At 34.0% G+C, this 115,343-nt stretch carries 107 protein-coding genes, 4 tRNA genes and 2 pseudogenes (1 of these 113 running past the window's edge); 69 read left to right on the top strand and 44 right to left on the bottom strand.

Going from position 1 to position 115,343, the window contains the following annotated elements; translation table 11 throughout:
- Together ACFX5F_RS10780 and lipB are read left to right on the top strand one after the other, a co-directional pair.
- Positions 1-100: pseudogene (locus tag ACFX5F_RS10780) on the top strand (IS982 family transposase); the annotation flags it as partial.
- A gap of 238 nt (positions 101-338) precedes the next feature.
- On the top strand, positions 339-1,070 hold the full coding sequence (lipB, locus tag ACFX5F_RS10785; RefSeq protein WP_379852051.1) for a lipoyl(octanoyl) transferase LipB: 732 nt from the start codon (positions 339-341) through the stop codon (positions 1,068-1,070).
- On the opposite strand, the gene rnhB is transcribed toward lipB, so the two are convergent.
- Positions 1,067-1,726 carry a ribonuclease HII gene (gene rnhB / locus ACFX5F_RS10790; RefSeq protein ID WP_379852052.1) on the bottom strand — a complete coding sequence of 220 codons (660 nt, stop codon included), beginning with the start codon at positions 1,724-1,726 and terminating at the stop codon, positions 1,067-1,069. The two genes, lipB and rnhB, sit on opposite strands and share 4 nt — an antisense overlap.
- A 161-nt stretch (positions 1,727-1,887) precedes the next feature.
- Here rnhB and ACFX5F_RS10795 point away from each other — a divergent pair, with 161 nt between their 5' ends.
- From ACFX5F_RS10795 to ACFX5F_RS10825, 7 genes are all read left to right on the top strand, one after another.
- Positions 1,888-4,956: a SusC/RagA family TonB-linked outer membrane protein gene (locus ACFX5F_RS10795; protein WP_379852053.1), complete on the top strand. Its 3,069-nt coding sequence runs from the start codon at positions 1,888-1,890 to the stop codon at positions 4,954-4,956.
- 17 nt (positions 4,957-4,973) lie between these two features.
- The gene (locus ACFX5F_RS10800) at positions 4,974-6,503 is read left to right on the top strand and encodes a RagB/SusD family nutrient uptake outer membrane protein (RefSeq protein WP_379852054.1); all 1,530 of its coding nucleotides are present in this window, start codon (positions 4,974-4,976) and stop codon (positions 6,501-6,503) included.
- Between the two features lie 277 nt (positions 6,504-6,780).
- Positions 6,781-8,739 (top strand): putative porin, encoded by a 1,959-nt coding sequence (locus ACFX5F_RS10805; protein WP_379852055.1) that lies wholly within the window; start codon positions 6,781-6,783, stop codon positions 8,737-8,739.
- A gap of 220 nt (positions 8,740-8,959) precedes the next feature.
- Positions 8,960-10,321: a pyridoxal-phosphate dependent enzyme gene (locus ACFX5F_RS10810; protein ID WP_379852056.1), complete on the top strand. Its 1,362-nt coding sequence runs from the start codon at positions 8,960-8,962 to the stop codon at positions 10,319-10,321.
- 205 nt (positions 10,322-10,526) lie between these two features.
- The gene (locus tag ACFX5F_RS10815) at positions 10,527-11,009 is read left to right on the top strand and encodes a 3'-5' exonuclease (protein WP_379852057.1); all 483 of its coding nucleotides are present in this window, start codon (positions 10,527-10,529) and stop codon (positions 11,007-11,009) included.
- 134 nt (positions 11,010-11,143) lie between these two features.
- Complete coding sequence (locus tag ACFX5F_RS10820) at positions 11,144-12,418, top strand: DUF2851 family protein (protein WP_379852058.1); 1,275 nt, start codon at positions 11,144-11,146, stop codon at positions 12,416-12,418.
- Positions 12,419-12,478: 60 nt separating this feature from the next.
- Positions 12,479-12,706: a PspC family transcriptional regulator gene (locus tag ACFX5F_RS10825; RefSeq protein WP_073203519.1), complete on the top strand. Its 228-nt coding sequence runs from the start codon at positions 12,479-12,481 to the stop codon at positions 12,704-12,706.
- Positions 12,707-12,782: 76 nt separating this feature from the next.
- Here ACFX5F_RS10825 and ACFX5F_RS10830 read toward each other — a convergent pair whose 3' ends face one another.
- Entirely contained in the window at positions 12,783-14,261 is a 1,479-nt protein-coding gene (locus ACFX5F_RS10830) for an amino acid permease (RefSeq protein ID WP_379852059.1), read from the bottom strand.
- 288 nt (positions 14,262-14,549) lie between these two features.
- Between ACFX5F_RS10830 and ACFX5F_RS10835 the strand changes: the two genes are divergently transcribed.
- The 20 genes from ACFX5F_RS10835 (at position 14,550) to ACFX5F_RS10930 (ending at position 32,886) form a co-directional block, all read left to right on the top strand.
- A complete protein-coding gene (locus ACFX5F_RS10835; RefSeq protein WP_379852060.1) occupies positions 14,550-15,434 on the top strand; it encodes a ComEA family DNA-binding protein in 885 nt (294 codons plus the stop codon).
- A 198-nt stretch (positions 15,435-15,632) separates the two neighbouring features.
- Entirely contained in the window at positions 15,633-16,802 is a 1,170-nt protein-coding gene (locus ACFX5F_RS10840; protein WP_379852061.1) for an acyl-CoA dehydrogenase family protein, read from the top strand.
- Positions 16,803-17,042: 240 nt separating this feature from the next.
- The gene (rpsU, locus tag ACFX5F_RS10845) at positions 17,043-17,237 is read left to right on the top strand and encodes a 30S ribosomal protein S21 (RefSeq protein ID WP_035670421.1); all 195 of its coding nucleotides are present in this window, start codon (positions 17,043-17,045) and stop codon (positions 17,235-17,237) included.
- Between the two features lie 70 nt (positions 17,238-17,307).
- Positions 17,308-18,201: a tyrosine-type recombinase/integrase gene (locus ACFX5F_RS10850; RefSeq protein WP_379852062.1), complete on the top strand. Its 894-nt coding sequence runs from the start codon at positions 17,308-17,310 to the stop codon at positions 18,199-18,201.
- A gap of 33 nt (positions 18,202-18,234) precedes the next feature.
- Complete coding sequence (gene hpf, locus ACFX5F_RS10855) at positions 18,235-18,537, top strand: ribosome hibernation-promoting factor, HPF/YfiA family (RefSeq protein WP_103999765.1); 303 nt, start codon at positions 18,235-18,237, stop codon at positions 18,535-18,537.
- Between the two features lie 90 nt (positions 18,538-18,627).
- A tRNA-Thr gene (locus tag ACFX5F_RS10860) sits at positions 18,628-18,701 on the top strand.
- Positions 18,702-18,734: 33 nt separating this feature from the next.
- Positions 18,735-18,815, top strand: a tRNA-Tyr gene (locus ACFX5F_RS10865).
- An 85-nt stretch (positions 18,816-18,900) separates the two neighbouring features.
- Positions 18,901-18,972, top strand: a tRNA-Thr gene (locus ACFX5F_RS10870).
- Positions 18,973-19,026: 54 nt separating this feature from the next.
- Entirely contained in the window at positions 19,027-20,214 is a 1,188-nt protein-coding gene (gene tuf / locus ACFX5F_RS10875; RefSeq protein ID WP_103999660.1) for an elongation factor Tu, read from the top strand.
- 56 nt (positions 20,215-20,270) lie between these two features.
- Positions 20,271-20,341 (top strand) — tRNA-Trp (locus ACFX5F_RS10880).
- An 18-nt stretch (positions 20,342-20,359) separates the two neighbouring features.
- Complete coding sequence (gene secE, locus ACFX5F_RS10885; RefSeq protein WP_073203496.1) at positions 20,360-20,557, top strand: preprotein translocase subunit SecE; 198 nt, start codon at positions 20,360-20,362, stop codon at positions 20,555-20,557.
- Positions 20,558-20,567: 10 nt separating this feature from the next.
- Positions 20,568-21,119, top strand: a complete 552-nt coding sequence (nusG, locus tag ACFX5F_RS10890) for a transcription termination/antitermination protein NusG (protein ID WP_103999662.1) — start codon at positions 20,568-20,570, stop codon at positions 21,117-21,119.
- Positions 21,120-21,186: 67 nt separating this feature from the next.
- Complete coding sequence (rplK, locus tag ACFX5F_RS10895) at positions 21,187-21,624, top strand: 50S ribosomal protein L11 (protein ID WP_035619182.1); 438 nt, start codon at positions 21,187-21,189, stop codon at positions 21,622-21,624.
- 13 nt (positions 21,625-21,637) lie between these two features.
- A complete protein-coding gene (gene rplA, locus ACFX5F_RS10900; RefSeq protein WP_379852063.1) occupies positions 21,638-22,327 on the top strand; it encodes a 50S ribosomal protein L1 in 690 nt (229 codons plus the stop codon).
- Positions 22,328-22,349: 22 nt separating this feature from the next.
- On the top strand, positions 22,350-22,862 hold the full coding sequence (gene rplJ, locus ACFX5F_RS10905) for a 50S ribosomal protein L10 (RefSeq protein WP_379852064.1): 513 nt from the start codon (positions 22,350-22,352) through the stop codon (positions 22,860-22,862).
- Between the two features lie 90 nt (positions 22,863-22,952).
- Entirely contained in the window at positions 22,953-23,321 is a 369-nt protein-coding gene (gene rplL / locus ACFX5F_RS10910) for a 50S ribosomal protein L7/L12 (RefSeq protein ID WP_039109063.1), read from the top strand.
- Between the two features lie 271 nt (positions 23,322-23,592).
- Positions 23,593-27,405 carry a DNA-directed RNA polymerase subunit beta gene (gene rpoB / locus ACFX5F_RS10915; RefSeq protein WP_379852065.1) on the top strand — a complete coding sequence of 1,271 codons (3,813 nt, stop codon included), beginning with the start codon at positions 23,593-23,595 and terminating at the stop codon, positions 27,403-27,405.
- Between the two features lie 245 nt (positions 27,406-27,650).
- Entirely contained in the window at positions 27,651-31,964 is a 4,314-nt protein-coding gene (gene rpoC, locus ACFX5F_RS10920) for a DNA-directed RNA polymerase subunit beta' (RefSeq protein ID WP_379852066.1), read from the top strand.
- A 3-nt stretch (positions 31,965-31,967) separates the two neighbouring features.
- Positions 31,968-32,279 (top strand): DUF3467 domain-containing protein, encoded by a 312-nt coding sequence (locus tag ACFX5F_RS10925; RefSeq protein ID WP_379852067.1) that lies wholly within the window; start codon positions 31,968-31,970, stop codon positions 32,277-32,279.
- A gap of 253 nt (positions 32,280-32,532) precedes the next feature.
- Entirely contained in the window at positions 32,533-32,886 is a 354-nt protein-coding gene (locus ACFX5F_RS10930) for a hypothetical protein (protein WP_379852068.1), read from the top strand.
- Between the two features lie 78 nt (positions 32,887-32,964).
- Here ACFX5F_RS10930 and ACFX5F_RS10935 read toward each other — a convergent pair whose 3' ends face one another.
- Together ACFX5F_RS10935 and ACFX5F_RS10940 are read right to left on the bottom strand one after the other, a co-directional pair.
- Positions 32,965-34,554, bottom strand: a complete 1,590-nt coding sequence (locus ACFX5F_RS10935; protein WP_379852069.1) for a peptide chain release factor 3 — start codon at positions 34,552-34,554, stop codon at positions 32,965-32,967.
- Positions 34,555-34,742: 188 nt separating this feature from the next.
- Positions 34,743-36,185 (bottom strand): alpha-amylase, encoded by a 1,443-nt coding sequence (locus ACFX5F_RS10940; protein WP_379852070.1) that lies wholly within the window; start codon positions 36,183-36,185, stop codon positions 34,743-34,745.
- A 772-nt stretch (positions 36,186-36,957) separates the two neighbouring features.
- Between ACFX5F_RS10940 and ACFX5F_RS10945 the strand changes: the two genes are divergently transcribed.
- The 5 genes from ACFX5F_RS10945 (at position 36,958) to ACFX5F_RS10965 (ending at position 47,237) form a co-directional block, all read left to right on the top strand.
- The gene (locus tag ACFX5F_RS10945; RefSeq protein WP_379852071.1) at positions 36,958-38,385 is read left to right on the top strand and encodes a peptidylprolyl isomerase; all 1,428 of its coding nucleotides are present in this window, start codon (positions 36,958-36,960) and stop codon (positions 38,383-38,385) included.
- Positions 38,386-38,464: 79 nt separating this feature from the next.
- A complete protein-coding gene (locus ACFX5F_RS10950) occupies positions 38,465-39,418 on the top strand; it encodes an AAA family ATPase (RefSeq protein WP_379852072.1) in 954 nt (317 codons plus the stop codon).
- A 396-nt stretch (positions 39,419-39,814) separates the two neighbouring features.
- Positions 39,815-42,586, top strand: coding sequence for a bifunctional aconitate hydratase 2/2-methylisocitrate dehydratase (locus ACFX5F_RS10955; protein WP_379852073.1), 2,772 nt, complete (start codon positions 39,815-39,817; stop codon positions 42,584-42,586).
- A 122-nt stretch (positions 42,587-42,708) separates the two neighbouring features.
- Positions 42,709-44,976, top strand: coding sequence for an aconitate hydratase (locus ACFX5F_RS10960; RefSeq protein WP_379852074.1), 2,268 nt, complete (start codon positions 42,709-42,711; stop codon positions 44,974-44,976).
- A gap of 782 nt (positions 44,977-45,758) precedes the next feature.
- Positions 45,759-47,237, top strand: coding sequence for a C40 family peptidase (locus ACFX5F_RS10965; RefSeq protein ID WP_379852075.1), 1,479 nt, complete (start codon positions 45,759-45,761; stop codon positions 47,235-47,237).
- Between the two features lie 273 nt (positions 47,238-47,510).
- Here ACFX5F_RS10965 and ACFX5F_RS10970 read toward each other — a convergent pair whose 3' ends face one another.
- Positions 47,511-47,963, bottom strand: coding sequence for a VOC family protein (locus ACFX5F_RS10970; RefSeq protein ID WP_379852076.1), 453 nt, complete (start codon positions 47,961-47,963; stop codon positions 47,511-47,513).
- A 254-nt stretch (positions 47,964-48,217) separates the two neighbouring features.
- A complete protein-coding gene (locus tag ACFX5F_RS10975) occupies positions 48,218-48,382 on the bottom strand; it encodes a hypothetical protein (RefSeq protein WP_379852077.1) in 165 nt (54 codons plus the stop codon).
- 114 nt (positions 48,383-48,496) lie between these two features.
- On the opposite strand from ACFX5F_RS10975, the gene ACFX5F_RS10980 reads away from it, so the two are divergent.
- The gene (locus tag ACFX5F_RS10980) at positions 48,497-48,724 is read left to right on the top strand and encodes a CDGSH iron-sulfur domain-containing protein (protein WP_379852078.1); all 228 of its coding nucleotides are present in this window, start codon (positions 48,497-48,499) and stop codon (positions 48,722-48,724) included.
- Positions 48,725-48,836: 112 nt separating this feature from the next.
- On the opposite strand, the gene ACFX5F_RS10985 is transcribed toward ACFX5F_RS10980, so the two are convergent.
- The 4 genes from ACFX5F_RS10985 to ACFX5F_RS11000 all read right to left on the bottom strand — a co-directional run bounded on the left by ACFX5F_RS10985 (position 48,837) and on the right by ACFX5F_RS11000 (position 50,912).
- On the bottom strand, positions 48,837-49,430 hold the full coding sequence (locus ACFX5F_RS10985; protein WP_379852079.1) for a hypothetical protein: 594 nt from the start codon (positions 49,428-49,430) through the stop codon (positions 48,837-48,839).
- A gap of 2 nt (positions 49,431-49,432) precedes the next feature.
- Entirely contained in the window at positions 49,433-49,924 is a 492-nt protein-coding gene (locus tag ACFX5F_RS10990) for a sigma-70 family RNA polymerase sigma factor (RefSeq protein WP_379852080.1), read from the bottom strand.
- Positions 49,925-50,115: 191 nt separating this feature from the next.
- Positions 50,116-50,385, bottom strand: coding sequence for a hypothetical protein (locus tag ACFX5F_RS10995; protein WP_379852081.1), 270 nt, complete (start codon positions 50,383-50,385; stop codon positions 50,116-50,118).
- A gap of 218 nt (positions 50,386-50,603) precedes the next feature.
- Positions 50,604-50,912, bottom strand: coding sequence for a hypothetical protein (locus ACFX5F_RS11000; RefSeq protein ID WP_379852082.1), 309 nt, complete (start codon positions 50,910-50,912; stop codon positions 50,604-50,606).
- A 463-nt stretch (positions 50,913-51,375) separates the two neighbouring features.
- Here ACFX5F_RS11000 and ACFX5F_RS11005 point away from each other — a divergent pair, with 463 nt between their 5' ends.
- Entirely contained in the window at positions 51,376-52,782 is a 1,407-nt protein-coding gene (locus ACFX5F_RS11005) for an APC family permease (protein WP_379852083.1), read from the top strand.
- A 288-nt stretch (positions 52,783-53,070) separates the two neighbouring features.
- Here the strand turns inward: ACFX5F_RS11005 and ald are convergent, their stop codons facing one another.
- The gene (ald, locus tag ACFX5F_RS11010) at positions 53,071-54,201 is read right to left on the bottom strand and encodes an alanine dehydrogenase (RefSeq protein ID WP_379852084.1); all 1,131 of its coding nucleotides are present in this window, start codon (positions 54,199-54,201) and stop codon (positions 53,071-53,073) included.
- A 203-nt stretch (positions 54,202-54,404) separates the two neighbouring features.
- Between ald and ACFX5F_RS11015 the strand changes: the two genes are divergently transcribed.
- A complete protein-coding gene (locus tag ACFX5F_RS11015) occupies positions 54,405-54,863 on the top strand; it encodes an Lrp/AsnC family transcriptional regulator (protein WP_073211776.1) in 459 nt (152 codons plus the stop codon).
- Between the two features lie 142 nt (positions 54,864-55,005).
- Here ACFX5F_RS11015 and ACFX5F_RS11020 read toward each other — a convergent pair whose 3' ends face one another.
- Positions 55,006-56,454, bottom strand: coding sequence for a glyceraldehyde-3-phosphate dehydrogenase (locus tag ACFX5F_RS11020; RefSeq protein ID WP_379852085.1), 1,449 nt, complete (start codon positions 56,452-56,454; stop codon positions 55,006-55,008).
- 158 nt (positions 56,455-56,612) lie between these two features.
- Positions 56,613-58,013, bottom strand: a complete 1,401-nt coding sequence (locus ACFX5F_RS11025) for a trypsin-like peptidase domain-containing protein (protein ID WP_379852086.1) — start codon at positions 58,011-58,013, stop codon at positions 56,613-56,615.
- Positions 58,014-58,149: 136 nt separating this feature from the next.
- Between ACFX5F_RS11025 and dapF the strand changes: the two genes are divergently transcribed.
- The 6 genes from dapF to ACFX5F_RS11055 all read left to right on the top strand — a co-directional run bounded on the left by dapF (position 58,150) and on the right by ACFX5F_RS11055 (position 63,049).
- Positions 58,150-58,953 (top strand): diaminopimelate epimerase, encoded by an 804-nt coding sequence (gene dapF, locus ACFX5F_RS11030; protein WP_379852087.1) that lies wholly within the window; start codon positions 58,150-58,152, stop codon positions 58,951-58,953.
- 68 nt (positions 58,954-59,021) lie between these two features.
- The gene (locus ACFX5F_RS11035) at positions 59,022-59,546 is read left to right on the top strand and encodes an ORF6N domain-containing protein (RefSeq protein ID WP_379852088.1); all 525 of its coding nucleotides are present in this window, start codon (positions 59,022-59,024) and stop codon (positions 59,544-59,546) included.
- Between the two features lie 227 nt (positions 59,547-59,773).
- Complete coding sequence (locus tag ACFX5F_RS11040; RefSeq protein ID WP_379852089.1) at positions 59,774-60,325, top strand: GNAT family N-acetyltransferase; 552 nt, start codon at positions 59,774-59,776, stop codon at positions 60,323-60,325.
- Positions 60,326-60,346: 21 nt separating this feature from the next.
- A complete protein-coding gene (gene mltG, locus ACFX5F_RS11045) occupies positions 60,347-61,387 on the top strand; it encodes an endolytic transglycosylase MltG (RefSeq protein ID WP_379852090.1) in 1,041 nt (346 codons plus the stop codon).
- 2 nt (positions 61,388-61,389) lie between these two features.
- On the top strand, positions 61,390-62,310 hold the full coding sequence (locus ACFX5F_RS11050) for a DUF2279 domain-containing protein (protein ID WP_379852091.1): 921 nt from the start codon (positions 61,390-61,392) through the stop codon (positions 62,308-62,310).
- A 97-nt stretch (positions 62,311-62,407) separates the two neighbouring features.
- Positions 62,408-63,049 carry a peptidoglycan-binding protein LysM gene (locus tag ACFX5F_RS11055; RefSeq protein ID WP_379852092.1) on the top strand — a complete coding sequence of 214 codons (642 nt, stop codon included), beginning with the start codon at positions 62,408-62,410 and terminating at the stop codon, positions 63,047-63,049.
- A gap of 53 nt (positions 63,050-63,102) precedes the next feature.
- Here ACFX5F_RS11055 and ACFX5F_RS11060 read toward each other — a convergent pair whose 3' ends face one another.
- The 11 genes from ACFX5F_RS11060 to dnaA all read right to left on the bottom strand — a co-directional run bounded on the left by ACFX5F_RS11060 (position 63,103) and on the right by dnaA (position 74,868).
- On the bottom strand, positions 63,103-63,636 hold the full coding sequence (locus ACFX5F_RS11060; protein ID WP_379852093.1) for a hypothetical protein: 534 nt from the start codon (positions 63,634-63,636) through the stop codon (positions 63,103-63,105).
- 344 nt (positions 63,637-63,980) lie between these two features.
- Positions 63,981-66,119, bottom strand: a complete 2,139-nt coding sequence (scpA, locus tag ACFX5F_RS11065; protein ID WP_379852094.1) for a methylmalonyl-CoA mutase — start codon at positions 66,117-66,119, stop codon at positions 63,981-63,983.
- A gap of 68 nt (positions 66,120-66,187) precedes the next feature.
- The gene (locus tag ACFX5F_RS11070; RefSeq protein ID WP_379852095.1) at positions 66,188-67,552 is read right to left on the bottom strand and encodes a methylmalonyl-CoA mutase subunit beta; all 1,365 of its coding nucleotides are present in this window, start codon (positions 67,550-67,552) and stop codon (positions 66,188-66,190) included.
- A 36-nt stretch (positions 67,553-67,588) separates the two neighbouring features.
- On the bottom strand, positions 67,589-67,912 hold the full coding sequence (locus tag ACFX5F_RS11075) for an FtsB family cell division protein (protein WP_379852096.1): 324 nt from the start codon (positions 67,910-67,912) through the stop codon (positions 67,589-67,591).
- A gap of 150 nt (positions 67,913-68,062) precedes the next feature.
- Positions 68,063-68,671 carry a uridine kinase gene (gene udk, locus ACFX5F_RS11080; protein WP_379852097.1) on the bottom strand — a complete coding sequence of 203 codons (609 nt, stop codon included), beginning with the start codon at positions 68,669-68,671 and terminating at the stop codon, positions 68,063-68,065.
- A gap of 251 nt (positions 68,672-68,922) precedes the next feature.
- Complete coding sequence (locus tag ACFX5F_RS11085; RefSeq protein WP_379852098.1) at positions 68,923-69,804, bottom strand: SDR family oxidoreductase; 882 nt, start codon at positions 69,802-69,804, stop codon at positions 68,923-68,925.
- A gap of 76 nt (positions 69,805-69,880) precedes the next feature.
- Positions 69,881-71,011: a methionine aminotransferase gene (locus tag ACFX5F_RS11090; protein WP_379852099.1), complete on the bottom strand. Its 1,131-nt coding sequence runs from the start codon at positions 71,009-71,011 to the stop codon at positions 69,881-69,883.
- Positions 71,012-71,095: 84 nt separating this feature from the next.
- Entirely contained in the window at positions 71,096-71,623 is a 528-nt protein-coding gene (locus ACFX5F_RS11095) for a hypothetical protein (protein ID WP_379852100.1), read from the bottom strand.
- Positions 71,624-72,148: 525 nt separating this feature from the next.
- Positions 72,149-72,871, bottom strand: coding sequence for an SAM-dependent methyltransferase (locus tag ACFX5F_RS11100; protein WP_379852101.1), 723 nt, complete (start codon positions 72,869-72,871; stop codon positions 72,149-72,151).
- Positions 72,872-72,964: 93 nt separating this feature from the next.
- Complete coding sequence (locus ACFX5F_RS11105) at positions 72,965-73,432, bottom strand: low molecular weight protein-tyrosine-phosphatase (protein WP_379852102.1); 468 nt, start codon at positions 73,430-73,432, stop codon at positions 72,965-72,967.
- A gap of 8 nt (positions 73,433-73,440) precedes the next feature.
- Positions 73,441-74,868: a chromosomal replication initiator protein DnaA gene (dnaA, locus tag ACFX5F_RS11110; protein WP_379852103.1), complete on the bottom strand. Its 1,428-nt coding sequence runs from the start codon at positions 74,866-74,868 to the stop codon at positions 73,441-73,443.
- Positions 74,869-75,053: 185 nt separating this feature from the next.
- Here dnaA and ACFX5F_RS11115 point away from each other — a divergent pair, with 185 nt between their 5' ends.
- On the top strand, positions 75,054-75,458 hold the full coding sequence (locus ACFX5F_RS11115) for an acyl-CoA thioesterase (protein WP_379852104.1): 405 nt from the start codon (positions 75,054-75,056) through the stop codon (positions 75,456-75,458).
- Between the two features lie 29 nt (positions 75,459-75,487).
- On the opposite strand, the gene ACFX5F_RS11120 is transcribed toward ACFX5F_RS11115, so the two are convergent.
- Genes ACFX5F_RS11120 through ribD form a run of 3 tightly spaced genes read right to left on the bottom strand, consistent with a single transcriptional unit; the run spans position 75,488 to position 77,770 of the window.
- Entirely contained in the window at positions 75,488-76,117 is a 630-nt protein-coding gene (locus ACFX5F_RS11120; protein ID WP_379852105.1) for an IMPACT family protein, read from the bottom strand.
- 14 nt (positions 76,118-76,131) lie between these two features.
- A complete protein-coding gene (locus ACFX5F_RS11125; protein ID WP_379852106.1) occupies positions 76,132-76,734 on the bottom strand; it encodes an HAD family hydrolase in 603 nt (200 codons plus the stop codon).
- The gene (ribD, locus tag ACFX5F_RS11130) at positions 76,727-77,770 is read right to left on the bottom strand and encodes a bifunctional diaminohydroxyphosphoribosylaminopyrimidine deaminase/5-amino-6-(5-phosphoribosylamino)uracil reductase RibD (RefSeq protein WP_379852107.1); all 1,044 of its coding nucleotides are present in this window, start codon (positions 77,768-77,770) and stop codon (positions 76,727-76,729) included. The genes ACFX5F_RS11125 and ribD overlap by 8 nt, the downstream gene beginning before the upstream one ends.
- 117 nt (positions 77,771-77,887) lie before the next feature.
- On the opposite strand from ribD, the gene ACFX5F_RS11135 reads away from it, so the two are divergent.
- Positions 77,888-78,373, top strand: coding sequence for a GNAT family N-acetyltransferase (locus ACFX5F_RS11135; RefSeq protein ID WP_379852108.1), 486 nt, complete (start codon positions 77,888-77,890; stop codon positions 78,371-78,373).
- Positions 78,374-78,589: 216 nt separating this feature from the next.
- The gene (gene prmC, locus ACFX5F_RS11140; protein WP_379852109.1) at positions 78,590-79,444 is read left to right on the top strand and encodes a peptide chain release factor N(5)-glutamine methyltransferase; all 855 of its coding nucleotides are present in this window, start codon (positions 78,590-78,592) and stop codon (positions 79,442-79,444) included.
- A gap of 233 nt (positions 79,445-79,677) precedes the next feature.
- Here prmC and ACFX5F_RS11145 read toward each other — a convergent pair whose 3' ends face one another.
- On the bottom strand, positions 79,678-80,919 hold the full coding sequence (locus ACFX5F_RS11145) for an ABC transporter permease (protein ID WP_379852110.1): 1,242 nt from the start codon (positions 80,917-80,919) through the stop codon (positions 79,678-79,680).
- Positions 80,920-81,076: 157 nt separating this feature from the next.
- On the opposite strand from ACFX5F_RS11145, the gene ACFX5F_RS11150 reads away from it, so the two are divergent.
- The 10 genes from ACFX5F_RS11150 to ACFX5F_RS11195 all read left to right on the top strand — a co-directional run bounded on the left by ACFX5F_RS11150 (position 81,077) and on the right by ACFX5F_RS11195 (position 91,340).
- Positions 81,077-82,246 carry a hypothetical protein gene (locus ACFX5F_RS11150; protein ID WP_379852111.1) on the top strand — a complete coding sequence of 390 codons (1,170 nt, stop codon included), beginning with the start codon at positions 81,077-81,079 and terminating at the stop codon, positions 82,244-82,246.
- 60 nt (positions 82,247-82,306) lie between these two features.
- On the top strand, positions 82,307-83,677 hold the full coding sequence (gene hisS, locus ACFX5F_RS11155; RefSeq protein ID WP_379852112.1) for a histidine--tRNA ligase: 1,371 nt from the start codon (positions 82,307-82,309) through the stop codon (positions 83,675-83,677).
- Positions 83,678-83,983: 306 nt separating this feature from the next.
- Positions 83,984-84,556, top strand: a complete 573-nt coding sequence (locus tag ACFX5F_RS11160) for a nucleotide exchange factor GrpE (RefSeq protein ID WP_379852113.1) — start codon at positions 83,984-83,986, stop codon at positions 84,554-84,556.
- 80 nt (positions 84,557-84,636) lie between these two features.
- Positions 84,637-85,752, top strand: a complete 1,116-nt coding sequence (gene dnaJ / locus ACFX5F_RS11165) for a molecular chaperone DnaJ (RefSeq protein ID WP_379852114.1) — start codon at positions 84,637-84,639, stop codon at positions 85,750-85,752.
- A 135-nt stretch (positions 85,753-85,887) separates the two neighbouring features.
- Complete coding sequence (locus ACFX5F_RS11170; RefSeq protein WP_379852115.1) at positions 85,888-86,808, top strand: ABC transporter ATP-binding protein; 921 nt, start codon at positions 85,888-85,890, stop codon at positions 86,806-86,808.
- A gap of 72 nt (positions 86,809-86,880) precedes the next feature.
- Entirely contained in the window at positions 86,881-88,197 is a 1,317-nt protein-coding gene (locus tag ACFX5F_RS11175) for an ABC transporter permease (protein ID WP_379852116.1), read from the top strand.
- A gap of 83 nt (positions 88,198-88,280) precedes the next feature.
- Positions 88,281-89,444 carry a sigma-54-dependent transcriptional regulator gene (locus tag ACFX5F_RS11180; RefSeq protein WP_379852117.1) on the top strand — a complete coding sequence of 388 codons (1,164 nt, stop codon included), beginning with the start codon at positions 88,281-88,283 and terminating at the stop codon, positions 89,442-89,444.
- Positions 89,445-89,530: 86 nt separating this feature from the next.
- The gene (locus tag ACFX5F_RS11185) at positions 89,531-90,268 is read left to right on the top strand and encodes a DEAD/DEAH box helicase (RefSeq protein WP_379852118.1); all 738 of its coding nucleotides are present in this window, start codon (positions 89,531-89,533) and stop codon (positions 90,266-90,268) included.
- 21 nt (positions 90,269-90,289) lie between these two features.
- Complete coding sequence (locus ACFX5F_RS11190; RefSeq protein WP_113633582.1) at positions 90,290-90,508, top strand: DUF2007 domain-containing protein; 219 nt, start codon at positions 90,290-90,292, stop codon at positions 90,506-90,508.
- Between the two features lie 28 nt (positions 90,509-90,536).
- Positions 90,537-91,340, top strand: coding sequence for a Cof-type HAD-IIB family hydrolase (locus ACFX5F_RS11195; protein ID WP_379852119.1), 804 nt, complete (start codon positions 90,537-90,539; stop codon positions 91,338-91,340).
- Positions 91,341-91,505: 165 nt separating this feature from the next.
- On the opposite strand, the gene ACFX5F_RS11200 is transcribed toward ACFX5F_RS11195, so the two are convergent.
- Both ACFX5F_RS11200 and ACFX5F_RS11205 read right to left on the bottom strand, forming a co-directional pair.
- Positions 91,506-91,796, bottom strand: a complete 291-nt coding sequence (locus ACFX5F_RS11200) for a type II toxin-antitoxin system RelE/ParE family toxin (RefSeq protein WP_379852120.1) — start codon at positions 91,794-91,796, stop codon at positions 91,506-91,508.
- Positions 91,783-92,031 carry a hypothetical protein gene (locus ACFX5F_RS11205; RefSeq protein ID WP_379852121.1) on the bottom strand — a complete coding sequence of 83 codons (249 nt, stop codon included), beginning with the start codon at positions 92,029-92,031 and terminating at the stop codon, positions 91,783-91,785. Before ACFX5F_RS11205 ends, ACFX5F_RS11200 begins: the two co-directional genes overlap by 14 nt.
- 122 nt (positions 92,032-92,153) lie before the next feature.
- On the opposite strand from ACFX5F_RS11205, the gene mtaB reads away from it, so the two are divergent.
- Positions 92,154-93,482, top strand: a complete 1,329-nt coding sequence (gene mtaB / locus ACFX5F_RS11210) for a tRNA (N(6)-L-threonylcarbamoyladenosine(37)-C(2))-methylthiotransferase MtaB (protein ID WP_379852122.1) — start codon at positions 92,154-92,156, stop codon at positions 93,480-93,482.
- 220 nt (positions 93,483-93,702) lie between these two features.
- Here the strand turns inward: mtaB and ACFX5F_RS11215 are convergent, their stop codons facing one another.
- The 3 genes from ACFX5F_RS11215 to ACFX5F_RS11225 all read right to left on the bottom strand — a co-directional run bounded on the left by ACFX5F_RS11215 (position 93,703) and on the right by ACFX5F_RS11225 (position 96,021).
- On the bottom strand, positions 93,703-94,419 hold the full coding sequence (locus ACFX5F_RS11215; RefSeq protein WP_379852123.1) for a 3-ketoacyl-ACP reductase: 717 nt from the start codon (positions 94,417-94,419) through the stop codon (positions 93,703-93,705).
- Positions 94,420-94,507: 88 nt separating this feature from the next.
- Positions 94,508-95,197, bottom strand: a complete 690-nt coding sequence (locus ACFX5F_RS11220; protein ID WP_379852124.1) for a CPBP family intramembrane glutamic endopeptidase — start codon at positions 95,195-95,197, stop codon at positions 94,508-94,510.
- Positions 95,198-95,199: 2 nt separating this feature from the next.
- Positions 95,200-96,021, bottom strand: coding sequence for a DUF6929 family protein (locus ACFX5F_RS11225; protein WP_379852125.1), 822 nt, complete (start codon positions 96,019-96,021; stop codon positions 95,200-95,202).
- Between the two features lie 149 nt (positions 96,022-96,170).
- Here ACFX5F_RS11225 and ACFX5F_RS11230 point away from each other — a divergent pair, with 149 nt between their 5' ends.
- The 5 genes and pseudogenes from ACFX5F_RS11230 to ACFX5F_RS11250 all read left to right on the top strand — a co-directional run.
- The gene (locus ACFX5F_RS11230) at positions 96,171-97,052 is read left to right on the top strand and encodes a PPK2 family polyphosphate kinase (protein ID WP_379852126.1); all 882 of its coding nucleotides are present in this window, start codon (positions 96,171-96,173) and stop codon (positions 97,050-97,052) included.
- 188 nt (positions 97,053-97,240) lie between these two features.
- Positions 97,241-97,369 carry a hypothetical protein gene (locus ACFX5F_RS11235; RefSeq protein WP_379852127.1) on the top strand — a complete coding sequence of 43 codons (129 nt, stop codon included), beginning with the start codon at positions 97,241-97,243 and terminating at the stop codon, positions 97,367-97,369.
- 21 nt (positions 97,370-97,390) lie between these two features.
- Positions 97,391-98,689, top strand: a complete 1,299-nt coding sequence (locus tag ACFX5F_RS11240) for a PhoX family protein (protein WP_379852128.1) — start codon at positions 97,391-97,393, stop codon at positions 98,687-98,689.
- An 87-nt stretch (positions 98,690-98,776) separates the two neighbouring features.
- Entirely contained in the window at positions 98,777-99,109 is a 333-nt protein-coding gene (locus ACFX5F_RS11245) for a hypothetical protein (protein ID WP_379852129.1), read from the top strand.
- Positions 99,085-99,888, top strand: a pseudogene (locus ACFX5F_RS11250) (ATP-binding protein); the annotation flags it as partial. The gene ACFX5F_RS11245 and the pseudogene ACFX5F_RS11250, both read left to right, overlap by 25 nt.
- A gap of 172 nt (positions 99,889-100,060) precedes the next feature.
- On the opposite strand, the gene ACFX5F_RS11255 reads toward ACFX5F_RS11250, so the two are convergent.
- The 5 genes from ACFX5F_RS11255 to ACFX5F_RS11275 form a co-directional block, all read right to left on the bottom strand.
- Positions 100,061-100,333, bottom strand: a complete 273-nt coding sequence (locus tag ACFX5F_RS11255) for a type II toxin-antitoxin system RelE/ParE family toxin (protein ID WP_379852190.1) — start codon at positions 100,331-100,333, stop codon at positions 100,061-100,063.
- 62 nt (positions 100,334-100,395) lie between these two features.
- Positions 100,396-100,752: a hypothetical protein gene (locus ACFX5F_RS11260; RefSeq protein WP_379852130.1), complete on the bottom strand. Its 357-nt coding sequence runs from the start codon at positions 100,750-100,752 to the stop codon at positions 100,396-100,398.
- 293 nt (positions 100,753-101,045) lie between these two features.
- Entirely contained in the window at positions 101,046-101,351 is a 306-nt protein-coding gene (locus ACFX5F_RS11265; RefSeq protein ID WP_379852131.1) for a VOC family protein, read from the bottom strand.
- Between the two features lie 48 nt (positions 101,352-101,399).
- Positions 101,400-102,044, bottom strand: a complete 645-nt coding sequence (locus ACFX5F_RS11270) for a dienelactone hydrolase family protein (protein WP_379852132.1) — start codon at positions 102,042-102,044, stop codon at positions 101,400-101,402.
- A 41-nt stretch (positions 102,045-102,085) separates the two neighbouring features.
- Positions 102,086-102,721 (bottom strand): phosphoribosyltransferase, encoded by a 636-nt coding sequence (locus ACFX5F_RS11275; protein ID WP_379852133.1) that lies wholly within the window; start codon positions 102,719-102,721, stop codon positions 102,086-102,088.
- A gap of 240 nt (positions 102,722-102,961) precedes the next feature.
- Between ACFX5F_RS11275 and ACFX5F_RS11280 the strand changes: the two genes are divergently transcribed.
- The 7 genes from ACFX5F_RS11280 to ACFX5F_RS11310 all read left to right on the top strand — a co-directional run bounded on the left by ACFX5F_RS11280 (position 102,962) and on the right by ACFX5F_RS11310 (position 109,626).
- Positions 102,962-103,912 (top strand): ion channel, encoded by a 951-nt coding sequence (locus ACFX5F_RS11280; protein WP_379852134.1) that lies wholly within the window; start codon positions 102,962-102,964, stop codon positions 103,910-103,912.
- Positions 103,913-103,991: 79 nt separating this feature from the next.
- Positions 103,992-104,888, top strand: a complete 897-nt coding sequence (locus tag ACFX5F_RS11285; protein WP_379852135.1) for a MerR family transcriptional regulator — start codon at positions 103,992-103,994, stop codon at positions 104,886-104,888.
- Between the two features lie 38 nt (positions 104,889-104,926).
- A complete protein-coding gene (locus ACFX5F_RS11290; protein ID WP_379852136.1) occupies positions 104,927-106,396 on the top strand; it encodes a phytoene desaturase family protein in 1,470 nt (489 codons plus the stop codon).
- Between the two features lie 2 nt (positions 106,397-106,398).
- Complete coding sequence (locus ACFX5F_RS11295) at positions 106,399-107,238, top strand: phytoene/squalene synthase family protein (RefSeq protein ID WP_379852137.1); 840 nt, start codon at positions 106,399-106,401, stop codon at positions 107,236-107,238.
- A 47-nt stretch (positions 107,239-107,285) separates the two neighbouring features.
- Positions 107,286-107,726 (top strand): sterol desaturase family protein, encoded by a 441-nt coding sequence (locus tag ACFX5F_RS11300; protein ID WP_379852138.1) that lies wholly within the window; start codon positions 107,286-107,288, stop codon positions 107,724-107,726.
- Positions 107,727-107,869: 143 nt separating this feature from the next.
- A complete protein-coding gene (locus tag ACFX5F_RS11305; RefSeq protein WP_379852139.1) occupies positions 107,870-108,331 on the top strand; it encodes an SRPBCC family protein in 462 nt (153 codons plus the stop codon).
- On the top strand, positions 108,331-109,626 hold the full coding sequence (locus ACFX5F_RS11310; RefSeq protein WP_379852140.1) for a cryptochrome/photolyase family protein: 1,296 nt from the start codon (positions 108,331-108,333) through the stop codon (positions 109,624-109,626). Before ACFX5F_RS11305 ends, ACFX5F_RS11310 begins: the two co-directional genes overlap by 1 nt.
- Positions 109,627-109,767: 141 nt before the next feature.
- Here ACFX5F_RS11310 and ACFX5F_RS11315 read toward each other — a convergent pair whose 3' ends face one another.
- From ACFX5F_RS11315 to ACFX5F_RS11340, 6 genes are all read right to left on the bottom strand, one after another.
- Complete coding sequence (locus tag ACFX5F_RS11315; protein ID WP_379852141.1) at positions 109,768-111,186, bottom strand: SDR family oxidoreductase; 1,419 nt, start codon at positions 111,184-111,186, stop codon at positions 109,768-109,770.
- Between the two features lie 163 nt (positions 111,187-111,349).
- A complete protein-coding gene (gene folE, locus ACFX5F_RS11320; RefSeq protein WP_379852142.1) occupies positions 111,350-111,964 on the bottom strand; it encodes a GTP cyclohydrolase I FolE in 615 nt (204 codons plus the stop codon).
- A gap of 40 nt (positions 111,965-112,004) precedes the next feature.
- Positions 112,005-112,688 (bottom strand): SDR family NAD(P)-dependent oxidoreductase, encoded by a 684-nt coding sequence (locus ACFX5F_RS11325; RefSeq protein ID WP_379852143.1) that lies wholly within the window; start codon positions 112,686-112,688, stop codon positions 112,005-112,007.
- Positions 112,689-112,733: 45 nt separating this feature from the next.
- Complete coding sequence (locus tag ACFX5F_RS11330) at positions 112,734-113,018, bottom strand: TIGR03643 family protein (RefSeq protein WP_379852144.1); 285 nt, start codon at positions 113,016-113,018, stop codon at positions 112,734-112,736.
- A gap of 28 nt (positions 113,019-113,046) precedes the next feature.
- Entirely contained in the window at positions 113,047-114,531 is a 1,485-nt protein-coding gene (locus ACFX5F_RS11335; RefSeq protein ID WP_379852145.1) for a cryptochrome/deoxyribodipyrimidine photo-lyase family protein, read from the bottom strand.
- A gap of 5 nt (positions 114,532-114,536) precedes the next feature.
- Positions 114,537-115,343: the 3' portion of a DASH family cryptochrome gene (locus ACFX5F_RS11340; protein WP_379852146.1), read on the bottom strand. The gene runs 498 nt beyond the window's last position; 807 of the gene's 1,305 nt are visible here — the last part of the coding sequence; its start codon lies beyond the right edge, outside the window — the gene reads right to left on this strand; its stop codon occupies positions 114,537-114,539.

The raw sequence follows: 115,343 nt of genomic DNA on the forward strand, positions 1-115,343 counted from the left end.
AAGAATTTTAGCAAAAATAACAGCATTAACATTGGTTCAATATATCAATAAATTTATCTTTGATAGACCAATAAATAATATCAAAAATCAAATCATTTAATTACACCCAACGGGTAAATTATTTAGTTATTTATTGTATTAATGACAAACTAGAAAGTAAGTATTTACAGCTTTTTGCTCGATTCCATAGGGGAATAAATGGATATTAATAATTCTAAAAAATAGATTATTAATATCCATTTATTGTTCTTGTCATGTAAATTGTGGTCTAATTTTCAAAATTCATATTTTAAACCTTTGTACCTTTGCTCCTCAAAACCTTTGGAATTTCAAAAAAAATGAACAAAATCATCCGACTCAAAGATTTAGGAACGAAAGATTATAAAGAAACTTGGGAATATCAAGAAGAATTGTTTAAAGAAGTCGTTGACTTAAAAATTAAAAATAGGAGAGAAGAAACTAATTTGGAAACTCCCAATTACTTTCTTTTTGTGGAGCACCCTCATGTTTATACTCTAGGGAAAAGTGGTGATTTAAGTAATTTATTGTTATCAGAAAAACAGCTCGAATCAAAAGGAGCTACTTTTTATAAAATCAACCGTGGTGGTGATATTACGTATCACGGACCGGGACAAATTGTGGGCTATCCAATTATTGACTTAGAAAATTTCTTTGCTGATATTCATAAATACTTGCGTTTTCTGGAAGAAGCCGTTATTCTTACCCTTCAAGAGTATGGAATTGTTTGCGGAAGAAGCGAAGGGGAAACCGGAGTCTGGTTGGGTGAAGGAACTCCATTTGCCAGAAAAATTTGTGCCATGGGCGTACGTGCTTCCCGCTGGGTAACCATGCACGGATTTGCACTTAACGTAAATGCTGATTTGGGTTATTTTGACAATATTATACCGTGTGGGATTCGCGGTAAAGCGGTGACATCGTTAAATGTCGAGCTTGGAGTCGAAAAAGTAGATGAAGAAGAAGTCAAAGAAAAAATTCTGAAACATTTCTCAAAACTTTTTGAAGCGACTTTTGAGAAATCTGAAATTGTTAATCAGCAGTCAAAAATCTAAATTTCTAATTTTAACTGTTCCGGTAATAATCGAAATGTCATTCGATGGTATTTTGTTGTGCCGTATTTCCGTATTGCTTGCCGATGTTCTTTGGTGGGATAGCCTTTATTTTGTTTCCAATTATACATCGGGAATTCCTCATGAATGCGATCCATATAATCATCACGATACGTTTTTGCCAAAACTGAGGCAGCAGCAATACTCATATATTTAGAATCTCCCTTTACTATACTTGTATTTGGAATCGAATTTAAAATTTCGAGTTCAGCGTTAGTAAAAATTTTTCCTCCACGGTTTTTTATTCCTTTTTTATGGATAAATGGCGCATTTCCATCTACTATTATATATTCCGGTTTTGGATCGAGTTTTAGAATGCTTTCTTGCATGGCTTTTATAGACGCATTCAGAATATTGATTTCGTCAATTACTCCAGGTTCAAGGTGTGTTACTGCAAACGCAATGGCATGTTGCTCGATAATGGGTCTTAATTTTTTTCTGATTTTTTCTGATAATTGCTTGCTGTCATTCAGAATTACATTCTCAAAATCGCATGGCAACATTACCGCTGCTGCAGTAACTGGACCGGCTAGACAGCCACGGCCAGCTTCGTCAGTTCCTGATTCAAGTATAAATTTTGAAAAATTGCTTTCGAGCATTATTTTTTTGACAAATATAGAGAGAAAAGACTTTTTCCTTTAGCTTAATTGTTTAACATAACCATTAACAAATGTTAAAATTATATTTTTTCTTGTTAATTTTAGGTTAATTAAATTTTTATTGTCAGTTTTGCAAGATAACTAATTCAAAATAATTTAAAATGAGATTAAAATTCAAATGGATTTTTTCGTTAGTATTGGCATTGTCAATGCAATTTATGTTTGCCCAAGAAAAAACAATCACTGGTGTTGTTTCAGATGGTAATGGAACATTACCAGGAGCAAACGTTTTGATTAAAGGTACTAAATCAGGTGTTCAAACTGATTTAAACGGTAAGTATTCCATAAAAGCTAATACTGGAGATGTTTTAGTATTTTCTTTTGTAGGAATGTCACAAACTACCAGAGTTGTAGGTTCTAATACAACAGTGAGTGTTAAATTGCAAGATGAAGCAAAGGCTTTGGAAACAGTTGTAATTCAAGGGTACAGAACTGTTAGTAAGAAAACAGCCGTTACAGCTGCAGCAACCGTCAACAGTAAAACAATTGAAAACCGACCAAATGCAAACGTTTTGAATACTATTCAAGGTCAGTTGGCGGGTGTAAACATTACTGCAAGTACTGGTCAGCCAGGAGCTAAATCAGCTATTGTCATTAGAGGAGTTGGAACCGTAAATGGTAATACAGACCCTTTATATGTTATTGATGGTTTTCCTTCAAACAGTGATAGCTTTAGATCAATTAACCCTAATGATATCGCTAGTCTAGATGTTTTGAAGGATGCTGCGGCACTTTCTGAATATGGATCTAGGGGATCGAATGGTGTAATTGTTATTAGAACTAGAAAAGGAAGTTACAGTGAACCAAAAACTACTTTTAGATATTCATCATCTTTTGGGGTTAGCGAATTGCAAAAACCTAAATATAGTTACGCTAATGCAAAACAATTATTAAAAATTGAGCAAAATTATGGTGCTGGTTTAGGATCTACTCTAACAGATGCTCAAATTGCAGCATACGGGGTAAATACAAACTGGGTTGATTATTTTTTCAATCAAGGAACATCTACAAGCCATAATATTAGTATTCAAAACAATAATAAAAGTATAAATTCTTATACATCTGCTAGTTTTTATGATCAGCAAGGAGTTCTTGAATCTACTAATTTGAAGAGATTTACGGTTAGAAACAACTTAAACGGAAAATCGGATAACGAAAAATTCAAATATTCAATAAATACCGCTTTTGGTCACTCAAAAAATAATGAGGCAACTAACTTAGGTACTGGAGCGATTAATAGAAATTATGTTACAGGTGCTTACCTAGGTGCTCCTTATGTTTCTCCAAGTCAATATCAAAATTCTGCGCAATTATTTGCTTTGTATAATGCAGATGGTACATTGTTGTACACTCCTTTGATGTTAGTTGATAAGTTGAAAAAATATGAAAATTTAACTGAAGAGACTAGAATAGATGTAGCTACTGAATTATCTTATGAGTTCGCAAAAGGTTTCACAGGAAGAGTGCGTACTTCAGGACAATTGTTGTCTACTAGATTTCACCAAGCTGAATTTCCAGGTTCATTCAATGCATTGTTATTTTTACAGCCGGGTCAACTGTTTGGAGGTTTTGAAGATATTAATCAAAGAAGAGAGTTTTTATTCAATAACCTTTTTCAATTAGAATACAATAAGACTTTCGGAAAACATACTTTTAATTTATCAGCAGCTTCTGAATACAATCACTCAAGATTGAATGTAAATAATCTTAGACAAAGAGGTTTAGATCCTAAAACTTTTGTACCTAACAGCGGCTCAGGATACATAGGGGATACTTCTGCAAATGATTTCTATGTACCACAAATTTCAGCACAACAGTTGAGAAATGATTTAATCGGTTATTTTACTTCCTTTGATTATGATTTTAACAGAAAATACGGAGTTGTAGCTTCATTTAGAAGAGACGGTTCAAGTAGATTTGTTGGAGCCAACCAATTCGGTGATTTTTGGTCTGTTGGTGGAAGATGGAATTTAGAAGAAGAAGGGTTTATTAAATCAGTAGATTTTATAAATGTTTTAAAACTTAGAGGTTCTATAGGAACTGTAGGTAACCAAAGGATTGTTGATGGTAATATTTATCAAGGTATTAACCCACCAGCATTTACAGATATTTACTCTAGTTCAAACAATGCTTATAATAATGGAACTGGTTATAATATTGCTTTTGGTTATCCTAATTTAAAATGGGAAACAACTGAACAATATAATATTGGTTTAGACTTTGAGTTATATAAAGGCAGAATTAGAGGGTCTTTTGATCATTATAATAAGAAAACAATTGATTTATTCTTGCAAGAGCCTATAGTTCCTGGAGTAGGATTTCCAGGAAATGCTGCACTTCCTGCAAATGTAATTCTAAAAAATTCGGATGCTACTGTTACAAACAAAGGATTTGAATTGAGTTTAGGTGTTGATGTTATAAAAAATCAAGATGTTACTTTAACATTACGTGCTAACGGTTCTGTAAATGATAACAAAGTGGATGGTATTAAAGCTAATAATGGTAGAATTTTAAAGGATACAGAACCTGTTTATATTACACAAAATGGTGGAAGTATTAATGAACCTTTTGTCTATCATTATATTGGTGTAAACCCTGTAAACGGTAATTTATTGTTTGAAGATATTAACGGAAACCCTACAGAAGCTCCTAAAGCCTCGGATAGAAAAGCATTTGGTAAAAACAATGTTCCTAAATATCAAGGTGGTTTTGGTTTTGATTTTGACTATAAAGGATTCTTTTTATCGTCAACGTTTACATTTGCACAAGATGTTTGGAGATTTGATAGTGATTTAGAGAATTTATACAGCACAGATAATATTGGTACTTTTAACGTAACAGATGATTTAGCAAATGCTTGGACTGCTACTAATACTGCCTCTAACATACCTTCATTAAAAGCTGCTAATGCAACAGCTGACAATAGTTCTGATCGTTTTTTGAGAGATGCGTCGTATGTTAGATTAAGAAATGCTCAGATTGGTTATCGAGTTCCTAGAGCTTTTCTAGAAAGAACTTTCTTAACTGATCTTTCTTTTACTTTGCAAGGTGAGAACTTACTTAATATCACAAAATGGAAAGGTTTTGATCCTGAAAGCTCAAGAGTTAATGATTTGTATCAATATCCAACGGCAAAACAATTTACTTTTGGCGTAGACTTGAAATTTTAATTTATAATTTTATAAAAATGAAAAAAATATTTATATTATTTATATTTACAGGTGCATTTTTTGTTTCTTGTAATAATGATTTGCTAGAGCCTTTTACTCCGGGTTCTCTAACTGAAGATGTAGCAATTACGGCTTCATCCGATTTACAAAGAGTAATGAATTCTACTTATGGGTTGCTAGCAAACCGAGAAGACATCATTTTCAGTTCTGTTTTTACAGATGAAGTTGGTATTGGTTTTGCAAATGGTGGTCAGGGAATTAGTGATAATTATGTTTTCTTTTTAAACACTTCCTCGGCTTCACCAACTGCAATATGGAATTCTTCTTATTATGCTTTGTCAAGAGCTAATCGTGTTATCGCTTTTTCTGATAAAGTAACTCCAGTTAGCCCGGCAGATGCTGCTTTAATCTCTAGATTGAAAGCAGAAGCATTAGTTGTTAGAGCATTATGTCATATTAAATTGCTTTCTTATTTTTCTCCAGATCCTAAAAGCAATGATGCTTTAGCAGCGATATTAGCTGATAAGATAATTTTATCTACAGATGCGGGTTTACCAAGAAGTAAAAATGGAGAGTTTTATACTTCTATTCACTCTGATTTAGATGCTGCATTAGTTATATTTAATTCTTTAACTACTTCACCATATACAGGTGCAGCTGTTACTTTATATCCTAATAAAAATTTAGCAAAAGCATTAAAAGCTAGAGCTTATGCTTTAAAAGGGGATTATGTAAATGCTGAGACTTGGGCTAATGACGTAATTACTACTTCTGGAATTGTTTTGGCAAATGATACTAACTATAACAGTATTTTTCACACGGATAGTGAACCAGCTAACACTGAAGTAATTTTTAGATTAAAAAGAACAATCCAGCAGTCTACTCAGGCTACAAATTTAGGGAATGGTTATGCGTCTGTTACCACTACAATCACAGGTTCTCCATTTTTTGAGATTGGAAGATCTTTGTACAATATTTTAGATGCTAATCCTACTGATGTAAGAAGGTCTGCTATTGTTCACCCTTCATCGATTGCGGATCCTAATTATGCTACTTCAGCTGATTACAGAAATACTGATAAATTGATTATTGGTAAACACCGTGGTTCTGGATCTGTTGGTAATTTAAATAGTGATTTTAAAATCGTAAGATTATCTGAGATGTATTTTATTAAAGCTGAGGCTAGAGTAGCTGCAGGTGATTTACCTGGTGCTGCAATCGCTATCAAGGCTATTTTGGATAAAAGATTTCCTGTAGCTCAAGCATTACCTGTTTATACTTCTGCAACTAATGCATGGAAAGCTATATTAAACCAAAGAAGGTTAGAGTTTGCATTTGAAGGTTATAGATTTATTGACTTAAAAAGACTTGGTGTTTTAGCCGGTGCAGGAATTGATAGAAATCCTGCTGATTATTCTTCAAGTTCTGCTAATTATCCTGCTGCAAATCCTACAAATTTACCTTTAACTAGTACTAAATTTGCATTGCCAGTACCTCAAGATGAATTGAATGCTAATCCTGGAATTCAACAGAATCCTGGATATTAATTATTTTATCTTTAATTATTTAAACCGGCACTAAGTGCCGGTTTTTTTTGTTTTAAACCATAAAATAAATACATATATTAGGAAATGTTTTCTTTAGATTTTAGTTATGCTCCTTAGCAATTTGCAATCTAAAGTCATTTTAATTTATTTTGATGTAAGTATTAATTTATAGATTTGGAAAAAGCTTCTTTCAACTGTTTTTTGTTTATATGTTTTTTAATTTACCTTTGCTGTGTTAAGACAGTAAAGAACAATTGCCTAATTATACAATCTACTAATGAGAATACTCTTTTTTTTTATTTTTTTATCATTCTCCAGCTTGCTCTTTTCTCAAGAAAAAAATAGTGGGAATTTAGACTCCGAGAGCAAATACAACAGTTCGGACTCTATAAAAAAAGCTAAACAACCCGTTGCAAAGATAGATCAGTACCGCGTTATTTCTATAGATCGAGATACCACTTATATTGATACTTCGTTGAGCATTCAAAGGGAATACAGTCATAATTATTTAAGAAAAGATACTTTTGGACTTTTAGCTTTTGCTAATGATGGACAGACTTATAATACGCTGCAATACAATTTAACTGATTTTTCCCCTTTCCCAGAATTTGGATTCAAAGCAAAACATTTTAATTTTCTGGAAGCAAATCAGATTAGATACAGCTCTGTGGCAACTCCTGCTACGGAACTATATTTTAAAACTACCATAAAAAAAGGCCAGTCAGTAGATTCATTTATTACTTTAAATACTTCTGAAAATCTTAATTTTTCTATTGCTTATAAAGGATTGCGTTCTGAAGGACAGTATATAAATCAATTGTCAAGTACAGGAAATTTTAGATTCACGGTAAGTTACAACACTAAAAATAAAAGGTATTATTCCAATGCGCATTATACCTATCAAGATATTTTAAATCATGAAAATGGAGGAATCTCAACAGATAGTTATTTTGAAAGCAAAGATCCAAAGTTTATTAACAGACAAAGATTAGAAGTGTTCTTGAATGATGCTAAATCATTTCTAAAAGGGAAAAGAGTGTTTTTAGATCACAGTTTTAGAATTAATGCTACAAAAGGAGCTAATAATTTATATGTAAGCCATCAATTTAATTACGAAAATAAGTTTTTCGAATACAATCAAGCCACAGTTCCATCTGCTGTAGGAGGAACCATAGTTTACCGTTTTGGGGAATCTTTTAAAAACAGTGATATAAATGATCAAACCCATTACAATAAAATGTATAATAAAATGGGACTAATTTACGAAAACACAACTTTAGGGAAATTCCAATTTTTCGCAGATGATTTTAGATCGAATTATTACTACAATCAGATTTTGATTTTTGATGGTAAAACGGTGCCAAGTTCTTTAAGCCAAAATATAAATAATATTGGGGGGCAATATGAGTATCAAAAAAATAAGTGGAATGGAAAATTTTTATATTCAAGATCCGTTACCAATCAATCGTTGTCAAATTTAGATGCTAAATTGAAATACGATTACAATGACGAAACGGAATTGACATTTCAATATCAAAACATAAACAAGTTGCCAAATAATAATTATGATTTGTACCAAAGCAGTTACGTTCAATACAACTGGTCGAATGATTTCAAGAATGAAAAAATAAATTCTGTATCTGCCAATGCAATTACGCCGTGGGTTAATGCTTCGCTGCAATATTCGATATTGAACGATCATCTTTATTTTGCTGATGTTTCAACGGATGCTCAAATACTGGTGCGCACGCAAATCGTTGCACCAACACAATACGACAAGACCATAAATTATTTATCCATTAAAGCGAACAAAGAATTTAAATTTGGAAGTTTTGCGTTAGATAATACGATTTTATATCAAAAAGTGGGTCAGCAAGATAATATCTTAAACGTACCTGAAATTGTAACCAGAAATACCTTTTACTACTCGGGTTATTTTTTCAAAAAGAATGCATTGTTCTTGCAAACCGGTATTTCCCTGAATTATTTCACTAAATACTTTGGAAATGAATACAATCCGGTAATTGGTGAGTTTTTTGTTCAAAACAAAAAAGAAATTGGGAACTATCCCAACCTTGATTTTTTCATAAACGCAAAAATTCAAAGAACCAGAATTTATTTGAAAGCAGAACATTTCAATTCTTCTTTGACAGGAAATAACTTTTATTCTTCACCTAATAACCCGTACCGTGATTTTACAATCCGTTTTGGATTAGTTTGGAATTTCTTCAATTAATTTTTTGGAGCGAATGATTCGGCATTTTAATGGTGATCGTTCCTGCTGGTAGTTTATCCAGAGCTAAGCCGAAGGGCGTATCTCTTCACTCCGTTACGAGGATGCCTCCCGACGCTTCGGGACCATCAGCGCTAAAAAGTAAAGAAATTGCTAATTGCCAAACATTTTTTTAATTCTATCTTTGTATCGTAAACAGATTTCGGTAAACTTATAAACTCAAATGAAATATTCAGAAAATATATTAGGAACAATAGGCAACACGCCATTAGTAAAACTTAATAAAGTTGTTGCTGGTGTTGATGCATTAGTACTCGCTAAAGTCGAGACTTTCAATCCTGGAAATTCTGTAAAAGACAGAATGGCTGTAAAAATGATTGAAGATGCCGAAGCTGACGGGAGATTAAAACCAGGAGGAACTATTATTGAAGGAACTTCAGGAAATACGGGAATGGGATTAGCATTAGTGGCTATTATAAAAGGATACAAATTGATTTGTGTAATCTCAGATAAGCAATCCAAAGAGAAAATGGATATTCTTCGTGCTGTAGGCGCAAAAGTGGTGGTTTGTCCTACTGACGTTGAACCAACGGATCCACGTTCTTATTATTCAGTTTCTAAAAGACTGGCGGAAGAAACACCTAATTCTTGGTATGTAAATCAATACGATAATCCATCCAATTCCCTAGCGCATTATGAACAAACGGGACCGGAAATTTGGGAACAAACGGGTGGTAAAATTACACATTTTGTTTCTGGTGTTGGAACAGGAGGGACGATTTCCGGAGTTGGAAAATATTTGAAAGAGAAAAACCCAAATATTAAAATCTGGGGAATTGATACCTACGGTTCAGTATTTAAAAAATATCATGAAACAGGAATTTTCGACGAAAATGAAATCTATTCATATATAACAGAGGGAATTGGTGAAGATATTTTACCACTGAATGTTGACTTCTCTTTGATTGATGGCTTTACAAAAGTAACGGATAAAGATGCAGCGGTTTATACCCGTAAAATAGCTCTCGAAGAAGGAATTTTTGTTGGGAATTCAGCTGGTGCGGCAATAAAAGGATTGTTACAGCTGAAAGAGCATTTCAAACCAGAAGATGTCGTTGTGGTTCTTTTCCATGATTCAGGAAGCCGTTATGTGGGTAAAATGTTCAATGACGATTGGATGCGTGAAAGAGGTTTTCTTGAAGAAGAAATTACAAAGGCCGAGGACGTAATCAAAGATCATATCGACAAACCATTAGTAATCGTTCGTACGGAAGAATTAGTATCTCATGCTATTGAACGTATGCGTAAATATAAAATCTCTCAAATTCCAGTGATTGATATTACCGGATTTGTTGGTTCTGTGGATGAGAGTGATTTATTTCAAAGTTATGTAGATGACAAAAATTCAGCCGAAAGACCTATTAGAGAAATCATGGGAAAACCCTACCCAATTGTAAAATTAGGTACGCCAATCGAAGAAGTTTCTAAGCTATTCAGCAAAGAAAACGAAGCTGTTTTAATTGATTTAGGCAACGGAAGACACCACATTATCACCAAATATGATATTATTGGTTCGATAAAATAAGGTCTTAAAAAGAATTTTTATATTATTCTCCTGCAAGGCCTTTTTAGTCTTGCAGGTTTTTTGTTTTAGGGCGAAAAGAGGCCGTGACTGAAAATATGCAAGAAGAAATAAAAAAGAAATTTGTTGAATCCTTTCAACTTATATAAATGATTGTATTTTTGTAAATCTGAAATCAAAAATCGTTAATCCTAAATCTAAAATCAAATTGACCTTTACCGCTATAGATTTTGAAACTGCAACCGCATTCCATCCCTGCTCTGTAGGTATTGTTACCGTAGAAAATGGTATTATTGTAGATGAGTTTGTCAGTTTAATTAAACCACCAAATAATCTATATTCTCCTTTTACCATTCAGGTTCATGGGATATATCCGCGAGATACTATTAATGCAAAATCATTTGCGCAAGTATTTCCAGAAATACAAAGACGGCTGCAAAATAGAGTTATTGTTGCTCATAACGAGAGTTTTGACAGAAATGTTTTGGCTAAATCGATGGCGCTCTATGGTTTGAATTATGATGATTTGAATATCGCAGCCCGTTGGGAATGCACGGTGAAAATCTATAAAGCCAAAGGATTAAAACCAACTAAATTAAGTGATTGCTGTAGAGAAATGAAAATTCAACTTAATCATCACGAGGCTTTATCCGATGCTCGGGCTTGTGCCAAATTGTATTTATTGCGGTAGTTGTTATTGCGAGGAACGAAGCAATCCTAATTAGGGGTATTAACTTGAATATTGTTTTTGTTTTGTAAGTTAAGTTGTTGGTTTTTTCATTACTTTAGTCTTTCATTTTTAAGTTATTATCTAAAAATCGTAAGATGAAAGAAGATTTTCTCCATTACCTCTGGAAGTTCAAGAAGTTTGATGCCTTAAATTTGAAAACTTCTAATGAGGAGGAAATCACAATCATCAATGTTGGGCAATATTTAGAATTAGCGGGTCCTGATTTTTTCAATGCGCAAATTACAATTGGACAGCAAAAATGGGCTGGAAATGTGGAAATCCATCTTAAATCTTCAGATTGGTATGTACATCATCATGAGAGGGATTCAGCTTATGAAAACGTAATTCTTCACGTAGTTTGGGAACACGATGCTGAAATTTTCAGGAGGAATAACTCCGAAATCCCAGTTTTAGAGCTCAAACAATATGTTGAAAAAGAAACTATTGACAACTACCAATCCCTTGTCTCTCCAAAATCTTGGATTTTTTGCGAAAAACAATTGGTAGATATTGATGAATTTACTTTAAAAAACTGGCAGGAACGATTGTTTTTTGAACGTTTAGAAAGAAAGTCCCAACCAATATTCGACTTATTGGAGCGAACCAATCAAGATTGGGAATCTGTTTTGTTTTGCCTTTTAGTTAAGAATTTTGGTTTGAATACCAATGGAGAAATTTTTTTAAAAATAGCACTATCTATTCCTTTTTCCATCATAAGAAAAGAAAGTTTTGAAATAGAAAATCTTGAAGCCTTACTTTTTGGAACTGCCGGATTATTGGATTCAGAAAAAGAAGATAATTATTTTAAAGATTTGAAATTCAGGTATTTTTATTTGTTGCATAAATATCAATTGGAGAAAAATGCTATAGAACCAGTTCAGTTTTTTAAGCATCGTCCTGATAATTTCCCAACAATTAGATTATCACAATTAGCTAATTTATATCACAGTCAGCAAAATTTATTTTCGAAAATAAATACATTGAGTTCGTTAAAGGACATTTATGAAGTGTTTCAGGTATCTGCTTCAGACTATTGGTTAAATCATTACCATTTTGATAAGGAAAGCCCGAAGAAAAAGAAATTACTTTCTAAATCTTTTATTGATTTGATTATTATAAATACGATAATTCCGCTACAGTTTGCTTATGCAAAAAGTCAAGGAAAGGAAATTTCTGAGGATTTAATAAGTCTTTTAAATGAAGTAGCTCCGGAGAAAAATGCCATTGTTGATAAATTTAGCTTTTTTGGAATAAAAGCAAAAAGTGCTTTTGAGACGCAATCTTTGTTGCAACTTAAAAATGAGTATTGCAATAAAAGTAAATGTTTAGAATGTGCTGTTGGGATTGAATTATTGAAAAAAAATAATTAGTAATTAGAAAATCGTGAATAGGATAATTTTGTAATTTTGTCTTAATTCTTAATTCATAAAATGTCTGCAATTATTAAGCTTAAATTCTTTTTTGAAAAACATGGATTTCATGTTTCTTCGCGTTTAGCTGACACATTAGGAATGCGTGCCAGTAGCGTAAGATTGTTTTTTATATACTTATCCTTTGTTACTGTAGGATTGTGGTTTGCGGTTTATTTGACGTTGGCCTTTTGGATTCGTCTGAAAGATTTAATTCGGGCTAAACGCACTTCGGTTTTTGATTTGTAAATGAAACTCAGATGTATAAAAAAAGGGACTATAAAGTTGAATACTTTATAGTCCCTTTTTAGTTTATAGAATAAAATTATTCTTTTGGATTGTTTAACACGCTATTTTTCTTTCCGTATACAAAATAGATTATAACACCTATTGCCATCCATGCAAAAAGTCTTAACCAGTTCGTCCAGCCTAAACCAGCCATCATTAACACACAAGTGATAACCCCTAAAATAGGAACTAAAGGTACAAATGGAGTTTTGAATTCTCTTACCATATTTGGTTCTTTCTTTCTAAGAATAATAACAGAAACACACACAAGTGAAAAGGCAAATAATGTTCCTATACTTGTCATGTCTCCTACGATATCTCCAGGAATAAAAGCAGCAAATAAACCAACAATTACTAAAATTGCAATATTTGCTTTGTATGGAGTTTTGTATTTTGGGTGCAAATCACTAAACACTTTAGGCAATAAACCATCTTTACCCATCGCATAAAATACTCTTGATTGTCCTAGTAGCATAACTAAAATCACAGAAGAAAACCCTGCTAAAATTGCCACAGTCACTAATTGACCTAACCAAGCATATCCAATCATATATTTATTAATTGCAAATGCTACAGAAGCTTCTTTTCCTCCAGTTCTGAAATCTTCAATTGTTGCAACACCAGTTAATACGTGAGCAAAAAGAATGTATAATACAGTACAAATCGCTAGAGATCCTAGAATACCTATTGGCATATTTCTTTTTGGATTTATTGTTTCTTGTGCAGCTGTACTTACTGCATCAAATCCAATAAAAGCAAAGAAAACGGTTCCAGCTGCTCCAATTATTCCCCAAAATCCTCCAAATTTATGATCGATTCCATGTTCATCTGTGAAAATTGAACTTGCTGGAATGTAAGGAGTGTGATTTGCTGGATTTACAAAATGCCATCCTATAATAATAATCATTATTACAATAGCAACTTTTACGATTACAATGATTCCATTTACAAAAGCGGATTCTTGTATTCCTTTTATTAGTAATAAACTAATAACACTAACGATAAATAAAGCAGGGATGTTGATCATTCCGTGTTCTCCAGTTACTGCATCAGTCTGAAATGGTGAATGCGATAATGAATAAGGAATTGGACTCATATGGAGCACATTGACCAGTAAATTGTTTAAGTATTCGCTCCACGCGATTCCTACCGTGGCAGCTCCTACTGCATATTCAAGAATTAAATCCCAACCAATGATCCAGGCTAAAAATTCACCCATAGTTGCGTAGGTGTAGGTGTAGGCGCTACCAGAAATTGGTATTGAAGAAGAAAGTTCTGCGTAACACAATCCCGCTAATGCGCATCCAATTGCAGCAACAACAAAAGCTATTGTTACAGATGGTCCTGCATTTTGTGAAGCAGCCATTGCTGTTCTTACAAACAATCCTGCGCCTATGATGGCACCAATTCCTAATGCGATTAGAGTCCAAGCGGTTAATGTTCTTTTTAATCCCTTTTCAGAATCGGCTGCTTCTGCTAAAAGCTGAGCCAATGGTTTTCTTTTCCAAATAGACATGTTTTATGGTTTTTTTGTTATTAAGCACCAAATGTATTGTTTTTTATAAAAAATAAAAATAATAATTAGGATTTAAGTCATAAAATTATAATTCAGCAATGTTTTATAGGCTTTGGTCTTTTAGTAAGATGCCTTTTTTTAGAATAAACTAACTGTTAAATGCATTTGGTTTTCATATCTGTCATTTTTGTCTTTCGAATATTTTTTAAAGAAGCTGGAATGTAGTAAAATATTTCTTATTTTTAGATTTTAGAAAAAAATGAGATAACACTAATATAGTCACAAAGTATGAGTTTTAAAATAATAAGTGGATACTTTATTTTTTCACGAGAACAGCGTAAAGGCGTTTTTGTGTTGTGTGGAATCATTATAGTTTTACAGATTCTCTATTTTTTTGTAAATTTTAGCGCTTTGGCAAAAGAGTTTCCAGAAAAACAGAAGTGGCTTTCGCTGCAATCTCAAATAGATTCTATGAAAATGGAAAAAAAAGAGTCACCCAAAATTTATCTTTTCAATCCTAATTTTATTACGGACTACAAAGGCTATAAGTTAGGAATGTCTGTTCAAGAGATTGACCGTCTGTTGGCTTTTAGAAAAGAGAATAAATACGTTAATTCAGCTAAGGAATTCCAAAACGTAACTCAGGTTTCGGATTCGTTATTAAATTCAATAGCGCACCTTTTTAAATTTCCGGATTGGGTAAATAATAAGAAACAGTTTAAATCTTATAAGAGATATTCAAATGAGGCTTTCGCCGAAAAAGAGAAAATAGTTTTTATCGATATCAATAAAGCCACAAAAGAAGATTTGATAAAAATTTATGGCATAGGCGAAGCAATTTCCCTTCGGATTTTAAAACAAAAGGAAAATCTTGGAGGATTTGTTTCTATGGAGCAGATGAAAGATGTTTGGGGATTATCGCCAGAAGTTATTGAGAATTTAAGTGCTCATTTTAAGGTGTTGGTGCTGCCAAATTTTAAAAAGATAGATATTAATAACGCTTCATTAAAAGAGCTTTCTCAATTTTCTTATTTCAGGTACCCATTGGCAAAAGAAATTGTAACCTACAGAAGCATGAATGGAGATATTAAAAACATTGAGGATTTAACAAAAATTAAGGGGTTTCCTGTTGATAAAGTAAAAATAATAGAACTATATTTGGTTTTTAATTAAAAGTGCATAAATAAGTGGTTTGTTTGTTTTTTGATTGGCTACAAAAGTGTCTTTTTGCTACTGATTTTAGTTTTTCTAATAAGTAGTAGTCGTATTGACTGAAAGCACTAAAATTTGGAACAAAAAAACCTGTTTTTTGACTTTAATTAAAAAAATAGATTACTACAACTTATTAAAATAAAAAAAAATATTATTTATATGGATTCAACATTTTTTACGGAAGAACATCAATTATTTAGAAAGAGTTTAAAAGATTTTTTACAGAAAGAAGTTGTGCCACATATTGAGAAATGGGAAAAATCGGGTACAATTGAGCGTTTTATATGGAAAAAGTTTGGAGAAATGGGTTTTTTCGGAATACGTTATCCGGAGGTTTATGGTGGATTGAATTTAGATTTATTTTACACCGTAATTTTTTTAGAAGAACTTCAAAAAATAAAATCTTCTGGTTTTGCCGCCGCTATGTGGGCGCATTCTTATTTAGCAATGACGCATTTGAATGCGGAAGGTGATGAGCGAATTAAACAAGACTATTTAGTACCAAGTATTTCTGGTGATAAAATAGGAGCATTGTGTATTACAGAACCTTTTGGAGGTAGTGATGTTGCGGGTATGCGTACTACTGCTGTGAGAAAAGGAGATAAATATGTTATTAATGGTTCTAAAACATTTATAACTAACGGTGTTTATGGGGATTATTATGTAGTTGCTGCAAAAACGAGTCCGGAGCTTGGAAACAAAGGTATTAGCATGTTTGTGATGGATAGTAACCTTAAAGGGATTTCTACTGTAAAACTGGATAAATTAGGTTGGAGAGCTTCAGATACTGCTGAAATTGCATTTGATAATGTCGAAATTCCCGTTGAAAACTTAATGGGCGAAGAAGGTAAAGGGTTCCCTTATATTATGCAGCATTTTGCTTTAGAGCGATTGATTATGGCAATAAATGCGCACGCTAGAGCTGAGTATGCAATTGAGTATACAATAGAATACATGTCACAACGAGAAGCATTTGGCAGAACAATAGATAAGTTTCAAGCGTTAAGGCATACATTAGTAGAGCATGCGACAGATGTTGAGCATTGTAAAGTGTTTAATTATGCTGCGGTAGCCCGATTAGATAAAGGAGAATATGTGGTCAAGGAGGCTACAATGGCCAAATTAAAATCTACAAAAGTGGCTGATGAAACAATTTATAGTTGCTTGCAAATGTTAGGCGGTTATGGCTATATGGAAGATTATCCGTTAGCACGTTTATTTAGAGATAGTCGTTTGGGACCAATTGGAGGTGGAACTTCAGAAATCCTTAAGGAGATTTTATCGAAAATGATAATTGATAAACAAAATTATAAGCCAGCTGTAGAATAATAACTTTTTTGAATATAAAGAATAGAATATAGAGCCAAGAAGCAAGAAATTGTAACTTGGCTTTTTTCGCTATTAAAACAGTCAAAAAATACGTCTTTGAATTATAGATTAATTTATTTAGTCTGACAATTTAAAGATCTGATTGTCTCGAAATTTAATTAAAAAATAAATCTATATTCATAACTCATAATTCAAAAGTTTGATTACTTTTGCAACCTAAAGAAAGGGGGTGTCTATATTATGTTAATTATACCAATTAAAGACGGAGAAAATATCGATAGAGCGTTAAAACGTTACAAAAGAAAATTTGATAAAACAGGAACTGTTCGTCAACTAAGAGCACGTACTGCTTTTATTAAGCCTTCAGTAACGAATAGAATCAAAATTCAAAAAGCGGCTTATATCCAAAATATGAGAGATAACTTAGAGAGTTAGTCAATATCTATTAAAATAAATTACCGTTAGTCATTAAAAGTTTTATAACTTTGATGCTAACGGTTTTTTTATGAACAATAAAGACGCATTTCGGGATTATCTACAAATGGAGAAGAAATATTCTCCGCATACTGTAAATGCGTATTTGACTGATTTAGGATACTTCGAGACATTCAATAAACTTCAATTTGATCAAGAGAATATAGATCAGGTAAACTATAATCAAATTAGAAGTTGGATTGTGTCGCTTGTTGATGATAGCTTGTCAAATGTAACTGTTAATAGAAAGATTGCGTCCTTAAAAGCATTTTACAAATTTTTATTAAAAACAAAACAAATTGAAGTCAGTCCGCTATTGAAACACAAAGCGCTAAAGACTTCTAAGACACTTCAAATCCCATTTTCTGAAAAAGAAGTTGCAGATGCATTAACTCACATGCAAAATCCAGCAGGTTTTGAAGATATTAGAAATAAACTTATAGTCGATTTGTTTTACACTACTGGTATGAGAAGAGCTGAGTTGATTAATTTAAAGTTAATGAATGTTGATTTGTCAAGTTGTACGATAAAGGTTTTGGGTAAAAGAAATAAAGAAAGAATACTTCCGGTTTTGCCAATAATCACAAAGCAATTCTCGTTGTATATGAAAGAGCGATTGTGTTTGGAATCTATCGTGGATAATGAATTTTTTTTTCTCACAAAAAAAGGGTTAAAATTGAATGATACCTTTGTGTATCGGTTAATAAATTCTTACTTTAGTGCTGTCTCTGAGAAAGTAAAAAAGAGTCCGCATATATTGCGACATTCGTTTGCTACTCATCTATTAAATAACGGGGCTGATTTGAATTCGGTGAAAGAATTATTGGGACATTCCAGTCTGGCATCAACACAAATATATACGCACAATAGTTTGTCAGAACTAAAGAAAGTATATAAAGATGCGCACCCAAGGAATCAGAAGTAATTCGAAAATGTTTAACTATTAAAAAAATTGATTATGAAGGTAAATGTTCAAGCGGTTAACTTTACTGTTGACAAAAAACTGGTAGATTTTGTTCAAGAAAGAATGGACAAATTAGAAAAATATTACGATAAAGTAGTATCGGCAGATGTTTTTTTGAAAGTTGAAAAGACAAGCGATAAAGAGAATAAAATTGCCGAGATAAAAATTAATGTTCCGGGAGATGATTTTGTAGTTAAAAAGCAGTGTAAAATTTTTGAAGAAGCAGTGGAGCTTTGTGCTGAATCTTTAGAAAGATTGTTGGTGAAAAGGAAAGAAAAAATAAGTTCACATATTTAATATAAATTTTTTTTAAAAAATGTTTTGAATCAGAGATAAAATCTCTACATTTGCAGTCCGTTAGAAATAGCGGACTTTTTTTATTGATTCGCCAGCGTAGCTCAGTTGGCTAGAGCAGCTGATTTGTAATCAGCAGGTCGTGGGTTCGAGTCCCTCCGCCGGCTCAAAACTGTAGCGGTTTGACAATAATAAAAGTAGGGGAGATACTCAAGCGGCCAACGAGGGCAGACTGTAAATCTGCTGTGTAAACTTCGCAGGTTCGAATCCTGCTCTCCCCACAGAATAAAGTAGATGTTGAAATTAAGGTTTTAAATTTTTTTTTTAATCTGAAATCTCAAATCAAATTCTGACATCAAGGATTCTGCCGGTGTAGCTCAGGGGTAGAGTGCTTCCTTGGTAAGGAAGAGGTCTCGGGTTCAATTCCCGACATTGGCTCAAGTAAGTAGGAAATAGAAATTAATATATAACTAAGATTAAAAATTAAGTAAAATGGCAAAGGAAAATTTTAACCGTAACAAGCCCCATTTAAACATTGGAACAATTGGGCACGTGGATCACGGAAAAACGACATTAACTGCGGCAATTACAAAAGTATTGTCTGATGCAGGTTACTGTCAAGCAAAATCATTTGATCAAATTGATAATGCTCCAGAAGAAAAAGAAAGAGGTATTACAATTAATACATCTCACGTTGAGTATGAAACTGCTAATCGTCATTACGCTCACGTTGACTGTCCAGGTCACGCGGATTACGTAAAAAACATGGTTACAGGTGCTGCTCAAATGGATGGTGCTATTCTTGTAGTTGCTGCGACTGATGGTCCTATGCCACAAACACGTGAGCATATCCTTTTAGGTCGTCAAGTAGGTATTCCTAGAATGGTTGTATTCATGAACAAAGTGGATATGGTTGATGATGAGGAATTACTTGAATTAGTTGAGATGGAAATCAGAGACTTGTTATCTTTCTATGAATATGATGGAGATAATGGTCCTGTTGTTCAAGGTTCAGCTTTAGGTGGATTAAATAATGATCCAGTTTGGGTACCAAAAATTCTTGAATTGATGGCGGCTGTAGATTCTTGGATCGAAGAGCCAGTAAGAGATGTTGCAAAACCTTTCTTAATGCCTGTTGAAGATGTGTTCTCAATCACTGGTCGTGGAACTGTAGCTACAGGTCGTATTGAAACAGGAGTTGCTAATACTGGAGATCCAGTTGAAATCATTGGTATGGGAGCTGAAAAATTAACTTCTACTATTACTGGAGTTGAGATGTTCCGTAAAATCCTTGATAGAGGTGAAGCAGGAGATAACGTAGGTATTCTTTTAAGAGGGATTCAGAAAGAAGACATCAAAAGAGGAATGGTTATTTGTAAGCCAGGTTCAGTTAAGCCACACGCTACTTTCAAAGCGGAGGTTTATATCTTGAAAAAAGAAGAAGGTGGTCGTCACACACCATTTCATAATAACTACCGTCCACAGTTTTACGTACGTACAACTGACGTAACAGGTATCATTACTTTGCCAACAGGTGTAGAAATGGTTATGCCTGGGGATAACTTAACAATTGATGTTGTATTGCTTAGCGCAATTGCATTAAATGTTGGTTTACGTTTCGCTATCCGTGAAGGTGGTAGGACAGTAGGTGCTGGTCAGGTGACGGAGATAGTAGCTTAATCCTATAAATAAATTTTAAAGCCAGTAACCGCTTTGGTTGTTGCTGGCTTTTTACTACGGGCGTAGTTCAAGGGTAGAATAGCGGTCTCCAAAACCGTTGATGGGGGTTCGAATCCCTCCGCCCGTGCAAATAAACTAAATCATAATGACAAAAGTTGTTAATTACATATCAGAAGCATTTGAGGAGTTAAAGTCAAATGTAACTTGGCCGGCTTGGGCTGAAGTACAACGTCTAACAATTGTTGTGGCTGTATTTTCAGTGGTATTCGCTTTGGCAACTTGGGGAGTTGATGAAATTTTTGCAAAAGCATTAGCTGGATTTTTTAACTGGATAAAAGCATAATTTTTTTGTTATGGCAGATAGTAGTATAAAAAAGTGGTATGTCGTTAGAGCAGTAAGTGGACAGGAAAATAAAGTGAAAGCATACATCGAAACTGAAATCGCAAGATTAGGTATGGGTGATTATGTTTCGCAGGTTTTGGTTCCTACTGAGAAAGTGGTTACTGTTAAAGAAGGAAAAAAAATAATCAAGGATAAAGTATATTTTCCTGGTTATGTTATGATTGAAGCAAACCTGATTGGAGAAATACCTCATATTATTAAGTCTATAACAAGTGTTATTGGTTTTTTAGGTGAAACAAAAAATGGAGAACCTGTTCCGTTAAGAGTCTCTGAGGTAAACAGAATGTTGGGTAAAGTTGATGAGTTAGCTGTTAACACAGATACTCGATCCATACCATTCAACTTAGGGGAAACTATAAAAGTTGTTGATGGTCCGTTTAATGGTTTCAACGGTACTGTTGAGAAAATTAACGAAGAAAAGCGTAAACTTGAGGTAATGGTGAAGATTTTCGGAAGAAAAACACCGTTGGAATTAAGTTTTATGCAAGTTGAAAAAGTATAATTTTTGTTACATCTATAATATCCACCACAATCGCTTCCAATGATTGTTGTGTTAAATTTTTTAAAAAATGGCTAAAGAAATTAGTAAGGTAGTTAAACTACAAGTTAAGGGAGGTGCTGCGAATCCATCGCCACCGGTTGGACCTGCTTTAGGAGCTGCTGGGGTAAACATCATGGAGTTCTGTAAGCAATTTAATGCTAGAACTCAAGATAAACCCGGCAAAATATGCCCAGTACAAATTACTGTGTATAAAGACAAATCATTTGATTTTGTTGTAAAAACTCCTCCGGCAGCAGTTCAGTTAATGGAAGCTGCAAAGCTAAAATCTGGTTCTGGTGAGCCTAATCGTAAAAAAGTAGCTAGTGTTACTTGGGAACAAATTAGAGCTATTGCTGAAGACAAGATGCCAGACTTAAATGCATTCACTATGGAGTCTGCAATGAGTATGGTTGCTGGAACAGCTAGATCTATGGGTATAACTGTATCAGGAGATTCTCCTTTTTAATTAAGAGAAAAACATGGCAAAATTGACAAAAAAGCAAAAAGAGGCTGCTTCAAAAATTGAAAAGAACAAACTATATTCTCTTAAAGATGCTGCGGCATTAATAAAAGTAGTTTCTTCCGCAAAATTTGATGAGTCTGTTGACATCGCAGTTCGATTGGGTGTAGATCCAAGAAAAGCGAATCAAATGGTAAGAGGTGTGGTAACATTACCTCATGGAACTGGTAAAGACGTTAAAGTATTAGCATTGGTTACTCCGGATAAAGAAGCGGAAGCTTTAGCAGCGGGTGCAGACTATGTAGGTCTTGACGATTATTTACAAAAAATTAAAGACGGTTGGACAGATGTTGATGTAATTATCACGATGCCTTCTGTTATGGGTAAATTAGGTCCATTAGGTCGTATTTTAGGACCTAGAGGTTTAATGCCTAACCCTAAAACAGGTACTGTAACTATGGATGTTGCAAAAGCTGTTCAAGAGGTAAAAGCTGGTAAAATTGACTTTAAAGTTGACAAAACTGGTATAGTGCATGCAGGAATTGGTAAAGTTTCTTTTGGAGCTGAACAAATTGTTGACAATGCTCACGAAATTATTCAAACATTAATCAAACTTAAACCAACTGCGGCTAAAGGAACTTACATCAAAAGTATTTACCTAACTAGCACTATGAGTCCTGCAATTGCATTGGATCCTAAAGCAGTATAATTGGTAGTTAAAAATTTTTAGTATGACTAGAGAAGAAAAATCAATCGCGATTGAAGTTTTAACTGCACAGTTAGCTGGTACAAACATTGTTTATGTATCTGATATTTCTGGACTTAATGCAGAGACTACTTCAAACTTGAGAAGAGCTTGTTTTAAAGCAGGTATAAAATTAGAAGTTGTTAAAAATACTTTGCTTGCAAAAGCAATGGAAGCTTCAGCTAATGATTATGGAGATTTACCTTCAGTTTTGACTGGTAATAGCGCTATATTCATTTCTGACATAGCAAACGCTCCTGGTAAGATAATAAAAGATTTCAGAAAAAAATCAGCTAAACCTTTATTGAAGGGGGCTTATATTAATGCTGAAATATATATTGGAGACGATCAATTAGATGCATTAGCAACTATTAAATCTAAGGAAGAGCTTATCGGCGAACTTATTGGATTATTGCAGTCACCAGCACAAAGAGTTATTTCTGCTCTTCAGAACCAATTTGCAAAAAGCGAAGAGGCTACAGAAGAAGTGGAAGCATAATAAAAATAGAGTTTTACTCTAGTTTTTATTTAAAAAAGCGCACAATAAATAAATTATATTTTTACAAATCATTTTAAAACGATAGAAAAAATGGCAGATTTGAAACAATTCGCAGAACAATTAGTTAACCTAACGGTAAAAGAAGTTAACGAATTAGCAACAATATTAAAAGATGAGTACGGAATCGAACCAGCTGCTGCAGCTGTAGTAGTTTCAGGTGGTGGTGAAGCTGCTGCTGAAGACGTTCAAACAGAATTTACAGTTGTATTAAAAGCAGCAGGTGCTTCTAAATTAGCAGTTGTGAAATTAGTAAAAGAACTTACAGGTTTAGGTTTGAAAGAAGCTAAAGATGTAGTTGACAGCGCACCAAGTAATGTAAAAGAAGGTGTTTCTAAAGAAGAAGCTGAAGGGCTTAAAAAATCTTTAGAAGAAGCTGGAGCTGAGGTTGAACTTAAATAGTTTAACTCTTTTTGAGAATTAGGTTTAGGTCTTGGATGCAAATCCAAAGACCTAAACCATTTTTCGTATAACAAAGTCTACCTTGTATTATTACAAATTAGTCTTTTATAATCAATTCATTTTAGCCATTACGAGGAAAAAAAATTAACAGATAATAAGAAAGTAGTTATCTTAAATTGGTTTTTAAAGATGTAATGGTTGTAAAAGAACGTATAAGTAAATTAATATTTGTACAAAAAAATTACTTTTTTAATCAAAATTTTGTCCATTGATGATAACAAATCAAACTGAAAGATTGAATTTTGCCTCAACAAAAAATATTCCCGATTATCCAGATTTTCTAGATGTTCAGGTTAAATCGTTTAAAGATTTTTTTCAATTAGAAACTAAATCTGACGAAAGAGGCGACGAAGGGCTTTACAATACCTTCATGGAAAACTTCCCAATTACTGATACAAGAAATAACTTTGTATTGGAATTCCTTGATTATTTTGTAGATCCACCACGTTATACAATTCAAGAATGTATAGAAAGAGGTCTTACTTACAGTGTGCCTTTAAAAGCAAGGTTAAAACTGTATTGTACAGATCCGGAACATGAGGATTTTGAAACTATTGTTCAAGATGTTTATCTTGGTACAATCCCTTACATGACACCAAGCGGTACCTTTGTTATAAATGGTGCTGAGCGTGTAGTTGTTTCGCAATTACATAGATCACCTGGTGTTTTCTTTGGTCAATCATTCCATGCAAATGGAACAAAATTATATTCTGCCAGAGTAATTCCTTTTAAAGGTTCTTGGATAGAATTTTCTACAGATATAAACAGTGTAATGTATGCTTATATCGACAGAAAGAAAAAATTACCTGTAACAACTTTATTCCGTGCAATTGGATTCGAAAGAGACAAGGATATCCTAGAGATTTTTGATCTTGCAGAGGAAATTAAAGTTTCTAAAACAGGACTTAAAAAATATATCGGTAGAAAATTGGCTGCTCGTGTATTGAACACATGGCATGAAGATTTCGTAGATGAAGATACTGGTGAGGTAGTTTCTATCGAACGTAACGAAATAATTCTTGATAGAGATACAATTATCGATAAAGATAATGTGGAAGAGATTATTGATTCTAACGTTAAATCTATTTTGTTGCATAAAGAAGATGCTAATCAAGGGGATTATGCTATTATTCACAATACGCTTCAAAAAGATCCAACAAATTCTGAAAAAGAAGCTGTTGAGCATATCTACAGACAATTGCGTAACGCGGAACCGCCTGATGAAGAAACTGCTCGTGGTATTATTGATAAATTGTTCTTCTCTGATCAACGTTACAACTTAGGTGAAGTAGGTCGTTATAGAATGAACAAAAAACTTGGTTTAGATATTCCAATGGAAAAGCAAGTGCTTACCAAAGAAGATATCATTACCATTGTAAAATATTTGATCGAATTAATCAACTCTAAAGCAGAGATAGATGATATTGATCACTTATCAAACCGTCGTGTTAGAACAGTTGGTGAACAATTGTCTCAACAATTCGGTGTTGGTTTAGCACGTATGGCTAGAACTATTAGAGAGCGTATGAACGTTAGAGATAACGAGGTGTTTACACCAATAGATTTGATTAATGCTAAAACATTATCATCTGTTATCAACTCTTTCTTTGGAACAAACCAGTTGTCTCAGTTTATGGATCAAACGAATCCACTAGCGGAGATTACACACAAAAGAAGATTATCTGCACTAGGACCAGGTGGACTTTCGAGAGAAAGAGCAGGATTTGAGGTACGTGACGTTCACTATACGCATTACGGACGTTTATGTCCAATTGAAACTCCTGAGGGACCAAACATTGGTTTGATATCTTCTCTAGGTGTTTATGCTAAAGTAAACGGAATGGGTTTCATCGAAACACCTTACCGTAAAGTAACTAACGGAACTGTAGATTTAGTTTCTACTCCAGTGTACTTAAGCGCAGAAGAAGAAGAAGGAATGATGATTGCTCAGGCAAACATTCAAATGGATGCTACTGGAAAAATTACTGCAGAAGACGTAATTGCACGTCAAGAAGGTGATTTCCCGGTAATTGAACCAACAAGAGTAGATTATACCGATGTTGCGCCAAACCAAATTGCTTCTATCTCAGCTTCCTTGATTCCTTTCTTAGAACATGATGATGCGAATAGAGCCTTGATGGGATCTAACATGATGCGTCAGGCCGTACCATTAATCCGTCCTGAAGCTCCAATCGTTGGAACTGGTTTAGAGCGTCAAGTTGCTTCTGATTCTAGAGTTTTAATTAACGCTGAAGGAGATGGAGTTATTGAATATGTAGATGCAAATATTATCACTATCAAATACGATCGTTCTGAGGAAGAAAGAATGGTAAGTTTTGAGCCTGATGAAAAAACATACAATCTAATTAAATTTAGAAAAACCAATCAAGGTACAAGTATCAATCTAAAACCTATCGTAAGAAAAGGGGATAGAGTGGTTCCTGGACAAGTATTGTCAGAAGGATATGCGACTCAAAATGGTGAATTAGCTTTAGGTAGAAACCTAAAAGTTGCATTTATGCCATGGAAAGGATACAACTTTGAGGATGCGATTGTAATTTCTGAAAAAGTAGTTCGTGACGATATTTTTACCTCTATTCACGTTGATGATTATTCATTAGAAGTTAGAGATACTAAATTAGGTAACGAAGAATTAACGAATGATATACCAAACGTTTCTGAAGAAGCTACTAAAGATTTGGATGAGAATGGTATGATTAGAATTGGAGCCGAGGTTAAACCTGGTGACATTCTTATCGGAAAAATTACTCCAAAAGGGGAATCAGATCCTACTCCGGAAGAGAAATTGCTTCGTGCAATCTTCGGGGATAAAGCAGGTGATGTAAAAGATGCTTCGTTAAAAGCTTCTCCTTCTTTACATGGTGTAGTTTTAGACAAAAAATTGTTCGCAAGAGCGGTAAAAGATAAACGTAAACGTACGCAAGACAAAGATGCTTTAGGAGCACTTGAAATGGAGTTTGAAGTTAAATTTGTTGAATTAAAAGACAAATTAGTGGAGAAACTTTTCTTGATCGTAAACGGAAAAACATCTCAAGGTGTAATGAATGATTTGGGTGAAGAAGTTTTACCAAAAGGTAAAAAATATACTCAAAAAATGCTTTATGCTGTTGAAGATTTTGCTCACTTAAGTAAAGGTCAATGGGTAGCAGATGATGCTGCCAATAAAATGGTTAATGATTTAATTCATAACTATAAAATTAAATTGAACGATTTACAAGGTGCTTTACGTAGAGAGAAATTCACTATTACTGTTGGAGATGAATTACCAGCTGGAATTTTGAAATTAGCTAAAATTTATATTGCTAAGAAACGTAAACTGAAAGTTGGGGATAAAATGGCAGGACGTCACGGTAACAAAGGTATTGTTGCTCGTATTGTTCGTCATGAAGATATGCCTTTCCTTGAAGACGGAACACCAGTTGATATCGTGTTGAACCCATTAGGTGTACCTTCACGTATGAACATTGGTCAAATTTATGAGACTGTTTTAGGTTGGGCAGGACAGAATTTGGGTAGAAAATTTGCTACACCAATTTTTGACGGAGCAACTTTAGATCAAATTAATGAATTGACTGACGAAGCTGGAGTACCACGTTTTGGACATACACATTTATATGATGGTGGTACAGGAGAGCGTTTCCATCAAGCGGCAACAGTAGGAGTTATCTACATGTTGAAACTTGGACACATGGTTGACGATAAAATGCACGCACGTTCTATAGGTCCATACTCGTTGATTACACAACAACCACTTGGAGGTAAAGCTCAATTTGGAGGTCAACGTTTTGGAGAGATGGAGGTTTGGGCACTTGAGGCTTATGGAGCGTCAAGTACTCTTAGAGAAATCTTGACTGTGAAGTCTGATGATGTTATCGGTAGAGCTAAAACTTATGAGGCAATCGTTAAAGGTGAATCTATGCCAGAGCCAGGATTACCTGAATCATTCAATGTATTAATGCATGAATTAAAAGGTCTTGGACTTGACATTCGTTTAGAAGAATAAATAATATTTGAAGCAATCAGTCTCGATTTTTATCGGGACTGATTACTCATTTATAAAAGTTTTTAGGATTTATACCCGTAACCCGTTCCGATTTTTTATTTAGAACCAAGAGGTTTTATAATTAGCACTTCAAAATTTTTTTGTTTGAAGTTTAGAGAAGTAATTCGAGGTAATAGTTTAATGATTTAAGTAAATCATAAATCTACAATCAATTTTTAATTGCAAATAAATCAATAGTAAAAGCTATGATGAATAATAGAAATAATAACAATAAAGATAAAAACCCTGTAAAAAGGTTTAATAAAATCTCAATCGGCCTTGCTTCTCCTGAATCGATCTTGAAAGAGTCAAGAGGTGAAGTATTAAAGCCAGAAACAATCAACTACAGAACGCACAAACCAGAGCGTGATGGTCTTTTCTGTGAGCGTATTTTCGGACCAGTTAAAGATTTCGAATGTGCTTGTGGTAAATACAAAAGAATACGTTACAAAGGAATCATCTGTGACCGTTGTGGTGTCGAAGTTACTGAGAAAAAAGTACGTAGAGACAGAGTAGGTCACATCAATCTTGTTGTACCAATTGCTCATATCTGGTATTTCCGTTCTCTTCCAAACAAAATTGGTTATATCCTAGGTCTTCCATCTAAGAAATTAGATATGATTATTTACTACGAAAGATACGTAGTAATCCAAGCAGGTATTGCTAAAAATGCAGAAGGTGAATCAGTACAAAGATTAGACTTTTTGACAGAAGAAGAATATTTAAATATTTTAGATACGCTTCCTGCTGATAACCAGTATCTTGACGATTTTGATCCTAATAAATTTGTTGCCAAAATGGGAGCAGAGTGTATCATGGACTTATTAGCAAGAATTGATTTAGATCAATTGTCTTACCAATTAAGACACAATGCTAACAATGAAACGTCTAAACAACGTAAAACTGAAGCGTTAAAAAGATTGCAAGTTGTTGAATCTTTCCGTGAGTCTAACTTGAACCGTGAGAACCGTCCGGAATGGATGATTATGAAAGTGGTACCAGTTATTCCACCAGAACTACGTCCGCTTGTGCCACTTGATGGAGGTCGTTTTGCAACTTCAGATTTAAATGACTTATACCGTCGTGTAATTATACGTAATAACCGTTTGAAAAGATTAATGGAGATTAAAGCTCCAGAAGTTATCTTAAGAAACGAAAAACGTATGTTGCAGGAATCTGTAGATTCACTTTTCGATAATACTCGTAAAGCATCTGCAGTAAAAACAGAATCAAACAGACCATTAAAATCATTATCTGATTCCCTTAAAGGTAAACAAGGACGTTTCCGTCAAAATTTACTTGGAAAACGTGTGGATTATTCTGCTCGTTCGGTAATTGTTGTTGGACCTGAATTGAAATTATCTGAGTGTGGTATCCCAAAAGATATGGCAGCAGAATTATACAAACCTTTCGTTATCCGTAAATTGATAGAAAGAGGAATTGTAAAAACGGTTAAATCAGCTAAAAAAATAATAGATAAGAAAGAGCCTGTAGTTTGGGATATCCTTGAAAATGTAATTAAAGGTCACCCAATATTACTGAATCGTGCTCCTACTTTGCACAGATTAGGTATCCAAGCATTCCAACCAAAATTAATTGAAGGAAAAGCAATCCAATTGCACCCTCTAGTTTGTACTGCATTTAATGCGGATTTTGATGGGGATCAAATGGCAGTTCACTTGCCATTAGGACCAGAAGCTATTTTGGAAGCGCAACTATTAATGTTGGGTTCTCACAATATTCTGAATCCTGCAAATGGAGCTCCAATTACGGTACCTTCTCAGGATATGGTTTTGGGTCTATATTATATGACCAAAGAACGTTTATCTACTCCTGAGCTTAAAATTTTAGGAGAAGGAATCACTTTTTATTCTGCTGAAGAAGTAAATATTGCTTTGAATGAAGGTAGATTAGAATTGAATGCTTCTGTGAAAATTAGAGCAAAACATTTTAATGAAGCTGGTGACTTAGTTTACCAAATTATTAAAACTACTGCTGGTCGTGTATTATTTAACGAAGTAGTGCCTGAAGCAGCTGGATATATCAATGATGTATTGACTAAGAAAAACCTTAGAGATATTATCGGACACGTTTTAAGCGCTACCGATGTACCTACAACTGCGGCTTTCTTGGATAATATGAAAGATATGGGTTACAAATTTGCCTTCAAAGGTGGATTGTCATTCTCTCTTGGTGATATTAGAATTCCAGATCAAAAACCTAAATTAATTGCAGATGCCAGAGAACAAGTTCAAGGAATTTCTGTAAATTATAACATGGGTCTTATTACTAATAACGAACGTTACAACCAAGTTATTGATGTATGGACTTCAGCAAATGCTCAATTGACAGAATTAGCAATGAAAAACATTAGAGAAGACCAACAAGGTTTTAACTCGGTGTATATGATGCTTGATTCTGGAGCAAGGGGTTCCAAAGAACAAATTCGTCAGTTAACTGGTATGCGTGGTTTGATGGCTAAGCCAAAAAAATCTACTGCTGGTGGTGGTGAAATTATTGAAAACCCTATTCTTTCGAACTTTAAAGAAGGTCTTTCTATCCTTGAGTACTTTATTTCTACTCACGGTGCGCGTAAAGGTCTTGCGGATACGGCTTTAAAAACGGCCGATGCAGGATATTTAACAAGAAGATTGCATGATGTGTCTCAAGATGTTATTGTAAACATTGACGATTGTGGTACTCTTAGAGGTGTTGAAGTATCAGCATTGAAAAAGAATGAGGAAATAGTTGAAACTTTAGGAGAAAGAATTTTAGGACGTGTTGCATTACAAGACGTAATTAATCCTTTAACTAATGATGTACTAGTTCGTTCAGGTGAGCAAATCACTGAGGCATTGATGAAACAAATTGAAGCTTCTCCAATTGAGAAAGTGGAAGTTCGTTCGCCTCTTGTTTGTGAAGCATTGAAAGGAATTTGTGCTAAATGTTACGGTAGAAATTTAGCTACCGGAAAAATGACTCAAAGAGGAGAAGCTGTCGGTGTTATTGCCGCGCAATCTATTGGAGAACCTGGTACACAGTTAACATTACGTACGTTCCACGTTGGTGGGGTTGCGGGTGGTATATCTGAAGAATCAAGTATCGTTACGAAATTTAATGGTAAACTTGAAATCGAAGATTTAAAAACGGTTAAAGGAGAAGACAGTGAAGGTAATGCAGTTGATATTGTAGTATCTCGTTCTACTGAGTTAAAATTAATTGATGAAAGAACAGGTATTTTATTAAGTACTAATAATATCCCTTACGGTTCAAGTATCTTTGTTAAAGACGGTCAATCTGTTGTTAAAGGAGATGTAATTTGTAAATGGGATCCATATAACGGAGTTATCGTTTCTGAATTCACGGGTAAAATTGCTTACGAAGAATTAGAGCAAGGTCAATCATACATAGTTGAAATTGATGAGCAAACTGGTTTCCAAGAAAAAGTAATTTCTGAATCTAGAGCTAAAAAATTAATTCCAACTTTATTGGTTTACGGTAAAGATAATGAATTGATTCGTTCTTATAACTTACCAGTTGGAGCCCACTTGATGGTTGAAAACGGGGAGAAAATTAAAGCAGGTAAAGTATTGGTAAAAATCCCACGTCGTTCTTCTAAATCAGGAGATATTACAGGAGGTTTACCAAGAATTACAGAGTTGCTAGAAGCTCGTAATCCTTCAAATCCAGCTGTTGTTTCTGAGATTGATGGTGTTGTTTCTTTTGGAAAAATCAAAAGAGGTAACCGTGAGATCGTTATCGAATCTAAATTTGGTGATGTTAGAAAATACTTGGTTAAATTATCAAGCCAAATTCTAGTTCAAGAAAATGACTTCGTAAGAGCAGGTGTACCTTTATCTGATGGTGCAATTACTCCGGATGATATTTTAAGAATTCAAGGACCAGCAGCTGTTCAGCAGTATTTGGTTAATGAAATTCAAGAAGTATACCGTTTGCAAGGGGTAAAAATTAACGACAAACATTTTGAAGTAGTAATACGTCAAATGATGCGTAAAGTAAGAGTACAAGATCCGGGTGATACTTTATTCTTAGAAGATCAATTAATTCACACTAAAGACTTTATCGTTCAAAATGATAAATTATATGGTATGAAAGTGGTTGAAGATGCTGGAGATTCTAGTGCATTAAAAGAAGGGCAAATTATTACGCCTCGTGAGTTGCGTGATGAGAACTCTTTATTGAAACGTACAGATAAAAATCTTGTTGTGGCTCGTGATGTTGTTACTGCAACTGCAACACCAGTTTTACAGGGTATTACAAGAGCATCGCTTCAAACTAAATCGTTTATCTCTGCTGCATCGTTCCAGGAAACTACTAAAGTATTGAATGAAGCTGCTGTTGCGGGTAAAATCGATTACTTAGAAGGATTGAAAGAAAATGTAATTGTAGGACATAGAATCCCTGCCGGAACTGGTATGAGAGAATATGACAATACAATTGTAGGTTCAAAAGAAGATTATAATGATATGATGGCTAATAAAGAAGAATATATTTATTAAGGTATGAGCAATTCTAATCAACAACAAGAGCAAATCAATATTGAGTTGGATGAAAAAATCGCTGAAGGAATTTATTCCAATTTGGCAATAATTAATCATTCTTCTTCCGAATTTGTTTTAGATTTTGTAAGTATCATGCCGGGTATTCCTAAGGCAAAAGTAAAATCAAGAATCGTCTTGACACCGCAACATGCTAAAAGATTATTGAAAGCTATTGGAGAAAATATTCACCGTTTTGAAGTAGCTCATGGCGAAATAAAAGACACAGAACAACCTCCAATTCCTCTTAACTTTGGCCCTGCAGGTCAAGCTTAATTGTAATAGAATTGTAGAAAAGGCTCCCTCGGGAGCCTTTTTTTGTGCCTTTTTTTTGTGATTTGATATTAAATTCCCAAAAGTATTTAAATTATTTTGATAATATTTTAAAGAATAACCCAACGAAAATATTGATTTTGCAGTTTAACCGATAAAAACGCCATTCGTCGAGAATATTTTTTACAACTGCTTTAAAGGTCTAGTTTCGCCCAAGAATTAACGATAACGGTTATCTTTTAAAAAAAAATATTCCATGGACAACTTTTCTAAGCAAGACAAGAATACTAAAATCACCCCCATTTTTATAATGGTTATTTTTGCTTTGTTTTGTAATGTTTCTGTATTTGGTCAAACTATAGAAAAGAGTGAAGTTGGGAATAATACAATTGAAAGTAACTCCATAGCAAAACAAGAAAATATTTCTGTTTCTTCAAATATAAATTTTGTTCTTTGGTTTATGGGGACTAAACAAGATCCTAACCGAACTATTTCAACTGAAACGTCTAATGCTAAAAAACAAATAATGACTTCTGGAATGGCTCCAAATCGTTTGTTAATTAAAGCATTTTTGAAGAAAGCAATAAATTTAGAAAGTACAATCGCATAAATTTAGATCTAAATAACCAAACATAAAAAAAACGCTAATTATTAAATTAGCGTTTTTTTATGAAATAGTATTTTGAAATTATTCAAATTCCGATGTAAAATATAATTTAACGTTTGGATATTTATTTTGTGTCATTTGAATTGTAAAATCAGAATCGGCTAAAAACACCAATTGTCCGTATTTATCATGTGCCAAGAATTTTTGTTTGATTCTTCTAAATTCTTTAAACTCATCACTTTTTGGATCGTTAGGTTTTACCCAACATGCTTTGTGTACCGGGAAATTTTCATATGTACATTTTGCACCGTATTCATGTTCTAAACGATATTGGATAACTTCATATTGAAGTGCACCAACCGTTCCAATAATTTTTCTGTTATTCATTTCTAACGTAAATAACTGTGCAACACCTTCATCCATCAACTGATCGATTCCTTTATCAAGCTGTTTGGCTTTCATTGGATCTGCATTATTGATATATCTGAAATGCTCTGGTGAGAAACTTGGAATTCCTTTGAAACTCATGATTTCACCTTCGGTTAAAGTGTCTCCAATTTTGAAATTTCCGGTATCGTGTAAACCTACAATATCACCAGGGTAAGAGATATCTACAATTTCTTTCTTTTCAGCAAAGAAAGCATTTGGACTGGAAAATTTTAAATTCTTTTTTTGGCGAACGTGATAGTAGGGTTTATTTCTTTCAAAAGTTCCGGATACAATCTTTATAAAAGCGAGACGGTCTCTGTGTTTTGGATCCATATTAGCATGGATCTTAAAAACAAACCCAGTCATTTTCTCTTCTTTTGGATCAACTAATCGAGTTTCTGATTCTTTAGGTCTTGGTGATGGAGCAATTTCTACGAAACAATCCAATAACTCTCTTACTCCAAAATTATTTAAAGCAGAACCAAAAAATACGGGTTGTAATTTTCCATCCAAATAATCCTGACGATCAAACTTTGGATATACTTCGTCTATTAGTTCTAATTCTTCTCGTAATTTATCAGCAGGTTTTTGACCAATAATTTTTTCTAACTCTGGATTTTTAACATCTGAAAAAGCGATAGTTTCCTCTATATTCTTTCGGCTGTCACCGCTAAATATGTTGATGTTTTGTTCCCAAAGATTATAAATTCCTTGAAAGTCATAACCCATTCCTATTGGAAAACTAAGCGGTGTAACCGTTAAACCCAGTTTTTGTTCCACTTCGTCCATTAAGTCAAAAGCATCTTTTCCCTCTCTATCTAATTTATTAATAAATACGATAATTGGAATTTTACGCAATCTACAAACAGCGACTAATTTCTCTGTTTGTTCCTCAACACCTTTGGCAACATCAATTACAACAATAACGCTGTCAACAGCAGTTAATGTTCTAAAAGTGTCCTCAGCAAAATCCTTATGCCCAGGAGTATCGAGAATGTTTATCTTTTTATTTTTATAATTAAATGCCAAAACCGAAGTAGAAACCGAAATTCCTCTTTGACGCTCAATTTCCATAAAGTCACTGGTAGCGCCTTTTTTGATTTTATTATTTTTTACAGCACCCGCTTCTTGAATAGCACCACCAAATAGGAGGAGTTTCTCAGTAAGTGTTGTTTTTCCGGCATCAGGATGTGAGATAATCCCGAAAGTTCTTCTACGTTGTATTTCTTTTAAAAAGCTCATGTATAATATAAATAGTCTGCAAAAGTACTATTTATAAATGCCAATTAAAAAAATACTATACTCTTAATTGCTTATGTGAATTTTGAATACGGTATTCTGATAATTTTTAAATCAATATTGAAATTGTGAAGATTTAATGACCAATAAAAAAAGGCTGTCTTTTCAAACAGCCTCTAGAATATTTATATTTACATGTTGATGGACCAAACAGAATATCCGTTTGGCGGGCACTGGATTTTTACCCATTTGTCTGCTTGTGTTGTTGGCAGCCAAGTCGAAGCACCAGTGAAATCCTTAATTTGTGCATTGGCCCAGTTAGTCTGGATCCATCTTTCTTGCCAAACGGATGAATTGTTAATGTAAACCACTAATCCAGGATTTCCATTATATCCATTTCTTCTTGCAACATATTCATCGTTATCTGCATACAAAATAGAAGTCGTACCGGTAGCTTTGTTATTGTGAATCCAAATCAGGTTGTTCATTTTTGTTTTATTCAACCATTCTTCATAATCTCTATAAAAAATAGTAGGATAACCTTCGTGAGTTAAAATATAAGCATAAGCCAATTCTTTTTTCCAAATTTCATCTGTATCATGATTGGTAACAAAAGTAACCGCTTTGTAAGGGTTTCTTTTCCACATCATATCATCATTCAAAAGGGCAAGGTTATTACCGTCAAAAGCGTCATTCATTTTGTAATAACAAGCAAAATCAAATACAGAACTGTTGGCGTTGTTCGCCCAATCATTCAATGTGTTTACGTTTGAATCCCATAATTCACCAACAGAAAATCCGCCGACATTTGTATTCCAATCTCTTACTACCCATGAACCAAAACCTTTTACATAGTCAAATCTCCATCCATCGAATTTCATAGTGTTTTTGTAATATTTACCTACACCATCCGTTCTCAACCACAGCCAATTTTGAACATTTGGGGCGGCATGGCATAAATCTGGAAATCCTCCGAATGCTCCTTCGTCGTTATTTCCGAATGAGTTTTTATAAAAATCTGCACTTGTTCTAGGAAATTTTCCTGAGGCTACACCAGTAAAATTGGTATATGTTTGTGTTCCTGTAAAAGGATTGTTTTCTAATTGCCCTCCGCTATTGTGATTAATTACAATATCAGCATACACTTGCATGTTTTCGGTATGTGCTTTAGTAATTAAACTTACCAATTCTGTTTTGGAACCAAAACGCGTTTCAATTGAGCCATTTTGATTGTAATCTCCAAAATCAAAATAGTCAGTAGGGTCATATCCCATAGAAAATGCTCCATTTTGTGCTTTGGATGCTGGAGGTAACCAGATTGATCCGATCCCGGCATTTGACCATTCGGTTACTTTTGTGCCTACTGTATTCCACCAAGTTCCGCCAGAAGGAACATCCCAATAAAAGGCTTGCATCATAACACCACCACCAGGATTTGCAACGTACTTCCCAGTTGGTGAATTAGTCGAATTTCCAGTACTGAACGGATGTCCATCGTGATGTGTTACGTTTATTACTTTAAATTGCGAAGCTCCAGCAGCCGAATCTGTCACTACTTCATCGTTTGAATTACACGAATAAAAGCCAATAAGTAATGCCGTTAATGCATAAATTTTAAAATTTTGTTTTTTCATAAACTTAATAATTGAGGTTAGGTAATAGATTTGGTCAATGGTAATTTAATAAATAGGATCAAATATTCTATTAATGGATACTGTATTAAATAGACGGAAAATGAAATTTATATTAAAATCAAAAAAAGTATACCAAAAAAATAATTTTAATGTATTTTTAGTATCTATTTTTAATAAAATAGTCAATAATTTAGCTAATTTATGTAAATAGTGGTACTTCCTACAGATAGTGCTGTAATCTTTTTTACGAAAACGTTATAGTGTTGAGAACTTTTTTAAAATGTAGCCTAAAATGAGCGTTTTAGTGATTTTAAATTAGGGAGATTAACTATTTTCTAATGAACAGTGGCACTTTAGTTAAAAAGATAATTATTGGGATAAAGTTAAAATGTAATAACTAACGTAAGTCTAAAAGCATATAAAAGAGGGATGGATTGTTTTAGAGGTAGCAAGTTTATTAATGTTGCTTAGTTCTTTTTAATTGTTTTAATGCAGATAGTACGTAAAGTAATTTGGCTTTCTAGAAGTATTTAAACTAATAAATTATTGCGTTTTACAAATTTTTGTTAATACTACTAAGGAAACTTGTATTATGTAATTGAATTGTTATTTTTGTTGGTTTTAAATTTAAAGAATTATAAGTATTTTCAATAAAAATTCAATTCATTTCTTTATTCTTAAAGTGTATATTTGGGCAAAATTACCAGGTTCTTTTTGAAATAAATTTACATAGAAAAATAACGACACATTACGCTAATAATAAATTATAAAAATGCCATTAAAAACAGTACAAATGAGATTCATAAACAATAAAATTGCACTATCTTTTTTTCTTTTAGTGTTTTCAAGTGCGATTACAAACGCGCAAGAAATTATTAAAGACAGTGCAGTTGTTGCTACTAAAAAAATACAGTCCAATCAAAAGCAAAAAATTGATGGTGTTATTGCTACAATTGGAGATTATATTATTTTAGATTCAGATATTGACAAATCTTATTTAGAATTATCAAGTCAAGGGAATTCCGTAAAAGACATTACGAGATGTCAAATGTTAGGAAAACTAATGGAGGATAAATTGTATGCGCATCAAGCAGTTCAGGATAGTGTCAAGGTTACTGACTCAGAAATAAAAGGGATGATGGATGATCGATTAAACTATATGACGGAGCAATTAGGATCTCTTGAAAAAGTAGTGAAGTATTACAAGAAGAATAATGAAGAAGAGTTTAGAACTTATTTCTTTGATATCTTAAAAGAACAGAAACTGACGTCAGAAATGCAAAAAAAGATTGTAGATGAAGTTGAAATTACACCAGAAGAAGTACGTAATTTTTTCAAAAAAATCCCTACTGCTGAACTTCCTCTTTTTGGTGCGGAAATGGAAGTAGCGCAAATTATTGTGACTCCAAAAGTATCTGATGCTGACAAACAATTAGTTATTGATAAATTAAATGGCTTTAAAAAAGAATGCCAGGACGGAGCCAGTTTTGCTACAAAAGCAGTTCTGTATTCTCAAGATCCCGGTTCTAGCACAAATGGAGGATATTACAAGATGAATCGCAGAACCCCATTTGTAAAAGAGTTTAAAGACGTTGCCTTTAGTCTTGCTGAAGGAGAAATTTCGGCACCTTTTGAAACATCTTTTGGTTTTCATATTATTTATGTTGAAAAGATAAAAGGACAAGAAGTTGAATTGCGTCATATATTATTGACACCATCAGTTACTGAAGCTTCTATGAAAGAAGCCAAGGAGAAAATTGAATTAATCAGAAAAAAGATTGAAAGCAAGGAAGTTACTTTTGCGGAAGCGGCAAGATCTATGTCAGACGAAAAAGAAACAAAAGTAAACGGTGGAGCTTTAATCAATCCTAAAACGCAAGATACTCGTTTTGAATTAACAAAAATGGATCCTAGTTTATATAGTCAGGTTTCAAATTTGAAAGAAGGGGAAGTTTCTTTGCCATTATTGGAAGACGAACAAGGCAAGAAAAAATACAAATTAATTACTGTAACGAATAGAATAGACGAACACACTGCTGATTATGCCAAAGATTATATCAAAATAAAAGAATTGGCATTGAAGGAAAAACAAATTAAAACCATAGGGAAATGGTTTGACGAAAAAATTAAAGGAACGTACGTTAAAGTTATTGGAGAATACAGAGATTGTGCTTTCACGAACAATTGGTTGAAAAAATAATTTTTATAAAATAAATAAAAAGAGTTAGCTTTATGAATTCATATCGCTAACTCTTTTTTAATTTAATAAACAGTCGAAAATGTCTGACGTAGCTGCAATACATAATTTAGTTCAAAAAAGGAATGAACTAAAAAACGAAATAGCAAAAATCATTGTAGGTCAGGATGCCGTGGTAGATCAAATTTTACTTTGTATTTTTTCTGGAGGTCATGCACTTTTAGTAGGAGTTCCAGGATTGGCAAAAACACTGATGGTGAATACTTTGGCGCAAGCCTTAGGGCTTGATTTTAAAAGGATTCAATTTACGCCTGATTTGATGCCATCGGATATTTTAGGAAGTGAAATATTAGATGAAAATCGCCGATTCAAATTTATAAAAGGACCTGTTTTTTCAAATATTATTCTGGCGGATGAAATAAACAGAACACCCCCAAAAACACAAGCTGCTTTGCTTGAAGCCATGCAGGAACGTTCCGTTACGATCGCTGGTGAGAATTATAAATTAGATTTGCCTTACTTTGTTTTGGCTACTCAAAACCCAATTGAACAGGAGGGAACTTATCCCTTACCTGAAGCGCAGTTAGACCGATTTATGTTTGCCATTAAATTGGAATATCCATCGTTTGCTGAAGAAGTGCAAGTGGTAAAACGTACGACTTCAGACTTAAATAATACCATAAATCCATTATTTACGGCGCAAGAGATCATTGATTTTCAACAATTGATTCGTAGAATACCAGTGGCGGATAATGTCATTGAATATGCTGTGACGTTGGTTAGTAAAACAAGGCCGGATAATCCGCTGTCAAACGAATTTGTGAAAAATTATTTGGATTGGGGAGCCGGACCTCGAGCTTCACAAAATTTAATTTTGGCGGCCAAAGCCAATGCTGCTTTCAATGGGAAATTTTCACCTGATATTGAGGATGTAAAAGCGGTGGCTACAGGAATATTGCGTCATAGAATTATCAAAAATTATAAAGCTGATGCCGAAGGAATTACCGAAGAAACTATTATTCAGAAGCTGATGTAATAATTTTTAATATTGAGAAAAAAGCCAAACAAATTTATAAAATGTGTTTGGCTTTTTTGTTTTGTTTAATATTTTAGTTTGACCAAAAAGAGTGTTTAAAAAGACAACTACAACGTTATAAATGATAATTTAGAAAGGTTCTTAGATGAAAGCAGTGTAAAATCTCCCTCCAGAAGTAACATTAAATTTCAACTTTCTTTAAGAAAAGATTTTAAATTATTGATAATTCATTATTTTAATTTAAAATTGAATTTTTGATAATAAAAAGTAGCGAAACTCTTTATTTAGTAATAATAATTTTTGAAAAAGCTACATCTATTATATTTTTTTTAATTCTCGGCTTTAATTCCTAAATTTGCGTACAAAAAATAAAAATACCAAGAAAAGACTTTTATTATGAATATTTATAAGGATTACATTCAAGAGATTGAAGAAAGAAAAGGTCAAGGGCTTCACCCTAAACCAATTGATGGCGCAGAATTATTAAGCGAAATTATTGCGCAAATTAAAGATTTAAATAATGAGTACAGAGCAGATGCTCTTAACTTTTTTATTTACAATGTTGTTCCAGGAACTACTCCTGCAGCTACTGTAAAAGCTAATTTTTTAAAAGAAATTGTTCTAGGTCAATCAATAGTTGCCGAAATCACGCCTGCTTTTGCTTTAGAGTTATTGTCGCATATGAAAGGTGGAACTTCTATAACCGTTTTACTTGATTTGGCTTTAGGTGATGCTGCTGCTATTGCAAACGATGCTGCGGAAGTTTTAAAGACTCAAGTTTTTCTTTATGAAGCAGATACAGATCGTTTAGAAGCTGCTTTCAAAAGTGGTAACGGAATAGCTACAGCAATTCTAGAGAGCTATGCTAAGGCTGAGTTCTTTACTAAATTACCAGAAATAGCAGAAGAAATTAAGATAGTTACTTTTATTGCTGGTGAAGGAGATATTTCAACTGATTTACTTTCTCCAGGTAACCAAGCGCATTCAAGATCAGATCGTGAACTTCATGGTAAATGTTTGATTTCTCCTGAAGCACAAGATGAAATCAAAGCGTTACAAGCGCAGCATCTTGACAAAAGCGTGATGTTGATTGCTGAAAAAGGTACTATGGGTGTTGGTTCATCAAGAATGTCAGGTGTAAATAACGTGGCTCTTTGGACTGGGAAACAAGCAAGTCCTTATGTTCCATTTATTAATATTGCTCCAATTGTTGCAGGAACAAATGGTATATCTCCGATTTTCCTAACAACTGTTGATGTTACTGGAGGTATTGGTCTTGATCTTAAAAACTGGGTAAAAAAATTAGATGAAAACGGTACCGTTCTTCGTAATGAAAGCGGTGACCCTATTCTAGAGGAGGTATATTCTGTTGCTACTGGTACTGTTTTTACAATCAACACAAAGACAAAAAAACTTTATAATGGCGACAAAGAACGGATAGATATTTCTAAGGCATTCACGCCTCAGAAAATTGAATTTATAAAAGCTGGTGGGTCTTACGCTATTGTATTTGGAAAAAAACTGCAAACATTTGCATCAAAGACTCTTGGTATTGATATCGTACCTGTATTTGCTCCGTCAAAAGAGGTTTCTATTGAAGGACAAGGTCTGACGGCTGTGGAAAAAATATTTAATAGAAATGCGGTTGGTTCAACTCCGGGTAAAGTTTTACACGCTGGTTCAGATGTTCGTGTAGAAGTTAATATCGTAGGTTCGCAAGACACAACTGGTCTTATGACTTCACAGGAGTTGGAGTCTATGGCTGCTACGGTGATTTCTCCAATCGTTGACGGTGCTTACCAATCGGGTTGTCACACTGCTTCGGTATGGGATAATAAATCTAAGGCAAATATTCCTAGATTGATGAAATTCATGAACGACTTCGGTTTGATCACAGCTCGTGACCCAAAGGGTGTTTATCATGCAATGACTGATGTAATTCATAAAGTATTGAATGATATTACTGTAAACGAGTGGGCTATCATCATCGGTGGGGATTCTCATACAAGAATGTCTAAAGGTGTCGCTTTTGGTGCTGATTCAGGAACAGTTGCTCTTGCATTGGCTACTGGCGAAGCTTCAATGCCGATTCCTGAATCTGTGAAAGTAACATTCAAAGGAGAGATGAAAGGATATATGGATTTCCGAGATGTGGTTCATGCTACGCAGTCTCAGATGCTTAAGACTTTTGGTGGAGAGAATGTATTTCAAGGAAGAATTATTGAGGTTCACCTTGGAACTCTTAATGCAGATCAAGCATTTACGTTTACGGACTGGACTGCAGAAATGAAGGCAAAAGCTTCTATATGTATTTCTGAAGATTATACCTTGATTGAATCTTTAGAGATTGCGAAAGGTAGAATTCAGATCATGATTGACAAGGGCATGGACAACAAAAATCAAGTTCTTAAAGGATTGATTACTATTGCTGATAAGAGAATCGCTGAGATTATTTCAGGTGAGAAACCAGCATTAAGACCAGATGCAAACGCTAAGTATTACGCTGAAGTTGTTGTAGATCTTGATCAGATTGCAGAACCAATGATTGCTGACCCTGATGTAAATAATGCGGATGTTTCTAAAAGATATACGCACGATACCATCAGACCTCTTTCTTTCTATGGAGGAGTTAAAAAAGTAGATCTTGGATTTATAGGTTCTTGTATGGTTCACAAGGGAGATATGAAAATCCTTGCGCATATGCTAAAGAATATTGATGAGCAAGAAGGTAAGGTAGAGTTCAAAGCGCCGCTAGTTGTAGCTCCTCCTACTTATAATATTGTTGATGAATTAAAAGCAGAAGGTGACTGGGAAATTTTACAAAAATACTCTGGTTTCGAATTTGACGATAATGTCCCTAAAGCTGCCGCCCGTACTTCGTATGAAAATATGCTATATCTAGAGCGTCCAGGTTGTAATCTTTGTATGGGTAACCAAGAAAAAGCTGCCAAAGGAGATACTGTAATGGCAACATCTACTCGTCTTTTCCAAGGAAGAGTTGTAGAAGATACGGAAGGTAAAAAAGGAGAATCTTTACTTTCATCTACACCGGTTGTGGTATTATCTACAATCCTTGGTAGAACTCCAACACTAGAAGAATATAAAACTGCTGTGGAAGGTATTAATCTCACCAAGTTTGCGCCTTCTCATAAGTTATTAGTTAAATAATTCACATTATTAGTTAATAATAATTTAAAAGCATGAGTCTAAGGACTCGTGCTTTTTTTATACTCTATTTTTTTGTATCTTGTATGTTTAAAATAAAATAGTAACAATTATATATAAATCTTATGGCTTTTGATATTGAAATGATTGAAAAAGTGTACGCAAATATGACATCTCGTGTGGACAAAGCACGGGAGATTGTTGGTCGTCCACTCACTTTAACGGAGAAAATTTTATATAGTCACCTTTGGGATGGAACTCCATCTAAAGCATTTGTAAGAGGTGCTGATTATGTTGATTTTGCTCCAGACAGAGTCGCTTGTCAAGATGCAACGGCTCAAATGGCATTATTACAATTTATGCACGCAGGAAAGAAAACAGTTGCTGTTCCAACAACGGTTCACTGTGATCATTTGATTTTGGCTAAAAATGGAGCTGAATTTGATTTAGCGGCAGCCAACACACAATCAAAAGAAGTTTTTGATTTTCTTTCTTCAGTATCGGATAAATACGGTATTGGTTTCTGGAAACCAGGTTCAGGAATTATTCATCAAATCGTTTTGGAGAACTATGCATTTCCTGGAGGTCTAATGATTGGTACGGATTCACATACTGTTAATGCAGGTGGATTAGGAATGTTAGCTATTGGTGTTGGTGGCGCTGATGCAGTAGATGTAATGTCAGGAATGTTATGGGAATTAAAATTTCCAAAATTAATAGGTGTAAAATTAACGGGAAAACTTTCTGGTTGGACTGCACCAAAAGATGTTATTCTTAAAGTAGCTGATATTCTTACTGTAAAAGGTGGAACAGGAGCTATTGTTGAATATTTTGGAGAAGGAGCTACTTCAATGTCATGTACTGGAAAAGGAACTATTTGTAATATGGGTGCCGAGATTGGCGCTACCACATCTACATTTGGTTATGACGAGTCCATGAGAAGATACCTTTCTGCAACTGGTCGTCAGGATGTTGTCGATGCTGCGGATAAAGTAGCGTCATACTTAACTGCTGATCCGGAAGTTTACGCGAACCCAGAAACTTATTTTGATCAAGTTATAGAAATCAATCTTTCTGAATTAGAGCCACATATCAATGGTCCTTTTACTCCGGACAGAGGAACTCCAGTTTCTAAAATGAAAGAAGAAGCTGCTGCTAACGGATGGCCAATTAAAGTAGAATGGGGATTAATCGGTTCTTGTACCAACTCTTCTTACGAAGATATGGCTCGTGCTGCGTCTATCGTTAATCAAGCCGTTGAATTGGGGATCAGTCCAAAAGCGGAATTTGGTATCAACCCAGGTTCGGAACAAATAAGATATACAATCGAAAGAGACGGGATCATCGCTACTTTCGAAAAAATGGGAACCAAAGTATTTACAAATGCTTGTGGACCATGTATCGGACAATGGGATAGAGTAGGTGCTGATAAAGGAGAAAAAAACACAATCGTTCACTCTTTTAATCGCAACTTCTCTAAACGTGCGGATGGTAACCCAAACACGCACGCATTCGTCACTTCTCCAGAAATGGTTGCTGCTTTAGCAATTGCGGGTCGTTTGGATTTCAATCCTATAACGGATACTTTAATCAACGATAACGGTGAAGAAGTAAGGTTGAGTGCTCCTTATGGTGATGAATTGCCTAAAAAAGGATTTGCAGTTGAAGATGCAGGATTTCAAGCACCAGCTACTGATGGGTCAAGAGTCCAAATCGTAGTAAGCAAAACGTCAGATCGCTTGCAGTTATTAGCGCCATTCCAACCTTGGGACGGTAAAAATATCTCAGGAGCTAAATTATTGATTAAAGCTTTCGGAAAATGTACTACGGATCATATCTCTATGGCAGGTCCATGGTTGCGTTTCCGTGGTCACTTAGATAATATCTCTAACAATATGTTGATCGGAGCTGTCAATGCGTTCACAGATAAAACCAATTCGGTTAAAAATCAATTAACAGGTACTTATGATGCAGTTCCTGCAGTTGCAAGGGCATACAAAGCGGCAGGAGTTTCGTCTATTGTTGTGGGAGATCACAATTATGGAGAAGGATCTTCTCGTGAGCATGCAGCTATGGAACCTCGTTTCTTAGGTGTTAAAGCGGTATTGGTAAAATCATTTGCTCGTATCCACGAAACAAACCTCAAAAAACAGGGTCTTTTAGGATTGACATTTGCTAACGAAGCTGATTACGATAAAATCCTGGAAGATGATACCATCAACTTCACAGATTTAGTAGATTTTGCCCCAGGAAAACCATTAACGATAGAATTCGTTCACGCTGATGGAACCAAAGATCTTATCTTGGCAAACCATACCTACAATGAAGGACAAATTGGTTGGTTCAAAGCTGGTTCAGCGTTAAACTTAATTGCTGCTGCCAGTAACGCATAAGTAGGTAGTCAATGACTAGTTTAAAGTGGTCCGTTTAAAATAGTGTTTAGTAATTTAGTTTTCAGTAATTCAAGACTGCGACGGATTACTGAACACTTTTTTTATACTTATTCTAAATTTTTTTACGAGCTATTTCCTGCTGACCGTTTCAAGCTTTTTCGTAAAATCGCTTTTTTCCAAGACAAAAAATGAGCTTCCGCTGGTCGCTTTTTTTTCTCAGGAAAAAATGCAATTTCACTTCAAAAGGCTTTCCACTTCCATCAGGGCTAGAACTAAAAAGCTAGATTTTTCTTAAATTTCACCATTTTCCGTTAAAGCTAGAAATGGAGTTTTTTTATGAAAAATGAAATTTTTTGTTCCAAATTACCCTAAAAAATGTTGAAAAAAGCGAGTTTTGTTTTTTTAACACGTTAAAGTCAAAAAAACTTATGGTTTTTTTGATTAAATCAATTATATTAGCCTTTCTGAAATATCAAATTTGGGAGGAATTATTTTTTTTGATTACGAGTAGGAATCGAACCTTCTTTTTAATTTTTTATTTTAAGCGCAACAATACATTAGGATTGTACTGCGTTACTGTTTAAGTTGCTTTTGCAATCTGAACAAAAATCACAAGTTTTTAAATTGTACGTATTATGCCCTCTTTTTAATAAAAGAGATAAGGTCTTTTTATGTTTTTTTAAGCAAATGATCTAAGCAAGAAACCATCGCGAGATTTAATAATTATATCCCGAAATCGCTATGCAGAATAAAATGGGGTAAGTAATTTGAAAAAAATAAATATGAGTTTAAGATTAGTTGTAACATTGTTTTTATTAAATAGTATCGTTCTTTTTTCACAGGAAAAAACCAAGAAACATACCATCGTAAAAGGGGAAACTGTTTCGAGTATTGCAGAAAAATACGAGGTTAAACCCAGTGAAATTTATAAGTTGAATCCAAAAGCCAAGAATCTGCTAAAACTCAACTCGGTTCTGTTAATTCCTACTACTGCTGAAAAAAACAACAATACCAAAGCTAAAATTGCAATAAACCACTCCGAAAAAGAGCATGAAGTACTCGCCAAAGAAACACTTTACGGAATAGCAAAAGAATACGGAATCACTCTGAAAGAATTAAACCAAGCCAATCCAACATTAGAAACTTCAGGATTAAAAATTGGTCAAAAGATTACAATTCCCGGTAACGCAAAATCAAATACAGAAATAGCAGTTACCTCTCAATCCAAAAAGACTACGCAAAAAATTCCTGTAGGAACGGTATTTAAAACTGAAACTACAAATTCAAGTTCAGAATTCACTACAATAGAAGTTTTACCAAAAGAATCTAAATATTCAATAACAAGAAAATATGGAATTACCATTAAGGAATTCGATAAAATCAATCCTACACTTGGTGTTAAATCTCTTAGAGTGGGGCAGAAAATAAATATTCCGGTTACTGCGAATCTAAAAGCTGAAATTGCAGCGGCGCTTGAAGAAAGTAAAGAAGAGTCCAAGTTTCTGCCTGAACCGATAAAAGAAACAAAAGCAGAATTAGTGGTTTTAACACCAACAACCGAAACTTCGGAAAACACTACCGAAAATAGTGTTAGGGAGGTTTTGCCGAAAGAAACAAAATATGGAATTGCAAAGCAATACGGAATAACAGTTCAGGAATTGGAAAGGCAAAATCCAGAGATAAAAAATAATCTTCCCGTAGGTTATCTATTAAATATAAAAGTAGGAAGTTCCGCCCGACAAAACGTTGCACTTATATCTGTTGAAAAAAAGGAAAAACAAGTAGAAATAATCACTGAAGATATCGTAGAGGATAGTGATTTTGAACCCAGAGGGAGTAGTGAATTTAAAAGTTTTTTAAAACCAGCTTCTAATCCTAACTTTTTGGATGAATTAATAGAAACGGCTTCTGCTAATATTGGAACCAGATATCAAATTGGAGGTTCCTCAAAGTCCGGGTTTGATTGCTCTGGTCTAATGTGTAATACATTCGGAGCTTTCGATATTAAATTACCAAGAACTTCCATAGAACAATCCCGTTTAGGCACTGTTGTCACGCCAGAAGACGCCCAAAAGGGTGATTTAATCTTCTTTAAAACAAATGGAAGAAGCCGTATCAACCATGTTGGAATGGTGGTTGAAGTATGCGACGGAGACATAAAATTCATTCATGCCTCTGTAGGTGGTGGCGTAGTAATTTCGTCGGTCAAAGAGAAATACTACGAAAAAAAATTAACTCAAATCAATCGCGTTTTACAATAACCACATTTTTTTAAAAAATAGTGTAATCTTTATAATGGAAACTCTTCAGGTAACTGGGGAGTTTTTTGTTTTTATCGATTCATATCTGTACAGAGAACACACAGCAAGGCTATTTGCAAGTTTTTTAGGATGTAAATTTAGATCAAAATAGAACTGAAATCTATGATACAAAGGTGCGTAACTAATGCGAAGTAAAGGTTACATTATTTAAAAGAAAAGTTTCATCTTTCACAGTTCTTATTAAAAAAAGGTAAAAAATATTAAATTGACTATTTAATCCAATGTCACACCATTGACTTCAATCCAATATCCATCTGGATCCTGAAAATAAATTTGTTTAATACCATCAGCGCGAACGTTGATTTTATGAAGTTCTCCTGGCCAGTCAGAATAAGTAATATTTCGTTTGACCAGTACTTTTATAAGCGCATCAAAATTAGCAGTTTTAAAGGCAAGATGTACCGCTTTATTTATTGTAACGGGTTCTTTAATAGTAGAAACGAGATGCAACTCTTTGCCATCTCCCAAAGAAACCCAACGAATTCCTTCTTTTCTGGTGAGGTTTGTGATTTCATGGAGTTTTAAAACGGTTGTATAAAAATCAATGGATTGATCCAAATCTTTTACAGAAAGTGCCACGTGATCCATCTTCAAAGAAAATGATTCCTGTGCCCACAGCGATCCGGTAAATATAATGGCAAGTAGGAGAAAGGTTGTTTTTTTCATTGGTAAACTAATTTTAATTGTATTAAAAGTGAAAAGTACATAATAATTCTTGATATATTTTTTGGTATTTTAATTTTAAGAAAGGTAAAAAAAAATGCTACACTCTAATGAAAGAATCTAGTATTTTGAAGGAGAATTGTTGTTTTATTTTTTGACAATTTTATCGGTAAATAAAACTTTGTTTTGGTACTTAATATATCAATATAAACGCATCTTAAAAGGTTACTTAAGTTGATTTTAATCGCATTTTCAGTTTATGTCCCGAGAATTTCAATAGGTGATCCAACGAACATTCCAAAGACATCATATAGTTTCAATGTCATGTTTTTTAGTACAGCTGTTTTTATAGTGATAATAACTAAATCAGTTGCAGGGTAAGGGGAAGCCACGACCGGAAGAACTGGAATTGCGGTTGGCATTTTGCATAATATAGAATTAATGTAAATTAGTCTTTTGCAACATAAAAAAAATACTATTTCTAAACAGTCAGAATATATTTTGCAATCTTTGAACTCTAAAAAATAAAAGGTATTATGAGTAAGACAAAACTGACAATCAATCGCAACGGATCTATAAAAATAGAAGGCGATTTCGAAATAACTGACTGCGAAGGAAAAACATACGGATTAGAAGGAAGAACTTCTTTGGGTCTTTGTCGTTGTGGATTATCAGCCAATAAGCCTTTTTGTGATGGTTCCCACCGCAATGGTTTTGAGCATGAATCAGCAGCATTTGACTTGCCGCCAGTGAAAACGAAGTAATATCGTTTTCTAATTCAATTAGATAGAAAAAGCTAAATCGTTACGGATTTAGCTTTTCCTATTTTGGGTCTGTATGTTACTGCATAAAAATCGCCTAATTATTCATAAAACACTATTGTAAGTCCCGCAATAATTCTTCACTTTGTTTCACTATTTTCTTGTAATATTTAGCTACCCACTTGGAGTAAAACAACAAAAATAAATATCCAAAACTAAAAGAGTAAATCCAAAAATATTTGATGCATGTAATATCTCTGCCGTCAAAAAATTTGGACATCAAAATAAGTATTGACACCAGAAGTAAGTAGCCTAAAACGACATTTATTTTCTGCAATTTTAAAAATTGCAATTTTTGAGTAGCAAATATTTTCAGCGTTGCAGCGTAAGGTCTGTTTACATCTTTAGGAATGGTTAATTGTCGAAGACTTAAAATACTAAGGATAGAAAGTGTCACCAATAATAAAATGGAAACAATACCCACACCTTGCAAAAATGTAGTGTCTAATTTGTAGAAATTTATACCGATGAACAGCACACTTATTAAACAAATGATTATGCCTATAATCTCGGGATAAGCTATTTTTTTAATTTTAGAATTGTATTTTTTTTGTGTCATTTGCGCAATCATTTTAGTTGTTAAATGCTGTTGTTGCTCTGCTGGATTGTTTGTATTATCCCAAGTTTTTTTTAACTCGTCTAATTCCATGGTTACTGTTTTTTGAAAATTTGTGTCTTTAATTTTTCTTTTATACGTGAAAGATTTGTTCCTACATTGCTGGATGATATTCCAATAATTTCGGCAATTTCATCGTAACTTTTATTGTCTAAATAAAGCATTACGATTCCCTTGTCAAGTAAATTTAGATTGTCAATTTGCTGTCTGAATACTTGCCATTTCTCTTCCGTTTTGCTATTGTCATTTTCATGACAACCCAAAACCTGACTGTCTATCGGAACGGTCAAAACTCTTTTTTTTGACACTTTGAGTTGATAAATGGCAACATTCAAAGCAACACGATATATCCAAGTACTCAAACTTGACTTATGATTAAAAGAGTCAAATGATTTCCAAAGTTGGTAAATGATTTCTTGAACTAAATCATTCTTGTCATCTGTGTTATTGGTATAAACAGACGCAATTTTGAAAATGAAGCCTTCATTTTCTTTTATTGCTGCTATAAATGTTTCTTTTTTATCCACTAATAATTTACGATTATGTTTCCGATACTTGATTAGTGTACTACGTTATCAAAAAATCACACTTTGAAGAAAAGAAAATTTACTGGTTCTGTTTTTTTTGAAAAAAATCCGCCAGTTAATATCGTTTTCAATTTTCGCACGATTGCTGATCTATCGCGGTTGTGGGTATAACCTGGAGGTGGTAAAAGATATTAAAAGATGCCAACAGCGAGCTCTGCCCAAATGAGAAGGAGAATCGCCAGTATAATCATGATAAGGGCAATTCGAACTGGCGTTTTCATTACTTTCCGGATTACAAGATCAAGCAACAGACTTGTAACTAGCAGCAAGACACCAGCGACAATAAAATCGGATAAAGTCCAATTCACTTCCTCTGTAAACTGCATGGCGATTAACGGGATAAGCAATAGGAGTGCTATTACGAGTACAATAATGACAAGTCTTTTATTCTGGATAATCATAAATTTTTTTATTAATTCTAGGTTTAACTGCAATTAACTATAATCAAATGTAGCATAAAAAAAATGACCGAAAATCATTGCTTTTTGCAGTCGTTTTTAATGATAGGTCATGACTTCTTAATATTCTTGCAAAGGATTAAGGCTATAAATAGAATATGGCTTCTTAAACTTAATATTTCATTTCAAAATCAAGTTGTTTACCGGTATCCATTGCCTTTTTATCCATAGCAGTTCCTATTGCAACTCCAATTTAAACCTATCCCTAAAAATGCCAGATTGCCCAAACTTAATCCTATTCCTAATCCTATTGGTATACCGAATGCAGACATTCCAAGCGCTAACCAAATACTTCGGTAATAATTTTTAGGAACCAATTTAAGGTCTTTTTCAATTTTTTTTATGATACCTGACTGTGCTTTCTTTATTCTTTTTGATAGCTCAACAGCTGACCCTGAAAAAGAATTAATTGCTTCAATTTCAAGATTGATGAAATTAATTATTTCAACTGGTATTTCTTTTTTTTCCAATTCAGCAACTAATTCTTCAAAGCTACTATAGTTTTCATAGACTTTTTTGTCATTGTCAATAGTGGGCTGATAGAAAGGCTATTTTTAATTTTTTCATGTTGTTTGGTTGGCAAAAATATCTGCTAACTTGTATATACTCGCTACAAAATAGCGTATATAAACCAAAAATTGGTTCGGTCATTGACACTAATTGTCGCTTTATATTTTCAAATATATTAAAATTTTCTTACAAATTTTTATGAAAGGATAAATGCTATAGTTATTTCGGGAGCGCGTGAGGGATGGAAGCGGCATCCTTTATTTTCTTTTTCAAGAAAATAAAGATACAGCGAACAGCCCGACCTGGAGTTTTTACGTAAGGTCACGCCCAAAACAAAAAACGAGTTTGTCATTTTCGGTTCCATTTTCTGAAATTTCCAAAAAAAGTATATCTTTAGCCAACTAAAAACCAAAAACCCAATATATGGAAGACCAAAAACCAGAAGATTTTAAAAGAGAATTAGGATTACTCGACGGAACCATGCTTGTGGTTGGGTCTATGATAGGTTCCGGGATATTTATTGTAAGCTCGGATATGGTTCGGCAGTTGGGTTCGGCCGGTTGGTTGATTGCCATGTGGGTGCTTACGGGCGTAATTACCGTGATTGCTGCCGTGAGTTACGGTGAATTGAGTGCGATGTTTCCTAAAGCCGGAGGGCAATATGTGTATATCAAAGAAGCATACGGGAAACTGGTGGGTTTTCTATACGGTTGGAGTTTCTTTGCGGTGATTCAAACAGGGACAATTGCTGCCGTGGGTGTGGCTTTTGCTAAATTTGCCGCTTATTTGTACGCGCCTTTAAGCGATAAAAATATTTTGTATGAGATAGGCGATTTCAAACTTAATGCCGCTCAGATTGTTTCTATTATTACCATTATTTTATTGAGTTACGTTAATAGCCGTGGGGTGAAAAACTCTAAGATTTTACAAACGGTTCTTACTGTAATCAAAATTTTGTCTTTGGCAGGTTTGATTATTTTTGGTTTCATGGCCGCAAAAGCAGAAGTTTGGGATGCGAACTGGACGAATGCCTGGGCTTCGCAATCTATGGATGTGACTACCGGATCTTGGATGCCAATAAGCGGAACAACATTGATTTCGGCAATTTCGGCAGCATTAGTGGGTTCCTTGTTCTCAAGTGTGGCTTGGGAAGGGGTGACTTTTATTGCAGGTGAAATTAAAAATCCAAAACGCAACGTGGGATTGAGTTTGTTCTTAGGAACCTTGATCGTTAGTGTTATTTATATTTTGGCTAATGTGATGTATTTGGCTGTTGTGCCTTTGCAAGGTATTGCCACGGCCGAGTCTGATCGCGTAGCGGTTGTCGCTTCGCAGGTTATCTTTGGATCCGTTGGGACTTTGATTATCGCTGTGATGATTATGATTTCGACTTTTGCCTGCAACAACGGATTAATTATGGCAGGTGCCAGAGTCTATTATACGATGGCGCAAGACGGTCTTTTCTTCAAGAAAGCAGCTGAGTTGAACAAGGCGAGTGTTCCGGCATGGTCTATTTGGGCGCAGTGTATCTGGGCTTCGGCTTTGTGTTTGACAGGGAAATATGGTGATTTATTGGATTTTGTGGTAATCATCGTTTTGATATTTTACATCTTGACTATCTTGGGCATATTTATTCTTCGCAAGAAAATGCCTAATGCTGAAAGACCATATAAAGCTTTTGGATATCCGTTTTTACCGGGACTTTATATTGTTATTGCAAGTGCCATTTGTCTGGCTTTATTGTATACTAAAACGAGCACAAGCGGATGGGGTGTTTTGATTATGCTAATTGGAATTCCGATTTATTACTTGACGAAAGCTAAGGAGTAGTTTTGAGTGATCAGTATTCAGTGATCAGTATTCAGTGATCAGTATTCAGTGATCAGTATTCAGTGATCAGTCGCAGTTTACAGTCACAGTTTTCAGTCATTGGATGGCAAATTGAAATATAATAGACAAGTTTTATGACTTAAAAAAATCAGTTAAAATTTGTTTGATCCGTGTCATCTGTGTCCCATAAAAGTTTACCTATAAAAAAATCCGTCTCGTTTTAATAACGGGACGGATTTTCTATTTATCGTAACAAGTCTGACCTTGTTTATTTTTCTTTCGAATTAATTAAGCTGTAGCTAAATCATTCAATACAGATTCTACTTCGTTGAAAGGTAATCCCCAAGCTTCAGCAACTCCTCTGTAAACGATTTTACCGTTAGCTACGTTCAATCCTTTTTTCAATTCTTCGCTGTCGTTACATGCTTTTTTCCATCCTTTGTTTGCTAATTGCAATGCGTAAGGTAAAGTAGCATTTGTCAACGCTAAAGTAGAAGTATAAGGAACTGCACCAGGCATATTCGCTACACAATAGTGAACGATATCATCAATGATGAATGTTGGATCTTCGTGAGTTGTAGGAGTACATGTTTCGATACATCCACCTTGATCAACCGCTACGTCAACTACTACAGTTCCCGGAGCCATTAATTTCAACATATCACGAGTAATTAAATGTGGCGCTTTTGCACCTGGAATCAATACTGCGCCAATAACTAAATCAGCGGTAGCAATTGCTTCACGAATGTTGTAATGGTTTGACATTACAGTTGTCACATTAGCAGGCATCACATCAGATAAGTAACGCAAACGCGCTAAACTCACATCCATAATAGTTACTTGAGCACCAAAACCAGCCGCCATTTTAGCCGCTTGTGTTCCTACGATTCCACCACCTAAAACTAAAACTTTAGCAGGAGGAACTCCCGGAACACCACCTAAAAGGATTCCTTTTCCTTTCAATGGTTTCTCTAAATATTTAGCACCTTCCTGAATTGACATACGTCCAGCCACTTCTGACATTGGTACCAACAAAGGCAAACTACGGTCTGCTTTTTCAACTGTTTCGTAAGCTAAACATACTGCTCCACGCTCAATCATCGCATGAGTTAATGGCTCAGAAGAAGCAAAGTGAAAATACGTAAACAATAATTGGTCTTTTTTGATCAAAGGATATTCAGATGCTATAGGCTCTTTTACTTTGATGATCATTTCAGCAATGCTGTAAACGTCTTCGATTGTTGGTAACAATACAGCACCAGCCTCAACATAGGCTTTATCGCTAAAACCACTGTTTTCTCCGGCAGTTGCCTGAACGTAAACGATGTGTCCTTGTTTTTTAAATTCAGCTACACCTGCAGGCGTAAGTGCTACACGATTTTCATTATTTTTGATTTCTTTTGGGATTCCGATTATCATATGTTTGAGTATAATTGATTTAGAGACGATTTCTACAACAAAAATAATGCATAAAGAAAATATTAATGTTATATGGTATTAAATTAAGAAAATATTAATTTTATTTGGTATTTTTACAGTAAATTTTTCTTAAAATTATTTTTTTTATCTTTCTAAAAAGAAAAATCATCTGAATATTCACCTTTAAATAATGTAAATAAATTATGATTTTAGACGCAACCGACAAAAAAATCTTACGTCTTCTGCAGGAAGATGCCCACATGACCTTAAAAGATATTGCCAACAAAATAAATCTTTCGCTTACGCCGGTTCATGATCGGGTGAAACGACTTGAAAAAGAGGGTATTATCGAAAAATACGTATCGGTTTTAAACAAGAAAAAATTGGGAATAAACCTTACTGTTTATTGTCAGGTGACGCTAATTAAACAGAATTATGATATCTCGGAAGGCTTTAATCAATCGATATTAAATTTCCCCGAAGTAGTCGAATGTAATTTCGTGTCAGGAAGTTTTGATTATATGCTTAAAATAGTACTGCCGGACATGGAAAGTTACCATCATTTTCACCAAAAAAAATTATCGATTTTGCCGGAGGTTTCTTTAATAAACACTTTTTTTGTTATTTCAGAGGTAAAAAGTACGACCGTTTTACCAATTTAGAGTTTGTCGATAGACTACTGTAAAATTTTAATTATTGGAATAGCTTTTTTAAAATAAAAAAATTCGCCAAGTTCTTGCAAACGAGACGAATTTTAATCTAAAAAAAACTAAAAAAAATTAAAAAGGCATTTTAAATTAACTGCTAGTAATACGTAAAACGTCTTACTTTAGCAATATATTTTGCCAGTCTAATGACTTGATGGCTATAGCCATATTCGTTGTCATACCAAATGTACAATACGATATTCTTTCCATCTTTGGAAACGATTGTTGCGTTGCTGTCATAAATTGAAGGTGCTGATGTACCTACAATATCCGAAGAAACTAACTCGTTATTTAAGGAATATTTTATTTGTTCTACCAATTCGCCTTCTAATGCATATTTTTTCATAATAGCATTGATTTCCTCAACTGAAGTCTGTCTTGATATTTCAAGGTTTAAAACAACAAGGGATCCGTTAGGAACTGGAACCCGAATTGCATTGGATGTTAATTTACCTTCAAGCGATGGCAACGCTTTTGCAACAGCGCTTCCGGCCCCCGTTTCGGTAATTACCATATTTAGTGCAGCAGCTCTACCACGACGGTACTTGTTGTGCATGTTATCCACTAAATTTTGGTCGTTGGTATAAGCATGAATAGTTTCTAAATGTCCTTTTACAACTCCTAAAGTATCTTCTACCGCTTTAAGAATTGGTGTAATGGCGTTAGTCGTACATGATGCAGCCGAAAAGATATTTATTTCATCAGGGTTATATTCGTTTTGGTTTACACCGTGAACGATATTTGGCACCCCTTTTCCTGGAGCGGTAAGCAATACTTTTTCAACTCCTTTAGAAGTTAAATGTCTGCTTAATGCTTCATGAGTGGTAAAAGCACCCGTATTGTCAATAACTAAAGCGTTATCAATTTCATAAAGTGTGTAGTCAATTTCCTCTGGTGAGTTTGCTGTAATGACGTGAACGGTTGTCCCGTTGATGATTAATGCATTGTTTTCAGGATCAGCAGTTACTGAACCTTGAAAGTCACCGTGAATAGAGTCGTATCGCAATAACGAAGCTCTTTTCTCTAAAGTCGAAGCGTCATTTTTATCTCTGGTAACAATGGCTCTCAATCGCAATTGATTTCCTTTTCCAGTTTTTGACATTAATTCGCGAGCCAATAAACGTCCAATTCTACCAAAGCCATAAAGAATTACATCTTTAGGTTGAATTTCTTCAAATGATTTCGCTTCTTTTAATTTGTCAATTACAAAATGTCTTGCATCTGGATATTTTTCGTCTTCTAAACGGTATTCATAAGTAAGTTTACCAATATCCAATTTGGAAGGTGGTAAATCTAATTCCGATATCACTCTGGCAATTTCAACCGAATCGAAAACGGTAATAGGTTTTCCCACAAATTCACCTGCATATTGATGCAAGTTGATGATCTCATTTACATTTTTGTCTAATAATTGATTTTTAAACAAAACCATTTCTATGGATTTGTCGTACCATAAATCACTTATAATTTTGATTAATTCGACTCCGGCACGTCGTCTGTCGACTTGAAATGAAACTTCTTTTTGGTACAAAGTTGTGTTGTTCATAGTTGAAAATTTGTAAAAATTAAGTAGTTATTTTTTTAAATTTGGCGCAAAAATACCTATTTCAATCGATTTCGTAAACTATTTTGTGATTTATTTTTGAAATAAAAAAAACCATCTTGTTTTGGCAAGATGGCTGTTAATTTTGAATGGAAAAATATTTAGATAATAATTTGTAGAATTTGTCCGTTTTTATTGATCATTTCTATTCGTACGCTCTGACTCTCCTCTTTTTTATTTAAAAGTTTAGAAACCGTCTCAACGTCCTTTGCTTTTTCATTATCAATACTCAGAATTATATTTCCTTTAAGCTCGTCTTCATATTGTCTTAAATTTTCATTCGTAATCGATTTAATTTTCACTCCATAACTCAAATTAAATTTCTTTTTATCATTTGCATTAATATTCTCTAATTCCATTCCTTTAAACTCCGTACTGAAAAATTCATTTTTGCTCAAGATTACGGGGAGAACTTTGTTTTTTCCGTCTCTGATAAAAGTAACCTGCACCTTGTCATTTGGTCGTTTGGTATTGATATAACCTGAAAGATCCGCATAGGTAGCTACATTTTGATTGTCGAGTTTTATGATAATATCTCCTTTTTCAAGGCCGGATTTTTCGGCTCCTGAGTTTTTAGTTATGCCATTGATATAAAAACCTTGTGTTTCTGCAATTCCTAATTCTTTGGATGCAGTTGCATTCAATTCGCCTCCTTCAACGCCCAGAATTCCTCTTTGAACATTCCCGAATTCCATAATGTCTTCAATTATTTTTCGGGCAATATTGGATGGAACCGCAAAAGAATAACCAACATATGAACCGGTCATAGAAGAAATCATGGTGTTGATACCAATTAGTTCCCCTCGCGTATTTACTAAAGCACCACCGCTGTTTCCTGGATTTACTGCAGCATCAGTTTGTATGAAAGATTGGATCCCGCTGGTGTCTAAATTCCTTGCTTTGGCCGAAACAATCCCTGCGGTAACAGTAGAAGTTAAGTTATACGGATTACCAACTGCCAGAACCCACTCGCCAATCTTCACCGAATCAGAATTGGCGAAAGCCGTATAAGGAAGTTTCTCATTGGCATCAATTTTTAATAAGGCAATGTCCATTTTTGAATCGGTCCCAATGAGTTTCGCTTTATAGGATTGTTTATTATTTAATGTGATTTCAATTTCTGAGGCATCTTTTATTACGTGATTGTTAGTGACGATATAGCCGTCTTCAGAAATAATTACACCTGATCCCGTTCCTACTTGTTCCTGGGTTTCTCCTCCTTTGTATCCGTAAAAATATTCAAGCATAGGGTTGGTGACTGTTTTTCGGGAGACGTTTTTCACATGCACCACAGTGTGAATCGTTTTTTCTGCAGCTTCGGTAAAATCGACATTCTCGGCGGATAATCCAACATTTCTGCTATTTGAGTCTGAAGCAAGTGTCACAATTGGGTTGTTACTTTTAGAAAAATACCCGTTATTGTCAAATAATAACTTGTATGCGCCCAATGTAGTGGCGCCGCTCAACAATGACACTAGAAATAAGGTTGAAAATCGTTTCATATTACAATACAGTTTTAAATTATTTTAGAGTAAAAATAGCGTTAAAATATTTTTTTTAAAAGCAGTTTAACGCTCTTTAACAATGATTAACATATCATTAATAGTTTGTACTTTTGTATAACACAATTAAAATAAAATGCAAATAGAATTTTATAAATACCAAGGAACCGGAAATGATTTCGTAATGATTGATAATCGTTCTAATTTTTTTCCAAAAGATGACATTCAACTCATTGCTCGTTTATGTGACAGGCGTTTTGGGATAGGAGGAGACGGACTTATTTTATTGGAAAATGATGAGGTTGCTTCGAATCTCGCAATGCCAATCGATTTCAAAATGGTGTATTACAACTCAGACGGGAATCAAAGTTCGATGTGTGGCAATGGAGGAAGATGTTTAGTGGCTTTCGCCAAAAAGTTGAACGTGATTCAAGATAACGCTACTTTTATAGCTACAGACGGCTTGCATCACGCTTCAGTTGCGGCTAACGGAATAGTTTCTTTGCAAATGATTGATGTTCCGGAAGTGAAAATTACCCCTGATTATGTGTTTATGAATACAGGTTCGCCTCATCATATTCAATTGGTTGAGGATTTGGAGCATTATAATGTCAAAGAAAAGGGAGCTAGTATTCGTTATGGAGAATTGTATGGAAAACAAGGAAGCAATATCAATTTCGTAAAAAAAATTGATGAAACTACTTTTTCACTTCGTACTTATGAAAGAGGAGTAGAAGATGAAACCTTGGCTTGTGGAACTGGAGCAACCGCAGTAGCAATAGCGATGAATGTATTGGGCGAAACGAAAGCGAACTCGATAGACTTGAATGTTGAAGGAGGGAAGTTGGTTGTTTCTTTTGATGAAAAAGATGGGAAGTTTAGCAATGTTTTCTTGAAAGGACCAGCAGAGTTTGTGTTTAAGGGGACAATTGATATTTAAATCGTTGTTACAAAGTTTTATTATTTAAATAGATAGAGAAAATTACTTTTACAAACGAAATAGGAAATATGAGCAAAGTGATTGTCATCCCAGACGATATTATAAGTAGTAAAATTTACTTAATAAGAAATCAAAAAGTAATGTTAGACAAAGATTTGGCGGAACTTTATGCAGTTGAAACCAAACAGTTAAAAAGACAGGTCCGTAGAAATATGGAGCGATTTCCGGATGATTTTATGTTCGAGCTTAGTCAACAAGAGTTCGATAACTTGAGGAGCCAATTTGGCACCTCAAATTGGGGAGGTACCAGATACGTACCTATGGCATTTACGGAACAAGGAGTGGCAATGTTGTCTAGTGTGCTTAACAGTGCAACAGCTATCAAAGTCAATATACAAATCATCCGTGTTTTTACTAAAATAAGAAAAATGATAACTGATGCTTTGAGTATGAAATTAGAAATCGAAGATATTAAAAAGAAACTTTCTAATCATACTAAAAATATAGAACTGGTTTTTAACTATCTCGATGAACTGATTGATAAAAAAGAAAATATAGAACCAAGGAAGAAAATAGGATTTAAAAGTAATTAAATTATTGTGATGGTAGATTTATCAATTTTAGTTTTGTTATTATTTATTTGTTATTATTTATTTGTTGTTTTTTGCTTTATTCTCAATTCAAGAATGGTGGATTTTCAAAAATGAATTATTATGACAAATATCGTTCAATGATTAGTTATTTACTTTTTCCTATTGGGATAATAATTTTACTTGTTTCTATTTTTAATAAATTGATTGCCAATTCATAATTATTTCAAATGATAACATTAAAAGGAGAGAATATCTACATTCGCGCATTAGAGCCCAATGACCTGGAATTTATTTATGCTATTGAAAACGACCAAAGTATCTGGGAAGTAAGCAATACACATACGCCTTACAGTCGCTTTTTGGTAAAGCAGTATTTAGAAAATGCACATCAGGATATTTATGAAGCCAAACAGTTGCGATTGGCGATTTGTCAGGATCAGGATTTTCCGGCTTTAGGATTAATCGATTTGTTCGATTTTGACCCAAAGAATAATCGAGCAGGAATTGGGATTGTAATCCAAGGTAATGAAAACCGCAATCATAATATTGGTTCGGAAGCATTAGAATTATTAATTCAATATGCTTTCCATCATCTCAATTTACATCAATTGTATGCAAATATAGGCACCGAAAATGCAGCTAGTAATGCTCTTTTTACTAAATTTGGCTTTCAAAACATTGGAGTAAAAAAAGATTGGAATTTAGTTAACGGCGTTTATAAAGACGAAGCGATTTTTCAATTAATTAATAGTCACACGAGCGTCAGCGAATTGGCGTAGCAATTTTAAAAAATAAATATTTTGAACTTAAAAAAAATTATAACGATAATATCTGTTGTGTTAATAACAGGATTAATAGTGTACGGATTTATTTTAGTACGTCAGATTTTTTCAGACAATACAAAATTTTCGGAGAATCAAGTGTATGTTTATGTGCCCACGGATTCCAATTATGACGATGTAAAAAAAATAATTGCGCCTTATATTCAAAATATGAATCGTTTTGAATTGGTTGCTGAAAAAAGGAATTACCCAGAAAATGTAAAACCTGGACGATTTTTGCTTACAAAAGGAATGAACAGCTATAATTTAGTGAAATCTTTGAGAAGTAATGTTCCCGTAAATTTGGCCTTTAATAATCAAGAACGATTAGAGAATTTTGCAGGTCGAGTGGGTTCCCAAATTGAAGCCGACAGCTTATCGTTACTAAAGTCTTTTAAGGATTCCATCTTTTTGAAAGAAAATGGTTTTACTGAGGAAAATGTTTTGGCGATGTTCATTCCTAATACTTATGAACTGTACTGGAACACTTCGGCTGAAAAATTCCGAGATAAAATGATTAAAGAATACCGTAATTTTTGGAACAAAGATCGAACAGCTAAAGCTGCAAAACAAGGATTAACTCCAATTGAGGCAACTGTTCTAGCTTCGATTGTACATAAAGAATCCGTAAAAAAAGACGAAAGACCCAGAATTGCAGGCGTTTATTTGAATCGTTTAAGACTGCAAATGCCTCTTCAAGCCGATCCAACGGTGATTTATGCCATAAAAAAGAAGTCCAACGATTTTAATCAAACAATCAAAAGAGTATTCTACAATGATTTAACTATGTCTTCTCCTTACAATACCTATATGAATACCGGACTTCCTCCGGGACCTATCGCGATGCCTGATATTACCGCATTGGAAGCAGTTTTAAATCCGGAAAAGAATAATTTTATCTATTTCTGTGCTAGTGTGGATCGTTTTGGATACCATGAATTTGCCGCTACTTTGGGAGAACATAATAAAAATGCCAAAAAATATTCTGATTGGATAAACAGTCAAGGTGTAAAAAGATAGTTTTGAAATTTAAAAAGGGTTTGTGTTTGCTCATTTTCTTTTTGATAGGATTTCAAGCTGTTTTTAGTCAAAATAAAATCGATAGTTTCCTGAAACCATCCGATTCCTTAAATACCAAAAGACAAAATGGCGTAATCATTTCTGAAGCGGTATTGGCCTCAGGAACTTTAATTGGTTTAAATCAACTTTGGTATGCGGATTATCCAAAATCTGATTTTCATTTTATAAATGACAATTCGGAATGGATTCAAATGGATAAAGCAGGTCATCTGTTTTCGGCCTATCATTTAGGAAGAGTAGGTGCTGAGGCCTTGAATTGGAGTGGAGCCAGCAAAGAAAAGCAGTTGGTTTACGGCGCTGGTTTAGGATTTGCCTTTCTGACCGCTGTTGAGGTTTTTGATGGATTCTCTTCGGAATGGGGGGCATCAACAGGTGATATTATTGCTAATGCTTCGGGTACGGCTCTGTATGTTTCACAGGAACTAATCTGGAAAGAACAACGTATAACTCCCAAATTTTCTTTTCATACCACACAATATGCTAATCAAAGACCTGAAGTTCTAGGAAGCTCATTTGCGGAGCAAATATTAAAGGACTATAACGGGCAAACCTATTGGCTATCTGTAAATTTATATTCCTTTTCTAAAGACTCAAAAATTCCCAAATGGTTAAATTTGGCTTTAGGTTACGGAGGCGATGGAATGATTACAGGAAATAAGGAAAATTATTGCCAAAATTCAATCCCAAATCCGCAAAGATTCAGACAATTTTATTTGAGTTTTGATGCTGATTTGACTAAGATCAAAACAAAATCCCATTTTTTGAAGACATTTTTTTCCATTTTAAATACAGTGAAAATTCCAGCTCCAACGATTGAAATAAGGCAGTTCAACGGTATTAAGTGGCACTTAATCTATTTTTAATTTTCTTTAACACATTGATTTTCAGTATTATTAAAATTGTTGTATCTTTGCAGGCAGAAATTTCTTAACGGGACAGCGTTTTGAAGAAAAACAATTTATGATAAAGAAATGGTATTTTTACACTGGTTTGGGCCTTATTATCGCTTTTTTAAGCTCTGGTTTTAAACCTTTTAATTTAGAGACTACCCCATGGTTTCTAGTTGATGAACAAGATGGATCACACTACTTATTCCCATCTGAAAAACAAAATGATTACACCAATTTGAATATCCCTTTTACCGGCAATTTCTTTATTGGTTTCAAAGAAGCAATCGGCTACAGAGAATCTGAAAGCAAATACAAAAAAATCAATTCTTTAGGATATTTAGGTAAATATCAATTTGGTATAGAAACGCTAAAGTCGGTAGGAGTTCATAACAGCACCGCGTTTTTGAACAGTCCTGAAATGCAAGAAAAAGCATTTATCGCCCTTCTGGCGCAAAATAAATGGGAGTTAAAAAAAGAAATTGAAAAATATTCTGGAACATTACTTAACGGAATCTACGTCACAGAATCGGGAATTTTAGCTGCGGCGCATCTTGGCGGCCCAGGGTCAGTAAAAAAATATTTTAAAAACAAAGGCAAGCGGTTTTTTCGTGATGCTTATGGTACTTCAATCCAAAGTTATATGAAAGCATTTGGTGGATACGATACCTCATTTATAGTTGCTGATAGTAACGCAACAATTAAAAGCATATAATTTCTGATTGGATTATTGAAAACAAAAAAAACCTGTCGTAAGACAGGTTTTTTTTATTTTATTAATGTTGGTTTGCTTGTTTTGACAATATCTCCATTCGGTTTAACTACTAATTTAATAACGTCCTTATCTTTTTTGATTTTTAAGTTATACTGTTTTTTTGTAACATCACCTTTCTCTTGGGTATAAAGGAATTTATCATTAACAATTGTCCATCCTGGATAAGTTCTGTAAACAGAGTAAATCACCTGATTGGGAAGTCTTACATTTTTGAAATCTTCAACAACACGCACCAATTTCCCTTTTTCATCATAAGTTGCTGCCAAAGAACCATTTTTTGCTTTCATAATCACAAGATATTCTTCAGCTCCTTCAGCGTCTTTACCAAGGTCATACGCAATGAATTTTTGTTCTACAGCTTTTACTTTTTGATCTGGACTATTACTTGGTAAATATACCGAAAAATCTTTTCCTGCTCTTTTAATGATAACTTCAGGTAATTCTTCTATTTTAATTTTCCCAGTTTCTTGCGAATAGGACGAAGTTGATATAACCAAAAAGACTAAAATAATAATAAATGTTTTCATAATGTTCAATTTTAAATTAGTAATGGTTTTTAATTTTTTAAAAATATTTAATTGAATTTTTGTTTATTATTTTTTAATGAATTGTAAATCAATTTTTTGTGTCTAGATCACCAGCCGAAAATGAAAGTGTTACTAGTAAATTTAGGTTTTTATTAAGAACTTTCAGTTAATATTTACTATAAGTTTTGTTAATATAAATTGCCTTTACGGTGTTTTTTTAATAGGAAAAATGCTGAGTTATTATAAGTAAATAAAAAAAGCACCAATTAATAAAATTGGTGCTTTCAAATATCATGATCGTACTTTTTTGAGTGTAGGGGCCAAAAAAAGATTGTTAGGAGGAATTATTCCATTCCGTCCATTAAGATTTCTAATATCTTAATTGCTGCTTCACTAATTTTAGTTCCAGGACCAAATACGGCAACTGCGCCTGCATCAAACAAAAATTGATAATCTTGCGCAGGGATTACCCCGCCAACAACTACCATAATGTCCTCACGACCGTATTTTTTAAGCTCCTCAATTACTTGTGGAACTAGCGTTTTATGTCCTGCTGCGAGAGAAGAAACCCCTAGAATGTGTACATCGTTTTCTATGGCTTGTTTGGCTGCTTCTGCTGGCGTTTGAAAAAGTGGGCCAATGTCCACATCAAAACCTACATCGGCATAGCCCGTAGCGACAACTTTTGCTCCGCGATCGTGTCCGTCTTGCCCCATTTTGGCAATCATAATTCTTGGTCGACGGCCTTCTTTTTTAGCAAATTCATCCGCTAGTTGTTTTGCTTTTTCAAAGCTTTTGTCGTCTTTTATTTCTTTGCTATACACGCCACTAAAGGATTTAATTTGTGCTTTATATCTTCCGAATACGGTTTCTAATGCATCGCTGATTTCACCTAAAGTAGTTCGGTTTCTTGCGGCTTCTACGGCAATTTCAAGTAAATTACCTTCTCCAGTTTGAGCACAAAGGGTTAATTTTTTAAGTGAATTTTGTACTTTTTCGGTATCTCGGGTTGCTTTAATTCGGTCTAATTGTTCCAGCTGCTGTTTGCGTACCATTTGGTTATCAACATCCAGGATTTGCAAAGGATCTTCCTTTTCTAAGCGGTATTTATTGACACCTACAATAATATCCTGGCTACTGTCTATTCTTGCTTGTTTTCTGGCAGCTGCTTCTTCGATACGTAATTTTGGAATTCCAGATTCAATGGCTTTGGTCATTCCTCCAAGTTCTTCTACTTCTTCGATTAGTTTCCAGGCGTTTTCGGCAATCTCATTCGTCAAACTTTCTACATAATAACTGCCGGCCCATGGGTCAACGGTTTTAGTAATCTTAGTTTCTTCCTGTAAAAATATCTGTGTGTTTCTCGCAATTCTGGCAGAAAAATCGGTTGGCAAGGCAATAGCTTCATCTAAAGCGTTTGTGTGCAAGGATTGTGTTCCTCCAAATGCGGCCGCTGAAGCTTCAATGCATGTTCGAGCCACATTGTTAAAAGGATCTTGCTCTGTTAAACTCCATCCTGAAGTTTGACAATGGGTTCGCAATGTCAATGATTTATCATCTTTTGGGTTGAATTGTTTTACTAGTTTTGCCCAAATCATTCTACCGGCACGCATTTTGGCAATTTCCATAAAATGGTTCATCCCAATAGCCCAAAAGAAAGAAAGGCGAGGAGCGAACTCATCAATTTTCATTCCTGTGGCAAGTCCGGTTCTAATGTATTCCAATCCATCGGCTAGTGTGTATGCTAATTCAATATCGGCAGTTGCACCAGCTTCCTGCATGTGATAACCTGATATGGAAATCGAATTGAATTTAGGCATTTTTTTGCTGGTGAATTCAAATATATCAGCAATTATTTTCATTGAAGGAGTTGGCGGATAAATATAGGTGTTACGAACCATGAACTCTTTCAAAATGTCATTTTGTATCGTTCCTGAAAGTTTTTCCGGTTTTACACCTTGTTCTTCGGCAGCGACAATATAAAAAGCCATAATTGGTAAAACGGCACCATTCATCGTCATAGAAACTGACATTTCATCCAAAGGGATTTGGTCGAATAATACTTTCATATCCTCAACCGAGTCAATTGCAACTCCCGCTTTTCCAACATCTCCCACAACACGTTCGTGATCGGAATCATATCCGCGATGTGTAGGTAAATCAAAAGCGATTGATAACCCCTTTTGTCCTGCGGCAAGATTTCTTCTGTAAAAAGCATTACTCTCTTCAGCGGTCGAAAATCCGGCATATTGCCTCACTGTCCATGGTCTGCGCACATACATCGTTGCATAAGGTCCGCGTAAATTTGGTGCAAAACCAGCCCCAAAATCAAGATGAGTAAGATTTTCAATGTCTTGTTTTGAGTAGGTTTCTTTTAAGTCAATACCTTCGGCAGTTATAAATTCTTTCGAATTTACAGTTTCGATTTCCGAGTTTAAATTAGATGTATCAAGGATTATATGTTGTAAGTCTTTCCTTTTCATTTTTTTAGCTAAAGTCCGAAGCGTCGGGATTATTAGTTGGAATGTTTTTATTTTCGTATGACTCTTAATTACTCTTTGTCCAGTCTCTCTTGCTCTATTTTTTCTGACAGACGTTTTTCGATTATCGGAGTGATTAAGGTTTTTCTAGGATTTTGTTTTACAAAAGGAAATAGTTCTAAATCGTGTTTCATTCTGTCATCCTTATTAGGATATTTATTTGTTCCCAATAAAATTTCCTTTCCAGCATCAAATAGTTCTTGTTCTTTGTCTGCGCTTTCCTGGATTTTGCGCTTGATTAAACCGTCGTTTAATTGTTTTAAGAAACCACCGTTGGCTTCAATATCTTTGAATAAAGCCAAAGATTTTTCAGCTAATTGATTGGTAATATTTTCTATATAATAACTTCCATCGGCTGGATTATTTACTTTGTCAAAATAGCTTTCATGCTTAAGAATCAATAATTGATTTCGGGCAATTCTATCGCCAAATTCATTGTCTTTATGATACAATGCGTCATAAGGTAAATTAGCAATAGCATCCGCACCACCTAGAATTGCCGACATACACTCAGTAGTCGTTCGCAACATATTTACGTTATAATCATAAAGTGTTTTGTTGCGTTTTGTTGGAGAAACTATAATGTTACAATCCAGATTATGATTGTATTCTTTTGCAATTAGATTGAAAAGTAATCGTAAAGCACGGAGTTTTGCAATTTCAAAAAAGTAATTGGTCCCAACAGCAACTTCAAATACAATTGGCTGATTTAGGATTGTAATTTTGTTAAAATATTCGTTTGCATGCGCTAAACTATAAGCGATTTGCTGCACCATGTTAGCTCCAGCATTTTGATATAAAGCTGAATTAATGCTTATTATAGAAGTGGTTGTTTCTTCTTTTGAAAGCAGATTCAGTGTTTCAAAATTATTTTTTTCTTTGGTAACAAACCAGTTTCCGTCTTTGGCCAGTTGTCCGATAGGATCCAGATTGCAAAAGAATGTCACGTTTTTTTCTTTTGCAATTATTTCAATTTTTTTTACGAAATCGATTGAAAGAAAAGTCAAATTAAAGTAAATAGTTACCTTTTCTAAAGGAAGTTTAGCTAACAATTTTTCGATATCAATGGTATCATTTTCTAGCGTAAAACGTAAGCTTTCTGCGCCGCGATTTATGGAGTCTAAAGCTCTTTCGATGGATTTTTCTACATCATAAACAAAAATGTTTTGACATATTTTAAATTCGGTTGCTTTTGTAGAAACTGGATAAGCTTTCGTAAATTCATCTTTATGATAAAATGGTTTTACCTTAATATCTTCAGGCGAATTCCAAATTAATGTTTCATTATAGTCGGCTCCATTGAGTTCAAATTGGATTTTTTGCTTCCATTCTTTGGAAGAAACGGGATTGAAATCATCGAAAAGGTTTGTAGCCATTTTGTTTGTTAATTATGGTATTGTGAAAATTAAATTTTATTTTTTTTCAACCGTGTCACCTTCGAATTCGATGATATAAATATCTTCACTATCTTTTTTCATATAGTATTTTTCGCGGGCGTATTTTTCTATTTGTTCTGAATTTTTTAATTGTTTGATATTTTCTTGGTCTTTCTTTATCTCGTCTTTATAATAGGCGGCATTGTCTTCGAGTTCGTCCATTTGCTTATCCAGAAAACGATGGTCGAAGTACGAATAGTTGTCAAGAAAAATCATCCAGGTACTAAAAAATAACAAGACCCAAACATACTTGTTACTCAAGAATTTAAACCAAGGTTTGTTTTTATGCGGATTTGTCATCTAATATGTTTTTTAGCCCCGATTGCAGTGAAAATCCTTTCTAGTTCTGAACTTGTTTCAGGATACTGAAAACAAGTTCAGAACTAGAAAGATTGTAACGTAAAGCGGGAAATAGCTCCTAATAAATAATGCAATAAAATTACAATAAAATTATAGAATTTTTTGATTTATTACCGCACGAACTACATCTATAGCTACAGTATTGTATTTGTCGTTTGGTATTATGATATCGGCAAATGCTTTTGTAGGTTCTATAAATTGTTCATGCATTGGTTTTAATGTCGTTTGATATCGATTGATCACTTCGTGCATGTCTCTGCCGCGTTCTACTATATCCCGTTTCATTCGGCGTATTAATCTTTCGTCAGAATCAGCGTGAACGTAAATTTTTACATCAAATAGGTCTCTTAATTCTGGGTTTGCCAAAATTAAAATACCTTCAACAATCATCACTTTTCGGGGGTGTGTAAAAACGGTATCGTCAGTTCTATTGTGTGTTACAAAGGAATAAACGGGTTGATTAATGTTATTTCCTTCTTTTAATTCCTTAAGATGTGCTACCAGTAACGGGAAATCAATGGCGCGCGGATGATCAAAATTGATTAATGCTCTTTCGTCAAAGGATAGACCATGGTTTTCTTTATAATAGGAATCTTGAGAGATAATACCTACTTCCGTTTCCGGTAATTCATTCATAATCTGATGAACTACGGTTGTTTTTCCGCTTCCCGTTCCGCCTGCAATTCCTATAATGAGCATAAATTTTTTGTTATGTTTCTATCACGCAAAAATAGGAATTAAATTGCGAGTGAATTTTATTTTCGAGAAATATTTGCTAATTTAATATAGTTGTTGGTTAATGAGGATTTTGTTTTTTTAAACGTATTCTAAACCGTAAAGTTTAAATTCACAACTGTACTAAACTTTTCTTGTCATAAAAATTCCCCCAAATAGCGACTAACTTTTTGGGGGAACTGCAATTTATTTGAAGCTTTTTTTACTTGTAAACCTTATTTGTTCTTCTTTGCTTTAATCATCATTTCCAATTGATCCCAAAGTTCTTCAGGAATGGCTTCCAAAATATTGAATTGTCCAGCTCCTTTTAGCCATTCGCCTCCATCAATGACAACTACTTCGCCATTTACATACGCTGAAAAATCAGAAACTAAATAAGCAGCTAAATTGGCTAATTCCTGGTGATCACCTACACGTTTCAAAGGCACTTTCTTTGCCATATCAAACTTTTCGGCTAAATCGCCGGGTAACAATCGATCCCATGCGCCTTTAGTTGGGAATGGTCCTGGAGCAATCGCATTAGAACGTATTCCGTATTTTGCCCATTCTACAGCAAGGCTTCTTGTCATGGCTAGAACTCCAGCTTTTGCTGTAGCGCTAGGCACTACATAAGAGGAACCTGTCCAGGCATAAGTCGTTACGATATTCAAAATGGTAGATGAGTTTTGTTTGGTATCAATCCAATGTTTTCCAAAAGCAAGGGTGCAGTTTTTAGAACCTTTTAATACAATATCGATTACAGTATCAAATGCATTAGCAGATAATCTTTCGGTCGGTGAAATAAAATTCCCGGCTGCATTGTTTAATAATACATCAACCTTTCCAAAAGCTTTTAAAACTTCTTGCAACATATTTTCCACTTCTTCGTATTGACGCACATCACATTGAAGAGGAAAGCAAGTTCCACCCGTTTCCGCTTGCAGTTCTGAAGCCGTATTCTTTAGTTTCTCTAAATCTCTTGAGGTAATGGCAACCTGCGCACCTAGTTCTAAAAAATATTTAGTCATTGCTTTGCCTAATCCGCTTCCGCCTCCGGTTACAACAATTACTTTGCCTTTAAGTGCATCATCGCGTAACATTTTATCTGTATAACTCATAGTGTTTTATAATTTGAATTGTAAATATAATTAAATAGTATGCGCGCATAGTAAAAAAAATAAAATATTATTTTTTTTACTGAATAGCACATAATCTTTTAGCAGCAGCTTCTAGCGTGTCATTATTTTTGGCAAAACAAAAACGTATTAGTTTAAGGTCTTTTCCATCGGCATGAAAAATTGAAATAGGAATAGCGGCCACTCCATGTTCTACTATCAACCATTTACAGAAATCGACATCATTTATGTCAGAAATTGAAGCGTAGGATGCGACCTGAAAATAAGTTCCTTCGCAAGGCATTAGTTCAAATTTACTTCCCTGTAATAATTGCCTAAAGTAGTTCCGTTTTTCCTCATAGAAGCTTCTTATTTCATTGACAGAAACTAAATCTAGATACTCGCTAATGGCAACCTGGCAGATGCTATTTACACTAAAGACCAAAAATTGATGTACTTTTTTGATTTCTTTCATTAAATATTCGGGTGCCACTAAATAACCAATTTTCCATCCGGTAACATGAAATGATTTTCCAAACGAAGAAACCATCACGCAACGATGTAGTAATTTTTCTCTACTATGTGCTGAAATATGTTTTTCATCGAAAGTGATATATTCATAGACTTCATCGGATAGCAAAGTGATTTTTGGATATTTTTCCAGTAGTAATTCTAAAATTTTAAAATCAGATCCGTTTAAAATTTTACCCGTCGGATTATGCGGATTATTAATGATGATCATTTTGGTTTTCCAATTGCAAGCTTTTTCTATCCTGTCCCAATTTGGCGTATAATCGTCGTTCAGCGAGACCCGAACCGGATTTGCGTTGCATAACAATACGGGAGCTTCATAACAATCATAACTTGGATCTAAAATAATTACTTCATCATTGATTTCTACCAAAGCTTGAATTGTGGTAAAAATGGCTTGAGTAGCACCTGCGGTAATTAATAGTTCTGTTTCCGGTTGAATAGCTCTTCCATAGGAATTCTTAACTAGTATTGCTATTTTTGACAATAATGGAGGATATCCTGACATGGGTAAATATTGGTGTACATTCTGCTTTGCAAGCTTGGCTACAATATCTGTTAATCGTTCATCGACTTGAAAGTTTGGAAAACCCTGCGAAAGATTGATAGCATTATACTCGGTTGCCATTTTAGACATTATTGTAAATATGCTAGTGCCAATATGTGGAAGTTTGCTCATATAAAAATACATTCGTTATTAAGCAGAAAAGTATAAAAAAAAAGCCACCCGAAGGCAGCTTCTGAAAATTAAAGTTAATTGTAGTTACTTGCCTTTCATGATTTCTCCGTCTGCGCTAACTACCAGTTTTCGAGTTTCTTTATCTCTTTTAATTTTAAGATTATATTCTTTTTTAACGACATCACCTTCTTCTTGAGAATACAAATACTTGTCATTAATTATTTGCCATCCTGGAAATGCTTTATAAACCGAGTAAACCACACTACTAGGAAGTTTTACATTTTGATATTTTTCAACAACTCGTGTTAATTTTCCGTTTTCGTTATAAGTAGCGGATAAGGAACCACTTTTAGTTTCCATTATCACCAAATAGTTTTCGTAACCTTCGTAATCTTTACCCAGATCGTAGGCGATAAATTTATCTTCTAAATTTCTCACTTTTAAATCAGGGTTTCTGTCCGGTAAATATACAGAAAAGTCTTTTCCAGCTTTTTTAATAACAACCGCTGGTAATTCTTCTATTTTAATATTCCCATCAACTTTAAGCGTGTCTTGCGAATAGGAGATCGTAGTTATGCTTAAAAAAAACAAAATAACAATAAATGATTTCATAATAATAGTTTTAAAATATAATTATTTACAAAGAATTATAATGATGTATTAATTATGACAAGGCTTACGGTTTTCTTCCCCTTTTAATTTATTAGATTAATATAAATCATTATTATTCAGGATATTAACAATTTTTTTTTCTTAAATTTTAAAATCAAGAAAATGTTGGGCACAAGTAAAATTAACACTTTTTTTAGAATTTCAGGGTTAATGGTTTCTATAATTAATGTTAAATAAAGCTGCTTTTTTCTTCTAATTATTAATCGGAAAAACCGTTATTAATGATATAAAGTTGGATAGTTTTGTTTTTAGAGGAACTATTTTTTAAGGTTCAAGAGTATTTAATAAAAAGTATTTTTTACTTTTTTGTTTCTAAGATAGCTGAGTGTTTATATTAGAATCAAATGTTTTTTAAAATAAGGAAAATATAATTTTATTGAGGATTTTCTAAGTCTTTGGTAACTTATAAACAATAGAATTTACTGTAAATGGATTGTTTAAACGATAATTTGTAATAGACAAACTTTACATTTTGTGTATGATAAAAATTGTGGGACGTTTATGTAAATCGATGGTTTCTTTTTTCCAAGCTGCAATTTTCTTAGTCTTGATATATTCTGTTGGTAAAGTGATATCAGTTGCAATACATAAATGTGTCTCTGGATGGAGTGTTTGCACTAAATCTTCTAATAATTTATTGTTGCGATATGGAGTTTCGATAAAAATCTGAGATTGATTTTTTTCGAAAGATACCCTCTCTAAAGTTTTAAAACTGGCTTTCTTTTCGTCTTTTTCAATAGGTAAGTAGCCATGAAACGTAAAACTTTGCCCGTTCATTCCTGACGCCATCATGGCCAAAAGAATAGAAGAAGGACCTACCAACGGAACAACCTGGATTCCTTTTTCATGGGCTAATTTTACAATCACAGCACCGGGATCTGCCACTCCGGGACAACCCGCTTCACTCATTAAACCTACATTTTTACCTTCCAATAAAGGTTTGATGAAATCTAAATGCTCTTTCGTTTCAGTATGTTTATTCAAAACAAAAAGCTTTAGCTCTGATTGTTTCTTCTCGGGACTAACTTCTTTGATGGATTTACGAGCTGTTTTGTCATTCTCAACAATATAATAATCAATAAAATCAATGCTTCTTTTTATGGTCTGTGGTAAAACATCCATTGGGTCGCAATCACCCATCGTGGTAGGGATTAAATAGAGTTTTCCTAAAGGAGTAGTTGATTTCATGGGTCTAATTTTATATTTGGAAGCTAAATGTATGAGGATAGAATTAATTAAAAATAAAGAAGCTATTTTTAAAAATCTTTTTAAAGTAGAAATTTATAGATGTCTGGCTATTAATTCTTTGGCAATCACGTCGCACGCATTATCTAGCATATTGTAAATGATTTCAAAACCGTTTGGTAAGCCAAAGTAAGGATCGGGAACATCTACGTTTTCGTTAGGGAATAAAGAATTTAATACAAGATGAACTTTTTCCCTTTGTTCTTGGTTTTGGGCAAGTTGAACTACATCATCATAATTGGTATTATCCATTACAAAAATATAGTCAAAAGTATTGAAATCACTAGTACTGAATTGTCTCCCTTTTTGTTCTGAAATATCTAAATTGTATTTCTTTGCTACAGCTATTGAACGATCATCAGGTGAACGACCGATATGCCATGAGCCTGTTCCTGCTGAATCAACTTTAAATTTGTTTTTGGGAAGTTTAGAAGCTAATATTCCTTCAGCCAAGGGCGACCGACAAATATTTCCTAAACAAACCATTAAGATTTTTATGGGCATAATGCTTTTTATAGCGTTAATTTCTTATTAATGTCATCAACAAATTTCTTGAATTGTTTGTCGGTCGCCATTAAATTATCAACGGTTTTACAAGCATGTAATACGGTAGCATGATCACGATCACCAATTTGGGAACCAATATTAGCTAAGGATGCTTTTGTAAATTTTTTAGCAAAAAACATAGCTAACTGTCTAGCTTGTACTACATGTCTTTTTCTAGTTTTAGATTGAAGTGTTTCTAAATCCAATTGAAAATAATCAGAAACAATTTTTTGAATATAATCAATCGAAATTTCTCGTTTTACATTTTTGACGAATTTTTCAACGACACTTTTCGCAAGTTCCAGCGTAACCTCTTTCTTGTTGAAGGACGATTGTGCAATCAAGGAAATTATAGCCCCTTCAAGTTCACGTACATTCGATTTTATATTACGGGCAACGTATTCAATAATTTCTTCCGGTATTTCAACACCATCTCTGTATAATATATTTTTCAGTATAGAAATTCTGGTTTCGTAATCCGGTTGATGCAATTCAGCAGACAATCCCCATTTGAAGCGAGATAATAAACGTTGTTCGATATCTTGCATGTCAACTGGTGCTTTGTCCGAAGTCAAAATTACCTGTTTGCCATTTTGATGCAAATAGTTGAATATGTGAAAAAACACATCTTGAGTTCCTGATTTTCCGGAAAGGAATTGGACATCATCAATGATTAATACATCTATTAATTGATAGAAATGAATGAAATCATTTCGGTTGTTTTTCTTTACCGAGTCAATGTACTGTTGGGTAAATATTTCAGCTGAAATGTATAAAACTGTTTTGTCCGGATATTTATCTTTTATTTCAACACCTATAGCATGTGCTAAATGTGTTTTTCCCAGACCAACACCGCCAAAAATCAATAATGGGTTAAAAGATGTTCCACCTGGTTTATTGGCAACTGCCATCCCAGCAGATCTGGCTAATCTATTAGAGTCTCCTTCGAGAAAATTATCAAAACTATAATTCGCATTCAGTTGAGATTCAATTTTTAAATTGCGAATTCCTGGAATTACAAATGGATTTTTTAACTCTGGGTTTAAATTCTTGAATGGAGCATCAACTTCTTGAGGCTTCATAGGGACTCTATTGGCACTAGGTAATTGTTCCGTAAACGGTTGTTTGTTACCATAAGTGTTTTCCATTCTGATTTTATAAAGTAACTTAGCGTTTTTTCCAAGTTCTTTAGTAAGTGCCACTTTTAATAATTTGACGTAGTGTTCTTCTAACCATTCATAAAAGAATTTGCTAGGAACTTGAATATATAATGCGTTATCGGTAAGCTCAACTGATTTGATTGGTTCGAACCAAGTTTTATAAGCTTGATCCTGAATGTTGTCTTTTATAAAAGACAAACAGTTTTCCCATACTGATTGAGCAGTTTTGTTCATAGATTCTGTTAAATTATTTTTATTTGGGTATTTATTATCCTACAAAAAAAAGAATGTGTTTCTAATATTTTTCAGGGTAACAAATATGTGAACAATTTTCTGTAAAAAAAAATATAATAGGTGATAATTTTATAAATTAATGTTGTAAGGAGCTTTATGAATTTTAAATTTTTAATAAATAATTAATGAAAGATCATCAAATTCAAGTTCGGGTTCGCTATTCAGAAACAGACCAAATGGGTGTTGTTTATCATGGTAATTATATCCCTTATTTTGAGATAGGAAGGGTGGAATGGCTTAGACACAAAGGGATTTCTTATAAAAGCATGGAAGAAAGCGGTATCGCTCTTCCTATTGTTTCAATGAATATAAATTATAAAAAATCAGCTCGATATGATGAGTTGCTTACTGTTCATACCGTTTTTAAAAGTCAGAGCTCTGTGAAGATAGAATTTGATTGCGCTATTTATAATGAATCGGAAGAGTTATTAACAACGGCCCAGTTTATATTAGTTTTCGTGTCCTTAAAAACGGGTCGCCCAATGGCCCCACCGGATTATATTTTAGATTTGTTAAAAACTATCGAATAACTTATCAAAGTGGTTTTTTTTTGTAGAAATTAAAGTCTTTTTATGTTGATTTCGAATATAGAATTAAAGATGTCGAATATCGTTTCGGCATTTTTTTTTCGAGTTTTTATCTCGATTTTTCCTGTCGGCTGTTCAAATATTTCATTTATTTCCATTTCCTGAGTTACAATTTCTAATTTTTTTTCTTTGATTACTCGCATTACTTTATTCATATTGACGTAATCAAATGTGATTATAAAATGAATATCAATTGTTTTTTCTACTATTTCACAAGTTTCAAGAATCATTTGAGCAGTTGTTTTGTAGGCTGTAATCAATCCGCCAACACCTAATTTTACGCCTCCAAAAATGCGGACCACTACAATTAGTATATTGGTAACAGAAAATGACTGAATTTGGCCATAAATAGGCATTCCCGCGCTGTTGCTTGGCTCTCCATCATCATTTGCTCTATACGTTATCGTGTCAGTACCTATTTGATATGCATAGCAAAAGTGCCCGGCATTAGGATGTTCTTTTCTTAAACTATCAATGATGGATTTTACTTGGTCGTCAGACAGTATCGGGAAAGCATAGCCAAAAAATTTGCTGTTTTTTTCTTTGAATAAAACGGATGAAGGGGAAGTTTCAATAGTATTGAACGTGTCTTTAAATTCCAAAAGGGTATTGTTTTCTAAATTATTTTTTTATCGAATAAATCAACGATATCTTCTTCGCCCACTTTTAGATGCCAAACTTCTATTCCTAACTTGTGCGCAGCATCCGTATTTTCTTTTTTATCATCGATAAACAGAGTTCGTTTTGCAGACAACTCATGATTGTTTATGACGTAATTGAAAATTTCAGCGTTGGGTTTCCTAATTCCAACTTCAAAAGAAAAATATACTTTTTCGAAACATTGGTAAAAATCACTGTAAAAGGAAACGCCGACTTTCTGTTCGAAAGTTTCTATATGAATTGAGTCGGTGTTGCTTAGTAAAAATAAGCGGTATTTTTTGGAGAGCATTTGAAGAAATTCCAAACGGTAAAGCGGGAAGTCTAAAAGAATCGCATTCCAAGCGACTAATATTTCTTTAATACTTGCATTTGGGAGGTGTTTTTGAATACCAAAAAGAAAGTTTTCTCTTGAGATTTGTCCCATTTCAAACTGAATGTTTAAGTGGTCTAAGTCATCATTCCATTCTTTTAAGCCTAATTTTTTTAGGCCATCCATAGTGGCTTGTTTGTCCAGATTGATAAATATATCTCCAAAATCAAAAATAATAGTATTAATCATCGTTTCTAGATAATATTAGTTCGTCATCACCAATTGAAAGTTTTTCGAACGATTTTCTAATCAATATTGGTGCTTTTATCCCTTCTTTAATTAGGGTATTTCCAATAAAAATACGCGCTTCGTCCCAAAGATTGGAATCAATAAAGGTCTGTATAGTTTGCCTGCCTCCCTCTATAATCACCGATTGAATTTGATGTTTATAAAGCATTTCAGCGATTTGTGTTGCTATATTTTGTTCGAAATCAATTACTTCAAAGATAATATTTTCTTTTTCAACGGCAGGCTTTAATTTCGAAAACACGATTGTTTTAACGTTGCTGTCAAATAGATAATGTTCGTTTGAAATGCGATTGTTTTGATCTAAAACCACCCGAATAGGATTAGTACCGATCCAATCCCTCACATCTAATTTTGGATTGTCATCAATAACGGTTTGGGTTCCTACAAGAATAGCTTGTTCTTCACTTCTCCATTTATGTACCAATTGTCGTGAATGCTGATTAGTAATCCAAACTGGTTTTTTTTTTAATTTTTCTAAAGGAGCGATAAATCCATCTTTACTTTCGGCCCATTTCAAAATTATGTACGGTCTTTTCTTTTCATGAAAAGTAAAAAAGCGTTTATTCAGTTCGTTGCATTGGGTCTCAAGAATACCAACGGTAACCTGTATTCCGGCTTCGATTAATTTTTTGATGCCATTTCCAGCTACTTTCTCATTAGGGTCAACAGTTCCAATAACAACATTTGGGATTCTATTTTTCACAATCAAATCACAACAAGGAGGAGTTTTTCCAAAATGACTACACGGTTCTAAACTCACGTAAATAGTCGATTTTTTCAACAACGATTTATCTTTTACTGAATTTATTGCATTTACTTCTGCATGCGGTTCGCCTGATTTTTTATGCCAGCCTTCGCCAATGATTTTACCATCATAAACTATTACGCTTCCAACCAAAGGATTGGGATAGGTTGTTCCCAAGCCGTTTTCGGCCAATTCGATGCAACGATTTATATATTTTTCATGTGTTTTCACCTTGCAAAAGTAGTTATTTTTGAGTTTAGCCTTGAAGCTTGCCAATTTGTTTTAAAACTTTCTAAAATTACAATAAACAATTTCTACTTTTGTGATTAAAATTAGCGGTGTTAAAAAATGGAAAATTACAGTATTAGAAAAATAAAAAAAGAGGACAATAGTGCAGTTGCAGCATTGATTAGAGCTGTTTTTGACGAATTGAATATTCCTAAAGTGGGAACGGCTTATGAAGATCCTTATTTGGATTTAATGTTTGAGGAATACAGCAAGCCAAAATCAGTTTATTACGTCGTTGAAAAAGAAGGCAGAATTATCGGTTCGGCTGGAGTGGCGCAACTTGAAAATGAAGCAGAAACTATTTGTGAATTGCAAAAAATGTATTTTTTGCCAGAAACACGAGGTTTGGGAATAGGAAGCCAAATGATGGCTAAATGTTTGCACAGCGCAAAGGATTTTGGTTTCGAAAAGTGTTATTTGGAAACAATGCCTTTTATGCTCGATGCGCAGAAACTCTATAAAAAAACTGGCTTCGAATATATTTGTTCGCCTATGGGAAGTACAGGTCATATAAGTTGTCCGGTTTGGATGTTGAAAGAGTTGTAAAAACTTCAAAATTCGTTGTTCAAACTTTAATTTTTTTTAATGTTGAATATTCAATTTTGAATAAAGATGAATTGCCGTTGGTTTTAACCAACGGACTCTGAAATTTAAATTATTATTGGCTTTAGCCAAAATTTGATGTTGAATTTTGGATAAAGCCAATAGCTATTAATATATTTTATTCCGTTGGTTAAAACCAACGGCAATTCAAACAATAAAATGAAAATAAAAGAATACAGAAGCCAATTTATTCAAGAACTCACCTCGATTTATGATGCGGGAGAAGCGGAGAGTTTTTTCTATTTAATTTTAGAAAAAAAAAACAACTTGAAAAGAATAGACTTGGCATTGCGTCCTGATCTGGAATTTTCGCAAGAAGAAATTTTGGTTTGGAACTCCATTTTGGAACAATTAAAAAAGGAAATTCCGATTCAGTATTTATTGGGTAAAACGAGTTTTTACGGTTTGGATTTTGAAGTCAATGAAAACGTTTTGATTCCCAGACCGGAAACCGAGGAATTAGTCGAATGGATTTTGTCTAATAATCGGATAAGCCATGAGTCTAAAAATCTAAAAATTCTGGATATTGGAACCGGAAGCGGTTGTATTGCTATTTCATTGGCAAAAAACATTCCGAATTCAGAGGTTTATGCGATAGATGTTTCCGAAAAAGCTTTGGCTACAGCCAAAAAAAATGCAGAGCTCAATAAGGTAAAGGTTACTTTTATTAATCAAAACATTCTTGAAACCAAAGATTTACTTCAACAATTTGATATTATAGTTTCCAATCCTCCTTATGTACGGAATTTAGAAAAAGAGGAAATCAAGAAAAATGTTTTAGACAACGAACCCCATTTGGCTCTTTTTGTGGAAGATAATGATGCGTTGATTTTTTATAAAAAAATAGCGGAACTAGCTCAAAAAAACCTTTCAGAACAAGGACAGTTATTTTTTGAAATCAATCAATATCTAGGAAAAGAAATGATTAATTTATTGGAGAAAATGAATTTCAAAAACATCGAATTGCGAAAAGATATTTACGGAAATGACAGGATGATTAGTTGTCATTGCTAGGAACGAAGCAATCACATTTAGCTTAATTGTTACAAGCAAAAGTTATGGTTTAGTAGGGTGTGCGTGAGGGGTAGGAGCAAATTACCTTGTAATGCGGATGACCCGACCGCATTAAAAAAAGGGGCAACTTGCACGTAAGATCAGTTAGCCCCTTTTTTTAATGGGGTCACGCCCAAATTGTTTTGGAAAATACAGAATGTGATCGCTTCGTTCCTCGCAATGACGCTAGAAAACTACTCATATCGCAAAGCCTCAATAGGATCTAGTAAAGCGGCTTTTACAGCAGGATATAGACCTGAAAATATTGCTACAAGAAAACTCGTAATAAAGGCTGCCGAAATGGCTCCCCATGGGACGACAAAAACAAAATCCATGGCTGTTGCAATACCAAAACCAATTAATATTCCAAAAATTATTCCTGCTAAACCACCCAGTTGGCCAATTAACAAAGTTTCTATAAAAAATTGAACGGCAATTGTAGTTTTTTTAGCGCCCAAAGCTTTACGAACACCTATTTCACGGGTTCGCTCCGTAACTGAAACGATCATAATATTCATCAAAGCGATAGAAGATCCAAAAACGGTTATGATACCAATAAGCCATGAGGCAAGTCCAAGATATTTGGTAATTCCTAAGATTCTATTAATAAGGTCATCACTTCGAACTACTCCAAAATTATTGTCTTTTACCGGACTTAATTTGCGAACACTTCTCATCGTGCTTATGGCGTTGTCAATGGCTTGATCCAGTAATTCTTTTCTGGAAACCATGACACTTGTCGTGTAATTTATGTTAGGTGCTGTAAAGAGGGAACGGGCTACCTGAATAGGAATCAAAATCCTTAAATCTTGCTTATTGCCAAAAGTGGCCCCTTTTTCTTTTAAAACACCAATAACTCTAAATCGGGCTCCTCTGATAGATATAATTTTGTCAATTGGGTTGACATCTTTGAGTAAACCTTTTTCAAAATCAGAACCTACAACACATACATAAGCATTGTTTTGAATATCAAATCCGGTGAAATTTCGTCCTGAACTGGTTTCTAAACCAGAATTAGTCATGAAATATTCGTCGACTCCAACAATTGCATTTTCAGGATCAGTTTTAGCCCCTTCATACTTCACTTCGGCAGTAGTTGTAGCCGTAAAAGAAAGCGAAGTTTCGGTAAAAGGATATTTATATTTATTTTTGAAAGCAACGGCTTCCGGGTAGGAAATGATTGGATTTATGATTTTTCGTTCCTCACCGCCTTGTCTTCGGGCCGTATTTTCGTACTGGTTGACATTAAAAGTGTTGGCTCCCATGGAAGCAAAATCGGATGAAATCGTGTTTTCTAAAGCAGCAACTACGGTTAGAATTCCAACTAATGCGGTAATTCCAATAGCAATTATCAAAACCGTAAGAATGGTTCTTAACAGCTGTGTTTTGATAGATCCTAAAGCGATCCGAATATTTTCTTTGAATAATTTTAGCATAGTTCCTATTTGACACGAAAATACAATTTTTGTTACAAATTTGTTCTGGAATATGGGATATTTATTAAAAAACATCATATTTGCTGTAAGAATAATATGATTTTCGATTTTTAATAAATTGATTTTTTTAAATTTGTAATTCGTAAATTAATAAAATATGAAGAATGTTTTTTTTGCCACTTTTTGTATTCTTTTTTTTAGCAATGTGGTACACTCTCAAAATTTTAAAATCAGCAAAATAATTGCTGATAAAATAACAAAATTGCCTATCGGAAGCGTTAGTATCTATAATGATAAAGATAATTCTACAACAAATCAAGAAGGATTATTTGTTTTTGTTTCTGGTAAAAATGAAATCAATTTCAATTTCTTGGGCTATAATTCCATAAAAACTACTTTTAAGGGAATAGAAAAGCAAGACACCATTTATATGGAATCTAAAGCCTTTGAACTAAAAGAGATTGTGGTAACTAATTTAGAGCCATTTATAAAAAAAGTTTATGATAAAATGGCGGATAATTACATTTTAAATTACACTTCAAACTTTTTTTTACGTAATGTGCTCAGAAAAGATAATAACATCATTGTGTTACAAGATATTCATGCAAAAAGAGGTAAAAATGCTAGTCCAAAAAGTTCTAGTGAGATTGAAGTTTTAAACATGAGAAAAACAAGCTTTTTTGAAAAAAAGGGTATGATTGATTTTGCATTTCCAGATTTCAAGGAATTTCTTGGTGGATCATTTCCTACGTTGCGTCAAAATATTTTTACAGAAGAAGAATATAATGATGTCGATTATAGGAAAATTTTATTTGAATCTGAGGGGAAAAATGTTTGGGGGCAAATTAGTTCTGGCTATTTTATTATAAATAGAAAAGATTATGCTGTAATTGAGTTTTTTGTAACCAGCTATGGCAATCCAGAAGTTGTACCGTATCAAAAATTTAAGCTATCCAGTACGCAATACAGAACAACAAAATACGAGAGACTAATTAGATATGCTAAAAACAGTACTCTAAATAAATATTATCTCAATTCATCAAGACTCGATGCACAGGTGGAAGTGTTGGCCGATAAAAAAAGTGAGAAAACATTTTATTTCAACTTAACAATGGATTATTTCATTACTAATTCTATCACTAATGAAATAGTAGAGTCCAATTTTGCGGCTGATAAGGATATTTTTAAAGCTAAATTTTCTTATTCCGCAGATTTTTGGAACAATCAAAATCAATTGCCTTTAACCTATGAACTAAAAGACTTTTTGAAACGCGTTTCCGAAAATAAAGACAAAAAAAAGCAATTTGAGATAATTGGTAATTTCTAATTTTTTTTATTTTAAAAACAAGATATTTGCAAAAGAATTAAAATTTACGAATTCATTAAGATGGCATCAAAACCGAGCATTCCAAAAGGTACAAGAGATTTTTCACCAACTGAGGTGGCAAAACGTCAATATATCATTCAGATTATAAAAAGTAATTTCGAGAAATTTGGTTTCCAACCTATAGAAACGCCTTCATTCGAAAACTCCGAAACCTTAATGGGAAAATACGGTGAAGAAGGCGATCGCTTGATTTTCAAAATATTAAATTCCGGAGATTATTTGGCGAAAGCCAATGCAGCTCATTTAGAAAATAAAGACAGTACCAAACTGACTTCAAGTATTTCCGAGAAAGCATTGCGTTATGACTTAACCGTGCCGTTTGCTCGTTACGTGGTACAACACCAAAACGAAATTGAATTTCCGTTCAAAAGATACCAAATTCAACCTGTTTGGCGCGCCGATAGACCGCAAAAAGGACGTTTCAGAGAATTTTTCCAGTGTGATGCTGATGTTGTGGGTTCTAAATCGTTGTGGCAGGAAGTAGAATTAGTACAGTTATATGACACTGTTTTTACCGCTTTGGGTTTAAACGGAGTAATTATTAAAATCAACAACAGAAAAATATTATCTGGAATTGCCGAAGTCATAGGCGCATCGGATAAATTAATAGATTTCACTGTAGCTTTAGACAAGCTGGACAAAATAGGCGAAGATGGTGTGAAGAAGGAAATGATGGAGAAAGGAATTTCTGAAGAGGCAATCCTAAAAGTGCAGCCGCTTTTCAGTTTTACCGGAACTATTTCGGAGAAAATAACGCAGCTTTCTGTACTGCTTTCTGAATCAGAAGAAGGAATGAAAGGAGTGGAAGAATTGCGTTTTATTTGTGAGAATGTAATCAAATTGGGATTGAGTAATTCCATTTTAGATTTAGATGTAACATTAGCGAGAGGATTAAATTATTATACAGGAGCTATTTTTGAAGTGGCCCCGCCAAAATCAGTTGCGATGGGTTCCATCGGCGGTGGAGGTCGATACGATGATTTGACTGGAATTTTTGGATTGAAAAACATGAGCGGTGTTGGAATTTCATTTGGATTAGACCGAATTTATTTGGTCATCGAAGAGTTGAATTTATTTCCGGAAACCGTTACCGCAACTTCAAAAGCGTTGTTTATTAATTATGGAGATGCAGAGGCTTTTTATGCGTTACAGGCCATTCAGAAATTGAGAGCTTCAGGTGTAAAAGTAGAATTATATCCAGATAATACAAAGGTGGCGAAGCAATTTCAGCATGCTGACAAACGAGGAATTCCTTTTGTGGTTATAATTGGAGAACAGGAAATGGAATCAAATTCGTATTCGCTTAAAAATCTGGTTACCGGAGAACAGGTTTCTCTTGATTTTGAAAATTTATTGGTGGCACTTTCATAGTTTCATGACTTTACAGCATAAAAAAAGCTTCGTTTAAAAACGAAGCTTTTTTTAATATAATACAATGGTGAATTAATAATTTTTTAGGGAACCTTTCATTTTTATTTTATACTTAAAAAAACTTACACAAATGTATGTAAACTATGTCGAGATAATCATAAAATTATATTAAAATTTATAGATTAAAGATGTAATTGTTTTAAAAAGAATAAAATGAAAATTAAGGGGTGTTTTAATAAAAGAGTGACAATTTGACATTTTAAAAGAATTGGCAGTACTTTTGCAATCCATAGAAAAGAATAAAAAATGAAGTTTAAGAATATTTTTAAAAATATAAGTAATATGACTACTGAAAATACAGAAATCGATCAAGAAATAGATGAAGTAACATTAGAAAATAATGCGAACGGAGAACAACTTATTATTGAGGAATTAAGTGTAGAAGAGCAATTAACTCAAGACTTAGCGAAGGAAAAAGATAAGTATTTACGTTTATTTGCTGAATTTGAAAATTACAAAAGAAGAACTACAAAAGAGCGTATAGAGTTGTTTAAAACGGCAAACCAAGAAGTGTTATTGGCGATGCTTCCAGTTTTAGATGATTTTGACAGAGCTTTGGTTGAAATAAGCAAATCAGAAGATGAGCTTTTATTGAAAGGTGTTGAGCTTATTCACGAAAAATTAAAAAACACTTTAGTTTCCAAAGGATTAGAGCAAGTTGAGGTTAAGGCTGGGGATGTTTTTGATGCTGATTTTGCTGAAGCAATAACTCAAATTCCAGCGCCGAAGATGAAAGGGAAAATTGTTGATATTCTTGAAAAAGGATACAAATTGGGAGACAAAATTATTCGTTTTCCTAAGGTTGTTATAGGGCAATAATTGAGTCCTGAATTAATGATGTCTTTGATATTACGCGTAGAGACGCACTGCAGTGCATCTCTACAAAAGAAAAAATAAAAATGAAAAAAGATTTTTACGAAATATTAGGCATTTCAAAAAGTGCCGATTCTGCCGAAATTAAAAAAGCATACAGGAAACAAGCTATAGCGCATCATCCTGACAAAAATCCTGGAGACAAATCGGCAGAAGAAAAATTTAAATTAGCTGCTGAGGCGTATGAAGTATTAAGCGATCCTCAGAAAAAAGCCAAATACGATCAATATGGTCATCAAGCATTTGATGGTTCAGGCGGTTTTGGCGGAGGTGGTCACGGCGGAATGAATATGGATGACATATTCAGTCAGTTTGGTGATATCTTCGGAGGTGGTTTCGGAGGTTTTGGCGGAGGTGGCGGTGGCGGAGTTCGTCGCGCTAAAGGAAGCAACCTACGTATCAAAGTAAAATTAACACTGGAAGAAATTGCTAATGGTGTTGAGAAAAAAGTAAAAGTAAAACGTAAAGTTCAAGCTCCGGGTGTTTCTTATAAAACTTGTTCTACTTGTAATGGTCAAGGTCAGGTAATGAGAGTTACCAATACCATTTTGGGTAGAATGCAATCTGCTTCAACCTGTCCGACCTGCGGAGGTTCTGGCCAGATTTTAGATAGAAAACCAGCAGAAGCGGATTCACAAGGAATGATTCTTGAAGATGAAACAGTGTCTATAAAAATTCCTGCGGGTGTCGTTGACGGAATGCAATTGAAAGTGTCTAACAAAGGAAACGATGCTCCGGGAAATAGTATTCCGGGAGACTTAATTGTTGCCATTGAGGAGCTGGAACATGAATTCTTGAAACGCGAAGGAGAAAATTTACATTACGATTTATACATCAGTTTTGCTGAAGCTGTTCTTGGAATTTCTAAAGACATCGAAGCCGTAAACGGTAAAGTGAGAATTAAGTTGGAGGAAGGAATTCAGTCTGGTAAAATTCTTAGATTGAAAGGTAAAGGGATTCCAAATATCAATGGTTATGGTAATGGAGATTTGTTAGTGCATGTGAATGTTTGGACGCCAAAAACATTGAACAAAGAACAAAAACAGTTTTTTGAAAATGCCTTAACAGATGATAATTTTATTCCAAATCCTGAAAAATCAGACAAATCATTTTTCGAGAAAGTAAAAGATATGTTTTCGTAATACAGACTTAATTTATTCTGTTTGTATTAAAATATAAAAAAACCCATCCCGGTAAAACAAGGATGGGTTTTTTATGTAACAATTATAAGTATTTCGGTACTAATTATTTACTTTTACACCAATTAAAAATTCAGCATGAGTAATATACTTGAAGTTAATAAAGTCGTGAAGCAATACGGTGATTATGTAGCGCTTAACGAGGTTTCATTAACTGTTCCTAAAGGCAGTATCTACGGACTTTTGGGTCCAAACGGAGCAGGAAAAACATCACTTATCAGAATCATAAATCAAATTACTTTACCTGATAGCGGCGAGATTATCCTTGATGGTGAAAAGCTACAGCCCAAACACGTTCAATATATTGGGTATCTTCCGGAAGAAAGAGGGTTATACAATACGATGAAAGTGGGGGAGCAATGCTTGTATTTGGCTCAAATGAAAGGACTTTCAAAAGCAGAAGCCAAAGCGCAACTTGAATATTGGTTTGAAAGATTAGAAATTCAAGGTTGGTGGAACAAGAAAATTCAAGAATTATCTAAAGGAATGGCCCAAAAAATTCAATTTGTTGTTTGTGTTTTGCACAAGCCAAAACTGTTGATTTTTGACGAACCTTTTTCTGGTTTTGATCCTGTAAATGCTAATGTCATTAAGGATGAAATTTTGAAGTTAAGAGATGACGGAGCTACCATAATTTTTTCAACGCACCGAATGGAAAGTGTGGAAGAATTGTGCGATCATATTGCTTTAATTCACAAATCGAATAAGTTGATTGAAGGAAAGCTGAATGATGTCAAAAGACAATTCAAAACCAATAGTTACGAAGTGGGTGTCTTATCGGATAACGTAGAAGGTTTGATGTATGATATTACGCAAAAATTTACGGTTGGTCCTGCTAATTTTAAATCGCTTAACAACGAATTAAAACTAGAAATTCAATTGGGGAATGCCACGCCAAACGAGTTATTGAATGTCCTGACACAACGCGGACAAGTAACACATTTTGTAGAAAAAATTCCAAGTGTAAATGATATTTTTATTCAAACAGTAACAAAATAGATTGTCGGATTATTTGACATTTCGATTTTTCGAAAAATCTAATAATCTAACAATCCAATAATCTAAATATAAATGAGCATTATTTCATTAATCATAAAAAGGGAATTTATTGCCAAAGTGCGTAATAAGTCTTTCATTGTAATGACTTTTCTGAGTCCGTTATTATTCGTGGGAATAGCAGCGTTTGTGGGTTATTTAAGTTCCATGAAAGCGGATACGAAACGAATTGCGATTCATGACGAATCTGGCATGTTTGTCAAAGAATTCACTTCGCAAAACACGAAGAAAGGGGAGTATAAATACCTCGATTTGTCTTTGATTGATTTGAAATTTCTTAAAGACAGTATCACAAATGAGAGCTACGAAGGATTATTATATATCCCAAAAGAAAACAGCACAAATGATTTTGAAAATAAGATACAGTTTATTTCAAACAACAGTCCGAGTATTTCTTTCATCGAAAATGTTCAAGATGTAATTGCAAAGAAGCTGACGAAAACGAATCTGGAAAACGCCCATCTCGATACTTTAGCCATTAAAAATGCCGAATCGAAAGTGAATATCAGCTTAGCAAAAGCTTCGGGAGAGGAAAGTGTAAAAGGATTAAACGAAATAAAAATAGGGATTGGCGGCGCCTTTGGATATCTCATTATGATGTTCATCATCATTTATGGAAACATGGTGATGCGCAGCGTAATAGAGGAGAAAACAAATCGAATTGTCGAAATTATCATTTCCTCCGTTAAGCCGTTTCAGCTTATGATGGGGAAAATCATAGGAACTTCGTTGGCAGGATTATTGCAATTTCTTATTTGGGCCATTATCGGAATGTCATTAATGTTTGCCGCTTCTGTATTTTTTGGGGTAAATGTAGGTCCAACCGCCAGAATTTCACCGGAATTAATGCAAAGTGCCCAACAAGAATTTGCCGGAACTGCCCAAATTTATATCAAAGAATTATGGAATTTACCCATAGGAAGTATTCTGGGCGGATTCGTGATTTATTTTATTGGAGGTTATTTTCTTTACAGTTCGTTTTATGCCGCAATTGGCGCTGCTGTCGACAATCAAACGGATTCACAACAATTCCTTCTGCCTATCATTATGCCATTAATGTTGAGCGTATATATTGGTTTTTTTACCGTGATAAATGATCCACACGGGACAATTGCAATTATATTTTCCATGATTCCGCTCACATCGCCTATCGTTATGCTTATGCGAATTCCGTTTGGCGTACCTTGGTGGCAAATCGCAATATCAATAACCGTATTATTCGGCACCTTCTTTTCAGTGGTTTGGTTTGCTGCCAAAATATACCGAGTAGGAATACTCATGTATGGCAAAAAACCAACATGGGGCGAGTTATACAAATGGTTAAAATATTAAATTTAGGTTAATTCGTTAATTTGGTTATTCGTTAAATCGATTAAACAAATAACCAAATTAACGATTAAACAAATTATCAAAATATGTCAAAAATACTAATTATAGAAGACGAAGCCGCTATTCGAAGAGTACTCACAAAAATACTCTCCGAAGAAAACGAGACCTATCAGGTTGAAGAAGCCGAAGACGGTGCAGCAGGTTTTGAAAAAATAAAAAACAACGATTACGATTTGGTTTTATGTGATATCAAAATGCCAAAAATGGATGGTGTTGAAGTCCTTGAAGCGGTCAAAAAGATTAAACCCGAAATTCCTATGGTAATGATTTCTGGTCATGGTGATATGGAAACGGCCATCGATACAATGCGTTTGGGGGCGTTTGATTATATCTCAAAACCACCAGATTTAAACCGATTATTGAATACGGTGCGGAATGCTTTAGATAAAAAACAGCTTGTTGTAGAAAATAAAATTCTGAAGAAAAAAGTCAGTAAAAATTACGAAATGATTGGTGAAAGCGAAGCTATCAATCATATCAAACTGATGATTGACAAAGTAGCGCAAACCGAAGCCAGAGTTTTAATCACGGGACCAAACGGGACCGGAAAAGAATTGGTTGCTCATCAATTACACGAAAAAAGCGGTAGAGCTAATTTTCCTTTGATCGAAGTAAACTGTGCAGCGATTCCAAGTGAATTGATAGAAAGTGAATTATTCGGTCACGTAAAAGGAGCGTTTACTTCGGCAGTGAAAGACCGTGCAGGAAAATTTGAAGCGGCGGATAAAGGAACCATTTTCTTAGATGAAATTGGCGATATGAGCCTTTCGGCACAAGCCAAAGTATTGCGTGCGTTACAAGAAAGCATGATTACAAGAGTAGGAGCTGACAAAGACATCAAAGTAGACGTGCGTGTTGTTGCGGCTACGAATAAAGATCTAAAAATAGAAATCGCTGAAGGCCGTTTCCGTGAAGATTTGTACCATCGTTTGGCAGTTATCCTGATAAAAGTTCCATCATTGAATGATAGAAGGGATGATATTCCGATGTTGATTTCTCATTTTGCAGATAAAATTGCTTCTGAGCAAGGAAATGCAATTAAAAAGTTCTCAAAAGATGCTGTTCGTCTTTTACAAGAATACGATTGGACGGGTAATATTCGTGAACTGCGAAATGTAGTAGAACGCTTGATTATCCTTGGCGGAAGCGAAATTTCCGAGAATGATGTGAAGTTATTTGCATCGAAATAATTAAATAATTTAAAGATTAAATAATTTAAAAATTAGTGGAACACTCTTTTAATTTTTGAATATTTAAATCTTTCAATCTAAAATAAATGAAACTAAAAAAAATAAACGAAAAGTTACAAGAAGCCTTAACTGAAAACGGTTTAACCGAAGCCAATGCCATGCAAAAAGAAACCTTTTCGACACTAAAAAGTGGTTCGGATTGTATTATTATTGCGCCAAAAGGTAGCGGGAAATCAACAACAATTGTGCTGAACGTGATTCAGAGATTGGCGGGTACAAACGAAGAATCACCAAGAGCTTTGATTATTGTCGAAGACAAAGCCAAAGTATTGGAAATGGAATTGCTTTTTGAGAAATATGGAAAAAATTCTGATTTAGAGGTCTATGGCGTGCATGATAAAGGCGACATGGAATACGATAAAAATTATATTTCTAGCGGAATTGATGTGTTGATTGGGACTCCGAATAAATTGAGCGAAATGTTTACCACAGCTGGATTTAATGTAAACCGATTGAAAATGTTTGTTTTGGATGATGCAGATCCCATTTTGAAATTGCGTCATGAAACTAAAATCATGCGTATTTCAAACAGTATCAATAAAACGCAACGTATAATTTTTTCGGAACAATTCACAGAACGAATAGAAATCCTTGCTGAAAAAATGCTAGTGGAACCTTTTGAATTCGATTTTGATAAAGATGAAGAAGAGGATGAAGGCGATGCAGATGAAGAAGAGGATTTTGAGGAAGAAGAAAATTTTGAACCTGAAGCTACAGATGATTTTGAGGAGCTAGAGGGAGATGAAGAAAACGGTAATAAATAATAATAAAAAATAAAGAACAAGATGGGATTAATGAAAGTGTTTTCGGGAAGTGAAATTCTAGCAATGGCTTTACAAGAAAAAATCGAAGCGATTGGTGTAAATGTTGTCGTGAAAAATAATATACAATCAGCTCGATTAGGAGGTTTTGGAAATTCGGATTTAGCGGTTGAATTGTTTGTTCAAGAAACGGAATTTGCAAAAGTAAATCCTGTTATCGAAGAATTTAGAATGAGTATTTAAACTGAAATTAGTATTACAAAAAAATTAGATGAAATATAAAATGTTGGTCTTAGACATGGATGATACCTTGTTGACTGATGACCATAAAATTTCAAAGGAGAATAAAGAAATGTTGTTTAAGGCTCAGGAATTGGGTGTATATGTTGTTTTAGCTTCTGGCAGACCTACATTGGCCATGACTGCTTTTGCCAAGGAATTAGAATTGGATATCAATAATTCGTATATGTTATCTTTTAATGGCGCTGTTATTACAGATTTAAAAGAAGATAAAGTGCTGTTTGAACAAATGTTGACGCAACAACAAATTCATGAATTATACGATTACAGTTTAAAAAGTAAAACGGATATCATTACGTACATAGATGGTGAGATTGTCAGCGAAACAGATTCAGAATATATTGATGTAGAAAAAAATATTACTGGATTAAAACATAATAAAGTTCCAAATTTCAAGAATGCTGTGAATTCATCGGCAGTTAAATGTATTTTATTAGAAGAACCAAGTTATCTAAAAGAAGTAGAAAAGGATTTGAAAGCGGCAATGCCACATTTGAGTGTGTCAATGTCAAAACCTTTTTTTCTTGAAGTAGCACAAAATGGGATTGATAAAGCAGCAAGTGTGAAATTTTTGGCTGAAAAGCTAAATATACTTCAAAGTGAAATTATTGCCGTAGGAAATGCCGGGAATGATTTGAGTATGATCGAATATGCAGGATTAGGAGTTTGGGTAGATAATGTTGATCCAGAACTAAGAGATAAAGGAGATTTTATTGTTGCCTCTAATAATGATCATGGAGTTGCTGAGGTGGTGAGACGATTTATCTTGAATTAAAATATATTTTTTTTAATCGATGGGCAATAGGATTATAAAATTCTGAATTATTTAGTATTTACATTTATTAAAACCATGTGCAAATAGTCTTGTTAAAATATTTTCTTTTTGAGAAAATAAAAAAATCACGTTTTCTGAAATCTAAATAATATCCTGAAAAAGTAGCTATCTGAATTTTTCACTTGGATTTCTACTTGTATGGAAAACCGACAAAATAACAATAACATTTTCAATTGAATAAACCACTATGAAAGGGTATTTTTTAAGCGGCACTTGTCTAAAATGGTTCTTAAAAACTTGAAAAATATTTGGGTTTTTGTGTATTGAATTTATACAATTATGTAATTGAATTAAAAAATTGTCGGCTACTTTATCAGAAATTAAATTATAGTGAAAAAATACTTCTTCAGTCTGATTTTCAGCTTTTTTAGAAATGATTAATTTAAATTCTTTCATTTCTTTTTTTAAGTAAGCTACTTTTTACCTCATCCCAAGTTTGTCCTTTATCCTCTCCCGATAAATATTTTGAACGACTTTCTTGAATAATATTCAATTGTTCTTCTGAAAGTTTATATTCATTTTTATCTTCCAGTAAAATAGCATTCAAATATTCAATAAGATTTTTATCTTCTATTTGAATTATTTTTTCAATCAAATTTAGTTTTTCTATTTGTAATTGAGTTGATTGCATAATATTAGTATAAATTATTGGCACTACAAATATAAATAATTAGGAGCTTTAAAGTATAAATTTTTGTTCGTAAATTTGCATACTCAATTGTTTGACAACGATTTCATTAATTGAGTTATTTTATGGAAAATAGAAAAAAAGTTGCCTTTTATACGCTTGGTTGCAAACTGAATTTTTCGGAAACATCTACGATTGCCCGTTCTATTCAGGATGAAGGTTTTGATCGGGTGGATTTTGAGGAAGTGGCTGATATGTATGTGATTAATACGTGTTCGGTTACGGAAAATGCAGATAAGCAGTTCAAGCAAGTTGTGAGAAAAGCGATGAAATTGAATGATAAAGCATTTGTTGTGGCGGTGGGTTGTTATGCGCAATTGAAACCGGAAGAATTAGCCGCAGTTGATGGTGTGGATCTAGTTCTTGGTGCAACGGAGAAATTTAAAATCACCGATTATATCAATGATTTGTCTAAAAATGATTTTGGGGAAGTACATTCCTGTGAAATTGCCGAAGCGGATTTTTATGTGGGAAGTTATTCGATAGGGGATAGAACCCGTGCTTTCTTGAAAGTACAAGATGGTTGCGATTATAAATGCACCTATTGTACGATTCCATTGGCGAGAGGAATTTCGCGAAGTGATGAATTGGAAAATGTATTGAAAAATGCAGCTGAAATTTCAAAACAAAATATCAAGGAAATTGTGCTTACCGGTGTAAATATAGGAGATTACGGAAAAGGGGAATTTGGAAACAAAAAACACGAACATACTTTCTTAGAATTAGTTCAGGAATTAGATAAAGTGGAAGGAATCGAACGATTGCGAATATCCTCAATTGAACCGAATTTATTGAAAAATGAAACGATCGAATTTGTATCAAAAAGCAGGACTTTTGTGCCGCATTTTCATATTCCGTTGCAATCCGGGAGCAATGATATTTTGAAGTTGATGAAACGTCGTTACCAACGTGAAGTATATACCGAAAGAGTAAACAAAATTCGGGAAGTTATGCCACACGCTTGTATTGGTGTGGATGTAATTGTTGGTTTTCCTGGTGAAACAGATGAGCACTTTTTGGAAACCTATCATTTTTTGAATGATATGGATATTTCATATTTGCATGTTTTTACATATTCAGAGCGGGATAATACGGAAGCGGCAGCAATGGAAGGTGTTGTTGCAGGAAATGTTCGCGCCAAGCGCAGCAAAATGATGCGTGGTTTATCCGTTAAAAAACGTCGTGCTTTTTACGAAAGCCAATTGGGAACAGACAGAACCGTTTTGTTTGAAAGCGAAAATAAAGAAGGCTATATTCACGGTTTTACGGAAAATTATGTAAAAGTAAAAACACCTTGGAATCCTGAATTAGTAAATACATTACACGAAATTAATTTGACAAAAATTGATGAAGACGGAAGTGTACGAATGGATTTTATTTCGGTTTTGGTGTAAAGTTTAAAATCATTGTTTAACCATATAAGCCATTTAAGATTTTTTTTAAACCATTAAAAGATTATGTGCAAAACTTAATTTTAAAACATTTAAGTCATATAAATTTAAACCATTAAGGCATTAAGAAAATTAGGGTAAAACTTAATAAAACTTAATTTCTTAATGGTTTTGTATTAGATATTGGTCATTCGACTTTAAGACTTTTGACTTTCGACTACTTTTAAGGGTTCGTAGACCAAATACTACTGTTTTTTATAAATACGCGTCGGTTTAATTTAAGTTGTGCGATGATTAATTCAGCCATATCTTCGGCTTGCATTACTTTTTGAGGATTTCCATCGGTCAGTTTTAATTCTTTGGCCATATCTGTTGCAACAGTGCTTGGTGTTAATGCCGTTACACGAATGTTATGCTTGCGCACTTCCTGCATTAAAGATTCCGTCAATCCTAAAACTGCAAATTTAGAAGCACTGTAGGCACTTGTTAAAGCATTTCCGCTTAATCCAGCTGTTGAAGAAATGTTGATGATATCACCCGTTTGTCTTTCTATCATATTAGGTAAAACGGCACGTGTCATATAATAGGTTCCCATTAAGTTCACCTGAATAATGCGTTCCCAATCCGTTGGTTCCAGTTCTAAGAATTTTCCAAAAGCAGCTATTCCGGCATTGTTTATTAAAATATCAATGGTTCCAAATTCAGCTAACGCTTTTTCAACTGCAGCGTTCACCGAATTGATATCAGCGACGTCAGCGGTTATTGCCAGTGCTTTTACTCGTAAAGACCTCACTTTTGCAGCTACACTGTCTATTTCCTCCTGTGTTCTGGCAACCAAAATCACATTTACACCTTCTTTGGCTAAGGCCAATGCTATAGCTTTTCCGATTCCTTTTCCTGCGCCGGTGATTAAGGCATTTTTATTTTTTAAGTCTGTCATTTTATTTAAGTTTGAATGTTGTAAGCAAAGTTAAACTATTCCCTTTTTTTTATAGGAATCATAATGTGAAAAAAAGTATAATTTTATATTACTGTAATTGCGATGTTTTGTTTAGTAATACCAATAGATCCCATAAGAAATGGCACATTATTAAAATTTTAATGTTTTTGTATTTTTGATAATAGACAGCAAATAAAAGTCCTATAAAAACGGGTCCAATTATTTGTATAAGAGTGCCGTAGCTATAATGTATAAGCCCAAAAAGAATACTTGATATAAGGATTGCTGCAGGAGTGTTTTTTAATAGTATTTCTAATCTAGGAATTAAATATCCTCTAAAAATTAATTCCTCTGTGACACCTGCAGTTATTGATGTAAATAGGATTAGAAAAATATTGTTTTTAAAAAGTTTCATGATTTCGTTCATCTTTTTACTGTCAATATTTGAATCAGCTATTTTAAAAATAAAATATACAACGAGCATTATCAGAAAAAGAGAAAACATTAGTTTAGCTACCGATTTTAAAAAAAAGATCAACGAATATTTTTCTTCAGTCCATAATAGAAAAGGCTGTCTTTCCATCTTAATGGAATAGATATACAGTAAAAAAAGACAACCCCAAATAGCTAATCTGGAGATAGAAAATTTTATTTGTTTACTAAAATTAGTGTGCTCCAATAATTGAAAAGATGCTGCGACAGTAAATAGAATAAGTAGTAAAAATAAAATTCCACCAATTAAGACTGATTTTTTAGTTGTTTTTAAATAGTCTACCATTTTTAAATTAAGTCGATTGTCAGTTTATAAATATCCGTTTCCAGCGCTTCGGTGTCTTTATCTTCGCAGAGGAGGAATTCTATATTTTCTTTTGAATTGGCATATAAGGTTAATCCTTCGAATTTGTGGGTTGCTGAAATTTTTTGGGTAAATGTCAGTTCGAAAGTGTCTAGTGACAACGCACCAATGAAACTTCCTAGGACTTCTCCATCATCATAAGTTGAGGTCGTGTTTTCGACAGCTGCCAAGAAATAGATTTTATCTTCTACGAGAATAGCATCGGTAAAAGTGGCTTCTACGTTTTGGATTTTTGGTAATGGGATTGGAGAAAAATGAATGTCATTTCCTTCTTTATCCAAAACAAAGATGCCATTTTTAGATTGCGCTCCATTTCCCCGTTGGAACAAATGCCATTTTTCATTGTGAAATAAAGCGCCTTCCAAGTTTAAATCATCATCTGAGATAGAAGCGGTTTGTTTTAGCTTTTCATAAATTGTGGATAAGTCTTTTTCTTCTATTGCTTTAGAAGTAAAATCATAACTGATGCGTTTATTCCTATTTGGTGTTGAACCAGAACCAAAAAGATATAATTTACTTCCTTTTTGAGTTATGGATTCAAAATCGAATTTGTCTTTTTTAGGAATGTTTTCCTGACTGTTTTCGAAAAGCTTTATTTTGTGGAGTTCTTTTTCTTTGATGTTGTATTTGTAAAGAAAAGAGCTGTTGTCAGAGATTATAAACAAGGAATCGTCTTTGTTAATAAGTCCTGATGCCGAACCAATACCGATGATTTGAAATAGTAATTCGAGCGTGAATTTTTCCATGAGTTTTATTTTGAAAAGGATGTCCTAGCCCTGATAGTAGTGAAAATCCTTTTATTATTTTCTTTAAAATAATAAAAGATTGAAACGTATAGCAGGAAATAGCTCCTTAATATTTGTTATATTTGAGATGTAAATATAAATTATTTCCTATGAAGTCTATTAATCCTGATGATTTTAAAGTGACTGGCAAAATTGATTTGTCCAGTATTCCTACCAACCTATTCAATGGAAATAGTGATGATAAAAAGGAAGAAAAATTAGAAAAAGTTCAGGTGAAATTGAGTGAAATACAAGATGTGATGTATGCGCACAATCGCTATGGCGTTTTGGTTTGTCTGCAAGGCATGGATACCTCGGGGAAGGATAGTATGATTCGGGAAGTTTTTAAAGAATTTAATTCGCGTGGTGTTGTGGTGCATAGTTTCAAAACGCCGAATTCAAATGAGTTAGAACACGATTATTTGTGGAGACATTATTTGGTTTTGCCTGAAAAGGGAAAGTTTACGGTTTTTAACAGATCACATTATGAAAATGTTTTGGTCACCAGAGTGCATCCTGAATATATTATGAATGAAAATTTGCCTGGTATTGAAACCGTAGAAGATATTACACCTCAGTTTTGGGAAAATAGAATGCAGCAAATCAATAATTTTGAGAAGCACATTACCCAAAACGGAACTATTATGCTGAAATTCTTTTTGCACATGAGTAAAGAAGAGCAAAGACAGCGCTTGTTACGCCGATTAGAAGAGCAAAAACACAATTGGAAATTCTCGACAGGTGATTTAAAAGAAAGAGATCGTTGGGATGATTATATGCATTTTTACGAAGAAGCAATTAACAATACAAGTTCAGAATATGCGCCTTGGTATGTTATTCCTGCAGATGATAAAGAAATGGCACGATATATCGTTGCTAAAATTATTTGGGAAGAAATGCAAAAGCATACTGACATTAAAGAGCCAGAAATGGATGAAAAAGTTAGGGAGAATATCGAAATGTATAAAGAGATGTTAAAGAAAGAGGATTAGATTAAAATGCTATTTCATTCCGTGTTAAGCTATATTCAATATGTAATTACTAAAAAGTTAGTACGTTAATTAATTGTTTTTTTTGAATTAAAAACCGGCTAAATTGTCGGTTTTTTCTTAATGTTCCATTCATTTAAAGTTAAAATTCAGTGCATTTTTTTGCCTTGGATTTTAAACTATCGATCAAGATGAAAAGAATTATTTTACCAATGTTATTTTTAGCCTCATTAATCTCTTGTGAGGATGATGCTAAATCCTCAAGCGAAACTACAAGTGTGGTTTTGGCCAATCAATCAGCAACTCCTGTATTATTATAAAAGCAAGCCGGTTTTGAGCGTTTGGAGCTTTTTTCACTGATTACTTCAGACGATGTTTTGGCAGGAAGCCCAAATTATATTTTTGGTGGTTCAGCTGATGGATCTAGATTGTTGAAAAATGAGGATGGTACTTTTACTTTTTTAGTAAATCAAGAAGATAATTTTTCGGTTTCCAGAATTACATTAGACAAAAATTTCAAACCTACAAAAGGGGAATATTTATTGAATTCTAATGAAGGAATCTGGAGGTTGTGCGGTGCTACTATGGCAACTGTTGCGGAACATGGTTTTGGACCATTGTATTTAACTTGTGGAGAATCTGGTGAAAAATCTCGTACTCATGCAGTAAATCCTTTTGGAGATGTAGGAACAGCTTCAGTTTCTAAAGAATTACCAGGTTTAGGAAGATTGAGTGCAGAGAATGCTTTGTCTTTAAGAAAAACTGCTTTTTCAGGAAAAACAGTTGTTGTAATTGGTGATGACGATTCTGGGACTTATAGAGGTCAGGTGTTCATGTATGTTTCCAATACTGTTGGTGATTTAGCAAATGGTTCTTTATATATGATGAAAAGAACAGATGATAATCAGAGAGAAAAAGACATGGTTACTGGGCAAACATATCCTGTTTCGTTTGTAAAAATAGAAAATCATACTACAATGACCGGCGCCCAAATTAATGCATCAGTAAATACATTGAAAGCAATAAAATTTGGTAGAGTTGAAGACTTAGATTATAGAAAAGGTGGAGATGCGGCTGATCGTGAAATCTACTTTAACGCTACAGGACAAAATACTACAGGTACAAATGCTGACGCTTCAAGAAAAAAATACGGTAGAGTTTATAAGTTGAATTTAGATGTTGCAAACCCATTGGCAGGAACTTTACAGGTAATTCTTGATGGAGATGATCGCACTGGAATTGCAGGAAAATTTCAAAATCGAGATAACATTTGCGTAACTAAAAACTATGTTTATGTGGAGGAAGGTGCAAATGGATATGGGGATGAAACGCATGACGGGTACATTTATCAGTACTATATTGCTACTAAACAATTGAAAGTTGTTGTAGAATTAGATCACCGTCGTGATGCTACTGATGCTGCAAAGTATAATGTAGGCGGAACAAGTAAATTTGGAGATTGGGAATATGGAGCATTAATTGATGTTTCTGAACAAGTAGGAATTGACGATACTTTTTTATTAAGTGTTCAGCCTCATACTTGGAGAGGAACAAAATACAAAGGAGTTGATGGAGGAACTAATCGTCCAAATGAAGATCAAGCCAGCCAAATTGTAATCATCAAAGGACTTGCCAGATAATTTATTTCTAAAGTAAATAGTTACAAAAATCTACGGTTTCGCATTTGAAATCGTGGTTTTTGCTTTTGTCCATTTTTAAAATTTATTATGAAAAAAATCTTTTTTCTTTTACCATTGATTCTACTTTTCTATTGTAAAAACCGACCTAAACATAAAGAAATTAATGATTTGTTTCTATTCAATATTCAAGTTCTGATTCAAGATGTTTCGCGGCTGGAGCTTTTGGTGAAATCGGATTCGATTTCGACACAAATTCAAAAACAGTTTCTTAATGCACATCAAAACTATAAAAAAGTAGAAATGCTCAGCGAATATTATTTTCCGGTTGTTTCTAAAGCGATTAACGGCCCTGCATTAGATGAATATGAAGAAGATGAAGGTAAAACGGTACCTCCAGAGGACGTTTCTCAGAATTGTTAACCGATTTAAAAATTCCTTTCCCACAGTTTGGGATTGCAGAAACCGCTGACGAAGCTTCTGCTTTGGCTGATACTTTAGACTTTACATTATTGATTCGTCCTTTGTATGTGTTGTGTGGTCAGGGAATGAAAATTGTCATCAACAAACAAGAATTAGAAGAACACGTTATCAATTTATTGAAAACGATTCCAGGAAATAAATTGCTTTTAGATCATTATTTAGATGGTGCAATTGAAGCCGAGACTGATGCGATTTGCGATGGGGAAAATGTCTACATCATAGGAATTATGGAGCATATTGAACCTTGCGGAGTGCACTCAGGAGACAGTAATGCTACTTTGCCTCCGTTTAATTTAGGTGAATTTGTAATGCAACAAATAAAAGACCATACCAAAAATATTGCATTGGCTTTGAGAACCGTTGGTTTAATCAACATTCAGTTTGCTATCAAAGATGATATTGTTTACATCATTGAAGCGAATCCTAGAGCGTCTCGTACGGTTCCATTTATTGCGAAAGCATACGGAGAGCCTTATGTAAACTATGCGACTAAAGTAATGTTAGGTCACAATAAAGTAACTGATTTTACTTTCAACCCACAGTTGAAAGGATATGCCATCAAGCAGCCGGTTTTCTCTTTCAGCAAATTTCATAATGTAAACAAAGCATTAGGATCGGAAATGAAATCAACAGGAGAAAGCATCTTGTTTATTGATGACTTGAAAGACGATCAATTCTACGGATTGTACTCTAGAAGAAAAATGTATTTGAGTAAATAAAAACTTGAATTTGTTATAGTGAAAAAGCCCCGTTTGGGGCTTTTTTTGTGGGATTGCGTTTTGTGTTAGTTGTGTATCGTTACGGGGTCAAAGTCGGAGACATTTGCCCAACGTTTCAGATGAACATATAGTAGGAACAGGTTCTCAAAAGGAAAGAACAATGATTGTTTGTTTAAATAGTAGGATGTTTGTCAGGATTTGGAGAAGTATGAAATACGGCGTTTAAAAACACAGTTTTGCTAGGTTCGTCAACAATAAAAAAAGCAATGTACGGAAATTTATCAAAAGGCAAAAACCGATAATTGGTATCGCGAAACTGATAAAAAGGATTAGTTTGTAATATTTTATATGCTTTTTGGTAATTTTTTAAAAAATCTAATGCTACTTTTTTATTGGCTTTATGAACGTAATATTCAATAGCGTCTTCAATATTTTTGGAAGCAATGGGTTAAAAAAAGCCCAAATGAAAAATTCGGGCTTTTCTTCTTCTTCTTCTTTATTATGAGTCTAAATCCTGATTAAAAATCTTGTAGACGTTTTTGTATTATTTTGATCATAAATATCAATCAAAATATTGGTATCCTTAGTGATACCAGTTATTAAATAGGAGTAAGGATAATTATTTTTATTTTTTGCTGTTGTATCATCAATGATGAATGGTGCAGTATCCCCTTCTTTTGTAACAATGACCTTTAATAACAATACCGAAGATGTAATTGTCCCAGTAATCGTATATTGTCCATTGACAGCTTTTCCTTCTGGTTGTGTAAATGTAATCGCTGGCGATGATGTTGGGCTATCTTTACTGCAACTTACAATTGATAGTACAATAATTAAAAATGCGAGTATTCGTTTCTTTGTCATAAAATGTTTATTTAATTGTGATTAAATGTTTTTACCTTTTTGTTAAATAATAAGGTTCGTTTTCAAATGTAGTTAATTATTTACTGGGAGATGTTAATATCTGTGAATTATGAAAATATAAATAGTTTTTTTTAAATTACTTGAATAAAAATCAAGGAAATTTATTTCGCCTGATTTTCTTCAAAACTTACCATCCAATTCACGCCAAATTTATCGGTGAACATTCCAAAATAAGCGTCCCAAAAAATATCTTCCATAGGCATCCCCAAAGTTCCGCCAACTGAAAGTGTATTTTACAGCCGGTCAGCTTCTTCTTTACTTTCGGCATTGATGGAAAGCGAAAAATTATTTCCGAAAATGGTTTTGCGTCCAAAATATTCAATATGGTCATTGCCCATCAAGCTAGTCTCTTTACTTATTGGTAAAGAAATATGCATTATTTTTTCGGAACCTTCAGCAGGAATTTTGGTGCTATCGTACGAAGGCATGTCTATATATTTACTAAAATAGGAATACTCGCCGCCAAATACGGATTTGTAAAAATCAAAAGCTTCTTTACAATTTCCGGTAAATACTAAATCCACATTTACTGTTGCCATAATTATTTGATTTTAATAGTTAGTTTATTTTAAAATTTAGAACCGGCATTAATCGTCTTTTTTTGTCAAATATCTTTTGTACCAGGCAATCGCCAAGTCGGCAACTTCCAATAATTTTCCTGGTTCTTCAAACAAATGAGTAGCTCCTGAAATGATTTTCATTTCTTTTACCGATTGTAGCTCGTTAAAGGCCATTTTGTTCATTCCAATTACGGGAATGTCCTCGCCGCCAACAATTAATAAGGTAGGTGCAGTTACCATAGGCAATTCTGTTATGGCCATATCAGGACGACCTCCGCGTAAAACAACAGCTTTTACTGACTTTCCAAAATAAGCTGCGGCTCGTAATGCAGATGCTGCTCCGGTACTTGCGCCAAAGAAGCCTACAGGTAATTCTTTCGCATTTTTATTTTCCATCAGCCTTTTGGTAGCTTCTATCAAGCGGCTGGTCAGTAAATCAATATTAAAGCGGTTTTCGTAAACTTGGTCTTCTTTTTCACTAAGCAAATCAAAAAGGAACGTGGCAATATTGTTATGCTGAAGCAATTCTGCAACCATTTTGTTTCTTGAGCTGAATCTGCTGCTGCCGCTACCATGGGAAAATACAACAAGTCCAATAGCGTTTTCAGGAATCACTAAATCCCCTTTTAATATTACAGTCAATAATGGGATATCGATTTCTAAATTTTTCATCTTCCATTGTGTTTAAGATAAACAATACTAGGTTCGAAATTCTATTCAGTGCGACTTGAAACGCTCAATAACTGAATCACTTCATCATCTTCCACCTGATTAAAGTCTTCATAAAATCCACCCACTCCCCTAAAATATTTGGAAGCAATTAGGTAAATAAACTCATCTGTATTTTGTTCAAATACGGGCACAGTATCATAGGGTATTACAGGCACTGCAACAATAATTTTTGCGGGATTTCTTTTTCGGAGCATATTTATACTAACCAGTAAGGTGTTCCCAGTCGCAATGCCGTCATCTACAACAATTGCATTCTTGCCTTTTATATCAAGAGGAGTACGATTGCCCATATAGATTTCATATTTTTCTCGCATCAATTTTCGAAGTCTCACAATTTCGGTTTCTATATATTCCTTGGGAACGTCAGGATGCTCGTCAATAAGCATGGAATCCATCGATACGGCACCAATAGCAAATTCCTTATTGTACGGATGTCCAATTTTCTTTGAGAGTACAATATCTAGTGGGAGGTGCAAACTTTTGGCAATTGTAGCCGCCACAGGTACTCCGCCTCTGGGAACAGCAAGAACAACGCTATTACTATTTTGATATTTTTTTAATTTTTCTGAAAGCAATAAGCCGGCCTCAATTCTATCTTTTAGCATTTGGTTCTGCATAATATTTATTTTTATTAAAACAAAAAAAAACACATATAAAGGTACTGATTTAAGAGTAGTTGATAATTATTTTTTGTTTTTATGCTAGTTTTTTTTTGTTTAATAATGGAATATCGAATGGAAATTTTCTCGATTAGTTTGGGTTTTACCTGGATTTTAATTTAACTGGAAAAAGCATCTTTTTTTTGAACGGGATTTTAACTAAATTTACTATCAAATAATTATTAAAAAAATCTTCCCTTGAATTCAATAAATGCCAAAGCAAAAGCCGACAAGAATACAGGTTTTGGAACTAACGCCAATAATTATGGCGGACGTTTCGTTAATAAAAACGGGACGGCTAATGTAGAGAAACAGGGAATGCATGTTCTGCAGCGGATTAGCTGGTATCATACTATGATTGATATGCCGGGATGGCAATTTATATTGATCATTCTCTCTTTTTATGTGGCTATCAATTTTATATTTGCATCCATTTATTATGGAATTGGAATCGAACATCTGAATGGGATTTCAACTGCAGATAGTGAATGGGTCAAATTTGGACAGGCTTATTTTTTCAGTGCTCAGACGTTCACCACGGTTGGTTACGGACATATAAGTCCTTCTGGTTTTTTTGCGAGCGCACTTTCTGCAGCCGAAGCATTAATAGGTTTGTTGAGTTTTGCCATTGCAACCGGTTTATTTTTTGGTCGATTTAGTAAACCTACCGCTTTTTTGAAGTTTTCTCATAACGCTGTGATTGCGCCATATGGAGAAATTACCGGTTTGATGATTAGAACCACACCATTTAAAAATACAAATTTTACGGATGCTGAAGCCAAAATAACTCTTGGGATGAGCGTGGAGGAAAACGGGAAAAGGACCAATAAATTCTACGCGCTGGAATTAGAATTGGACAAGATAAATGCATTGACTTTAAGTTGGACCTTAGTACATCCAATTACAGAAGACAGTCCGCTTTATAATTTCACCGCAGCCGATTTTAAAACGACTAATGGTGAGATACTCGTCTTTATAAAAACCTTTGACGATATGTTTAGTAATACTGTTGCCGCTCGTACCTCGTATACTTTTGACGAGGTTGTTTACGGTGCCAAATTTGAACCGATGTACACCAGAAGTGCAGATAATTCAAGAACAATTCTTAATTTGGATAAGTTAAATGTTTACAACAACGTTGATTTATAGTATTACGCATAGTTTTTATTTATTTTGAGCAGAATGTTAAATTATTATTTTACATTTGTTTATTAAATTTTGATAAACGATGAACAATGTTAAAAATGTATTCAGTATTAAAGATCTTGAAAACCTGTCAGGGATAAAAGCGCATACGATACGAATTTGGGAAAAAAGATATGATATACTCCAACCCATGCGTACGGATACTAACATTAGGTTGTACGATTTGGCCAGTTTGCAAAAGCTGCTAAATATTACTTTGTTACATGATTATGGATACAAGATATCAAAAATTGCCACCTATCCACAAGACAAAATACCTTCCCTAGTTCGAGAAATAATTTCAAGTAAAACGGCAAAAAGCCATGCTATAAGTGCTTTTAAGATGGCAATGATGAACTTTGACCAAGAATTATTTTTCAACACCTACAATTGGTTAATTGCAGATAAATCATTCAAAGAAGTGTTTCACGAAGTCTTCATCCCTTTGATGAATGAGCTTGGTTTGCTTTGGCAATCGGATACAATAACGCCTGCTCACGAACATTTTATCAGCTATTTAATCAAGCAAAAACTATTGGTGAATACTGAGAAACTGCAAGTTTTAAAGCAAACTAAAGTAGATAAAGTTTTTGTGCTTTCACTGCCAATGAATGAAATACATGAGCTGGGATTAATGTATTTGCATTATGAAATTTTATTGCATGGCTACAAAGCAATTTACCTAGGTGAAAGTATGCCTATTGAGAATTTAAAAGATTTAAAAAAGCATTTTAATTCCATTGTTTTCATTTCTTATTTTACCGTTCAGCCTGAGAGAGATTCTGTAAATGAATATGTGGCTAAAATGACAGAAGAATTGATCGATGATGCCACTGAGTTATGGTTAACAGGTCGATTGGTTGAGTTTATTAAAAAGGAAGGACTTTCGGATAAAATATCTATTTTTGATTCGATTTCAGAATTAGTAGCTAAAATTTAATTGTTTTTGTTTAAACATTTTGTACATTTGCTAAACAAATGAAAAATAAAATTACAATTATAGGTTCCGGATTTTCAGCTTTGGCTGCTTCTTGTTATTTGGCAAAAAGCGGGCATCAGGTTGAAGTTTTTGAAAAAAATGCGTCGGTAGGCGGTAGAGCAAGACAATTAAAGAAAGAAGGTTTCACTTTTGATATGGGACCAAGCTGGTATTGGATGCCGGATGTCTTTGATCGTTTTTTTGCTGATTTTGGTAAGAAAACAAGCGATTATTATGAGCTCATAAAGTTATCACCGGCATATCGAGTGTATTACGGAATCGATGATTTTATTACCATTGCAGATAATTTAACAGATATCATATTCGCTTTTGAAGAAATTGAAAAAGGAAGCGGAAAGATTTTGAGTGAATTTATGGCTGAAGCCAAAAGCAATTATGATATCGCAATTAAAGATTTAGTTTACCGGCCAGGGATTTCACCTTTGGAATTGGTGACTGTGGAAACCGCTAAAAAAGTGGGGCAGTTTTTCAGTAACATCAGTAAAGATGTTCGTAAGAAATTTAAAAACGAACGATTAATTCAAATTCTCGAATTCCCTGTGCTGTTCCTTGGAGCAAAACCATCACACACTCCATCGTTCTATAGTTTTATGAATTATGCTGATTTTGGTCTTGGAACTTGGCATCCTAAAACAGGAATGTTTGATGTAGTTCGTGCAATGGAAAGCTTAGCACGTGAGTTAGGAGTGACTTTTCATACCAACGCAAATATCGAAAAAATAATTGTTGATAATAAAACGGCCAAAGCGATAGTGGTAAATGGTGAAACGATTGAATCAGATTTGATTTTAAGCGGTGCGGATTATCATCACACGGAAACATTATTAGATCAGGAACATCGTGCATATTCAGAGAAATATTGGGATAGCAGAGTTTTTGCTCCTTCATCATTATTGTTTTACGTAGGTTTCAATAAAAAAATAGAAAACATTTCACATCATGCCTTGTTTTTTGATGTTGATTTTTATCAGCATGCAAAGGATATTTACGATGAGCCACAGTGGCCTAAAGATCCCTTGTTTTATGCCAATTTTCCATCTTTGACGGATAAAACGGCCGCGCCGGAAGGAATGGAATCAGGTTTTTTCCTAGTTCCGTTGGCACCTGGAATCAATGATACTGAGGAGTTAAGGGAAGAGTATTTCGACAAAATAATAAACCGTTTTGAAGCTTTAACACAGCAAAGCGTTAAAAATAATATTATCTTTAAGCAGTCGTTCTGTAAAAATGATTTTGTTTCAGAATACAATTCATATAAAGGGAATGCTTATGGAATGGCAAATACGTTATTACAAACCGCCTTTTTGAGACCAAAACTTAAAAGTAAAAAAGTAAAAAATTTATATTTCACCGGTCAGTTGACCGTTCCTGGACCTGGAGTTCCGCCAGCTCTAATCTCAGGAAAATTAGTATCAGAATTAATTAATAAGCAATTTTCAGATCAATAAATATGAAAAAAATATTTGATGATGTATCTTTCAAATGCAGCAAGTTAGTTACAAAAAACTACAGTACTTCATTTTCATTGGCAGTATATATGCTGTCGCCAAGTATTAGGGATGCTATTTACGGTGTCTATGGCTTTGTGCGTTTTGCTGATGAAATTGTAGATTCATTTCATGGATACGACAAGGAAGATTTGATTAATGATTTCGAAAAAGAGTACTACAAAGGAATTGACAGAGGTATAAGTCTAAACCCAATTTTGAACTCTTTCCAGCAAACGGTTAAAAAATATAATATTTCTGATGACTTGGTTCAGGCTTTTCTTAAAAGTATGAAATTAGATTTGATTAAATCAGATTACAACAGTAAAGAGGAGTATGACGCGTATATTTATGGATCCGCTGATGTGGTAGGTTTAATGTGTCTCAAGGTTTTTGTAGATGGAAACGATATAAAGTACAAGCAATTAAAGAGCGAAGCCATGCGTTTAGGTTCAGCCTTTCAAAAAGTTAATTTTTTGCGAGATCTTAAGGATGATAATTTAATCTTAAACAGGAATTATTTTCCAGGAGTCGATTTAAACTCCTTTGATGAGAATGCAAAAAGAGCCATTATAAAGGAAATAGAAGAAGATTTCAGAGTTGCTTATCAAGGAATTTTGAAGTTACCGATTGAAGCTAAATTTGGTGTTTACACAGCATTTGTCTATTATAAAAAGCTCTTGAAAAAGCTCGAAAATACGCCTTGTCACGAAATTGGCAATGCAAGAATTCGAGTTTCTAATTATACTAAAGCGGGATTACTGGCGCAATCTTTCGTTACTTATAAGTTGAGATTGGTTTAATAATAGCCTTGTTTTGAGAAAATATATTTTAATTAAATGAAAAAATAATGATTTCTTTTATAATCTTTTTAGGTGTTTTCTTTTTTATGGAATGCGTGACCTGGATGACACATAAGTATGTCATGCACGGATTGATGTGGTATTTTCATGCTGACCATCACCAGCCCAAATACGCTAATGTTTTTGAGCGAAACGATATCTTTTTTGTGATTTTTGCTGTACCCAGCATCGTACTTTTTTATTTTGGTGTGCAAGGTGGTATGAATTACCTGTTCTTCATTGGACTTGGAATCACATTCTACGGATTTTGTTATTTCATGATACACGATGTCTTGATACATCAACGTTTTAAGTGGTTCAAAAACACCAATAATAAATATTTGATAGGCTTGCGTAAAGCACATAAAATACATCATAAGCATTTGGGAAAAGAGCATGGAGAGTGTTTTGGAATGTTATTTGTGCCGTTAAAATACTATAAAATGTAAAGTTCAATTGAGGTATGACGGGTCGGGCTATCCGTTCCCGCTTTAATATCTCTGGCAAATAAGCCAGATATTAAAAGGGCTCCACTTCTATCCCTCGCGGAACTCAGGTGAACCAGTAAAGAATCTTTTCTTAATCAGCAATCATGAAAATATACAAACAAGAAACCGTTCAACATGTAAATGCAAGTGTCGAAGAATGTTGGGCTTTTTTTTCAAGCCCAAAGAACCTTCAAAAAATAACACCGGAGGGAATGGGTTTTCAAATAACGGATTTTGATCATAAGTCTATGTATCCGGGACAAATCATTCAATATAAAGTAACGCCCCTTTTTGGGATTACTTTGTCGTGGATGACCGTAATTACCCAAGTCAAGGAAAATAGTTATTTTATAGACGAACAGCGTTTTGGTCCATACAGTTTCTGGCACCACAAACATTTCTTTGAAGCAACACCAAACGGAACCAAAATGACGGATGTGGTGCATTACGGGTTGCCACTTGGCTTTCTGGGCCGAATCATGAATATATTGGTGGTTAAAAATAAATTGAAATCCATTTTTGCTTACCGTGTGACTAAGGTGGACGAAATGTTTAATAAAAAGTAATGAGCAAACAACAAGTAACTATTTTTTGGTTTAGACGAGATTTACGTTTAGAAGATAACGTTGGATTATTCCATGCTTTAAAGTCTAAACAACCTGTAATTTTGTTGTTTATTTTTGATGATGCCATTTTAAACAGTTTGCCAAAAAACGATGCCAGAGTAGGATTTATTCATGAATCACTTTCTAAAATAAATACGGAATTAAAAGAAATAGGAAGTTCGCTTTTAGTTAAAAAAGGAATAACCCTTGAAGTTTGGCAATCACTTTTGCAAGAATTTGATGTAAAGGAAGTCTTCTTCAATAAAGATTATGAACCTTACGCGATAAAGAGGGATAGTGCGATTTGTGAAATATTGGAGGCAAACAATGCAATCTTCTATTCCTTTAAAGACCAAGTCATTTTCGAAGAAAAGGAAATCACAAAAGCCGATGGATTGCCGTACACGGTTTATACACCGTTTAAAAATAAATGGTTGGAAAAATACAAAGCAATGGTTCAGGTTCAGGAATATGATAGTAGCGATCATTTTTCTAATTTTTATCCAAGTGAATTTGCTTTTCCAACTTTGGAACAAATAGGTTTCGAAGAAAGTCCCATAAAAGTAAAACCGCAGAACTTAAAATTTATTTCAAATTATCAAGAAATTCGGGATTTCCCAGCCTTAGACAAAACTTCTTATTTATCACCACATCTGCGTTTCGGAACCGTAAGCATACGTAAATTAGTTAATTGGGCTTTTCATAAAAATGATGTCTTTTTGAGTGAACTGATTTGGAGAGAATTCTTTATGCAAATCTTATTTAATTTTCCAAAAGTAGTTACCCAAAACTTCAAATCAGCGTATGATGGTATTCAGTGGCGCAATGACGATGCCGATTTCAAGCGTTGGTGTTCTGGTACAACTGGATATCCTATGGTGGATGCCGGAATGCGTCAACTAAATGAAACAGGATACATGCACAATAGAGTGCGCATGGTAGTAGCAAGTTTCCTTTGCAAACATTTATTGATTCAGTGGCAGTGGGGAGAGGCTTATTTTGCCGAAAAACTATTGGATTATGATTTATCAGCTAACATCGGAAATTGGCAATGGGCAGCAGGAACAGGTTGCGATGCTGCTCCTTATTTCCGAGTTTTTAATCCGGAGATTCAGCAAAAAAAGTTTGACGAAAATGGAATCTACATCCGCAAATGGATCAAAGAATTTGATTTAGGATATGTAGAACCAATGGTAGCGCACGCTATGGCAAGAGATCGAGCTATAGCAACCTACAAAGCGGGAATTCTAAAGTAATTTTTTTATATTTTCATTTCGACGAAAGAAGAATTTCATCAAGACTAATTATTAGCTAAGAGTGGATTTCCTGCTTCATCGGAATGACAAAAAGTATGAAATTAGGTCAACTTAAATGACTTACATGTTTCAAAAAAATAATTATTCAATCAATTTTTTCAGCATTCCATTAAAAATAAATCCGTGAAAAGGTAAAACGGAATACCAATATAATTTACCCCAAATCCCTCTAGGTCTGAAAGTAGCGGATTGATACAAAGTGTTTCCGATAATTTTGAACTCTAACCAAGCTTCTCCCGGTAATTTCATTTCGGCAAATAAGATTAGCTTTCCCTCGTCTTTATTAGCATACAAGACACGCCAAAAGTCCAATGCATCACCAGAATGTATGTCATGACGGTTCGTTCTTCCTCTTCGGGAACCAACTCCTCCGTATAATTTATCAATGAATCCACGTAATCCCCAAAGCCAGTTACCGTAATACCAACCAGAATCGCCACCAATTGACCAGATTTTATTGATGGTGTACTCTCTGTCTACTACTTGCATTTTTCGGCGATCAATGAAGCAATCTTTTTTAGGAACTTTGAGATATTCAGATATACTGCTGCTAAAACGTCCGCTGACTAAAGAGTCTTTCCAGCTCGAAGCTACTTTATCTTCATCGACTTTTAGCAACGCCCGAGACAACGCTTGCTCATACGTCATGGGTTTTACATTCAAGATCTCATTAATTCGATGATCTTTACAAATTACTTCGACTTTCATACTGCTTACAAGAGCTGAAGCTAGTTTATAAGAGGTTGAGGTTACAAAATACAACCAATACGAAGATAATTTTGGAGTCATCACCGGAATAGTATAAATCCATCTTTTGAGGTGTTTTGCTTTGGCATAGCCCAATAACATTTCTTTATAAGTAAGAATGTCGGGTCCGCCAATATCAAAATTTTGATTGTAGGTCAAAGGATTTAGCAATGATTTAGAGAGAAACGCCAACACATCGGGAATTGCTATGGGTTGACATCTTGTGTTGAGCCATTTTGGAGTAATCATAACGGGAAGTTTATTTACTAAATCCCTAATGATTTCAAATGACGCACTTCCAGAACCTACAATTATGCCGGCTCTTAGCGTCGTGGCCGAAAATTTGCCTGTATTCAAGATATCTTCCACTTTTTTTCGGGAAGATAAGTGTTTAGATAGTGATTTGTCATTTACAATACCGCTCAGGTAAATGACTTGTTTCGCATTCGTTTGATTTAATCGTTGCACAAAATTTGTAGCAGAAATGCTTTCTAAATCATCAAAATTAGCAGACGAAGTAGACATAGAATGCATCAAGTAATACGCTGCATCTATGTCTTCAGGTATTGCGGATAAACTTTCTTCTTTAAGAAAATCTATTTCTATAACTTCAATATGGTTTTCAAATTCTTTTGGAATATAAAACCTATTTTTATCCCTTACACAACATACGATTTCCTGACCTTGTGCTACCAAAAGTGGTAAAAGTCGCTTCCCGATATACCCCGTCGCACCTGTTAAGAGAATTTTCATGGTTTTACATTTTAATTATTGCATTTGTTCAAAAAAGCTTCTTTTTCAATAAATTATACGAATTAACTCCAATTTTAGATGCTGCGCAAAAAATAAGAGATAATTCGTATAATAGATTGTGCTGTTTTTAGCCAATGTTCAATGTGGCGAATGATATTTAGATTTAACTCAATTTATTGGAAACTAAGCTAATGAATTCTTTTCTGGTTTTATCTTTTTCAAACGCACCGGTAAAAGAAGAAGTTGTTGTAACGGAATTTTGTTTTTGAATCCCTCGCATTTGCATACACATATGTTGTGCTTCAATGACCACTGCAACACCTAGCGGATTTAAAGCTTCCTGAATACAATTCTTGATCTGATCTGTCAGTCTTTCTTGTACTTGCATTCTTCTGGCAAAGGCATCGACTATCCTTGGGATTTTACTTAAACCTACAATTTTACCATTTGGAATATAAGCCACGTGCGCTTTTCCAAAAAAAGGTAACATGTGATGTTCACACATCGAATACACTTCAATATCTTTTACCACAATCATTTGTTTATGGTCTTCAGTGAACAGTGCCGATTTTAAAATTTCTAAGGGATTTAATTCATAACCATGTGTCAAATACTGCATTGCTTTAGCCACTCTTTCAGGCGTTTTTTCGAGACCTTCTCGATTTACATCTTCGCCTAAATTTTCAATTATTGTTTTGTAATTTTCAGCTAATGATGTCGTTATTTTCGTATCATATTGCTCGATTTTCTCGTAGCTTTTTATTTTGCTAAGTATCATTTTCGATTTTTTTAAGTTATGAATGCATTTTTTATAATTTTTATATTTTGAATGTCACAATTCCATAATCCATTTCAAATACCTGACCTGAGATTGATTTTGCATTTTCAGAAATTAGGAAATTTACCATATTAGCTACTTCTTCCGGCTTCAAATACCCTTTCATGGGATGGCGTTCTACCATATTTTCTTTCATACGGTCATTTCTTAAAATATTTGCCGAAAGTGATGTTTCGGTAATAGTCGGAGCTATTGCATTGATGCGCACTACCGATGCCAACTCTGCTCCCAGCGATTTTACTAATCCTTCCACACCTGCTTTTGCAGTAGCAATACTCGCATGAAAGGGCATCCCCAGTTTTGCGGCTACAGTACTGAACAAAATAATGGATGGATCCGTTCCTTTTTTTAATACAGGTAAATATTTCTGAATAGTTTTTACAGCTCCAATAACATTAATTTCAAAATCATTTCTGAAATCATCGATGCTCAAACTTGTTATGGGTTTCAAATTGATAGAGCCCGGGCAGTAAATCACTGTGTCAGCACTTTCTATATCCGGAAGTGAATCCTGCAATACATCTACGGCAAAATGTTTAAGGTTTGGATGTGTAATGGCCGGGGCATTTCTACTAATGTTGAACACCATATTTGTCTCTAATTGTTGCAGCAAAATGGCGCTTCCTATTCCTTTGCTACCACCAACGATTACTATATTTTTCATGTTTTTTATTCAAAAGGTTATTTAAAATATTTTATATCGACTCTGCTATCTTTTCGAGATCTTATTGTTATTAATCTGTCTTTGCATTGTGCATTTGAATCTTCCTTCTTTGAAGTCTCTTAGTTTTTCATGTTTTGTTTTGCGGCCTTGAACGCGTTTGCGCCACATCCTAAAACTCGAAGGCTTCATTTCAATTCGCATCAAATCAATGACTTCTTGTTCTTTAAATCCAAATTGCATCAAAATTGCATCAAAAGTGGTTCGGTCTTCCCAAGCCATTTCTATAATTCGGTCTTTGTCTAAATCGGTAAGCTCTTTTCTTGTATTCATAAATTATAATTATATTGCCATTAAAATGTTACTCACTATCTCCAATATCAGTCATGGTGTGAAGTTTTAATATGCGTGAACTTTCTTCTTTTACTAATGGGTTTTTCTTCATTTTCCATAAAAAATCACTGGCAAATTTTCGCGTTCTTTCCATATTTACAATTGGTTTCGGATAACTTATTCCTATTTCGAAGTCATTAAACTGCTGGTCTAAATAGGTCATTTTGTATGGTTCATGTACAAATGCACGTGGCAAATTGCGCAATTCCGGCACCCATTTTTTTATAAATTCACCATCAGGATCGTGTTCGTAACTGTTCTTTATTGGATTATATATACGTAACATATTGATTCCGGTTTCACCCGCCTGCATTTGCAACTGCGGAAAATGTATTCCGGGCTCAAAATCTAAAAACATTTGGGATAAATGTTGCGTGGCTTCCTGCCAAGGCTGCCATAAATTATGGGTAAAAAACGACACTAACATTGCACGCATTCTAAAGTTCAAATAACCGGTTTCATTCAAGCATCGCATAGAGGCATCGATTAAAGGAAATCCTGTTTGACCCGTTTTCCAAGCTTGAATGTAGTTTTCATTTATTTTCTTTTTTAAAGTATGGAAACCTTTATTGACACTTTCGAATTCCATAATTTCTTCCATTTCAAATTTTTGAATAAAATGGGCCTGCCAAGTCAGTCTGGAAACAAAAGAATCAATTTGTTTCTTGTTGTTACAGGTAAGTCGGAACGTAGCTGCTTGTTGCAAAACTTGTCTGGAAGATAAATTTCCCCAAGCAATATAAGGGGACAATCTACTGCAACTTCTTCGCGACAATAAAGGTTTTGAAATATGAGAATTATAGTTATGATAGCGCTCATCAAAGAATGTTTGCAAATATTTCCCTGCCATAGTTGAACCTCCCTTTTGGAAAATCGCATCTGGAACAGTTTCTAAATTGGTCTTTTCAAATGCTTTTTCGAGTTCACTGATTGCCTCCATATTAAGAAAATTTTCTGTTTTCGAATCAAAAATAAACTGTGGTTCATTCATGTACTCTTCCCATTTTGAAACCCAATTTGTTCTATCTCTCAATGCTCTGAAAATTCCGTTATTGGTGTTCTCAATCCAATTGATTTGATTGTTTTTGCAAAATCGCTTGAAGGTTTTGTCTCGTTCATAAGTGATTTTTAAACCTGTTTCCTGATGTGAATAGACATTGTCAATTTTATATGTTTCCTCAAGGATATTGAAAATTTGAAGCACCTCTGAAGATACTGCCAATACCTGTGTGTTCGATCGTTCCAGTTGTTTGTTGATATCTACAAGTGATTGCTTGATGAAGCTCCAGTGTCTCGGACTGTAATGTAAATCATTTTCTAAAGATTTTTCGAATACATAAAGTAATAATGTGGGTATGCCAGTTTTTGTGGCATTAAAAATCGCTTCGTTATCCTGTAAACGAAGGTCTCTTTTGAACCAAACTACATTGATATGTTTTTTATTAGCTGTCATAATTTTTAAAATAATTTTTGCTGCAACCACAAGTTTTGAAATTTTGACTCACCATCGTAGTTTTTAGCCTGTAACTTAATGTTGAATTTGCGATCTCGGGGGTCGTTTCCAACACCTGAAACGTACATCCAATTTCCATAATTACTGTGTATGTCATAATCAAGCAGCATGGCCTCAAAATACGCGGCTCCTATGCGCCAATCTAATAGAAGATTCTTTGAAAAATAGGAGCCTACATTTTGTCTGCCGCGATTACTCATCCAACCTGTTTGTTGCAATTCAATCATATTGGCATTGACAAAAGGTTCTTCTGTTGTGCCGTTTATCCATTGATTTATAGCTGATTGATTAGTTTTCCACTCGTATTTTTTATCTAGAATTCCACCAATTTTGAAAATTGAATTTCCATTTTTCAGCGAAACATATTTGAAATAGTCCCTCCAAATCAATTCAAAAATCAACCAATAAGTCGAATCATTTTTCTCGATTTCTTTTTCATACTTACTGATTTCCCAATAGATAGTTTTTGCCGAAATAGAGCCATTAGCCAACCATGGAGAAAATTTTGAACTAAAATCGGTGCCCAATAATCCGTTGCGAGTCAATTTATAAACGCTCAGTTTTTTTGATTTCCAAAAATAATTTTCCAATCTGATCATCGCTTCGTTTTCACCACCACGAAAAGGAAATGCCGTTCTGGAATCGATGTCAAAATCAATAAAGCCCAAAGTTTCCATCGTAGGAATTACTGTTTCGTTTTGTATACAATTTTCTTTAGATAGCGACTGAACCGAAAATTCTGGTCTGACTGT

This window comes from Flavobacterium zhoui, from assembly GCF_042787235.1.
GTDB classification, from domain to species: Bacteria; Bacteroidota; Bacteroidia; order Flavobacteriales; family Flavobacteriaceae; genus Flavobacterium; species Flavobacterium zhoui.

Bases quoted from the DNA above. Each gene is read 5' to 3' on its own strand.
- rplJ (WP_379852064.1), top strand. From the start codon at position 22,350: ATGACTAGAGAAGAAAAATCAATCGCGATTGAAGTTTTAACTGCACAG.
- ACFX5F_RS10840 (WP_379852061.1), top strand. From the start codon at position 15,633: ATGGATTCAACATTTTTTACGGAAGAACATCAATTATTTAGAAAGAGT.
- ACFX5F_RS11270 (WP_379852132.1), bottom strand. From the start codon at position 102,044: ATGAAAAATTTAGAAATCGATATCCCATTATTGACTGTAATATTAAAA.
- ACFX5F_RS11095 (WP_379852100.1), bottom strand. From the start codon at position 71,623: ATGAAATCATTTATTGTTATTTTGTTTTTTTTAAGCATAACTACGATC.
- ACFX5F_RS11150 (WP_379852111.1), top strand. From the start codon at position 81,077: ATGAAGAATGTTTTTTTTGCCACTTTTTGTATTCTTTTTTTTAGCAAT.
- rnhB (WP_379852052.1), bottom strand. From the start codon at position 1,726: ATGCTCGAAAGCAATTTTTCAAAATTTATACTTGAATCAGGAACTGAC.
- hisS (WP_379852112.1), top strand. From the start codon at position 82,307: ATGGCATCAAAACCGAGCATTCCAAAAGGTACAAGAGATTTTTCACCA.
- rpoB (WP_379852065.1), top strand. From the start codon at position 23,593: ATGATAACAAATCAAACTGAAAGATTGAATTTTGCCTCAACAAAAAAT.
- ald (WP_379852084.1), bottom strand. From the start codon at position 54,201: ATGATAATCGGAATCCCAAAAGAAATCAAAAATAATGAAAATCGTGTA.
- ACFX5F_RS11025 (WP_379852086.1), bottom strand. From the start codon at position 58,013: ATGAAACGATTTTCAACCTTATTTCTAGTGTCATTGTTGAGCGGCGCC.
- ACFX5F_RS11225 (WP_379852125.1), bottom strand. From the start codon at position 96,021: ATGGAAAAATTCACGCTCGAATTACTATTTCAAATCATCGGTATTGGT.
- ACFX5F_RS10950 (WP_379852072.1), top strand. From the start codon at position 38,465: ATGTCTGACGTAGCTGCAATACATAATTTAGTTCAAAAAAGGAATGAA.
- ACFX5F_RS10800 (WP_379852054.1), top strand. From the start codon at position 4,974: ATGAAAAAAATATTTATATTATTTATATTTACAGGTGCATTTTTTGTT.
- ACFX5F_RS11200 (WP_379852120.1), bottom strand. From the start codon at position 91,796: ATGAAAGAATTTAAATTAATCATTTCTAAAAAAGCTGAAAATCAGACT.
- ACFX5F_RS11090 (WP_379852099.1), bottom strand. From the start codon at position 71,011: ATGAGCAAACTTCCACATATTGGCACTAGCATATTTACAATAATGTCT.
- ACFX5F_RS11330 (WP_379852144.1), bottom strand. From the start codon at position 113,018: ATGAATACAAGAAAAGAGCTTACCGATTTAGACAAAGACCGAATTATA.
- ACFX5F_RS11070 (WP_379852095.1), bottom strand. From the start codon at position 67,552: ATGGCTACAAACCTTTTCGATGATTTCAATCCCGTTTCTTCCAAAGAA.
- prmC (WP_379852109.1), top strand. From the start codon at position 78,590: ATGAAAATAAAAGAATACAGAAGCCAATTTATTCAAGAACTCACCTCG.
- ACFX5F_RS11035 (WP_379852088.1), top strand. From the start codon at position 59,022: ATGAGCAAAGTGATTGTCATCCCAGACGATATTATAAGTAGTAAAATT.
- ACFX5F_RS11260 (WP_379852130.1), bottom strand. From the start codon at position 100,752: ATGACAAAGAAACGAATACTCGCATTTTTAATTATTGTACTATCAATT.
- ACFX5F_RS10955 (WP_379852073.1), top strand. From the start codon at position 39,815: ATGAATATTTATAAGGATTACATTCAAGAGATTGAAGAAAGAAAAGGT.
- ACFX5F_RS11195 (WP_379852119.1), top strand. From the start codon at position 90,537: ATGAAATATAAAATGTTGGTCTTAGACATGGATGATACCTTGTTGACT.
- ACFX5F_RS10970 (WP_379852076.1), bottom strand. From the start codon at position 47,963: ATGAAAAAAACAACCTTTCTCCTACTTGCCATTATATTTACCGGATCG.
- ACFX5F_RS11040 (WP_379852089.1), top strand. From the start codon at position 59,774: ATGATAACATTAAAAGGAGAGAATATCTACATTCGCGCATTAGAGCCC.
- ACFX5F_RS10850 (WP_379852062.1), top strand. From the start codon at position 17,308: ATGAACAATAAAGACGCATTTCGGGATTATCTACAAATGGAGAAGAAA.
- ACFX5F_RS11185 (WP_379852118.1), top strand. From the start codon at position 89,531: ATGAAACTAAAAAAAATAAACGAAAAGTTACAAGAAGCCTTAACTGAA.
- ACFX5F_RS11245 (WP_379852129.1), top strand. From the start codon at position 98,777: ATGAAAAAAATCTTTTTTCTTTTACCATTGATTCTACTTTTCTATTGT.
- ACFX5F_RS11180 (WP_379852117.1), top strand. From the start codon at position 88,281: ATGTCAAAAATACTAATTATAGAAGACGAAGCCGCTATTCGAAGAGTA.
- ACFX5F_RS11275 (WP_379852133.1), bottom strand. From the start codon at position 102,721: ATGCAGAACCAAATGCTAAAAGATAGAATTGAGGCCGGCTTATTGCTT.
- ACFX5F_RS10835 (WP_379852060.1), top strand. From the start codon at position 14,550: ATGAGTTTTAAAATAATAAGTGGATACTTTATTTTTTCACGAGAACAG.
- ACFX5F_RS11190 (WP_113633582.1), top strand. From the start codon at position 90,290: ATGGGATTAATGAAAGTGTTTTCGGGAAGTGAAATTCTAGCAATGGCT.
- ACFX5F_RS11310 (WP_379852140.1), top strand. From the start codon at position 108,331: ATGAGCAAACAACAAGTAACTATTTTTTGGTTTAGACGAGATTTACGT.
- ACFX5F_RS11170 (WP_379852115.1), top strand. From the start codon at position 85,888: ATGAGTAATATACTTGAAGTTAATAAAGTCGTGAAGCAATACGGTGAT.
- ACFX5F_RS11215 (WP_379852123.1), bottom strand. From the start codon at position 94,419: ATGACAGACTTAAAAAATAAAAATGCCTTAATCACCGGCGCAGGAAAA.
- rplL (WP_039109063.1), top strand. From the start codon at position 22,953: ATGGCAGATTTGAAACAATTCGCAGAACAATTAGTTAACCTAACGGTA.
- rpsU (WP_035670421.1), top strand. From the start codon at position 17,043: ATGTTAATTATACCAATTAAAGACGGAGAAAATATCGATAGAGCGTTA.
- ACFX5F_RS11175 (WP_379852116.1), top strand. From the start codon at position 86,881: ATGAGCATTATTTCATTAATCATAAAAAGGGAATTTATTGCCAAAGTG.
- mtaB (WP_379852122.1), top strand. From the start codon at position 92,154: ATGGAAAATAGAAAAAAAGTTGCCTTTTATACGCTTGGTTGCAAACTG.
- ACFX5F_RS11220 (WP_379852124.1), bottom strand. From the start codon at position 95,197: ATGGTAGACTATTTAAAAACAACTAAAAAATCAGTCTTAATTGGTGGA.
- ACFX5F_RS11295 (WP_379852137.1), top strand. From the start codon at position 106,399: ATGAAAAAAATATTTGATGATGTATCTTTCAAATGCAGCAAGTTAGTT.
- ACFX5F_RS11055 (WP_379852092.1), top strand. From the start codon at position 62,408: ATGATAAAGAAATGGTATTTTTACACTGGTTTGGGCCTTATTATCGCT.
- ACFX5F_RS11285 (WP_379852135.1), top strand. From the start codon at position 103,992: ATGAACAATGTTAAAAATGTATTCAGTATTAAAGATCTTGAAAACCTG.
- ACFX5F_RS11135 (WP_379852108.1), top strand. From the start codon at position 77,888: ATGGAAAATTACAGTATTAGAAAAATAAAAAAAGAGGACAATAGTGCA.
- ACFX5F_RS11075 (WP_379852096.1), bottom strand. From the start codon at position 67,912: ATGACAAATCCGCATAAAAACAAACCTTGGTTTAAATTCTTGAGTAAC.
- ACFX5F_RS11305 (WP_379852139.1), top strand. From the start codon at position 107,870: ATGAAAATATACAAACAAGAAACCGTTCAACATGTAAATGCAAGTGTC.
- ACFX5F_RS11335 (WP_379852145.1), bottom strand. From the start codon at position 114,531: ATGACAGCTAATAAAAAACATATCAATGTAGTTTGGTTCAAAAGAGAC.
- ACFX5F_RS10935 (WP_379852069.1), bottom strand. From the start codon at position 34,554: ATGAGCTTTTTAAAAGAAATACAACGTAGAAGAACTTTCGGGATTATC.
- ACFX5F_RS11125 (WP_379852106.1), bottom strand. From the start codon at position 76,734: ATGATTAATACTATTATTTTTGATTTTGGAGATATATTTATCAATCTG.
- ACFX5F_RS10825 (WP_073203519.1), top strand. From the start codon at position 12,479: ATGTCTGCAATTATTAAGCTTAAATTCTTTTTTGAAAAACATGGATTT.
- dnaJ (WP_379852114.1), top strand. From the start codon at position 84,637: ATGAAAAAAGATTTTTACGAAATATTAGGCATTTCAAAAAGTGCCGAT.
- ACFX5F_RS10820 (WP_379852058.1), top strand. From the start codon at position 11,144: ATGAAAGAAGATTTTCTCCATTACCTCTGGAAGTTCAAGAAGTTTGAT.
- rpoC (WP_379852066.1), top strand. From the start codon at position 27,651: ATGATGAATAATAGAAATAATAACAATAAAGATAAAAACCCTGTAAAA.
- rplA (WP_379852063.1), top strand. From the start codon at position 21,638: ATGGCAAAATTGACAAAAAAGCAAAAAGAGGCTGCTTCAAAAATTGAA.
- ACFX5F_RS10810 (WP_379852056.1), top strand. From the start codon at position 8,960: ATGAAATATTCAGAAAATATATTAGGAACAATAGGCAACACGCCATTA.
- rplK (WP_035619182.1), top strand. From the start codon at position 21,187: ATGGCTAAAGAAATTAGTAAGGTAGTTAAACTACAAGTTAAGGGAGGT.
- ACFX5F_RS10985 (WP_379852079.1), bottom strand. From the start codon at position 49,430: ATGGAATTAGACGAGTTAAAAAAAACTTGGGATAATACAAACAATCCA.
- ACFX5F_RS10930 (WP_379852068.1), top strand. From the start codon at position 32,533: ATGGACAACTTTTCTAAGCAAGACAAGAATACTAAAATCACCCCCATT.
- ACFX5F_RS10965 (WP_379852075.1), top strand. From the start codon at position 45,759: ATGAGTTTAAGATTAGTTGTAACATTGTTTTTATTAAATAGTATCGTT.
- ACFX5F_RS10980 (WP_379852078.1), top strand. From the start codon at position 48,497: ATGAGTAAGACAAAACTGACAATCAATCGCAACGGATCTATAAAAATA.
- ACFX5F_RS10945 (WP_379852071.1), top strand. From the start codon at position 36,958: ATGCCATTAAAAACAGTACAAATGAGATTCATAAACAATAAAATTGCA.
- folE (WP_379852142.1), bottom strand. From the start codon at position 111,964: ATGATACTTAGCAAAATAAAAAGCTACGAGAAAATCGAGCAATATGAT.
- nusG (WP_103999662.1), top strand. From the start codon at position 20,568: ATGGCAGATAGTAGTATAAAAAAGTGGTATGTCGTTAGAGCAGTAAGT.
- scpA (WP_379852094.1), bottom strand. From the start codon at position 66,119: ATGAAAAGGAAAGACTTACAACATATAATCCTTGATACATCTAATTTA.
- ACFX5F_RS11325 (WP_379852143.1), bottom strand. From the start codon at position 112,688: ATGAAAAATATAGTAATCGTTGGTGGTAGCAAAGGAATAGGAAGCGCC.
- ACFX5F_RS11145 (WP_379852110.1), bottom strand. From the start codon at position 80,919: ATGCTAAAATTATTCAAAGAAAATATTCGGATCGCTTTAGGATCTATC.
- ACFX5F_RS11265 (WP_379852131.1), bottom strand. From the start codon at position 101,351: ATGGCAACAGTAAATGTGGATTTAGTATTTACCGGAAATTGTAAAGAA.
- ACFX5F_RS11015 (WP_073211776.1), top strand. From the start codon at position 54,405: ATGATTTTAGACGCAACCGACAAAAAAATCTTACGTCTTCTGCAGGAA.
- ACFX5F_RS10805 (WP_379852055.1), top strand. From the start codon at position 6,781: ATGAGAATACTCTTTTTTTTTATTTTTTTATCATTCTCCAGCTTGCTC.
- ACFX5F_RS11160 (WP_379852113.1), top strand. From the start codon at position 83,984: ATGAAGTTTAAGAATATTTTTAAAAATATAAGTAATATGACTACTGAA.
- ACFX5F_RS11020 (WP_379852085.1), bottom strand. From the start codon at position 56,454: ATGAACAACACAACTTTGTACCAAAAAGAAGTTTCATTTCAAGTCGAC.
- ACFX5F_RS11315 (WP_379852141.1), bottom strand. From the start codon at position 111,186: ATGAAAATTCTCTTAACAGGTGCGACGGGGTATATCGGGAAGCGACTT.
- hpf (WP_103999765.1), top strand. From the start codon at position 18,235: ATGAAGGTAAATGTTCAAGCGGTTAACTTTACTGTTGACAAAAAACTG.
- ACFX5F_RS10830 (WP_379852059.1), bottom strand. From the start codon at position 14,261: ATGTCTATTTGGAAAAGAAAACCATTGGCTCAGCTTTTAGCAGAAGCA.
- ACFX5F_RS10925 (WP_379852067.1), top strand. From the start codon at position 31,968: ATGAGCAATTCTAATCAACAACAAGAGCAAATCAATATTGAGTTGGAT.
- ACFX5F_RS11105 (WP_379852102.1), bottom strand. From the start codon at position 73,432: ATGCCCATAAAAATCTTAATGGTTTGTTTAGGAAATATTTGTCGGTCG.
- ACFX5F_RS11235 (WP_379852127.1), top strand. From the start codon at position 97,241: ATGAAAAGAATTATTTTACCAATGTTATTTTTAGCCTCATTAATCTCT.
- ACFX5F_RS10960 (WP_379852074.1), top strand. From the start codon at position 42,709: ATGGCTTTTGATATTGAAATGATTGAAAAAGTGTACGCAAATATGACA.
- ACFX5F_RS11115 (WP_379852104.1), top strand. From the start codon at position 75,054: ATGAAAGATCATCAAATTCAAGTTCGGGTTCGCTATTCAGAAACAGAC.
- ACFX5F_RS10795 (WP_379852053.1), top strand. From the start codon at position 1,888: ATGAGATTAAAATTCAAATGGATTTTTTCGTTAGTATTGGCATTGTCA.
- ACFX5F_RS11085 (WP_379852098.1), bottom strand. From the start codon at position 69,804: ATGAGTTATACAGATAAAATGTTACGCGATGATGCACTTAAAGGCAAA.
- udk (WP_379852097.1), bottom strand. From the start codon at position 68,671: ATGCTCATTATAGGAATTGCAGGCGGAACGGGAAGCGGAAAAACAACC.
- tuf (WP_103999660.1), top strand. From the start codon at position 19,027: ATGGCAAAGGAAAATTTTAACCGTAACAAGCCCCATTTAAACATTGGA.
- ACFX5F_RS10975 (WP_379852077.1), bottom strand. From the start codon at position 48,382: ATGCCAACCGCAATTCCAGTTCTTCCGGTCGTGGCTTCCCCTTACCCT.
- ACFX5F_RS11290 (WP_379852136.1), top strand. From the start codon at position 104,927: ATGAAAAATAAAATTACAATTATAGGTTCCGGATTTTCAGCTTTGGCT.
- ACFX5F_RS11300 (WP_379852138.1), top strand. From the start codon at position 107,286: ATGATTTCTTTTATAATCTTTTTAGGTGTTTTCTTTTTTATGGAATGC.
- dnaA (WP_379852103.1), bottom strand. From the start codon at position 74,868: ATGAACAAAACTGCTCAATCAGTATGGGAAAACTGTTTGTCTTTTATA.
- dapF (WP_379852087.1), top strand. From the start codon at position 58,150: ATGCAAATAGAATTTTATAAATACCAAGGAACCGGAAATGATTTCGTA.
- ACFX5F_RS11230 (WP_379852126.1), top strand. From the start codon at position 96,171: ATGAAGTCTATTAATCCTGATGATTTTAAAGTGACTGGCAAAATTGAT.
- secE (WP_073203496.1), top strand. From the start codon at position 20,360: ATGACAAAAGTTGTTAATTACATATCAGAAGCATTTGAGGAGTTAAAG.
- ACFX5F_RS10995 (WP_379852081.1), bottom strand. From the start codon at position 50,385: ATGATTATCCAGAATAAAAGACTTGTCATTATTGTACTCGTAATAGCA.
- ACFX5F_RS11005 (WP_379852083.1), top strand. From the start codon at position 51,376: ATGGAAGACCAAAAACCAGAAGATTTTAAAAGAGAATTAGGATTACTC.
- ACFX5F_RS11205 (WP_379852121.1), bottom strand. From the start codon at position 92,031: ATGCAATCAACTCAATTACAAATAGAAAAACTAAATTTGATTGAAAAA.
- ACFX5F_RS10940 (WP_379852070.1), bottom strand. From the start codon at position 36,185: ATGAAAAAACAAAATTTTAAAATTTATGCATTAACGGCATTACTTATT.
- ACFX5F_RS11100 (WP_379852101.1), bottom strand. From the start codon at position 72,871: ATGAAATCAACTACTCCTTTAGGAAAACTCTATTTAATCCCTACCACG.
- ACFX5F_RS11060 (WP_379852093.1), bottom strand. From the start codon at position 63,636: ATGAAAACATTTATTATTATTTTAGTCTTTTTGGTTATATCAACTTCG.
- lipB (WP_379852051.1), top strand. From the start codon at position 339: ATGAACAAAATCATCCGACTCAAAGATTTAGGAACGAAAGATTATAAA.